General features: G+C 57.4%; 110 protein-coding genes, 3 tRNA genes, 3 pseudogenes and 1 riboswitch (2 of these 117 only partly in view). Of the genes and pseudogenes, 66 read left to right on the top strand and 50 right to left on the bottom strand.

Features of this window, described 5'->3' with window-relative positions:
• Window positions 1-64: the final stretch of a DUF1846 domain-containing protein gene (locus tag J9789_RS08110; protein ID WP_209344325.1), read on the top strand. It extends 1,421 nt beyond the left edge of the window; only the last 64 of its 1,485 coding nucleotides appear in the window; the start codon falls outside the window, past its left edge; it ends in the stop codon at window positions 62-64.
• A gap of 89 nt (window positions 65-153) precedes the next feature.
• Here J9789_RS08110 and J9789_RS08115 read toward each other — a convergent pair whose 3' ends face one another.
• Entirely contained in the window at window positions 154-981 is an 828-nt protein-coding gene (locus tag J9789_RS08115; protein ID WP_209344327.1) for a DUF6612 family protein, read from the bottom strand.
• A 200-nt stretch (window positions 982-1,181) separates the two neighbouring features.
• Between J9789_RS08115 and J9789_RS08120 the strand changes: the two genes are divergently transcribed.
• Together J9789_RS08120 and J9789_RS08125 are read left to right on the top strand one after the other, a co-directional pair.
• Window positions 1,182-1,730, top strand: coding sequence for a sigma-70 family RNA polymerase sigma factor (locus J9789_RS08120; protein WP_209344328.1), 549 nt, complete (start codon window positions 1,182-1,184; stop codon window positions 1,728-1,730).
• A complete protein-coding gene (locus J9789_RS08125) occupies window positions 1,717-3,192 on the top strand; it encodes a hypothetical protein (RefSeq protein WP_209344331.1) in 1,476 nt (491 codons plus the stop codon). The genes J9789_RS08120 and J9789_RS08125 overlap by 14 nt, the downstream gene beginning before the upstream one ends.
• 72 nt (window positions 3,193-3,264) lie before the next feature.
• On the opposite strand, the gene J9789_RS08130 is transcribed toward J9789_RS08125, so the two are convergent.
• The 4 genes from J9789_RS08130 to J9789_RS08145 all read right to left on the bottom strand — a co-directional run bounded on the left by J9789_RS08130 (window position 3,265) and on the right by J9789_RS08145 (window position 8,342).
• Window positions 3,265-5,343 carry an elongation factor G gene (locus tag J9789_RS08130; RefSeq protein ID WP_209344333.1) on the bottom strand — a complete coding sequence of 693 codons (2,079 nt, stop codon included), beginning with the start codon at window positions 5,341-5,343 and terminating at the stop codon, window positions 3,265-3,267.
• A 179-nt stretch (window positions 5,344-5,522) separates the two neighbouring features.
• Window positions 5,523-6,398 (bottom strand): hypothetical protein, encoded by an 876-nt coding sequence (locus J9789_RS08135; protein ID WP_209344335.1) that lies wholly within the window; start codon window positions 6,396-6,398, stop codon window positions 5,523-5,525.
• Window positions 6,399-6,505: 107 nt separating this feature from the next.
• A complete protein-coding gene (locus J9789_RS08140) occupies window positions 6,506-7,846 on the bottom strand; it encodes a hypothetical protein (protein WP_209344337.1) in 1,341 nt (446 codons plus the stop codon).
• Entirely contained in the window at window positions 7,839-8,342 is a 504-nt protein-coding gene (locus J9789_RS08145) for an RNA polymerase sigma factor (RefSeq protein ID WP_348633656.1), read from the bottom strand. The genes J9789_RS08140 and J9789_RS08145 overlap by 8 nt, the downstream gene beginning before the upstream one ends.
• Window positions 8,343-8,584: 242 nt before the next feature.
• On the opposite strand from J9789_RS08145, the gene J9789_RS08150 reads away from it, so the two are divergent.
• A complete protein-coding gene (locus J9789_RS08150; protein ID WP_280842654.1) occupies window positions 8,585-9,394 on the top strand; it encodes a DUF4365 domain-containing protein in 810 nt (269 codons plus the stop codon).
• A gap of 74 nt (window positions 9,395-9,468) precedes the next feature.
• Here J9789_RS08150 and J9789_RS08155 read toward each other — a convergent pair whose 3' ends face one another.
• Genes J9789_RS08155 through dusB form a run of 3 tightly spaced genes read right to left on the bottom strand, consistent with a single transcriptional unit; the run spans window position 9,469 to window position 12,100 of the window.
• A complete protein-coding gene (locus tag J9789_RS08155) occupies window positions 9,469-10,437 on the bottom strand; it encodes an anti-sigma factor (RefSeq protein WP_209344342.1) in 969 nt (322 codons plus the stop codon).
• Window positions 10,438-10,478: 41 nt separating this feature from the next.
• Window positions 10,479-11,075 (bottom strand): sigma-70 family RNA polymerase sigma factor, encoded by a 597-nt coding sequence (locus tag J9789_RS08160; RefSeq protein WP_209344345.1) that lies wholly within the window; start codon window positions 11,073-11,075, stop codon window positions 10,479-10,481.
• A 38-nt stretch (window positions 11,076-11,113) separates the two neighbouring features.
• On the bottom strand, window positions 11,114-12,100 hold the full coding sequence (gene dusB, locus J9789_RS08165) for a tRNA dihydrouridine synthase DusB (RefSeq protein WP_209344347.1): 987 nt from the start codon (window positions 12,098-12,100) through the stop codon (window positions 11,114-11,116).
• 133 nt (window positions 12,101-12,233) lie between these two features.
• Here dusB and rd point away from each other — a divergent pair, with 133 nt between their 5' ends.
• The 8 genes from rd (at window position 12,234) to J9789_RS08205 (ending at window position 21,625) form a co-directional block, all read left to right on the top strand.
• Window positions 12,234-12,392, top strand: a complete 159-nt coding sequence (gene rd, locus J9789_RS08170) for a rubredoxin (RefSeq protein ID WP_087335480.1) — start codon at window positions 12,234-12,236, stop codon at window positions 12,390-12,392.
• 376 nt (window positions 12,393-12,768) lie between these two features.
• Window positions 12,769-13,785, top strand: a complete 1,017-nt coding sequence (locus J9789_RS08175; RefSeq protein ID WP_209344349.1) for a hypothetical protein — start codon at window positions 12,769-12,771, stop codon at window positions 13,783-13,785.
• Entirely contained in the window at window positions 13,769-15,265 is a 1,497-nt protein-coding gene (locus J9789_RS08180; RefSeq protein WP_209344350.1) for a DNA mismatch repair protein MutS, read from the top strand. The genes J9789_RS08175 and J9789_RS08180 overlap by 17 nt, the downstream gene beginning before the upstream one ends.
• Before the next feature lie 204 nt (window positions 15,266-15,469).
• Window positions 15,470-15,647, top strand: a riboswitch (Lysine riboswitch).
• A 120-nt stretch (window positions 15,648-15,767) separates the two neighbouring features.
• Window positions 15,768-16,586 carry a 3-keto-5-aminohexanoate cleavage protein gene (locus J9789_RS08185; protein ID WP_209344352.1) on the top strand — a complete coding sequence of 273 codons (819 nt, stop codon included), beginning with the start codon at window positions 15,768-15,770 and terminating at the stop codon, window positions 16,584-16,586.
• Between the two features lie 89 nt (window positions 16,587-16,675).
• Window positions 16,676-17,716, top strand: a complete 1,041-nt coding sequence (locus J9789_RS08190) for an L-erythro-3,5-diaminohexanoate dehydrogenase (protein WP_087188348.1) — start codon at window positions 16,676-16,678, stop codon at window positions 17,714-17,716.
• A gap of 218 nt (window positions 17,717-17,934) precedes the next feature.
• On the top strand, window positions 17,935-19,188 hold the full coding sequence (ablA, locus tag J9789_RS08195; protein WP_209344354.1) for a lysine 2,3-aminomutase: 1,254 nt from the start codon (window positions 17,935-17,937) through the stop codon (window positions 19,186-19,188).
• Window positions 19,189-19,271: 83 nt separating this feature from the next.
• Complete coding sequence (locus tag J9789_RS08200) at window positions 19,272-20,840, top strand: lysine 5,6-aminomutase subunit alpha (RefSeq protein ID WP_209344356.1); 1,569 nt, start codon at window positions 19,272-19,274, stop codon at window positions 20,838-20,840.
• Entirely contained in the window at window positions 20,837-21,625 is a 789-nt protein-coding gene (locus J9789_RS08205) for an OAM dimerization domain-containing protein (RefSeq protein WP_209344357.1), read from the top strand. Before J9789_RS08200 ends, J9789_RS08205 begins: the two co-directional genes overlap by 4 nt.
• Before the next feature lie 140 nt (window positions 21,626-21,765).
• On the opposite strand, the gene J9789_RS08210 is transcribed toward J9789_RS08205, so the two are convergent.
• The 4 genes from J9789_RS08210 to J9789_RS08225 all read right to left on the bottom strand — a co-directional run bounded on the left by J9789_RS08210 (window position 21,766) and on the right by J9789_RS08225 (window position 24,426).
• A complete protein-coding gene (locus J9789_RS08210; protein ID WP_245185149.1) occupies window positions 21,766-22,443 on the bottom strand; it encodes an HAD-IA family hydrolase in 678 nt (225 codons plus the stop codon).
• On the bottom strand, window positions 22,436-23,800 hold the full coding sequence (rpoN, locus tag J9789_RS08215) for an RNA polymerase factor sigma-54 (RefSeq protein ID WP_209344359.1): 1,365 nt from the start codon (window positions 23,798-23,800) through the stop codon (window positions 22,436-22,438). Before rpoN ends, J9789_RS08210 begins: the two co-directional genes overlap by 8 nt.
• A 94-nt stretch (window positions 23,801-23,894) precedes the next feature.
• Window positions 23,895-24,167: a sigma-70 family RNA polymerase sigma factor gene (locus J9789_RS08220; protein ID WP_209344362.1), complete on the bottom strand. Its 273-nt coding sequence runs from the start codon at window positions 24,165-24,167 to the stop codon at window positions 23,895-23,897.
• 25 nt (window positions 24,168-24,192) lie between these two features.
• A complete protein-coding gene (locus J9789_RS08225; RefSeq protein WP_209344364.1) occupies window positions 24,193-24,426 on the bottom strand; it encodes a hypothetical protein in 234 nt (77 codons plus the stop codon).
• A gap of 259 nt (window positions 24,427-24,685) precedes the next feature.
• Between J9789_RS08225 and J9789_RS08230 the strand changes: the two genes are divergently transcribed.
• From J9789_RS08230 to J9789_RS08250, 5 genes are all read left to right on the top strand, one after another.
• Window positions 24,686-24,761, top strand: a tRNA-Thr gene (locus tag J9789_RS08230).
• Between the two features lie 12 nt (window positions 24,762-24,773).
• Window positions 24,774-24,858 (top strand) — tRNA-Tyr (locus tag J9789_RS08235).
• A 283-nt stretch (window positions 24,859-25,141) separates the two neighbouring features.
• Window positions 25,142-25,771, top strand: a complete 630-nt coding sequence (locus tag J9789_RS08240) for a LexA family transcriptional regulator (protein WP_209344366.1) — start codon at window positions 25,142-25,144, stop codon at window positions 25,769-25,771.
• 15 nt (window positions 25,772-25,786) lie between these two features.
• Window positions 25,787-26,146, top strand: a complete 360-nt coding sequence (locus tag J9789_RS08245; protein ID WP_209344368.1) for a DUF6483 family protein — start codon at window positions 25,787-25,789, stop codon at window positions 26,144-26,146.
• Between the two features lie 16 nt (window positions 26,147-26,162).
• The gene (locus J9789_RS08250) at window positions 26,163-26,498 is read left to right on the top strand and encodes a cupin domain-containing protein (protein ID WP_209344370.1); all 336 of its coding nucleotides are present in this window, start codon (window positions 26,163-26,165) and stop codon (window positions 26,496-26,498) included.
• 45 nt (window positions 26,499-26,543) lie between these two features.
• On the opposite strand, the gene J9789_RS08255 is transcribed toward J9789_RS08250, so the two are convergent.
• Window positions 26,544-26,909, bottom strand: a complete 366-nt coding sequence (locus J9789_RS08255) for a metallopeptidase family protein (protein ID WP_209344371.1) — start codon at window positions 26,907-26,909, stop codon at window positions 26,544-26,546.
• A complete protein-coding gene (locus tag J9789_RS08260; protein WP_209344373.1) occupies window positions 26,906-29,077 on the bottom strand; it encodes a Tex family protein in 2,172 nt (723 codons plus the stop codon). Before J9789_RS08260 ends, J9789_RS08255 begins: the two co-directional genes overlap by 4 nt.
• A gap of 127 nt (window positions 29,078-29,204) precedes the next feature.
• On the opposite strand from J9789_RS08260, the gene J9789_RS08265 reads away from it, so the two are divergent.
• Window positions 29,205-30,149 carry a hypothetical protein gene (locus tag J9789_RS08265; protein WP_209344375.1) on the top strand — a complete coding sequence of 315 codons (945 nt, stop codon included), beginning with the start codon at window positions 29,205-29,207 and terminating at the stop codon, window positions 30,147-30,149.
• 50 nt (window positions 30,150-30,199) lie between these two features.
• On the opposite strand, the gene J9789_RS08270 is transcribed toward J9789_RS08265, so the two are convergent.
• Window positions 30,200-31,246: an aldose epimerase family protein gene (locus J9789_RS08270; RefSeq protein ID WP_209344377.1), complete on the bottom strand. Its 1,047-nt coding sequence runs from the start codon at window positions 31,244-31,246 to the stop codon at window positions 30,200-30,202.
• Between the two features lie 229 nt (window positions 31,247-31,475).
• Between J9789_RS08270 and J9789_RS08275 the strand changes: the two genes are divergently transcribed.
• Window positions 31,476-34,322, top strand: coding sequence for an S-layer homology domain-containing protein (locus J9789_RS08275; protein ID WP_209344379.1), 2,847 nt, complete (start codon window positions 31,476-31,478; stop codon window positions 34,320-34,322).
• A 233-nt stretch (window positions 34,323-34,555) separates the two neighbouring features.
• Here the strand turns inward: J9789_RS08275 and J9789_RS08280 are convergent, their stop codons facing one another.
• Entirely contained in the window at window positions 34,556-35,149 is a 594-nt protein-coding gene (locus tag J9789_RS08280) for a hypothetical protein (protein ID WP_209344672.1), read from the bottom strand.
• 147 nt (window positions 35,150-35,296) lie between these two features.
• Here J9789_RS08280 and J9789_RS08285 point away from each other — a divergent pair, with 147 nt between their 5' ends.
• A complete protein-coding gene (locus J9789_RS08285; protein WP_209344673.1) occupies window positions 35,297-35,749 on the top strand; it encodes a hypothetical protein in 453 nt (150 codons plus the stop codon).
• A gap of 66 nt (window positions 35,750-35,815) precedes the next feature.
• Here J9789_RS08285 and J9789_RS08290 read toward each other — a convergent pair whose 3' ends face one another.
• From J9789_RS08290 to J9789_RS08300, 3 genes are all read right to left on the bottom strand, one after another.
• Window positions 35,816-38,944, bottom strand: a complete 3,129-nt coding sequence (locus tag J9789_RS08290; RefSeq protein ID WP_209344380.1) for an S-layer homology domain-containing protein — start codon at window positions 38,942-38,944, stop codon at window positions 35,816-35,818.
• A gap of 171 nt (window positions 38,945-39,115) precedes the next feature.
• On the bottom strand, window positions 39,116-40,270 hold the full coding sequence (locus J9789_RS08295; protein ID WP_209344382.1) for an aminotransferase class V-fold PLP-dependent enzyme: 1,155 nt from the start codon (window positions 40,268-40,270) through the stop codon (window positions 39,116-39,118).
• Between the two features lie 66 nt (window positions 40,271-40,336).
• Window positions 40,337-41,512, bottom strand: a complete 1,176-nt coding sequence (locus J9789_RS08300) for a hypothetical protein (RefSeq protein ID WP_209344384.1) — start codon at window positions 41,510-41,512, stop codon at window positions 40,337-40,339.
• Between the two features lie 189 nt (window positions 41,513-41,701).
• On the opposite strand from J9789_RS08300, the gene J9789_RS08305 reads away from it, so the two are divergent.
• From J9789_RS08305 to J9789_RS08335, 7 genes are all read left to right on the top strand, one after another.
• Window positions 41,702-42,256, top strand: a complete 555-nt coding sequence (locus J9789_RS08305) for a ubiquitin (RefSeq protein WP_209344386.1) — start codon at window positions 41,702-41,704, stop codon at window positions 42,254-42,256.
• Window positions 42,257-42,267: 11 nt separating this feature from the next.
• Entirely contained in the window at window positions 42,268-42,954 is a 687-nt protein-coding gene (locus J9789_RS08310; protein WP_209344388.1) for a response regulator transcription factor, read from the top strand.
• Window positions 42,951-43,427: a hypothetical protein gene (locus J9789_RS08315; RefSeq protein ID WP_209344390.1), complete on the top strand. Its 477-nt coding sequence runs from the start codon at window positions 42,951-42,953 to the stop codon at window positions 43,425-43,427. Before J9789_RS08310 ends, J9789_RS08315 begins: the two co-directional genes overlap by 4 nt.
• A gap of 6 nt (window positions 43,428-43,433) precedes the next feature.
• On the top strand, window positions 43,434-44,894 hold the full coding sequence (locus tag J9789_RS08320; protein WP_209344391.1) for a HAMP domain-containing sensor histidine kinase: 1,461 nt from the start codon (window positions 43,434-43,436) through the stop codon (window positions 44,892-44,894).
• A gap of 116 nt (window positions 44,895-45,010) precedes the next feature.
• Window positions 45,011-45,739 (top strand): DUF4358 domain-containing protein, encoded by a 729-nt coding sequence (locus J9789_RS17295; RefSeq protein WP_209344393.1) that lies wholly within the window; start codon window positions 45,011-45,013, stop codon window positions 45,737-45,739.
• Between the two features lie 123 nt (window positions 45,740-45,862).
• A complete protein-coding gene (locus tag J9789_RS08330) occupies window positions 45,863-47,263 on the top strand; it encodes an MBOAT family protein (protein ID WP_209344395.1) in 1,401 nt (466 codons plus the stop codon).
• A gap of 15 nt (window positions 47,264-47,278) precedes the next feature.
• Window positions 47,279-48,415: a DHHW family protein gene (locus J9789_RS08335; RefSeq protein WP_209344397.1), complete on the top strand. Its 1,137-nt coding sequence runs from the start codon at window positions 47,279-47,281 to the stop codon at window positions 48,413-48,415.
• 112 nt (window positions 48,416-48,527) lie between these two features.
• Here the strand turns inward: J9789_RS08335 and J9789_RS08340 are convergent, their stop codons facing one another.
• Complete coding sequence (locus J9789_RS08340) at window positions 48,528-49,388, bottom strand: AraC family transcriptional regulator (protein ID WP_209344399.1); 861 nt, start codon at window positions 49,386-49,388, stop codon at window positions 48,528-48,530.
• 391 nt (window positions 49,389-49,779) lie between these two features.
• Between J9789_RS08340 and J9789_RS08345 the strand changes: the two genes are divergently transcribed.
• The 14 genes from J9789_RS08345 (at window position 49,780) to J9789_RS08410 (ending at window position 63,902) form a co-directional block, all read left to right on the top strand.
• Window positions 49,780-50,832 carry a tripartite tricarboxylate transporter substrate binding protein gene (locus J9789_RS08345; protein ID WP_209344401.1) on the top strand — a complete coding sequence of 351 codons (1,053 nt, stop codon included), beginning with the start codon at window positions 49,780-49,782 and terminating at the stop codon, window positions 50,830-50,832.
• 94 nt (window positions 50,833-50,926) lie between these two features.
• Window positions 50,927-51,433 (top strand): tripartite tricarboxylate transporter TctB family protein, encoded by a 507-nt coding sequence (locus tag J9789_RS08350; protein WP_209344403.1) that lies wholly within the window; start codon window positions 50,927-50,929, stop codon window positions 51,431-51,433.
• 15 nt (window positions 51,434-51,448) lie between these two features.
• Entirely contained in the window at window positions 51,449-52,936 is a 1,488-nt protein-coding gene (locus J9789_RS08355) for a tripartite tricarboxylate transporter permease (RefSeq protein ID WP_245185150.1), read from the top strand.
• A 33-nt stretch (window positions 52,937-52,969) separates the two neighbouring features.
• The gene (locus tag J9789_RS08360) at window positions 52,970-53,758 is read left to right on the top strand and encodes a fumarylacetoacetate hydrolase family protein (RefSeq protein ID WP_209344405.1); all 789 of its coding nucleotides are present in this window, start codon (window positions 52,970-52,972) and stop codon (window positions 53,756-53,758) included.
• Window positions 53,759-53,782: 24 nt separating this feature from the next.
• Complete coding sequence (locus J9789_RS08365) at window positions 53,783-54,613, top strand: fumarylacetoacetate hydrolase family protein (protein WP_209344407.1); 831 nt, start codon at window positions 53,783-53,785, stop codon at window positions 54,611-54,613.
• Window positions 54,614-54,629: 16 nt separating this feature from the next.
• A complete protein-coding gene (locus J9789_RS08370; protein ID WP_209344409.1) occupies window positions 54,630-55,787 on the top strand; it encodes a hypothetical protein in 1,158 nt (385 codons plus the stop codon).
• 25 nt (window positions 55,788-55,812) lie between these two features.
• Window positions 55,813-56,199: a hypothetical protein gene (locus tag J9789_RS08375; RefSeq protein WP_209344411.1), complete on the top strand. Its 387-nt coding sequence runs from the start codon at window positions 55,813-55,815 to the stop codon at window positions 56,197-56,199.
• A complete protein-coding gene (locus J9789_RS08380) occupies window positions 56,200-56,421 on the top strand; it encodes a tautomerase family protein (RefSeq protein WP_209344413.1) in 222 nt (73 codons plus the stop codon).
• Window positions 56,408-57,199, top strand: coding sequence for an aldolase/citrate lyase family protein (locus J9789_RS08385; RefSeq protein ID WP_209344415.1), 792 nt, complete (start codon window positions 56,408-56,410; stop codon window positions 57,197-57,199). Before J9789_RS08380 ends, J9789_RS08385 begins: the two co-directional genes overlap by 14 nt.
• Before the next feature lies 1 nt (window position 57,200).
• The gene (locus J9789_RS08390) at window positions 57,201-59,195 is read left to right on the top strand and encodes an FAD-dependent oxidoreductase (protein ID WP_209344417.1); all 1,995 of its coding nucleotides are present in this window, start codon (window positions 57,201-57,203) and stop codon (window positions 59,193-59,195) included.
• A 27-nt stretch (window positions 59,196-59,222) separates the two neighbouring features.
• Window positions 59,223-60,590: an aldehyde dehydrogenase family protein gene (locus tag J9789_RS08395; protein WP_209344419.1), complete on the top strand. Its 1,368-nt coding sequence runs from the start codon at window positions 59,223-59,225 to the stop codon at window positions 60,588-60,590.
• A 61-nt stretch (window positions 60,591-60,651) separates the two neighbouring features.
• On the top strand, window positions 60,652-61,617 hold the full coding sequence (locus J9789_RS08400; protein WP_245185151.1) for a CoA-transferase: 966 nt from the start codon (window positions 60,652-60,654) through the stop codon (window positions 61,615-61,617).
• A gap of 15 nt (window positions 61,618-61,632) precedes the next feature.
• Window positions 61,633-62,391 (top strand): CoA-transferase, encoded by a 759-nt coding sequence (locus J9789_RS08405; protein ID WP_209344421.1) that lies wholly within the window; start codon window positions 61,633-61,635, stop codon window positions 62,389-62,391.
• 11 nt (window positions 62,392-62,402) lie between these two features.
• Window positions 62,403-63,902, top strand: a complete 1,500-nt coding sequence (locus J9789_RS08410) for a sodium:solute symporter family protein (protein WP_209344423.1) — start codon at window positions 62,403-62,405, stop codon at window positions 63,900-63,902.
• Between the two features lie 62 nt (window positions 63,903-63,964).
• Here J9789_RS08410 and J9789_RS08415 read toward each other — a convergent pair whose 3' ends face one another.
• The 3 genes from J9789_RS08415 to J9789_RS08425 all read right to left on the bottom strand — a co-directional run bounded on the left by J9789_RS08415 (window position 63,965) and on the right by J9789_RS08425 (window position 68,259).
• Window positions 63,965-65,629, bottom strand: a complete 1,665-nt coding sequence (locus J9789_RS08415) for a Na+/H+ antiporter NhaC family protein (RefSeq protein WP_209344425.1) — start codon at window positions 65,627-65,629, stop codon at window positions 63,965-63,967.
• A gap of 309 nt (window positions 65,630-65,938) precedes the next feature.
• Window positions 65,939-67,597 (bottom strand): Na+/H+ antiporter NhaC family protein, encoded by a 1,659-nt coding sequence (locus J9789_RS08420; protein WP_209344427.1) that lies wholly within the window; start codon window positions 67,595-67,597, stop codon window positions 65,939-65,941.
• Between the two features lie 140 nt (window positions 67,598-67,737).
• Window positions 67,738-68,259, bottom strand: a complete 522-nt coding sequence (locus J9789_RS08425) for a transcription repressor NadR (protein WP_209344429.1) — start codon at window positions 68,257-68,259, stop codon at window positions 67,738-67,740.
• Window positions 68,260-68,476: 217 nt separating this feature from the next.
• On the opposite strand from J9789_RS08425, the gene J9789_RS08430 reads away from it, so the two are divergent.
• Together J9789_RS08430 and galU are read left to right on the top strand one after the other, a co-directional pair.
• Entirely contained in the window at window positions 68,477-69,004 is a 528-nt protein-coding gene (locus tag J9789_RS08430; protein WP_209344430.1) for a QueT transporter family protein, read from the top strand.
• Window positions 69,005-69,046: 42 nt separating this feature from the next.
• Entirely contained in the window at window positions 69,047-69,919 is an 873-nt protein-coding gene (gene galU, locus J9789_RS08435) for a UTP--glucose-1-phosphate uridylyltransferase GalU (protein ID WP_209344432.1), read from the top strand.
• A gap of 66 nt (window positions 69,920-69,985) precedes the next feature.
• On the opposite strand, the gene J9789_RS08440 is transcribed toward galU, so the two are convergent.
• The 4 genes from J9789_RS08440 to selA form a co-directional block, all read right to left on the bottom strand.
• Window positions 69,986-70,261, bottom strand: a complete 276-nt coding sequence (locus J9789_RS08440) for a GNAT family N-acetyltransferase (RefSeq protein ID WP_209344433.1) — start codon at window positions 70,259-70,261, stop codon at window positions 69,986-69,988.
• 42 nt (window positions 70,262-70,303) lie between these two features.
• Window positions 70,304-70,399 (bottom strand) — tRNA-Sec (locus J9789_RS08445).
• A 13-nt stretch (window positions 70,400-70,412) separates the two neighbouring features.
• Window positions 70,413-71,951, bottom strand: a complete 1,539-nt coding sequence (selB, locus tag J9789_RS08450) for a selenocysteine-specific translation elongation factor (RefSeq protein WP_209344436.1) — start codon at window positions 71,949-71,951, stop codon at window positions 70,413-70,415.
• The gene (gene selA / locus J9789_RS08455) at window positions 71,948-73,300 is read right to left on the bottom strand and encodes an L-seryl-tRNA(Sec) selenium transferase (protein WP_209344438.1); all 1,353 of its coding nucleotides are present in this window, start codon (window positions 73,298-73,300) and stop codon (window positions 71,948-71,950) included. The genes selB and selA overlap by 4 nt, the downstream gene beginning before the upstream one ends.
• A 205-nt stretch (window positions 73,301-73,505) precedes the next feature.
• Between selA and J9789_RS08460 the strand changes: the two genes are divergently transcribed.
• The 3 genes from J9789_RS08460 (at window position 73,506) to thpR (ending at window position 76,220) form a co-directional block, all read left to right on the top strand.
• Entirely contained in the window at window positions 73,506-74,942 is a 1,437-nt protein-coding gene (locus J9789_RS08460; RefSeq protein WP_209344440.1) for a 4Fe-4S dicluster domain-containing protein, read from the top strand.
• 153 nt (window positions 74,943-75,095) lie between these two features.
• The gene (locus J9789_RS08465) at window positions 75,096-75,638 is read left to right on the top strand and encodes a stage V sporulation T C-terminal domain-containing protein (RefSeq protein WP_209344442.1); all 543 of its coding nucleotides are present in this window, start codon (window positions 75,096-75,098) and stop codon (window positions 75,636-75,638) included.
• 54 nt (window positions 75,639-75,692) lie between these two features.
• Complete coding sequence (gene thpR, locus J9789_RS08470; RefSeq protein WP_209344444.1) at window positions 75,693-76,220, top strand: RNA 2',3'-cyclic phosphodiesterase; 528 nt, start codon at window positions 75,693-75,695, stop codon at window positions 76,218-76,220.
• A 28-nt stretch (window positions 76,221-76,248) separates the two neighbouring features.
• Here the strand turns inward: thpR and sleB are convergent, their stop codons facing one another.
• The gene (gene sleB, locus J9789_RS08475; RefSeq protein ID WP_209344445.1) at window positions 76,249-76,908 is read right to left on the bottom strand and encodes a spore cortex-lytic enzyme; all 660 of its coding nucleotides are present in this window, start codon (window positions 76,906-76,908) and stop codon (window positions 76,249-76,251) included.
• A 134-nt stretch (window positions 76,909-77,042) separates the two neighbouring features.
• Between sleB and J9789_RS08480 the strand changes: the two genes are divergently transcribed.
• The 3 genes and pseudogenes from J9789_RS08480 (at window position 77,043) to miaA (ending at window position 78,769) form a co-directional block, all read left to right on the top strand.
• Window positions 77,043-77,312 (top strand): translation initiation factor 2, encoded by a 270-nt coding sequence (locus tag J9789_RS08480; RefSeq protein ID WP_209344446.1) that lies wholly within the window; start codon window positions 77,043-77,045, stop codon window positions 77,310-77,312.
• 104 nt (window positions 77,313-77,416) lie between these two features.
• Window positions 77,417-77,851: pseudogene (locus J9789_RS08485) on the top strand (low molecular weight protein-tyrosine-phosphatase); the annotation flags it as partial.
• Window positions 77,852-77,857: 6 nt separating this feature from the next.
• Entirely contained in the window at window positions 77,858-78,769 is a 912-nt protein-coding gene (gene miaA, locus J9789_RS08490) for a tRNA (adenosine(37)-N6)-dimethylallyltransferase MiaA (RefSeq protein WP_348633664.1), read from the top strand.
• A 50-nt stretch (window positions 78,770-78,819) separates the two neighbouring features.
• Here miaA and J9789_RS08495 read toward each other — a convergent pair whose 3' ends face one another.
• A complete protein-coding gene (locus J9789_RS08495) occupies window positions 78,820-79,575 on the bottom strand; it encodes an ATP-binding protein (RefSeq protein WP_087340315.1) in 756 nt (251 codons plus the stop codon).
• A 224-nt stretch (window positions 79,576-79,799) separates the two neighbouring features.
• Between J9789_RS08495 and rplM the strand changes: the two genes are divergently transcribed.
• From rplM to J9789_RS08515, 4 genes are all read left to right on the top strand, one after another.
• A complete protein-coding gene (gene rplM / locus J9789_RS08500) occupies window positions 79,800-80,231 on the top strand; it encodes a 50S ribosomal protein L13 (protein ID WP_087188632.1) in 432 nt (143 codons plus the stop codon).
• Between the two features lie 17 nt (window positions 80,232-80,248).
• Complete coding sequence (gene rpsI, locus J9789_RS08505; RefSeq protein ID WP_087188633.1) at window positions 80,249-80,653, top strand: 30S ribosomal protein S9; 405 nt, start codon at window positions 80,249-80,251, stop codon at window positions 80,651-80,653.
• A gap of 475 nt (window positions 80,654-81,128) precedes the next feature.
• Window positions 81,129-81,482, top strand: a complete 354-nt coding sequence (locus J9789_RS08510; RefSeq protein WP_209344447.1) for a BlaI/MecI/CopY family transcriptional regulator — start codon at window positions 81,129-81,131, stop codon at window positions 81,480-81,482.
• Window positions 81,483-81,486: 4 nt separating this feature from the next.
• On the top strand, window positions 81,487-83,532 hold the full coding sequence (locus J9789_RS08515; protein ID WP_209344448.1) for a M56 family metallopeptidase: 2,046 nt from the start codon (window positions 81,487-81,489) through the stop codon (window positions 83,530-83,532).
• Window positions 83,533-83,603: 71 nt separating this feature from the next.
• Here the strand turns inward: J9789_RS08515 and J9789_RS08520 are convergent, their stop codons facing one another.
• The 11 genes and pseudogenes from J9789_RS08520 to J9789_RS08570 all read right to left on the bottom strand — a co-directional run.
• Entirely contained in the window at window positions 83,604-85,031 is a 1,428-nt protein-coding gene (locus J9789_RS08520; RefSeq protein WP_209344449.1) for a serpin family protein, read from the bottom strand.
• A complete protein-coding gene (locus J9789_RS08525; RefSeq protein ID WP_209344450.1) occupies window positions 85,021-85,587 on the bottom strand; it encodes a sigma-70 family RNA polymerase sigma factor in 567 nt (188 codons plus the stop codon). The genes J9789_RS08520 and J9789_RS08525 overlap by 11 nt, the downstream gene beginning before the upstream one ends.
• A gap of 698 nt (window positions 85,588-86,285) precedes the next feature.
• Entirely contained in the window at window positions 86,286-86,525 is a 240-nt protein-coding gene (locus tag J9789_RS08530; protein ID WP_209344451.1) for a hypothetical protein, read from the bottom strand.
• Complete coding sequence (locus tag J9789_RS08535) at window positions 86,503-87,108, bottom strand: hypothetical protein (protein WP_208318781.1); 606 nt, start codon at window positions 87,106-87,108, stop codon at window positions 86,503-86,505. Before J9789_RS08535 ends, J9789_RS08530 begins: the two co-directional genes overlap by 23 nt.
• A 1-nt stretch (window position 87,109) precedes the next feature.
• The gene (locus tag J9789_RS08540) at window positions 87,110-87,262 is read right to left on the bottom strand and encodes a hypothetical protein (protein WP_156113767.1); all 153 of its coding nucleotides are present in this window, start codon (window positions 87,260-87,262) and stop codon (window positions 87,110-87,112) included.
• A gap of 68 nt (window positions 87,263-87,330) precedes the next feature.
• Window positions 87,331-87,801: a DUF3854 domain-containing protein gene (locus tag J9789_RS08545; RefSeq protein WP_209344452.1), complete on the bottom strand. Its 471-nt coding sequence runs from the start codon at window positions 87,799-87,801 to the stop codon at window positions 87,331-87,333.
• A 164-nt stretch (window positions 87,802-87,965) separates the two neighbouring features.
• Window positions 87,966-88,697, bottom strand: coding sequence for a class I SAM-dependent methyltransferase (locus tag J9789_RS08550; RefSeq protein WP_245185153.1), 732 nt, complete (start codon window positions 88,695-88,697; stop codon window positions 87,966-87,968).
• A gap of 66 nt (window positions 88,698-88,763) precedes the next feature.
• Window positions 88,764-89,417: an ABC-2 transporter permease gene (locus J9789_RS08555; RefSeq protein WP_209344454.1), complete on the bottom strand. Its 654-nt coding sequence runs from the start codon at window positions 89,415-89,417 to the stop codon at window positions 88,764-88,766.
• The gene (locus J9789_RS08560; protein ID WP_209344455.1) at window positions 89,414-90,133 is read right to left on the bottom strand and encodes an ABC transporter ATP-binding protein; all 720 of its coding nucleotides are present in this window, start codon (window positions 90,131-90,133) and stop codon (window positions 89,414-89,416) included. Before J9789_RS08560 ends, J9789_RS08555 begins: the two co-directional genes overlap by 4 nt.
• Window positions 90,134-90,349 (bottom strand): AbrB/MazE/SpoVT family DNA-binding domain-containing protein, encoded by a 216-nt coding sequence (locus J9789_RS08565; protein ID WP_209344456.1) that lies wholly within the window; start codon window positions 90,347-90,349, stop codon window positions 90,134-90,136.
• A 632-nt stretch (window positions 90,350-90,981) separates the two neighbouring features.
• Window positions 90,982-91,314: pseudogene (locus J9789_RS08570) on the bottom strand (recombinase family protein); the annotation flags it as partial.
• A gap of 559 nt (window positions 91,315-91,873) precedes the next feature.
• Here J9789_RS08570 and J9789_RS08575 point away from each other — a divergent pair.
• The gene (locus J9789_RS08575) at window positions 91,874-92,092 is read left to right on the top strand and encodes a DUF5348 domain-containing protein (RefSeq protein ID WP_209344662.1); all 219 of its coding nucleotides are present in this window, start codon (window positions 91,874-91,876) and stop codon (window positions 92,090-92,092) included.
• Window positions 92,093-92,256: 164 nt separating this feature from the next.
• On the opposite strand, the gene J9789_RS08580 is transcribed toward J9789_RS08575, so the two are convergent.
• Window positions 92,257-93,669 carry an NYN domain-containing protein gene (locus J9789_RS08580; protein WP_348633658.1) on the bottom strand — a complete coding sequence of 471 codons (1,413 nt, stop codon included), beginning with the start codon at window positions 93,667-93,669 and terminating at the stop codon, window positions 92,257-92,259.
• A gap of 145 nt (window positions 93,670-93,814) precedes the next feature.
• On the opposite strand from J9789_RS08580, the gene J9789_RS08585 reads away from it, so the two are divergent.
• Window positions 93,815-94,492, top strand: a complete 678-nt coding sequence (locus tag J9789_RS08585) for a DUF3990 domain-containing protein (RefSeq protein ID WP_209344458.1) — start codon at window positions 93,815-93,817, stop codon at window positions 94,490-94,492.
• Entirely contained in the window at window positions 94,473-95,117 is a 645-nt protein-coding gene (locus tag J9789_RS08590) for a helix-turn-helix transcriptional regulator (RefSeq protein WP_209344459.1), read from the top strand. The genes J9789_RS08585 and J9789_RS08590 overlap by 20 nt, the downstream gene beginning before the upstream one ends.
• A 40-nt stretch (window positions 95,118-95,157) precedes the next feature.
• Here J9789_RS08590 and J9789_RS08595 read toward each other — a convergent pair whose 3' ends face one another.
• The gene (locus tag J9789_RS08595) at window positions 95,158-95,613 is read right to left on the bottom strand and encodes a hypothetical protein (protein ID WP_209344460.1); all 456 of its coding nucleotides are present in this window, start codon (window positions 95,611-95,613) and stop codon (window positions 95,158-95,160) included.
• A 43-nt stretch (window positions 95,614-95,656) separates the two neighbouring features.
• Window positions 95,657-96,133: a hypothetical protein gene (locus tag J9789_RS08600; RefSeq protein WP_209344462.1), complete on the bottom strand. Its 477-nt coding sequence runs from the start codon at window positions 96,131-96,133 to the stop codon at window positions 95,657-95,659.
• Window positions 96,134-96,482: 349 nt separating this feature from the next.
• Between J9789_RS08600 and J9789_RS08605 the strand changes: the two genes are divergently transcribed.
• Both J9789_RS08605 and J9789_RS17300 read left to right on the top strand, forming a co-directional pair.
• Window positions 96,483-97,691: a hypothetical protein gene (locus J9789_RS08605; protein ID WP_209344464.1), complete on the top strand. Its 1,209-nt coding sequence runs from the start codon at window positions 96,483-96,485 to the stop codon at window positions 97,689-97,691.
• 79 nt (window positions 97,692-97,770) lie between these two features.
• Window positions 97,771-97,896, top strand: coding sequence for a hypothetical protein (locus tag J9789_RS17300; RefSeq protein ID WP_280842643.1), 126 nt, complete (start codon window positions 97,771-97,773; stop codon window positions 97,894-97,896).
• 103 nt (window positions 97,897-97,999) lie between these two features.
• Here J9789_RS17300 and J9789_RS08610 read toward each other — a convergent pair whose 3' ends face one another.
• A complete protein-coding gene (locus J9789_RS08610; RefSeq protein ID WP_209344466.1) occupies window positions 98,000-98,377 on the bottom strand; it encodes a hypothetical protein in 378 nt (125 codons plus the stop codon).
• 92 nt (window positions 98,378-98,469) lie between these two features.
• The gene (locus J9789_RS08615; protein ID WP_209344467.1) at window positions 98,470-98,829 is read right to left on the bottom strand and encodes a hypothetical protein; all 360 of its coding nucleotides are present in this window, start codon (window positions 98,827-98,829) and stop codon (window positions 98,470-98,472) included.
• Window positions 98,830-98,954: 125 nt separating this feature from the next.
• Between J9789_RS08615 and J9789_RS17405 the strand changes: the two genes are divergently transcribed.
• Window positions 98,955-99,293, top strand: coding sequence for a helix-turn-helix transcriptional regulator (locus J9789_RS17405; protein ID WP_348633659.1), 339 nt, complete (start codon window positions 98,955-98,957; stop codon window positions 99,291-99,293).
• Window positions 99,294-99,656: 363 nt separating this feature from the next.
• Here the strand turns inward: J9789_RS17405 and J9789_RS08625 are convergent, their stop codons facing one another.
• The 5 genes from J9789_RS08625 to J9789_RS08645 all read right to left on the bottom strand — a co-directional run bounded on the left by J9789_RS08625 (window position 99,657) and on the right by J9789_RS08645 (window position 103,727).
• On the bottom strand, window positions 99,657-100,298 hold the full coding sequence (locus tag J9789_RS08625; protein WP_209344469.1) for a hypothetical protein: 642 nt from the start codon (window positions 100,296-100,298) through the stop codon (window positions 99,657-99,659).
• A 204-nt stretch (window positions 100,299-100,502) separates the two neighbouring features.
• Window positions 100,503-101,597, bottom strand: a complete 1,095-nt coding sequence (locus J9789_RS08630) for a hypothetical protein (protein ID WP_209344471.1) — start codon at window positions 101,595-101,597, stop codon at window positions 100,503-100,505.
• 15 nt (window positions 101,598-101,612) lie between these two features.
• The gene (locus J9789_RS08635) at window positions 101,613-102,323 is read right to left on the bottom strand and encodes a hypothetical protein (protein WP_209344473.1); all 711 of its coding nucleotides are present in this window, start codon (window positions 102,321-102,323) and stop codon (window positions 101,613-101,615) included.
• Between the two features lie 166 nt (window positions 102,324-102,489).
• Complete coding sequence (locus tag J9789_RS08640) at window positions 102,490-102,816, bottom strand: hypothetical protein (protein WP_033117490.1); 327 nt, start codon at window positions 102,814-102,816, stop codon at window positions 102,490-102,492.
• Between the two features lie 290 nt (window positions 102,817-103,106).
• The gene (locus J9789_RS08645) at window positions 103,107-103,727 is read right to left on the bottom strand and encodes a hypothetical protein (protein WP_209344475.1); all 621 of its coding nucleotides are present in this window, start codon (window positions 103,725-103,727) and stop codon (window positions 103,107-103,109) included.
• 463 nt (window positions 103,728-104,190) lie between these two features.
• On the opposite strand from J9789_RS08645, the pseudogene J9789_RS08650 reads away from it, so the two are divergent.
• From J9789_RS08650 to J9789_RS08680, 7 genes and pseudogenes are all read left to right on the top strand, one after another.
• Window positions 104,191-109,875: pseudogene (locus J9789_RS08650) on the top strand (SNF2-related protein); the annotation flags it as partial.
• Window position 109,876: 1 nt separating this feature from the next.
• Window positions 109,877-110,695 carry a DUF3849 domain-containing protein gene (locus J9789_RS08655; protein ID WP_062807343.1) on the top strand — a complete coding sequence of 273 codons (819 nt, stop codon included), beginning with the start codon at window positions 109,877-109,879 and terminating at the stop codon, window positions 110,693-110,695.
• Between the two features lie 2 nt (window positions 110,696-110,697).
• Window positions 110,698-111,036 (top strand): plasmid mobilization relaxosome protein MobC, encoded by a 339-nt coding sequence (mobC, locus tag J9789_RS08660; RefSeq protein ID WP_062807342.1) that lies wholly within the window; start codon window positions 110,698-110,700, stop codon window positions 111,034-111,036.
• Between the two features lie 151 nt (window positions 111,037-111,187).
• Complete coding sequence (locus J9789_RS08665) at window positions 111,188-111,490, top strand: hypothetical protein (RefSeq protein WP_062807341.1); 303 nt, start codon at window positions 111,188-111,190, stop codon at window positions 111,488-111,490.
• Window positions 111,487-111,786: a CD1845 family protein gene (locus tag J9789_RS08670; protein WP_062807340.1), complete on the top strand. Its 300-nt coding sequence runs from the start codon at window positions 111,487-111,489 to the stop codon at window positions 111,784-111,786. Before J9789_RS08665 ends, J9789_RS08670 begins: the two co-directional genes overlap by 4 nt.
• A 98-nt stretch (window positions 111,787-111,884) precedes the next feature.
• Complete coding sequence (locus J9789_RS08675) at window positions 111,885-112,493, top strand: abortive phage infection protein (protein ID WP_062807469.1); 609 nt, start codon at window positions 111,885-111,887, stop codon at window positions 112,491-112,493.
• Window positions 112,490-112,929: the 5' portion of a nucleotidyl transferase AbiEii/AbiGii toxin family protein gene (locus J9789_RS08680; RefSeq protein ID WP_062807339.1), read on the top strand. Its footprint extends 415 nt past the window's final position; 440 of the gene's 855 nt are visible here — the first part of the coding sequence; the start codon lies at window positions 112,490-112,492; the stop codon falls past the right edge of the window. Before J9789_RS08675 ends, J9789_RS08680 begins: the two co-directional genes overlap by 4 nt.

Raw genomic sequence — 112,929 nt, forward strand, 5'->3', positions numbered from 1 at the left:
CCGTCTGGGCCTCCGCCTCACCTGCGAGCCCCAGTATGAGACCAATAAGCTGTACCACAAGTAATTTCTCACAAGAGAATTACATTTTGTATTGAATTTGACTATAAAAAATGGACGCAGCCTTTTGGCTGCGTCCATTTTTCCGTTCCTGTCTCAGGCCGCCAGAGCCTCAGCGGGGATCTCAAAGTCGGCCACATTGTTGAAGTTGGAGCAATCCATGGTGACCTCCACCTTGCTCATGGTCAGGGTGTCGCCGCCCTCCACGCCGGACAGCGCCTTCTTCATCATGGTCTGCATCACGTTGGTCATGTCCATGTAGTACCGCACAGGATAACCGGTGGCCTGGTCGATCCAGACGGTGATGGGCATGTCGCCCAGGCCGCTGTACAGGTCCTCCAGGTTCATGCCCATGGTGGTCTCCAGGGAGGAGGTGGCACCGCTGGCCTTCATGACCTCCGCCAGCGCGTCGCCCTTGATGATGCCGGTGTACTTATCGGCGGTGGCACCGTTAACCTCCTCGGTGCCCGCATGGATGTACTCCGCGCCGCTGCTCAGATAGAGGTCCATGCTCTGCTGGGCATCGTACTGCTTCAGCTGGCTGGCGTCGGCGGACTGGGTGGTCCAGTTGGTGCCGTCAAACATGTAGATGGTGTAATCGCCGTTGGTGGTGTCGGCATAGACGCTCATGGATACGGAACCCAGAGCCCCCATGCTCATGGTCATGTCCGCCTTCACCTTGACGGGGTCGTTGAAGCAGGACATATCCATTTTGGTGTCGGTCTCAATGCTCTGGCCCATGACGGACATGTCCATCTCCATGAACATAGTGGCGTCCATGCTCTTCACCGCGTTCATCTTCTCCATGGCCGCCTTGATGCTGTCCGCCGCGTCCCCCTTGCTGGCTCCGTTGCCACAGGCCGCCATGGACACCGTCAGCAGGGCGCCCAGCGCAAGGGCCGCCACTCTCTTTCCCAGTTTCATTCCGTACGCCTCCTTGTTGGTAAAATAAGGTGATTTGTTTCCAATACGGATATTCTATGTTCAGTTTATCATAGGCATCTCGGTTTGTCTTCTCTTTTTTCTGAAGGTTTTCTGAAATCCCAAAAAGAATCCCTTTGTGAAAATCGGCCGTGGGTTTTTCCGCCGCCCCGTGTATAATGGAACAGAGAGGGGGTGCCGGTGTGGAAGAGCAGAACATCATAAAGCGTCTGCTGGAGCGGGACGAGGCCGGGCTGCACGATCTGCTGCGGTATTACGGTCCGCTGATGCGCTATATCATCGCGCCCATTGTGACGGACCCCCAAGACCAGGAGGACTGCCTGTCGGAGGCGGCCATGCGGGTGTGGGACCGGGTAGACCAATTTGACCCCAGCCGGGGCAGCTGGAACGCCTGGCTCACCGCCGTGGTCCGCAACACCGCCCGGAACCACCGACGGGCCGGCCAATCCCACCACAGCACCCAGGACCTGGACGAAAACACCCCGTCCCCCCAACCTAACCCAGAGGAGCTGCTTCTGCGGCAGGAGCGGCAGGCCGCCGTCAACCAGGCCCTGGCCCGCCTCTCCCCCGACGAACAGGCCCTCTTTTACCGAAAATACTACTACTTACAGCCCACCGCTCAGATCGCCGCCGAACTGGGCACCACGGAGCGGGCGGTGGAGGGCAGGCTCTACCGGCTGAAAAAGCGGCTGCGGAAACTGTTGGGAGGTGAGGGATATGCGGGAACCTGACTGGGCGTCCATGGATGAGCAGGAATTTGAAGCCCTGCTGGAAGGCAGCGTCACCCAGCCCCCGCCGGAACATGTGGTGGCGGAGGTCACCCCCTGGCGGCTGGCCACCAGGCGCATCCTCACCGGCATCGGCCTCACCTCCATTACCCTGAATTTCTTTTGGCTCAACTACCTCCTCCCCGCCATCGGCATGACGCTGATGCTGCTGGGCTTCCGGGCCCTGCGGCGGGAAAACCGGTGGCTGTCCCTCTGCTTTGGGCTGGCGGTGCTGCGCGCCATCTATCTGTATGCCACACTGATCCTCAACAGCACCATCTGGTTCAGCATGGCATCTTCTTCCCCCGTAGTCCATGGATTGACCGTGCTCAATCTGGCCCTTACGTACATGCAGCTTCTCTGCCTGTGGGGCGGGTTCCGGACCGTCCAGCAAAAGGCAGGGCTGCCGCCCCACGCCGGTTCTGCTGTGGCTCTGCTGGTCTGGTATGGAATCATCGGCCTGCTGGCGGCATTACAATACAACGGGCTGATTCTGCCCCTTGCCCTTCTGATCAGCTACATCTGCATCCTTCGCAGCCTGTGGAAGCTGTCCAAGCAGCTGGACCAGGCGGGCTACGCCGTCCGCCCCGCGCCGGTTCGCATTGAGGACGGCATTGTGGCCGTGGCTATCACCATTCTGCTGGTGGTGGGCTGCCTTTTGGGCTGGCTGCTGGGGTGCAAGTATCCCATGAACTGGCAGGCGGCAGACCCTGCCGAGCACAGCGGCGTGGAGGAGATCGAGGCGCAGCTGCTGGAGCTGGGCTTCCCCGACTATGTGCTCCAAGATCTGACCGCCGAGGATATCGCCGCCTGTGACGGAGCCCTGCGGGTGGTGGCAGAAACAAGGGAAGAACCCATGAACGGCAATGACCTGGAAGCCCCGCATGTCACCAGCGTGGCTGTAAAACTGCCCGGCGAGCAAGAGCGATGGATGATGATCCATCACTTTTCCTGGGCAGAATACCCCGGCTTCTACGGCACTGAGTCCATTCAGATCTGGCCGGCTTATCAGGATTTCGAGGTCTGGCGGCCCAGTGGTGAGGCGACCGGCCGGGTACTGTATGACAAGAACGGGCAGACCTATACCGCACCTTACTACTTTCTGGGCGACCAAACCTTTACCTCAGACAGTATGTTTTGGGGAGAGCAGACCAGCACCGACCTCTTTGCCGCCTTCTCCATGCCCGGGACAGGGGAACATCATAGAGGGTACCTGGCTTATTCGATCCAGTCGGTTGGGGAGACTCGTCTCATCAGCAGCTGGTTCAACTACACCCACCAGCGCACTGGTCTTCAATACCCCGTTGTGACCGCCATGGAACATCGGATGAGTGGTATCTGGTACCACTCTGGCCCGTTCCAGCTCATGCAGTATTCCGCACAATTCCTCACTTCGGAACTGAATGAAGCGTCTCCGACACCGTAGGGGCCGATGCCCACATCGGCCCGTCAAACAAAGAAGCGCCCCCGCCCCATGCCCGGGCGCGTCTGTGTTTTGTTATTCTGCCGCTTCCGGCATCCCCGAGGCGGCGGCGGTGGGGTTAGCCGGGGCAGCGGGGGGTGCGGACACGTAGCGGACAAAGTGGAAGGTGAAAGAGCCTCTGCCCTGAGTCATGGACCGCAGGTCAATAGCATAGCGGCTCATCTCCGCCATGGGCACCTCGGCCTCCACCACCTGGTTTCCGTCGCCGTCGGGATTCATACCCATGACGCGGCCCCGGCGCTTGTTCAGGTCGCCGATAACGTCGCCCATGTAGCTGTCGGGGATGGTGACCTTCAGCTCGCCGATGGGCTCCAGCAGTACGGGGCTGGCCTGGGGCATACCGGCCTTGTAGGCCAGCTGCACAGCGGTCTTAAAGGCCATTTCGGAGGAGTCAACGGGGTGATAGGAGCCGTCGAACAGGGTGGCCTTCAGGTACACCACGGGATAGCCCGCCAGCACGCCATGGACCACGGCCTCACGCATGCCCTTCTCAACGGCGGGGAAGTAGTTCTTGGGCACAGCGCCGCCCACGACCTCCTCGCAGAACTGGAGCTCCTCAGTGTCGCCGGGCTCGAAGCGCATCCAAACGTCGCCGAACTGGCCGTGACCGCCGGTCTGCTTCTTGTGGCGGCCCTGGACCTCCACCTTCTTGCGGATCTTCTCACGGTAAGCCACGCGGGGCTCGGAGAGCTCGGCATCCACGCCGAAGCGGCTCTTCAGGCGGGAGACGATGACGTCCATCTGCATATCGCCGGTACCGGAAACCACCATCTGGTGGGTCTCGGCGTTGTTCACCCAGTTGAAGGTGAGATCCTCTTCGTTCAGGCGGGTAAGACCGGCAGCAATCTTGTCCTCCTGGCCCTTGGTCTTGGGGCTGATGGCCACGGAATAGCAGGGCTCGGGGAAGGGGATGGGCTCGATCTTGACCACCTTACGGGGATCAGACAGCGTATCGCCGGTCTTCACCTTGTCCATCTTGCCGATGGCGCCGATGTCGCCGCACTCCAGCTCCTTGACTTCCTCGGCCTTCTTGCCCTTCATGACATAGAGGCGGCCCAGCTTCTCGGTAGCGCCGGTGCGGGCGTTGACCACCTGCATATCAGGCTTCAGGTTACCGGAGAGCACCTTTACATAGGAATACTTGCCGTACTGGTCGGACACGGTCTTCCACACAAAGGCGCAGGGCAGAGCGCCGGGGAAGGCCACGAACTCGTCCAGCTCGCCCTTCTCGTTCTCGCCCATAAGGGGGTGGCCCTCCAGGGGAGAGGGCAGCAGCTCCACGATGATGTCCAGCAGCATACGGGTGCCCAGGCCGGTGAGGGCGGAGCCGCACACCACGGGGAAGAGGGACAGGTCCTTCACGCCCTGGCGCAAGCCCTGGATCATCTCGGCGTAGGTGAAGTCCTCGCCGGAGAAGTACTTGTCCATCAGCTCCTCGCTGGTCTCAGCCACGGACTCCTTCAGGGCGTCGTACAGCTCATCCAGCACGGGCAGCTTCTCGTCGGGCACGTCGATCTCCACGCGCTCGCCCTTGGGGCCGGCCTCGAAGGCGCGCTTATGGAGTACGTCAATAAAGCCGATAACCTTCTTGTCGGCATCCCAGATGGGGGCCACCACGGGGGCGATGTTCTTGCCGAAGCGCTCCCGCAGGGTATCGAAGGCGGCGTTGTAATCAGAGTTATCCTCGTCGGTCTTGGAGATGTAGAGCAGACGGGGCATATTGCGGCGCTGGCAGAGCTTCCAGGCCTTCTCAGCGCCCACGCTCATGCCGCCCTTGGCAGAGCAGACGATGATAGCGGCGTCGGAAACCTGCATGGCCTCCATGACCTCGCCGGAGAAATCAAAGTAGCCGGGGGTGTCCAGCACGTTGATCTTACAGCCGTTGTACTCAATGGGCGCCACCGCAGTGGAGATGGAAATCTGGCGGCGGGTCTCTTCGGGATCGTAATCACAAACGGTGTTTCCGTCGGCAGGATTGCCCAGCCGGGGAGTGCCACCGGTCAAATACAGCATGCTTTCCGCCAGGGAGGTCTTTCCGTTGCCACCGTGTCCCAGCAGACATACGTTGCGGATGTTTTGTACGGAATAGCTCATAACTTGTTTCCTCTCCTTACATTTGGAATCGCGAACAGCAGTACGAGTACTGCTGTTGTCCATTATACATGAAACACCCATGAGTTACAATAAGAAATTTAGAAAAATCGCGCAAAATGCCCCGGCGGGTACCCGCCGGGGCATAGATAGACCGCTGACAGAAACAGGAACAGGGACCGTCACCGCCTGGAACGTCTGGCCTTCCGGCGGATGACAACAGCCACGATAATGATCACCGCGATGATCAGAAGAACAGGCCCGAAAAATAGGAGATACATACACAGGTAAGGACTGCGCAGGGCACCGATGAACTCCTGGAACCAGTTCTGGTCTATCCGGATCTCCAGATTGCCCTCGGGCAGGGTGTCAGATTGGTACCGATAGGTGCGCGTCCCCACCTTCTCAAAGTCCAGATTGCTGTCGGCCAGCACAGGCATATCCCTGTCCAGATAGAGGTTAATGGTCAGATCCTGAAAGTCTCGCCACATGGCCGCCGGGGCCAGGTAATACCGGATCGTGCCGCGCTTCACATTATAGTCGTAATCCGGATAGCCCCCCAGGCGGTAGGGGGAGGAGACGGACACCTCATAGGCCTCCCCCGGCCCGAAGTCCAGTTGGAAGGAGATGCCGTCCACGGTTTGTCCGTCCGCATCGGCCACATCGCTGTTGGTGAGCACGGCGTAGCGCCAGTCCTCGGTTTTTACCTCTGTGGTGTAATTCAGCACATATTGGTCGGTGGAACAGGGCACCGAGACTCCGTCTGCCATTACCTCCACGCTTCCGTCGCCGGTGTTGGGGGCCAGGAACATCACCGGGGTGGACACCGCCTGGTCGGTGCTATTGACCATGGAATAGGTGGCGGTGATCTCCGCCGTGGAGCCGGTGACTCTGATGTCCAGCACCTCTTCGGTCACCGCCAGAGCGTCGTTTCGTTTAAAGTTAATGGAGGAGCCTACATCGGGGTCCGCCGGGGGACCCATATTGGCGGATGCGGGCAGGGGCGGAAGCAGCAGCAGGGTCATCGCAAGGACAGAGACAGCATGCAGTGGTTTCATGATAACACCTCCTGTATCCGGGCCTTTCCTCGCCTCCAGTCTACCATGAGGGATAGCAGAAGGCAACAAAAAGGCCCCGCCGCAGAAGCAGCGGGGCCTTGGGTGGTTCAGCGTTTGTCCACAGGGATGGTCTGTTCGTTGATAGTAATGGAAACCACCTGGTCCAGGTCGATGGGCTGGTCAAAGGTCCAAGTGGCCCACCAGCTGTTCCCATCTGCATAGGTCGGGGTAAGGGTGGTGCCGTTCTTCAGAAGGACCTCTGGAATAAACTTTTCCAGCGTAACAGAACGAAGGCGCGTTTCCTCTTCCAGATACATGGTATCCTGGTCACAAACCAGCGTAAGACTTAGCGGGGAAAGCTCCAACCGCTGGGCCATAACCGTTCCATCTGACACCTGATCGGCAGGCAACGCAAGAGAGACGGGAATGTGTTCCGCTTCCACAATCTGAAGGGGAATCTCCAGGGACCAGTCCCCTTCCACCGGCTCACTCAGGCGCGAATAGTCGGCTGTCATCTCAATCATGGTCAATCGGGACAGCTGCTCCGGTCCGAAGCCCTCCAGGCAGTAGTCCAAATCTCCGTCGATTGGAGTAACCTTTCCCAAATCATGTCCCACTCCCGCTCCATCGTCCTTCAGGATGGTGGCGCTGACCACAATGTTCTGCCAAGCTGTACGGATAGCAGGTCGTACCCGCACATGGAGATTACCGTCCGCGGCAAAACCCGCCGCCACAATGGAAAACGGTGCTCCAGCAGCATTGGCGCTCTCCAATTCCGGTTGGGGCAGCAGGACAGTGGAACCTTCCTGCGTCCGGGTACTGGGCAGCAGCTCTTCTGTAATTCCGCCATGTTCCGAAGAAGTGGAAATCCGTTGGGATACTGATTGATAGCCTCCCAGCAAACGCTCCACGTCCAGACAAAGGGTGGCGTCTTCCGGCACGTTTTCCCTGCCAGTGGCAGTAAGTACAAACAGGCAGGTCCTGCTGTCCGGATCATAGGAAAGCTGCCTGACGCTGTAACTTCCGTAGGGCCAGATGTTCCGATCCGTCCGAATCAGGGTACCCCTTATCTGCGTTGTTTCATCCAACCGATTTCCATTGAGATCCCGGGCCGTAAAATAGACCCGCACCATTCTGCCGTCAGCCAGGGCTTGGACTCCTTCGAGCCGAATGCCCTGATCCTCACAGGCGGCCTTCACCTCCGTGTCATAGGGGGCCCGGCTGCCCAAATCGTTCTGAATGGCCTGCCAGATGGTGGGCCCTGCCGCCAGGGCCGTGACTGTGAGGGCAGCGGCGGCAGCCACCGCTATGATCCCCCGACGGGTCAACCGACGGGGACTTCGCTCCCCTCCGGACAAAACCGCTCTCATCCGCCCTCTGGTCCGTTCCACCAACGCCCGGTCCGGGGTGATCGCGTCAAACTCGTTTCGGTAGTCGTGTTCAAACACAGGGATTCCCTCCTTCTTCCAGATAATCCCGCAGCTGCCGCCGGGCCCGCATAAGGCGCATCCGCACGGCGGACTCGCTCTTCTTCAACAGTCCGGCAATCTCAGGGGTGGAATACCCCTCATAGTAGTAGAGATGGATCACCACCCGCAGGTCGGGAGACAGCCTGTCCAGGCAGGCATCCAGCGCGCTCCCCGCCTCCGGCGGCGGAGCCGTCAGCTCCCCCATCTCCTCCAGGGGCTGGGTCCGGCGGCGGAAGGGATTGCGCCAGTAGGAGTTGGCGCAGTTGATGGTCACCCGGCAGAACCATGCTTTTTCGTGCTCTTCACTGTCCAGTCTGGGACGCTTGCTGACCAGCCGGAGAAACACCTCCTGAAACACGTCCTCCGCCCCCTCCCGGCTGCGGGTGCGGGCAAAGGCCAGCCGGTAGACCAGCGCGGCATATTTGTCCAGCAATTCCTCCGCCCGGCGGTTGAATCCTTGAGGATCTTCCTTCACAGAATCCCTCCTTTCCCGGTACTTGAAAGGGCCTTTCACCTGAAATACGCTTCAGCCCTTCTTTCCGTCACATTCAAAATGGGCCGTAACAGCCCGACCACGTTGTAAATCCAGACAGCCTGTGCTATCATGTAGCCCACAGAACGGGACGGTGAGGCAGAAATGGATAAGCACTATACCAGCGGTCAACTGGCCCGGATCGGCGTTTTGGGCGTGGGGCAACTCATCACGGAAGAGCTGGGCTGGATTTTTGGGAACAAACGGTGGAGGACTACGGGATCGACGCTCACATCGAGCTATGTCTGGACGGCAAGCCTACCGGTCAGCTCATTGCGGCTCAGATCAAATGCGGGGACAGCTGGTTTGCCCGCCAGAACCAGGAGGGCTACCGGTTCACCGACGAGATACGGCATCTGGACTATTGGCTGTCCCATTCCCTGCCGGTGATCCTGATCCTCTACAACCATCACACGCATACCGCGGTGTGGACCCCAGTGGAAAAAAGCCGCGTCGCGATTCACGACAAGACCTGGTCCATCACCGTTCCGGCAAACCAAGTGCTGAACAGGCAGGCCAAAGACAAGCTGCAGGCACTGGTCCTGCCCCATGAAAGAAGCGCACCCCCACAGATTCCCTCCCTCTCCTGCGGTCAAGGAGCCGGCAGGGTTCTCAACCTTCTGGCTGCCGCCAGAGAACGCCTACAGATTGCAACGCCCTGGATCGACGCCGGTTTTCTCTCCTCCCTGAAATTGCTCTCTCATCAGGGTGTGGAAACCTGCCTGCTCCTCAACAGCATGCAGCCCGAGGAACTCCGTCAGGAAATAGTGCTGGTCGCACGGGAAAGTCCGGCACTGCAGATTCGGATGCGCGCCGGTCTGCACCAAGAGCTGATCCTGGTGGATGGACAAACGATGGTCACAGGCTCCGCCAACCTGACCGAAACCGCCTGGCGCAGCCCGTTGGAAGAAACGCTGGAATATGCGGAGCTCCAGCGGCTGGTGCGGGCAGAGCGGCAGTTTCAGAAGGTGTGGCGGGACGCCGTACCAATGTGACCGCTTTTGAAACGAATTGGGACGCAAAAGGCCCACAGCAGAATCCCTTCTGCTGCGGGCTCTTTTTTGCTGAATTAGGGTTGTGTGATGTCTCCGCCGTCCAGCGGCACGGTATAACCGGTGCAGCTGGCGGTGCCGTCGGGGCCGGGCGTAACCTGCTCCAGCTGGCACAGCCAGCCGGTGCCCGATTCATTGAGACCGGCACAGATCAGCTTGGTGGTGGTACCGTCCGCGGCGGTGGGACCGGTCATGGTGCCGTCCGCACTCACCGCCAGTTCGTCGGCATTCCAGCCCAGCCAGGCGGCCAGCTTGCGCAGAGCCTCCTCCTTGGTCAGGCTGCTGCCGGTGGTAAAGCCGTTGGCCGTGGCCGTCTGCACATTCCGGTCATTGGGCGTGACACTATAAATGTCTGCGCTGTTGCTGGCAGGGATCTGGGTGGGCTCCACCGTCGCCGGCGTCTCCTGACTGCTGCCGCCGCTCGGCATACTTCTGCTGTCCTGGGTGCCAGCGGAACCGCTCTGTCCGTCCCCCTGATCCGCCGCTCCGCCGGCTTCCTTCTGGGCGGAGCCGGTGGTAATCTCCGGCTGGGCCTGCTCGGTGGCCGCCGGGGCGATCTCCCCTGCGGCGGCGTTTTCTTCGCTGCCGCCGGAAGCAGGGACGGCCAGCGATGCATTGCCCGCACCCTGTTCGGTGCCCAGCATGCCGTCGGTGCGCCACTGGTTCATGGTACCCGCGCCCACCACCACAATGGCCAGCACGGCCGCCAGGGAGGCCAGGCTCCGCCAGCGCCACTGGCGTTTCTTCCCCTGGAAGGGGGTCACCTTGGAAGCGTGGATCTGATCCATCACCCGCTCCGTCAGCCCGGCGGGGGGCTGGGCGGCCAGACCGGGCAGCTCCTGGTGCAGGACCTCCAGATCAGCGGAGAGGGCCCGGCATGCCGGGCACGCCGACAGATGTTCCTCCAGCCGGTGGTCCTCCTCCTCACTGAGAGGTCCGTCCAGTCGGGCGCTGATCAGTTCCAGCGCCTCGTCACAGCTCAGCATATCGTTCCCTCCTTTCCTTGCGGGAGCTTCTCTCCCGTTGTTCACGTTATAGACGTGGGGGAGTCGAAAAAGTTCCCCTGTTTTTTCAAATAATTGCGCAGGGCCAGCCGGGCCCGGGCAATGCGGGACTTCACCGTCCCTTCCTCCAGCTCCAGCACCTGGGCGATCTCCCCGTAGGACAGCCCCTCCAGCTCCCGGAGGATGAGCACCCGCCGGTGTTCCTCGGACAGGGAGGCCAGACCGGCTCGCAGGGTCTCCCGCCGCTCCCGCCGCTCGGCCTCCACGTGGGGGGAGTAGCGCTCGTCGGGCAGCTCCGCCTGCCGGGCCTCCTCCTCGTCGTCCAGGGAGACCGTCATGGACAGGGCACTGCGCCGCTTTTCCCGGCGGAGGAAGTCGATGCACACATTGCTGGTCAGCCGGTACAGCCAGGTGGCAAAGGAGCTGTCCCCCTGGAACTTGCCCAGCCCCTTCCACGCGTTGAGAAAGGCCTCCTGACTCAGCTCCAGGGCGTCGTCCGGATTGCCCGTCATCCGCAGGGCCAGATTATAGATCCGTCCCTGATTCTGCTCCACCAGAGCAGCAAAGGACTGCTCGTCCCCCTGCTTGGCACGCTGGACCAGTTCCCACTCCGCTTTCATGCCTTTCTCTCACCTGCCTTTCAGGCCTGCAATCTTATTTATGGTTTGGGATCGTCCCTCAAATCCCGTTTGATGCCCGCCGTCACCTTGTAGATATCCTCCAGGGTGGACACGTGGCTGATCTGCTCCTTATAGTACCCGGCGTGGGGCACGCCCTTCAGGTACCAGGCGTAGTGCTTCCGGGCCTCCAGACAGGCGATGTGCTCCCCCTTGTGGGCCGCCGACAGCTCAAACTGCCGCACCGCCGTGTCGCACCGCTGAGCCAGGGGCGGCAGAGGGGGGATCTCCTCTCCCGCCAAGGCTGCCTGGGCCCGCTGGAACAGCCAGGGATTGCCGAAGCAGCCCCGGCCGACCATGGCCATATCGGCCCCGGTATATTTGAGGATGCGCACCGCATCCTTGGGCTCAAACACGTCGCCGTTGGCGATGACCGGAATGGACACCGCCTCCTTCACCGCCCGGATGTAGTCCCAGTTGGCAGTGCCGGAATACATCTGGGTGCGGGTGCGGCCGTGGACCGCCACGGCGGCCACACCGGCCTGCTCCATGGCCTTGGCAAACTCCACGCAGTTGATGGAGCCCTTGTCCCAGCCCAGCCGGAACTTCACCGTCACCGGCCTGCCGCCGGCACCCCGGATCACCGCCTCGGCCACCTTCACCGCCAGCTCCGGGTTCTTCATCAGCCCCGAGCCGTCGCCGGAATTGGCCACCTTGGGCACCGGACAGCCCATATTGATATCAATAATGTCCGCTTCCGATACCTCCGCCGCAATGCCCGCCGCCTGCTCCATGCAGGCCGGGTCGCTGCCGAATAGCTGGGCAGCAGCCGGGTGCTCGTCCTCCCCCAGCTTGAGCAGCGGGATGGATTTCTTATCCTGATAGCACAGCGCCTTGGCGCTCACCATCTCGGTGATGGTGTAGCCCGCCCCCAGTTCCCGGCAGATAGTCCGGAAACCTAGGTCCGTCACTCCGGCCATAGGCGCCAGCGCCAGGGCGGAATTTATGGTAATATTGCCTACTTTCACAATGTCCCCCGATGTGTTATAAATAGTGGCGTAACAAGCGTATCATACCACATGGCAGGGAATTCGGCAAGGTTGTTTCCCCTGTCCGGTCTGTACTGCTTGACTTTATGATGAAATAAGGAGCGTTATTATCATGGATAAGTACGTTTGCGATCTGTGCGGCTATATCTACGATCCCGCTGAGGGCGATCCCGACAACGGCGTGGCCCCCGGCACCCCCTGGGAGCAGGTTCCCGCTGATTGGGTGTGCCCCCTGTGCGGCGTAGGCAAGGATCAGTTCTCCAAGCAGTAAGTCTTTCCCCGTCTCTTTCCGCCTGTCCGACGGCCGTGCCGCCGGACAGGCGGTTTTTCTTTTTTGCATTATTCCACACTTTTCGATTCACGCAAAATCAGCACCCTATTACTTCCCCATCTCTCAATCTCGTATTATTGTAAATTTAAAACAAATTTATCCTATTCGTAATCACCACTTTCTTGTTTAGAGCCCATATCGCCCTCCCATTGCGCAAGATTCTTTGCAGAATATTGCATTTTTCTTGTTCTTCTCGCCTGTAATTGCAGGCGTGAAATTCTCCTCTCCCCCATTGACAGAACCGATAGGCGCCTCTTATAATGGCCTCGACGAACCCAAAAATGACCCAATTTTCCTGTGGAAGGGAGGCCCTATTTTGGAACATCTGATAGCGCCGCTGGTGGGTGACGCTTCGCCCGTGACCGTGATCGGCCTGTGCAAAAATGCGGGCAAGACCACCGCCATGCGCCGCCTGATGGCCGAGCTGGGGGAGGAACGGCTGGCCCTCACCTCGGTGGGCCGGGACGGAGAACGCACCGACTTGGTCACCGGCACGGAGAAGCCCGACCTGTACTTAAAGCAGGGCGATCTGTTCGCCACCGCCCGGGGCATGATCACCCTGTGCGACGCCACCCTGGAGGTGGTGGACCTCACCGATGTGATGACCCCTCTGGGCCCGGTGGCCATCTTCCGGACCCTGTCTGACGGCTATGTCCAGCTGGCCGGTCCCTCTGCCGCGGGGCAGCTGCGGCCCCTCACCGCCCGGTTCATGGAGCTGGGCGCCCAGCGGGTGCTGATCGACGGCGCCGCCGGCCGTAAGTCCCTGGCCGGCGCCGGAGTGGAGGGCGTGGCCCTGCTGTGTACCGGCGCCTCTCTGGACCGGGACATGGATCTGGTGGTGGCGGAGACCGCCCACACCTGCTGGCTCTTTGCCCGAAAAGTCCCCGAACAGGCCGGCCTGCGGGCCGCCCTGGAAGGGGTGGAGGACCGCTTCGCCCTGTTTGAGCTGGACGGCTCCCCCCTGGAGCTGCCTCTGGACGAGAACGGCAGCCCCAAGTGGAACAAACTGCCCCGCCGGCCTCTGGCGGTGTGGGCGGCAGGCGGCGTCACCGACCCCCTGCTCAAGACCCTGGCCCGCCGGGGCGCGCCCACTACGCTGGTCACCGAGGACGCCACCCATGTGCTGGCGGGCCGCTCGGCGCTGGACCTCTTCCTGCGCAGCGGCGGCCAGCTGACCGTCCGCCGGGAGCTGACCATCGCCGCAGTGGCGGCCAACCCCTGGTCGGCCTACGGCTGGCACTTTGAACCGGATAAATTCATCTCCGCCCTGCGGCAGGCCATCGACCTGCCTGTGGTCAACGTGAAGGAGGATCAACATGGAACTGACGCATGAACTGCGGGAGCACGCGGGGCTGCAGTGGGTCCTGGACCGGCTGAGCCCCATGTCGCCCTTCGGCAAGGCTGCCGCCCGGGCGCTCCGCTGGTACGGGCCCGGAGACGAGGCCGCCCTGGAGGAGGAACTGGACAACGTCTCCCTGGCTATGGAGCTGTGGAACGCCGGCAGCACCGCCCCCCAGGAAAACTCCTGCGGCTGCACTCCGGTACGGCTGACGGAGGCGGAGCGGAAGGATGCCGCCACCGCCCTGCGGGGCGTGACCCGCTGCCTGCCCCTGTTTCACGACATCCGGGGCTCTTTCGACCGGGACCCCGGCGCCCCCTTCGATCTGGTGGAGCTTTTTGAGATCAAGCACTTCCTGGTCACCCAGGAGCAGCTGGTCCAGGCCTATAACGTCCTGCCCCCCATGGCCGGACTGTCCTTTCCCTCCCTGGCGGAGGCCATGGAGCTGATGGACCCGGAGGGCCGCCGTCTGCCCACCTTCGCCATCGTGAATTCCTATCACAACGATCTGGCCCCCCTGCGGGCGGAGAAGGCCAAGCTGGAGAAGGCCATCCGCATGACCCAGGAGGAAAAGCGGGCTCCCCTGATGGAGAAGCGCCGTGTGCTGGCGGTGGAGGAGGACAAGCTGGAGCTGGAGGTCCGCCGGATGCTCACCGACAAGCTGATGGCCCACAAGGAGGCCTTCCTGGCCAACATGGAGACCCTGGGCCGTCTGGATCTCATCGTGGCCAAGGCCAAGCTGGCCCTGCGCTACCACTGCATCCGCCCCGTCCTCAGCACCGACAAATCCATCACCCTCCGGGGTGTGCGCCATCCCCAGGTGGAGGAGGATCTGGCCCAGCGCGGTGAGGGCTTCACCCTGCTGGATCTGGACCTGAAGCCGGGCTGCACCGTCATCACCGGCGCCAACATGGGCGGCAAGACGGTGTCCCTGCGCTCCACCGTCCTCTCCCTGCTGCTCTGCCAGTGCGGTTTCTTCGTCTTTGCCCAGTCCGCCACCCTGCCCCTGTTCCACCAGGTAGCACTCATCCTGGCCGACAGCGGCCCGGGCGCCGGCGGTCTGTCCTCCTTCGGCAAGGAGGTCCACCTGCTGGATAACCTGCTGCGGAGCACTAAGGATCAGTTCTTCTTCGTGGCCCTGGACGAGTTCGCCCGCGGTACCAACCCCCAGGAGGGCGCCGCCCTGGCCCGTGCCCTGGTCCGTCACCTGGGCACCCTGGACTGCGTAGCCCTCATGACCACCCACTACGATGGCGTGTCCGACGTGGCCGGCGCCCACTACCAGGTGGCCGGTCTGGTGCGGGACATCCAGGGGGACGAAGGGGACGATCCCCGCAAGCGGATCGCCCGCCGGATGGACTACCGGCTCCTTCCCGCCCCTCCCGGCGCTCCCTGTCCCCGGGATGCTCTCCGGGTGTGCCGGCTGCTCAAACTGGACGATACCCTCATGGATCTCTTCCAGGCAGATCTGTAATTTTTTCCTGCTCCGGCAGGCGGTTCCGGCCGCCTGCCGGAGTTTTTGCCCTTCCAGTTCTGGTTACCATTTGGTAACCGCTGTCCCGCTGTAGCGCACAAAAGTCTACGGGTCATAGAAAAAATTTGTGCAGTCAAATTTTCAAAAAATAGTTGACAAACCAAACCGGCTGGGTTATAGTGAATTTGTCAAAAGTGAATAACATGCATGGATAGAGGCGCGGAGCGCAAGGTAGCAGAGCAATGATAAGGGCAGGCGAGCCCGATGTACTCTGTGAATGTCCGCTCCGCCGAAGGGGGACGTGAATCGTACAGCCCTCTCCCTGAGCCGTGGGCCCAGCGCTCACGGATTGTCATGAGTCACATGAAGCGCTATTTGTGTCTGAACGAGAGTTACCCCTCCCGCGGACATGAGTAGTGTTTTTTTGTTCATGAAGCGCTATCCCGCCGGAGGACGAGATCTCCTACCGGCGGGGTAGCTTATTTTTTCGAGGAGGCGTGTCATGGAAAAGCTTATCATTACCGCGGCCATCTGCGGCGCAGAGGTCACCAAAGAGCATAACCCCGCTGTCCCCTACACGGTGGAAGAAATGGTCCGCGAGGCCAAGAGCGCGTTCGAGGCCGGCGCGGCGGTCATCCACGTCCACGTCCGCGAGGACGACGGCACCCCCACCCAGGACCGTGAGCGGTTCCGCGTGGTGCTGGACGCCATCAAGGAAGCCTGCCCCGGCGTGATCCTGATCCCCTCCACCGGCGGCGCCACCGGTATGACCCCGGAGGAGCGCCTGCAGCCCACCGAGCTGATGCCCGAGATGGCCACCCTGGACTGCGGCACCTGCAACTTCAGCGACGACATCTTCGTCAACGACATGCCCACCATGCGGGCGTTCGGCAAGCGGATGCTGGAGAACAACATCAAGCCCGAGTACGAGTGCTTTGAGATCGGCCACCTGGACACCATCGTGAACATGGCCAACAAGGGTCTGGTCCCCGGCGCCCCCATGCAGTTCAACTTCGTTCTGGGCGTCAACGGCTGCACCCCCGCCACCGTGGGCAACCTGGACTACCTGGTCAAGCAGATCCCCGCCGGCTCCACCTGGACCGTCACCGGCGTGGGCCGCGGCGCCTGGCCCATGGCCGCCGCCGGTATCGTCATGGGCGGCAACGTCCGCGTGGGCTTTGAGGACAACATCTATCTGGAGCGGGGCCACAAGGCCGCTTCCAACGGCGAGCTGGTGGCCAAGGTGGTCCGGCTGGCCAAGGAGCTGGGCCGCGAGGTCGCCAATCCCGACGAGGCCCGCAAGATCCTGTCCCTGGCCTGATCCCCTACCTTTGTTTTTAATTATCTCCCCAACCATACATCTCCCCAACCAATCAACAAACAAACAATTCGAAACAGGAGGAACGTTCTATGCAGAAGAAAGGCAACAAGTACGGCACTCACCGCGTTATCGAGCCCAAGGGTCTGCTGACCCAGGCCGCCAAGAAGATTGACAACACCATGGAGTGCTACTCCAATGAGATCCTGTGCGACGTGTCCGCACTGAACATCGACTCCGCTTCCTTCACTCAGATCTACGAGGCCTGCGAGAAGGACCTGGCCAAGACCGAGCAGATGATCCTGGACATCGTCAATGAGCGCGGCAAGATGCAGAACCCTGTCACCGGTTCCGGCGGTATGTTCATCGGCACCGTCCGCGAGATCGGCGAGGACCTGCAGGGCAAGATCGACCTGAAGGTGGGCGACAAGATCGCTTCCCTGGTCTCCCTGTCCCTGACTCCCCTGAAGATCAACAAGATCAAGGCCATTCACCCCGAGATCGACCGCGTGGACGTGGACGCTCAGGCTATCCTGTTCGAGTCCGGCCTGTATGCCAAGCTGCCCGACGACATGAGCGAGGAGCTGGCCCTGGCTGCTCTGGACGTGGCCGGTGCTCCCGCCCAGACCGCTAAGCTGGTGAAGCCCGGTGACTCCGTGCTGATCCTGGGCGGCGCCGGCAAGGGCGGCATGATGTGCTGCTACGAGGCCATGAAGCGCGTTGGCCCCACCGGTAACGTGGTTGCCCTGGTTATCTGCCAGGAGGACGCCGACCTGCTGAAGAGCATGAACCTGTGCCACCACGCCATCGTGGGTTCCGCCACCAACCCCACCGAAGTTCTGGAGAAGTCCCTGGCTGTCAACAACGGCAAGGAGTACGACGTCTCCATCCTGATCGTCAACGTGCCCGCCTGCGAGATGGCCGCTATCCTGCCCGTCCATGACAACGGCGTGGTGTACTTCTTCTCCATGGCCACCGATTTCGCCAAGGCTGCTCTGGGCGCCGAGGGCTGCGGCAAGGACGTCACCATGATCGTCGGCAACGGCTACACCAAGGACCACGCCGAGATCACCCTGTCCGAGCTGCGTGAGAATCCCCAGCTGAAGGCCTACTTCGAGAAGAAGTACCTGTAAGCTTCTGCATCAACCTTATATTTCTTATTTACCTTGTGACTTACCTGTCCCATCGACAGATGAGCTGATTGATGTGATCGTTCTGCGGCCGATGCGTCCGGCCCCGGTTCCGTCGGAGAAATCCTCCTCCCCAACCCTTTCTCCCCGTTCCGGTCCTCCGGTCCCTGACGCCTGCGGATGGCGCATCCCCACACTGATTTAGAAAGGATGACCTTGTTATGGTAGAGTCCCGCCGTAAGATCCTGTTCCCCGATGTGACTGACGAGCAGTGGAACGACTGGCACTGGCAGGTCAAGAATCGCATCGAGACTCTGGAGGACCTGAAGAAGTATGTGGATCTGACCCCCGAGGAAGAGGAAGGCGTTAAGGCCTGCCTCGGCACCCTCCGCATGGCCATCACTCCTTATTATCTGTCCCTGATCCAGCCCGGCGATCCTAACGATCCCGTCCGGCTGCAGGCCGTCCCCACCGCCAAGGAGCTGCATCAGTCCGCCGCCGACCTGCTGGACCCCCTGCACGAGGACGAGGACTCCCCCGCTCCCGGCCTGACCCATCGTTATCCCGACCGCTGCCTGCTGCTGATCACTGACCAGTGCTCCATGTACTGCCGTCACTGCACCCGCCGCCGCTTCGCCGGCCAGAACGACGCCGGCCTGCCCGTGGATCAGGTCGATCAGGCCATCGAGTACATCCGCAACACTCCCCAGATCCGCGACGTGCTGCTGTCCGGCGGCGACGCCCTGCTGGTGAGCGACGAGCGTCTGGAGTACATCATCGCCAAGCTGCGTGAGATCCCCCACGTGGAGATCGTCCGCATCGGCTCCCGTACCCCCGTGGTGCTGCCTCAGCGTATCACTCCCGAGCTGTGCAACATGCTGAAGAAGTATCACCCCATCTGGCTGAACACCCACTTCAACCATCCCAACGAGATCACTCCCGAGGCTGCCGCCGCCTGCGCCCGTCTGGCCGACGCCGGTATCCCTCTGGGCAACCAGTCCGTGCTACTGGCCGGCATCAACGACTGCGTCTACACCATGAAGAAGCTGGTCAACGAGCTGGTTAAGATCCGCGTGCGTCCCTACTACATCTATCAGTGCGACCTGTCCATGGGCCTGGAGCACTTCCGTACTCCCGTCAGCAAGGGCATCGAGATCATCGAGGGCCTGCGCGGCCACACCTCCGGCTACTGCGTGCCCACCTTCGTGGTCGACGCTCCCGGCGGCGGCGGCAAGACTCCCGTCATGCCTCAGTACGTCATCTCCCAGACCCCTAAGAAGGTCATCCTGCGCAACTACGAGGGCGTTATCACCACTTACACCGAGCCCGAGCACTACACCGATTGTCAGTGCGACTACTGCACCGGCAAGAAGAAGAAGGAGCTCATGGGTGTGGCCGGCCTGGAGCGCGGCCAGGCTCTGTCCATGGAGCCCGCCAACCTGGAGCGCCACAAGCGTTCTCATCACGAGGAGTAATCCAAAAGGAGACAGCGGATCGCCGCCCGTAGCGGCGATCCGCTTCCCCCCGTTTTTGAACTGACAAAGAATGGAAGTGATCGATGTTGGAATCTAAGCTGAACCTTGATTTTAAGCTGGTGGAACAGGCCCGCGCCCACGCTTCCCGGGTTGCGGACGACACCCAGCGTTTCATCGACGGCTGCACCACCGTGGCCGTGGAGCGTACCATCTGCCGTCTGCTGGGCATTGATGGTGTGGATGCCGCTGACGTGCCCCTGCCCAACGTGGTGGTGGACCACCTGATGGAGAAGGGCGCCCTGCCTCAGGGCGTGGCTTTCTGGATCGGCAACGCCATGGTGGAGACCGGTAAGGATCCCCAGGCCATCGCCGAGGACGTTGCCAACGACAAGCTGGAGCTGACTACTCTGCCCACCCATGGTGAGGCCGAGATTCATGCCGCTCTGGATCCCATCGTGGAGGCCAGCCTGGCCAAGATCCGCGCCCGCCGCAAGCGCCGCGAGGACTTCATCGCCACCCACGGCGGCGAGAAGCAGGGCCCCTGGATCTACCTGATCGTGGCCACCGGCAACATCTATGAGGACGTGGTGCAGGCTACCGCCGCTGCCCGCCAGGGCGCCGACGTCATCGCCGTGATCCGTACCACCGGTCAGTCCCTGCTGGACTATGTGCCTTACGGCGCTACCACCGAGGGCTTCGGCGGCACTTACGCCACCCAGGAGAACTTCCGCCTGATGCGTGAGGCCATGGATAAGGTGGGCGAGGAGCTGGGCCGTTACATCCGTGTGTGTAACTACTGCTCCGGCCTGTGTATGCCCGAGATCGCCGCCATGGGCGCCTTCGAGGGTCTGGACGTGATGCTGAACGACGCTCTGTACGGCATCCTGTTCCGCGACATCAACATGCAGCGTACTCTGGTGGACCAGTCCTTCTCCCGTGCCATCAACGCCTATGCCGGCGTGGTCATCAACACCGGTGAGGACAACTACCTGACCACCGCTGACGCTGTGGAAGAGGCTCACACCGTGCTGGCCTCCCAGTTCCTCAACGAGGCCTTCGCTCTGCGCGCCGGCCTGCCCGAGGAGCAGATGGGTCTGGGTCACGCTTTCGAGATCGACCCCGACGTGGAGAACGGCTTCCTGTACGAGCTGGCCCAGGCCGAGATGGCCCGGGAGATCTTCCCCAACGCGCCTCTGAAGTACATGCCTCCCACCAAGTTCATGACCGGCAACATCTTCCGCGGCCAGGTTCAGGACGCCCTGTTCAACATGGTGACCATCCTGACCAACCAGAAGATCCACCTGCTGGGCATGATGACCGAGGCTATCCACACTCCCTTCCTGTCCGACCGTTTCCTGGCCATCCAGAACGCCCAGTACATCTTCCGCACCATGCACGACCTGGGCAGCGAGATCGTCTTCAAGGACGGCGGCATCATGCAGAACCGTGCTGCTGACGTGCTGCACAAGGCTACCGATCTGCTGGGCCAGATCGAGCAGCTGGGCATTTTCGAGACCCTGGAGCGGGGCATCTTTGCCGACATCAAGCGTCCTCGCGACGGCGGCAAGGGCCTGGACGGTGTTGTGACCAAGGCCGCCGGGTACTTCAACCCCTTCCTTGAGCCCATGATGAAAGGGGGTGCCGGCAAATGAGTTCCGGACTGTATCAGATTCGCGATAAGGACCTTGACACCACGCTGGACCTGACCCGGCTGAAACCCTATGGCGACACCATGAACGACGGCAAGGTGCAGCTCTCCTTCACCCTGCCCGTTAAGGACGACGACAAGGGCGCTGCGGCTGCCGTGCTGATGGCCCAGAAGATGGGTCTGGCCGATCCCAACGTGGCTCTCCGTCAGAAGCTGGACGAGGCCTTCACCTTCTATGTGGTGTACGGCTCTCTGACTCACTCCATCAACTACAACGAGATCGTTGTGCAGACCGTGGCTGACGAGGCCATGGGCATGGACGAGACCGACGAGTTCCTGAAGGAGCGCCTGGGCCGCAAGCTGGTGGTTGTGGGCGCCTCCACCGGCACCGACGCTCACACCGTGGGCATCGACGCCATCATGAACCGCAAGGGCTTTGCCGGCCACTACGGCCTGGAGCGCTATGAGATGATCGAGGCCTATAACCTTGGCTCTCAGGTGCCCAACGAGGAGTTCCTCCGCAAGGCCGCCGAGGTCAACGCCGACGTGCTGCTGGTGTCCCAGACCGTGACCCAGAAGGACGTCCACATCCAGAACCTCACCGAGCTCATCGAGCTGGCCGAGGCCGAGGGTGTCCGCGAGAAGTACATCTTCTGCTGCGGCGGCGCCCGTATCACCCACGCTCTGGCTAAGGAGCTGGGCTATGACGCCGGCTTCGGTGCCGGCACCTACGCCGACGACGTGGCCACTTTCTGCGCCAAGGAAATGGTCCGCCGCCTGGGCAAGTGATTGATTCGTTTTCTCCTCTTTTTCCCCTCTTTTCTCTGTAGGATAACGGGGCCCCAAATGGGGCCCCGTTGCCCGTTTTCCGAAGACATGCAAAAGCGCCGGGGCATCTGCCCCGGCGCTTTCTTACCTTATATATAATATTACAGCCCCAGCCAGGCCTTCAGATCGGCAAGATCCTCCGCCACATGGTCCAGCGGCAGGCCGCTGGCTTCAAAGTCCTGCCGGGTGGTGGTGCCGTTGAGGACGGCACAGAAGTGGGTGCCCGCCCGGTGGGCCGTCTCTGCATCAATGAGGGTGTCCCCGCAGTAGAGCACCTCCTCCGGCTTCAGGCCCAGCTCCTGGATGGCCGCCAGCAGCCCCTGGGGGTCCGGCTTAGGCCGATCCACCTTGTCGCCGCCGGTGAGGGACACCAGGTACTGCCGCACCCCTCTGGCCTCCAGTACAGCGGTCAGGGTGTCGGTCCGCTTGGTGCTCACCACGCCCGCCGGGATGTTTGCTCCCTTCAGGGCGGAGAGCAGCTCCGCCGCACCGGGGAAGAGACGGGTCACCTCCACCTGGAGGGGGGCCGCCTTCTCGGTGTACAGCTGCCGGAAGCGGGCCCGCTGCTCCGGCCGGTTGTCCCCGGTGAGGGCGGTGTAGCCGTCCTCCAGGGTCATGCCCACGGTGTGGCGCACCGCCTCCCGCTCCGGCTCCGCCAGGCCCATCTGTGCAAAGCCATAGCGGAAACCGGCCACGATGGCATCGGTGGCATCTCCCAGTGTATAGTCAAAGTCAAAAAATACGCCTCGAAAACCCATGGTTCCTCCAAAATCATTCATATTGCTTCCGCCCCGTGGTGCTGGGAATGTGCAGCTCGTCCCGGTACTTGGCTACCGTGCGCCGGGACAGAGGGCAGCCCTGGGCGGTCATCATCTCACACAGTTTCTGGTCGGACAGAGGCTTTTTCTTGTCCTCTCCGGCGATGAGCTTTTTCAGCAGAGCCTTGGCCGCATCGGGAGAGGCGGCGTCCTGGCTGCTGGTACCCAGGCTGCGGGAGAAAAAGTAGCTCAGGGGATAGACGCCCATGGAGCACTGGATGTACTTGTCCTTCACCGCCCGGCTCACCGTGGACTCGTGGACGCCGATGCGCCCCGCCACGTCGGCCAGGGACATGGGTACCAGGTGGCCCGGCCCCTGCCGGAAGAAGGCCTCCTGCAGCTCCAGAATGCAGCTGGCGCAGGACATAAGAGTGGAGCGGCGCTGCTCGATGGCATGGACCATCCACTTGGCCTGCTTCACCTTCCCGGTCAGGTAGTCCTTTACCTGCTGATCGTCGCTCTCCTTCAGCAGGCGGGTGTAGTACCCGCTGATCCCCAGGGTGGGGAAATAGTAGTCGTTGGTCAGCAGCTCAAAGTGGTCGGGAAAGCTGACCACAATGATATCCGGATTGATGTAGGTAAGGTTCTCCCGGGCGGCAAACCCGGTGCCCGGCCGGGGATTGAGGGTGCGGATATGCTCGCAGGCGGCCCGCACCTCCTCCGGGGTGGCCTTCAGCTCCCGGGCAATGAGGCCGTAACGGCTCTTGGACAGGGCGTCCAGCTGGCTCTCCACAATACGCACCGCCAGTTCATCCACCGGGGTGCGGCGGATCAGCTGGAGCTTCAGGCACTCGGACAGATCCCGGGCGCCCACGCCGGCGGGCTCCAGGGACTGTACCGCAGCCAAGGCCTGCTCCATCACCTCCAGCGTCCCGCCGTAATCGGCGGCCAGCGCCTCCATGGGCTCATCCAGCCAGCCGTTGGCGTTGAGGCTCTCCACCAAAAAGGCGCCCGCCTCCATCACCTCCGGTGGCAAGTCCAGCACCTTCAGTTGGGAGAGCACATAATAATAGAGGTTGTCCTCCTGGTCCTCCATGGTGCCGTAGTTGCCCAGCCGGTCGTCGTCCTCCTCGGTGTCCTGCTGGTGATAATAGCGGTTCTGGGGGTCGGTGGACTCCAGCCACTCCAGCTTGCGGCGAAGCTGATCACCCTCGTCCGCCCGGTCGTAGCGCTCCTCCGGCTCCAGCACGGGGTTTTCCTGGACCGCCTCTTCAATATACTCCAGCAGCTCCTGAGACCCCATCTGCAGGATCTCCATGGACTGCATCATCTGGGGAGAGAGGGTCTGTATCTGCTTCTGTGTCAGGTTCAATTCCAAGGTAACTTCCTCCCTTCGCCCATTTTCGCGGTTTCTCGGAAGAAAGTATATCACGGAACCGGCCCGGATTTCAACATCTCACCCTGTAGAAATATCACGCCTCGGGCTTCAGCAACTGCCCCGCCCCATAGCGCAGGCAGCGGCGCAGCCTGGTCTCTCCCCGCTTGATATTGCGGGATACCGTGGACTTGTCCACGCCGGTGAGCTCGGCGATCTGCCGCATATTGAGCCCCTTCTCATAGTAGAGCAGCATGCACTCCCGCTGCCGTGGAGTCACATCCTCCTGGAGCGCCAGCATCACGTTGCGGCGCAGACGCCCCATCTGCTCGGCGTTGTCCTCTGACATGGCCTGGGTATAGACCGCCATATCCGCCGCGAAATCCTTGCCCCTTCTATACCGTGTACCGGACATTGCAGTGATACCCCCTGTCGTAGTAGCGCTCACACAGCACCGCCAGATCCCGGGCCTCCCGCCACATGGTCTCCAAATGGCGGATCCGCTCCTCCAGCAGCCGGCGGCTGTGCTCATCCGTCTCCACGGTCTTCCGGCCCTCCAGCAGCCGCACCCGCTGGCGCAGGCTCTCCGCTCCCGCCCGATATTGTACCGATAACTCCTGTAGTGTCATTCCACGTCCCCTTCTCTCTGTCTCTTCGCTCCGCCAGGCAGCATGAGCATACCTCCTGCTCTTCGCCATACAGCTCCCCGCCGCAGAGGCGGCACCATCCTGCCGGCGGCGCCCGCTGCACGTCCCGCAGCGGCTCTGTCCATACCCGTGGCCGGATACCCACTCCTCCTCCAAAAATTTTTTAAAAAAATTTCTGCAATCCGCTTGACAAATCGTCTTCTCTCTGATAAAATAACATTCGCTGTGGACGAGCTGGTCTGCTGGTGTAGCTCAGTTGGTAGAGCAGTTGATTTGTAATCAACCGGTCGGGGGTTCGAGTCCGTCCACCAGCTCCATCAAGTTCATATGGAGGAGTTCCCGAGTGGCCAAAGGGGGCAGACTGTAAATCTGTTGCGATTCGCTTCGGTGGTTCGAATCCACCCTCCTCCACCAAAAATGTCTCGCCAAGCGGCGGGGCATTTTTTTATGTTCCTCGTCCCCAATCAAGCTGCCTCGCCGTCCGGCGAGGCTTTTTTGTTCCTCCGCGAACCTCCCTTCCCCGCTTTTAATCTCCGATTGGTGATGAACTTATCCAGATATGGAACTTTCGTTCCATTGCACGGCTATAATAACACCAAACGGAGATAGAAGTCAATCATTTTTTGTCGAAGCATGTTGTGTTTGGTGATAAAGTGTGGTAGAATAGACCCACAAATTGGACAGGAGGGAAAACGGTATGGAGCAGGAGAGCACCTTCGGCGCCCGTCTGCGCAGCCTGATGGAGGAGTCCGGCCTCAGCTACGAGCAGCTGGGGGACCGGCTGAATATGAATCCCCAGACCCTGAACCGCTATGTCCTGGGCCAGCGTGAGCCCAAAATCGGTACCGCCGCCGCCATTGCCCGCTCCCTGGGGGTGGACCCGCTGTGGCTGCAGGGGTTCAATGTCCCCCGCCAGCCTCCCTGCCCCGCTCACCGGGAGCCGGTGGTCCCCATTCTGGGGGTCATCCGGGCAGGCACCCCCATTCTGGCCAGCCAGCAGATCGAGGGCTACGCCGCAGCCGACGTACCCGACCCGGAGGAGCACTTCTATCTGCGGGTGACCGGCGACAGCATGATCAACGCGGGTATCCGGGATGGGGACCTGGTGCTCATCCGGCGGCAGTCCACAGCGGAAAACGGCCAGATCGTGGCCTGCCTGGTGGACGGCGAGGACGCCACCCTGAAGCGCTTCCGCTGCCAGAAGGAAATGGTGATCCTCCAGCCGGAAAATCCCGACTATGAACCCAAGATCATTCCCCTGCGGGACTTTGAGCAGGGGGTGGCCCGCATCGTCGGCGTAGCCGTCAAGCTGGTGCGGGAACTCTGACAAAGGAGCGATACCATGCTGACCGATGACTGGATGCTGCGGCAGGTGGACGGGCTGGCCCGTTCGCTGGCCAAGCTGGTGCTGAAAAAGGACTCCCCCGACTACCTCCCCACCGGCGCGGAGGAGGACGCCGCTCTGGATGCCCTCCACCTCCGTCTGGTAGAGCTGCTGGCCGCCGGTGATGTGGGGGGCGCCGAGGACCTTCTCTTCCAGGAGAGCGACTGGAACGACCTGCGCTATCTGGAGGTGGCGGTGGACTTCTATACCCGGGCCAATACCCTCACCGATGACCAGCTGGACCAGGCCGGCTTTGACCGGCAGGAGCTGCAGGAGGGCCTGCAGGAGCTGGCCCAGCGCTATGGCGTGATTTTATAACAAGGAGGACCACTTCATGAAGATTTGCCTCTCTCAGATCTCCGAGACTCCCCTGCCCCAGTTCAAGGGGGGCGAAAAGACCACCTACAGCCGGTTTGTGGACGACTGCGTCAACCGCATCATGGTAAACCGCCTGGAGCCGGGCGCCTCCATCGGCCTGCACACCCACACCGGCAACAGTGAGGTCATGTACATCCTCTCCGGCAGTGGAAAGGCTATCTGCGACGGCACGGAGGAGCAACTGGCCCCCGGCGACTGTCACTACTGCCCTCAGGGCCACTCCCACACCCTGATCAACGACGGCACCGAGGACCTGGTCTTCTTCGCCGTGGTGCCTCAGCACGGCAACTAAAAAACAGCAAAAAGCGGCGGACGCGATGCGTCCGCCGCTTTCTTATTACTCCTGCTTGTATTGCTCCAGCTCCAGCTGGTCCCGGATCTCCAGACCCCGCTCGCCGGCCAGGCCCTCCACATGGTGGGTAAACTCATGGGCCAGGGTGGTGTACAGCTCGTCCTCCCAGTCCTCCTCGGTCCAGTCCTCCTGCTCCGCCAGGGCGGCAAAGGAGCCGTAGTAGAGGTTGATGTACCGGCCCATCATGTCGTTGCAGTACTCCCCCATAATGTAGAGGTCCTCCCCGGTGGGGTCCTCCACCGCCTGGGGAAGCAGGGAGATGCCGCCGTTCAGATCCTGGTAAAATTCCTCCGGGAACTCCTCCGCCATCTGGTCCAGCAGGTCGCCCGCCTCATCAAAGCTGAGGATCATACCGCTCCCTCCCTGGGCTTCTTCATGGTCAGGGAGATGCGCTTCTTCTTTTCATCCACATCCAGCACCCAGACGGTGACAATGTCCCCCACGGCGCACACCTCGGAGGGGTGGCGCACTCGGCGGTTGGAGAGCTGGGAGATGTGGACCAGCCCGTCCTGGTGGACGCCGATATCCACAAACACACCGAAGTCGATGACGTTGCGCACCGTGCCGGTGAGCTCCATCCCCGGCTTCAGGTCCTTCATCTCCATCACGTCGGTACGCAGGATGGGCTTGGGCAGCTCGTCACGGGGGTCACGGCCCGGCTTGAGCAGCTCCTTTACGATATCGTCCAAGGTGGGCAGGCCCACGCCGCAGGCCTCCGCCGCCTTCTCCCTGCCATAGGCCTTCACCCGGTCGGCCAGCTCGCCGATGCTCCCCGCCGCCACGTCCTTCAGGGTGTAGCCGCACAGCTCCAGCAGCTTCTGGGCCGCCTCGTAGCTCTCCGGGTGGACGCCGGTGTGGTCCAGCACATTTTTGCTCTCCGGCACCCGCAGGAAGCCGGCGCACTGCTCAAAGGCCTTGGGACCCAGCTTGGGCACCTTGAGCACCCCCTTCCGGGTGGTAAAGGCGCCATTCTCCTCCCGGTACTTGACAATGTTCTTGGCGGTGGTGTTGTTCAGGCCCGCCACATAGGCCAGCAGGGGCGCGGAGGCGGTGTTTAAGTCCACACCCACCGCGTTGACGCAGTCCTCTACCACACCGCCCAAGGTCTCGTCCAGCCGGGCCTGGGGCATGTCATGCTGGTACTGGCCAACGCCGATGGACTTGGGATCGATCTTCACCAGCTCGGCCAGGGGGTCCTGGAGCCGCCGGGCAATGGACACAGCAGAACGCAGGTTTACGTCATAGTCGGGGAACTCCTCGGCGGCCAGCTTGGAGGCGGAATACACCGAGGCCCCCGCCTCGTTAACAATCATGTAGCTCACCCCGCCCCCCAGCTTGCGGATCATCTCCACCGCCATCTGCTCGGTTTCCCGGCTGGCGGTGCCATTGCCGATGGCGATGTGGGCTACGCCGTGCTTGCGGATGAGCTTGGACAGAAGGTCAATGGCCTCCTGCTTTTTCTTCTCGTTGAAGGTGGGGTATACCACCGCCGTGTCCAGCACCTTGCCGGTGCCATCCACCACCGCCACCTTGCAGCCGTTGCGGTAGCCCGGGTCCAGGCCCATGGTGACAAAGCCCTTCACCGGGGGCTGCATGAGCAGGGGCTTCAGATTGAGGCCAAACATCTTGATGGCCCCTTCGTCGGCCTGCTCAGTGAGCAGGTTCCGCATCTCCCGCTCCACTGAGGGGAAGATGAGCCGGTCGTAGGCGTCCTCGGCGGCGGAACGCACAAAGGCCATGGCAGGAGCGCCGGGATTGAGCACCCGCCGCCGGATAGGGATGAGGGCGGTCTCCCGATCCATCTCCACGCCTACCTTCAGCACCTCTTCCCGCTCGCCCCGGTTGATGGCCAGGATCTGGTGGCCCTGGAGGCGGTTGAGCGGGGACCGGAATTCATAATACAGCCGGTACACCGTGTCCTCCGGCTCCTTGGCTGCCGCGGCAGACACCAGATAGCCCTTCTTCCACACCAGCTCACGCAGCAGCTTGCGGATATCGGCATCATCAGAGATGCGCTCGGCAATGATGTCGCTGGCGCCCTGGAGGGCCTCCTCCGCCGTCTCCACACCCTTCTCCGGGTCAATGTAGTCCTCCGCTGCTGCCTCCGGCACAGGGCCGTCCATGGCCTGAGCGAAGAGCAGATCGGCCAGGGGCTCCAATCCCTTCTCCTTTGCCATGGTGGCCCGGGTGCGCCGCTTCTGCTTGTAGGGGCGGTACAGGTCCTCCACCTCTGCCAGGGTGGCCGCTCCGTCGATGGCGGCGGCCAGCTCTTCGGTCAGCTTGCCCTGGTTCTCGATGGCGGCCTTGACCTCCTCCCGTCGCTTGTCCAGATTGCGCAGGTATTGCAGCCGGTCGGCCAGGGTACGCAGGGTGGTGTCGTCCATCGCCCCGTGGAGTTCCTTGCGGTAGCGGGCGATAAAGGGAATGGTGTTGCCCTCATCGATGAGGTTCACCACGTTCTGAATGTATGTCTCCTTCTGGCCCAGTTCTTTGGCCAGGATCTGAATAATTGTGTCCATACGGTTCTCCTTTGCACAGGATTGTAACCAATATTTTACCCGTTTTTGGCCAGCAAGTCCAGCGCATCTCCTTGCTTTCTCCCGCTGTTCTATGTAAGATCAAAGAGAAAGAAGGGGGAACGCCGCCATGAATCAACGCCTACATGAAATCGACCAGGCCATCGAAGCCCTGACCGCCGCCCAGGCACGCCGGAAACAGCTGACCGCCCAGATGGACGAGTTATACCGCCAGCGGTGCGAGCGGCAGGCCCGGGTAGAGGAGACTGCCCGGATCTTCCGCAAAGAACAGGACGAGGTGGATTTGTTGGAAAAAGGGGGGCTTCGGTCCCTGCTGCTCTCCCTCACCGGGAGTAAAAAAGGGCGGCTGGACAAAGAGCGGCTGGAGGCCCTGGCCGCCAAATGCCAATACGACCAAGCACGCTCCGACCTGGATTATCTGGAAAACAAGCTAAACGACCTGATCCGGGAGCGGAATGAGCTGGTCTGCTCCCCCCAAAAGCTGGAGCAGCTGCTGTCAGAAAAGGTGGAACTGGTAACGGCCATGGGCGGCCAGCGCGGCGCCCGGCTGGCCCAGGTGGAGGAGCAGCTGCGGGAGCTTAATCGCCAGCGCAAGGAGCTGCAGGAAGCCATCTCCGCCGGAATGACCGTAAAGCGTCTGCTGGGCCAGGTCCAGGACGATCTGGACGGCGCCCGCAGCTATGGTACCTGGGATATGCTGGGGGGCGGTGTCATTGCCACTGCGGCCAAACACGACTGGCTGGACAGCGCCCAGTCCACCATCCGGGCCGCCCAGCGGGCTCTGTGCGATTTCCGCACCGAGCTGGCCGACGTCAGTGATCTCCAGATCCCTAACATCCAAATCGGCTCTTTCGCCACTTTCATGGACTATTTCTTCGACGGCATCTTTTCCGACTGGTTTGTCCAGTCCGGCATCAAAAAGGCCCAGGACCGGGTGTCGGAGGTACACTTGAATCTGATTGCCGTCCTCCGCACGTTAAATACCGCCGCTGAGGAGTTGGACAAGCGCCTGGCTCCGCTGAAAGCGGAGCGGGATGAGTTGCTGAACATCTAACTACAGCAAAAGGCCGGCCTGACGCAATGCGTCAGGCCGGCCTTTTTGATTTACATAGCCTCCCGGCTGGACATGGTGGCCAACCGGTACGCCGTGGTGTGCCGGTACTCCTTCCCTGCCCGCAGGACGGGGCTGGGGAACGCATTGTGGTGGATGGCGTCCGGCCAGCCCTGAGTCTCCAGGCAGAAGGCCGACCGGGGACCATACACTGCCCCGTCCTTACCGGGGTTGCCATCCAGGTAATTGGCCGTATAGAGCTGGAGGCCGGGCTGGGTGGTGTAGCACTCCAGGCACAGCCCGCCGCCCACCACACGGGCAGCCAGTCCCAGAGAAGACACCGGCAGGGTACTCAACACAAAATTGTGGTCGTAGCCGTTGCCCAGAGTCAGCTGGGGGTGCTCCATGGCCAGTCCCTGGGTAAACTCCCGAGGGATGCGCAAATCAAAGGGGGTTCCCTCCACCGCCAACAGCGCACCGGTGGGGGTACTGTTTGCGTCGTTCTCGGTGATAGCGCTGGCATAGACCTGCACCCGCTGTCCCTCCAGGGAGCCGTGGGCGTGGCCCATCAGATTGAAATAGCTGTGGTTGGTCAGGTTGCAGAGGGTATCCTTGTCGCTCTTAGCCCAGTAATCCAGGGTAAGTACGCCATCGGCAGTCAGATCATAGCTGACCCGCACCTCCAGGGTACCGGGGAAGCCCTCCTCCCCGTCGGGGCTGGTGTGGGAGAGCTCCAGCTTCCCCTCATGGATCCGGGCCTCCCATACGGCTTCATGGAAGCCGTGGATGCCGCCGTGGAGGCAGTTGGGCCCATTGTTTGCCGCCAGGGTGTAGTGCTCCCCGTTCAGATCAAAGGCCGCCCCGCCGATGCGGTTGGCCACCCGGCCCACCAGGGCGCCGAAATACTTGTCCTGCTTCTCGTAATCAGCCAGGGTATCGCATCCCAGCACTACATCCCGGTCCTCCACCTGAAAACTGCGGAGGATGCCGCCGTAGGTCAGGATTTTCGCCGTGTAGCCGCCTGCCACCGCGATCCACTGGTCCACCTGCTCTCCCTTGGCCGTCACGCCAAAGGGTTCTCTTGTCCATTCAGCCATCATGCAACGCCTTTCTCAGAGCGCGAAAGCCGCTGTTTTCCGCTCTGTCCAAGTATTGAGTTTTTATCATCATAACATATTTTGATACCCTTGCCAACCGCCACAATTTTGGCTACCTGGCGGTTACCTGTCGCCACCCAAACAGGCTGAATAGCCTGGGACACAAGGGATTATAGGATTCCTTTCAACTTGTTCCCTCTTCGTGGTCAAATCAAACAAGGAGGAATTCCAAATGAGAAACCTCAAGCGTGTTCTCAGCCTGGCTCTGGCCGCTCTCATGCTCATGGGCATGATGGTCGTTGGCGCTGGCGCTGCGAGCAAGGATTTCACCGATGCGGATGAAATCACCAATGTTGAGGCTGTCGACGTTATGGTCGCTCTCGGTGTGCTCGAGGGCGGCGATAAGGGCGACTTCCAGCCCAACTCCATCCTGACCCGTGAGCAGGCTGCTAAGATCATCTGCTACCTGCTGCTGGGCTCCGACTCTGCTGAGAAGCTGACCACCAACTACAGCATCTTCAGCGACGTGCCCGCCAACCGCTGGTCTGCCCCCTACATCAGCTACTGCGTGAACCTGGGCATCCTGGCTGGCGACGGCAACGGCCACTTCTATCCCGAAGGAAAGCTGACTGGCGTTGCTTTCGCCAAGATGCTGATGGTCGCTCTGGGCTACAACGCTGAGCGCGAGAACTTCATCGGCAACAACTGGGAGATCAACGTCTCCGCCCGTGCCATTGAGACCGGCATTGCCCCCAAGGGCCTGGTCCTGTCCGAGGAGCTGTCCCGTCAGGACGCTGCTCAGATGTCTTTCAACACTCTGAAGGCCACCATGGTGGAGTACCAGAATGACACCACCATCATCGTGGGCGGCACCACCGTTTCCACTGCCAGCAAGGCTACTCCCGTTGCTCAGGGCAACTACACCAACACCATGGGCACCGAGAACCTGCAGTTCGCTGAGAAGAACTTCCCCGATCTGAAGAAGATTGCTGACACCGATGCTTTCGAGCGTCCCGCCACCACCTGGCGCAACGGCAACACCGTTATCGGCACCTATGCCGACGCTGCTGACGTGTCCTACACTTCCTCTGTGAAGATCGGCACCATCTACAACGATCTGGGCCTGACCAAGGGCATCTCCAAGAAGGACGTTTCTCTGTATGTTGACGGCGCTTCCGCTTCCTGGAGCAACGACATCGTGAAGGGCGAGACCACCAAGGTTGGCGGCAACGGCGCTCTGACCGAGGTCTACTACGACGCTGACAACGGCGAGGCCACTGTTATCGTCACCAACACCTATGTTGCCAAGATCGCTGCTGCCCGTTCCGCCACCAGCACCAAGGACGCCTATGTTGTCCTGAACGTGTCTGACGCCTTCACCGGCCCCGGCGGCAACTACGAGACCGAGCAGTTCGCCAAGGGCGACATCGTGTACTACACCTACTCCTACAAGAACGGTGAGAAGGGCATCCAGTCCATGGAGCTGGCTGAGAAGGCCACCGGCAAGATGACCACCTACACCACCAGCGGCAACGTCACCGTGGACGGCACCAAGTATGAGGCCAACACCACTTCCGCTGACAAGATCGCCAACTTCGTGACCACCGTGGACAAGGGCTCCGAGGTCTCCGTCTACCTGGACGGCAACGGCTACGTGCTGTATGTTGACGCCGATGTGGAGGTCAACTACGCTGTCGTTCTGAACTATACCAGCAAGGCCGGCGATTGGAACGACACCGCCAAGGCTCAGCTGCTCTTCACCGACGGCACCACCAAGAGCGTCGAAGTTGCTCTTGGCGTGGATCCCACTGATTCCAGCAAAAAGCTGCCTGTCGTTGATGCGGACAGTGACGGAATTATGGATGACACCGTTACTGGTAACAAGCTGAACAAGTACGACATCGTGTCCTACACCGTGGACAGCGACGATGTGTACACCATCAACCTGGTGGCTGACAGCCAGACTGCTAAGGCCGGCGGCTCCTTCGTCATGGAGAACGGCTCCAACACCTTCAGCATCGTTGATGACAACAAGGCCAATGTGGCTGGAGGTAGAGCGACCCACTACGCCGACGGCAAGACCATCTTCCTGGTGGCTGATACTTCCGCCAAGAAGACCACCTACAGCGTCTATGAGGGCATCGCCAACATGCCCACCATCAAGCACGACGGCGGCACCGCTGGCAAGGCTACTGTCTTCATGAACAGCACCTCCAACAACAACCCCGCCACCGTGGTCTTCGTGGAGAAGAATGCCCGCATGAGCATGGCCAGCGACAACAAGGACGTCATCTTTGTTAAGGGCAGCAACGTGGGTACTTCCTACACCACCGACCTGGGCGCCTTCTATGAGTACGACGCCTACATCAACGGTGAGGCTACCACCATCAAGGTGGACACCAACAACCAGATGACCAAGGCCACCCTGCTCTACGGCCCCGTGTACAACAACAAGGGCGTTCTGACCGGCTTCGAGGACAAGGTTAACGAGGATACGGCCACCGGCAACGACGGCACCCTGTACTTTGCCACCACCACCGACTCCGTGGTGAACGACGTTGTCAAGCTGGGCGGCATCCCCTACGCCTACGAGAAGAACTGCAACGTGTACTTCATCTCCGTGGACGGCGAGCTGACCAAGAGCGACATCACCGCCATCACCGAGGATGACAACGATCAGGTCTTCTTCAAGCTCAGCGACAAGGGCCGTCTGACCGACGTCTATGTCAAGGTTGTAGACGCCACCGAGGGCGTGACTCCCGACGGCAACTACAACATGAGCGGCCTGGTTCTGCGTAAGACCGGCAGCGGTTCCAACTTCGCTGTTGACTTTACCAGCACCGACGCTCTGACCGCCGACATGAATGTTACCATCACCATCACCAAGAAGAACAACAACGAGGGTGATGCTCTGGTGGGCAACAAGACCCTGTCCGCTCAGCCTTCTGCTAAGCAGCGCCTGAACACCGGCATTGCGATCCCTGCTGCTGGCAACTATGTTGCCGTGGTCACCGTGACCAATGCGAACGGCCAGGTCCTGTGCACCGGCACTACTGCTACTACCTACGTCGCCCAGTAATTCTGGTCTGACTGTAACACAAAAAGAGGAGAGCCATTTGGCTCTCCTCTTTTTTATCTCCTTTTGAGGTCAAGTGTTGTTCCTTGACCAGTGGGCGCATTGGTGCGCCCCTGCAAAGCTCCGCAGGAGCCGACCTCTGTGTCGGCCCGAACCTCGCTGGAATATGACTGATACATTTATCTTGAAAATGAAATTTATAAATGTATTTGAGTGCTTACCACCGCCGTCCATACTCAGCGTCTGAGCCCATAGATCTGCACAGTGGAGCCTGCAAGAATGTGATATGAGGTGGACCCAAACCAAAAATTCATCGTGTCCAGATGCGTCGTTCCGGGCGCAAGGCTGGGGCACCGGTGTCCGGATAAACCGGGCATCGCGGTATCACTGTTGGAGGTAATGCCCAGCCGTACCATATAGAGTTTGGGCAGCTCCAGCAACAGCGTGAATTCGCATACGCCGAAGTTTTGCCGGTTCGGATCATTGAGCATCGGCACGTCGCCGCAGGAGGATCTGTCGTTGCCCGGCCCGTAATACCCACTCGTCAGGCCGTTGAGATGAAACGAGACCCACTGGTCTGTGTTGCCCTTCAAATGGGGGTAGATGACCAGCTTTTGATATTGTGCCAAGTCAATGTGTCGTACGTCGACGTCCCACTTTTGGCGGTCTGTTTCCAGCTTCACATCCAGCAGCTTGGGATAGGTCGTCTCTGCGGAGATCGTTCCCAGCGCGGTGTCGATCTTGGATAAATCCTGGTTGAAGTCGGTGCGCAGGAATTTGTCCTCCGGTTCCCACTGGTGGAGCTGATAATTAGGTGTATAGTTTGCCATGTACATTCCTCCTTGTTGTAGCTTTGGCGTTTCGCCACTATAGGGCGACATTGTTGCACCGGGGTAAAACCCGCGTTTCTTCCCGATGCAACAAAAAGCCCTTCCCCCCCATCCAGTGGGGAAAAGAGAAAACAAGGAGGAATACACATGGCAGACTATACCGAACACTATCAACTTCATCAATGGCAGCCCCAGGACCCGTTCCTTCGTACGGACTTCAACGAGGACTTGCAGAAGATCGACACGGCTCTGGACGGTTTGGCAGACAAGACCACCGCTGTGGAAACTGCCGTGGCTCTGTGCGGCAACTGCATACTCCATTATTCTACTTACGTGGGCACTGGCAGCGGAAAAACAGAGCTGACCTTTCCCGGCAAGCCAATGCTGGTCAACGTTATGGGTACAAACATATGGATGGTCGGTATCCAGGGCGTTGATGTGGGCATCTCAAAAAATGCAGGTGTTGGCGGCGGCTGGCAGGATGTCGTCTGGACGGGCAATACGGTTACCTTTGAAAGCAACTCCTCAGATATGACGGCACAATGCAATAACAAAGGCGAAACCTATACCGTAATATGTTTTATGATGGCAGATGAATAAATAAAAACCGCCTCGGGCTTATGCCCGAGGCGGTTTTGGGATTCTGATCAATCAACTAATCCAAGATTAGAAAATGTAGCCGGTGCCGCTGACAGTGTTATAAATGCCAGCCTCGCCAGGATTGTTGCTCTCCCAAGTCACAACGACCTGAACCTCAATCTCGGTGCCGTTCTTCACGGTGATACCGGGAACTGCCAGCTTGGTGGTCAGGTCACTGTAGTTCACAGTGCCCAGAGTCTGCTTGGCAGTGTACTCCTTGCCGTTCATGATCACGGTGTACTCAGCGACAGCGTTCTTCAGCACATAGCCATTCATCTCGGTGCAGGTGAAGGCGCTGAAGCCGATGCTGCCGTCAGCGTTGATCTTGGGGGTAACAGTGGCCTCGTAGTCACCCTTGATGACGGGCTTGTTGGTGCCGCTGTTGCCGGTCTCGTCGTTAGCGTCCACAACGATCACGGTGGTGGCGGCGCCGTCCTCGAGGATGGCGCTGACAGTGTAGTCGTACTTGCCGTCGGTCGCCTTGTTCAGCTGGGCCATGACGTCCTCCAGCTCCTTGACGCCGGTCTCGAAGGTGGTGGTGGTCTTACGGTCGTTGGTCTGGACCAGAACCAGCTTCACATTCTCGTCCACGAAGAAACCGGTGTCCTTGGTGGTGGTGACATACAGGGTGCTGCCCTTCAGCTGAGGCTCCTTGACCTCATCGGTGAAGGACTGGCTGTACAGCACGTTGTCCTCGGCATTGATGGACTTCTCCACGTAGTCAATGTTGTTGACATAGGTACCAGCGGTGGAGGAAGTGGCGGTGGTCAGATCCCAAGTGCCGATGTTGCCGGAAGCGGTCTCGGCGTTCACACCGATGACCTCGCCGTCAGCATTGTACTTCACCTGATACCAGTTGTCCTTCTTCATCTCGTCCAGGTAGGTCAGCGCGTCGCCGACTTCCTTGATCTCGATCTCCTCGCCGTTGGAGACGACCTTGCGGGTCCAGGTCCACTCGTCGGCGGTCTTGTCATAGGACTCCATGGCCACGCTGCCGCTGTGGACATAGACCAGGTTCTTGGAGGCGGCGTCATCCTCGCCCACCACGACGGAGGCGATGACATAGCCGTTGCTCTTGTACAGGGTGTAGGTGCCGCCGGGGCCGTAGCCGGTGCTCATAGCGCTCTTAACAGCAGCCTCGTCCATGGTGGTGAGGTTGGTGTTCTTCACGCCGGTGTTGACGGTCTCGACACCGCTGATGATGGTGGTCTTGGCACCGTTGCGGTCGGTGATGTTCTTCAGGTCAGCCACCAGGTAGACAGAAGAATCGTTGCCGTACACGCGCTTGTAGTCGCCGCTGGCAGCGCCAGTCAGGGAGACGTTCTTCTTGTTGATCTCCTTGTCGTCCACGTCCTCGTGGTACTGAGCCACCTTCACGCCGGAGGTGATGGAGCCAGCGACCTGCTTCAGGGTGTAGACGCCGTCCTTGTTCACGGTGTAGGTGAACCAGGTGTTGACGCGGGGATCCTGCTTCAGAGCGGTGTTGATGGCGGTGTTCTTGGTCATGTCGACCTCGATGACCTTGGAGGTGCCGTCCACAAAGATGGCGCTGGCGTCAGCGGTCTTGTTGGACAGGTTGCTGCTGCCGTAGTCCACGCCAGCGATAAAGACGTAGTTGTTGGGGACCTCCACCAGATCGATGCCGATCAGGTAGGACACGCCGCCCATGGTCACCAGATAGACGTTGTAGGTCACGTCCTTCAGGTTGACCTTGCTGTCGGTGTACTGGTCCAGAACCTCGGTGTCGTACATGGCGGTGCTGGCATAGCCGTACTTGGTGCCGTCCACGGTGACGCTGGAGCCGGTCTTGAAGGCGGTGATCTCGGTGTCAGCCAGGATCTCAGCCTTGTCAATGCTCTGGATCTCACCGTCGGCCACGGTCACCAGCATGGCGTCGCCGTCAACGACCTCGGCCACGTCGAAGTCCTCGCCGGAAACATCGAAAGAGGAAGTCTTGGCAGTATCCTTGATGTACTCGCCGCTCTTCTCGTCGATGGCGTACACGGTGAAGGAAGCCTCGTCCTTCTTCTCGCTGTAATCGCCGTCAGCGATGGCCAGGTAGGTGTTGATGATGGCGACGGTGATCTCCTCGTTGGAGGGATCCACGAACACCTGAGTCAGCACGGCGTCGTCGGTGGCGCCCACGCCAGCCTTGTTGTTCTTGTTCATCTGGGTGGCGTTGAAGACGTTGCTGTTGATCTTGTGATCGGTCACGCCGTCGATGGCCACGGTCAGGTCGTAGTCCTTGATGATGTTGGCGCCGATCAGGTCGTACAGGTCCTTACCGGTGACCTGAGTGGTGAACTCCTCTACCATCAGGTCGGAGTTGACATAGGTGCCGATGTCGGTCTTGCCATACACCCAGTTGGTGGAGGGACGGCCGAACACGTCCTTGACGTCCTTCTTCTTCAGGTTGGAGAAGTACTTCTCGGCGAACTGCAGGTTCTCCTGGTCCATGGTGTCGGTGTAGGGAGCCTGCTTCACAGCGGAGGCCTTGCCCACGGTGGACACGGTGGTGTCGCCGATGATGATGGTGTTGTCATTCAGGTACTCGACCATGGTGGCCTGCAGGGTGTTGTAAGCCATCTGGGCGGCGTCCTGACGGGACAGCTCGTTGGAGAGCACCAGGCCCTTGGGAGCCACGCCGGTGGCGATGGCAGCGGCGGACACGTTGATCTCCCAGTTGTTGCCCACATAGTGCTCGCGCTCAGCGGAGTAGCCCAGGCCAACCAGCAGCATCTTGGCGAAAGCCACGCCGGTCAGCTTGCCTTCGGGATAGAAGTGGCCGGCGCCGTCGCCAGCCAGGATGCCCAGGTTCACGCAGTAGCTGATGTAGGGGGCGGACCAGCGGTTAGCGGGAACGTCGCTGAAGATGGGGTAGTTGGTGGTCAGCTTTTCAGCGGCCTCCTCACCCAGCAGCAGGTAGCAGATGATCTTGGCGGCCTGCTCACGGGTCAGGATGGAGTTGGGCTGGAAGTCGCCCTTATCGCCGCCCTCGAGCACACCGAGAGCGACCATAACGTCGACAGCCTCAACATTGGTGATTTCATCGGCATCGGTGAAATCCTTGCTCGCAGCGCCAGCGCCAACGACCATCATGCCCATGAGCATGAGAGCGGCCAGAGCCAGGCTGAGAACACGCTTGAGGTTTCTCATTTGGAATTCCTCCTTGTTTGATTTGACCAGGAAGAGGGAACATCCTCTCCATGAGTCTGGCATTATCATAATCCATCAAATCCGTCCCGTCAACACCCCCGGCGCTTTTGTAACATAAGCGTAATCTTCGGGGTAACATGTGGAGAGAGTGGAAAGGAGCGGACAGATGGGTCAGCCCAGCAGCAGCTCGTAGACAGCGCCCTGGACGTAGTCGATGTCCTCAAAGGTAGTGAAGGGACCTACGGAGAAGCGGACGGTGCCCTGGGGGAAGGTGCCCAGAGTCTGGTGGGCCACGGGGGCGCAGTGGAGGCCGCAGCGGGTCTGAATGCCGTACTCCTGCTCCAGCCGGAAGGCCATCTCCCCGTTGTCCGCCTTGAGAAAGTCGATGGACACCACGCCGGTACGGCGGGCGGGATCGGTGGTGCCCAGCACCCGGATGCCGTCCTCCTCCAGCTCCATCATACGGGCCCACAGGTGGTCGGCCAGCTTATGCTCCCGGATGCGGAGGGCCTCCCCCTCCCGCTCCAGGTAATCCAGGGCTGCTCCCAGGCCAAAGACGCCGGGCAGGTTGAGGGTACCGGCCTCAAAGCGGTCGGGCAGGAAGGGAGGCATCTCCAGGGACTCGGACATACTGCCGGTGCCGCCGGAGAGCAGGGGGTCCAGGGCGGCCGCCAGGGCGTCGGTGACCACTGCCCCGCCGATACCCTGGGGGCCCAGCAGGCCCTTATGACCGGGGAAGGCCAGGCCGTCGATGCACATGGCGGACATATCCACGGGGATGGCCCCCAGGGTCTGGGCAGCGTCCACTAGGAAGAAGATGCCCCGCTCCCGGCAGAGGGGGCCTACCTGTTCAATGGGAAAGAGGGTACCGGAGACGTTGGAGCCGTGGCAGAGCATGACGGCCCGGACATCGGGGGTCAGCTTGTCTTCCAGTCCGTCCAGGATCAGCTCACCCCGGTCGGTGCAAGGCAGGTATTCCACGGTCACGCCCTGCCGCTTCAGCTGCTCCAGGGGACGAAGGACGGCGTTGTGCTCCATAGGGGAGGTGAGCACCTTATCCCCGGGACGGAGCAGGCCCTTGAGCAGCAGGTTGAGGGCGGCGGTGGCACCGCCGGTAAAGACCACGTTGCGGGGGCCGGGGCCGTTGACCAGAGCGTTGAGCTTCTCCCGCACCTCCAGCACCCGGCCTGCGGCGTCATAGGCCTGCTGGTAGCCGCCCCGGGCAATGTTGCAGCCGATGTCGGTAATAAAGTGGCTCATGGCCTCCCCCACGCCGGGGGCCTTGGGATAGGATGTGGCGCCGTTATCCAGATAGACGCTGCGCATGGCAGGTTCCTCCTGTCTCTACATTATATATAAGGTAAGGGGCGGGTAGATACCCGCCCCTTTCATTCAGATCAAGGTCTCCACCGGCAGGCGGACCCGGTAGTCCTCCCGCGCCATCCGGGGGATCAGACGGGAGAGCACGTCGGCGGTGGTGGCGCCGTCGTCCAGCATGACCCGGACGCTGACCTTCCGGCTGTCCAGGGCGGACATGAGGGCATTGGTACGGGTGGAGGCCGTACGGGTGTCACCGGTCTGGTCCACCTGGGGTGTCCAGACCGCCCAGCCGTCCTTCTCCAGGGCGGTGGTCACATCCTGGCCCGCTGTCTCCAGGTAGACGATGTGGGGTTTGACGCGCACCATCTGCTCCAGCAGGGCGGAGCCGGTGTCCAGCTCCTCCTCCACCTCCGACAGAGTGCCGCCCGAAGCGCAGAGGCCCACGGTATGGCCGCTGCCCACGATGCGGCGGAGCTGTTCCTCCTGACCGGCCATCTCCTCCGGCCGGAAGAGGAAGAGGGCGCGGGCCCCCTGGCTGTCCAGCTCATCCAGAATGGCGTCCAGTCCGCCGGAGCCGCTGCACAGCACGGAGAGGTAGACCGTCAGGGTACTGCGGGTGGGTTCCTCCACCGTGGTCTGGGTATTGGTGGGGGTGGGGGTGGTCTGGGTGGAGGGCTCGGGGGTGGAGGGGTTGAGCTGCTTCATGTAGCTGTTGTAGCAGTCCCGCAGGCCCCGCTCGCCGTACTGGATGAAGTCGCTGTTGCTGAGCCACTCCTGGCCGTTGGTGATGCGGATCAGGGTACCGTAGTTGGTGGGAATATAGCTGTACCGCAGGCCAAAGTAGCTGCACACCGACTTCAGGGGCACAAAAATCTGGCCGTTGCGGGACACCGCCCGCATATCCAGCTGCTGGCCGGAGCGGTCGGTACAGGTACCGGCGTTGAGGTCGAAGGTCAGGGTGGCGCTGAGGGAATAGAGCATCAGGTTGGTACCGTTCTCGCCCCGGACCTGTCCGTAGGACACGCCCAGGCTCACCCGGGTCACCGACGGGTCAAAGACGGTACAGGGGACATAGAGCACGCCGCCGATCCAGGCGGGCATGGCGCTCACCGGCAGCTCCACCAGCACGTCGTTTTCGGCCACCTGGTAGATCTCGATGGTGTCCGCCCGGGCGGTGCTCATCAGCGCGGGACCCAGCACCAGCACCGCTGCGCACATCAGCACCATCAGCCGCTTTTTCCAGCCCATACCGTCACTTCCTTTCTTATTTAGTGGTTAGGTAGTATTATATCATGCTTTGTCCCGCCGGTAAAGCGGCTTGCGCCCCTCCGCCGGGACTGGTATAATGGTGCCGGTTTTAATGGAATTTTAAGGAGGGCTCAATCCCTTCTTTACCGCGGGCGGGGTATACTGGTACCATGGAAAGGATGTGAGCCCATGGAAATCACACTGGAATTGGTGGACCGGTTACGCAAACGGGCAGACGTATCCTACGCGGAGGCCAAGGCCGTACTGGAGGAGACAGACGGCAACCTGCTGGACGCCCTGATCCTGCTGGAGCAGCGGGGCAAGATCCGCTCCGACGGCGGACAGAGTGCTCAATACTCCACCAAGTCGGGGGAGGAGACCGGGGCCCCCTCCTGGGAACCTCAGTCTAAAGATACGGATTCGGAGAAAAAGGTGGGCGTATTGTCCTACATCGGCCACTGTCTGACCGACAACCGGTTCGAGATCTGGCGGCGGGGGGTGTATACCGACTCCATTCCCCTGATCATCTTCGGACTGCTGGTCCTGCTGGCCTTCTGGATCACCCTGCCCCTGATGGTGATCGGCCTGCTATTCGGGTTCCGGTACCGGTTCGCCGGACCGGACTTTGACGACAACACGGTGAGCCAGGCGGTCAACCACGCCGCCGAGGCCATGGGGGACGCCATGGAGCGGGTGCGGGCCCAGGCCGAGCAGGCCGCCCACAAGAAGCAATCCAAGCAATGAGGTGATGTGTCATGGAGGAGCGTATCCTGCTGGTGGAGGATGAAGAAAAGCTGGCCCGCATGGTGGAGCTGGAGCTGAACTATGAGGGCTATCAGGTGGAAAAGGCCTTTGACGGCCGGACCGGGCTGGAGCTGGCCCTGTCCGGCCGCTTCGACCTGATCCTGCTGGACATCATGCTGCCCGCCCTCTCCGGCATGGAGGTGCTCCGCCGCCTGCGGCGGGAGAGCCAGGTGCCCGTCATCATGCTCACCGCCCGGGACACGGTGGTGGATAAGGTGTCCGGCCTGGACATGGGGGCCGACGACTATGTGACCAAGCCCTTCGCCACCGAGGAGCTGCTGGCCCGCATCCGGGCCGCCCTGCGCAAGCGCCCCGGCAAAGCCGAGCCGGACAGCCGTCTGTCGGTGGGGCCCCTGTCCATGGACGTGGACCGGCATCAGGTGACGGTGGACGGCAAGGAGGTGGCCCTCACCCGCCGGGAGTTTGATCTGCTGCACTGCCTGCTGGAGCACAAGGAGAAGGTGCTCTCCCGGGAGGAGCTGCTGGAGCAGGTATGGGGCTTCGACTTTCTGGGGGAGACCAACACCGTGGACGTATATATCCGCTTCCTCCGGACCAAGCTGGACGAGGCGTTCCATATCAAGCTGATCCACACCGTACGGGGTGTGGGCTATGTGATTCGGGAGGAGTCAGAATGAAGGTTTCCGCCATTGTTTACACCAGCAACACCGGCTTCACTGCTCAGTACGCCACCCTGCTGGCTCACCAGGCCGGGCTGCCCCTCCACCGGCTGGAGGAGTGTGATCTGTCCCGGGACACCCAGGTGCTCTTCCTGGGCTGGCTGTGTGCCGGGAAGATCCAGGGCCTGAAACAGGCCATGGGCCGTTTCCAGGTGGCGGGGATCTGCGCCGTGGGCATGGGGCCGGAGGCGGACACCACCAAGCTGGCTAGGGACAACCGGTGCGAGAGGCTCCCCCTCTTCTATCTGCTGGGCGGCTATGCCCCCGCCCGCATCAAGGGCAGATACAAGATGATGATGGCCATGATGAAGGCCATTTTGTCCAGAAAGACCGACCGTGCCTCCCAGAAGGCGGTGGAAGCCATTACCCGGGGGGCCGACTGGGTGGATGCCGCCCAGCTGGCGCCGGTGCTGGACTGGCTGGGAGAATAACCATCCATGGCCGCCAAGACCGCCCGGCCGCCCAGCCGTCTCAAGTCCTCCATTGTGGCCCGGCTCAATGCCCAGCTGTTCTTCCGGCTGCTGGGGATCTACCTCTTTCTGGATCTGCTGCTCATCCTGCTCTTCTGCGGCGGGCTGCTGGTGTGGTCGGAGGGGCAGGCCGCCCACATCGCCGCCCAGGTGGAGGAGCAAGGCCTACCCTCTCCGGAGGATGCGGCCTGGACCCAGGCCGCGGGCTTTACCCTCACCGACGGCGCCGCCCCCGCCCGAGGCTACTCCCTGCCCACCGTCCTCACCGACCGTCTGGACCCGCCGGAGGCCCCCCGCTTCTTTGAGCCGGGGGATCTGAACCCCGTGCGGCTGTTCAGCTTCCGCACCGGCGAGTCCACACGGTACACCATCCAGCTGGAGCGGACGGAGGGCCCCTACACCCTGACCCTGGACCTGACCCGTCCCACCCGCATCTTCTGCTTTGCCGCCCGGGTGGTGGTGTTCTGCCAGCTGGTCAGTCTGGTGCTCAACCTGTTCAAAAACGCCGGTACCATCCGCCGCACCCTGCGGCCCATTCAGGATCTGGCCGCTGCCGCCAGCCGTCTGGGCAGCTCCATGTCCCCTGAGGAACTCCAGGCCCTGGCGGGCAAGCTGGATGAGATCAACGCCAGCCATCTGGACCGGCGTATCCCGGTCACCGGCACCCAAAAGGAGCTGAAAACCCTGGCCCAGGCCATCAACGCCATGCTGGACCGCATCAACGAGGCCTACCGCTCCCAGAGCCGCTTCGTCTCCGACGCCAGCCACGAGCTGCGCACCCCCATCGCCGTCATTCAGGGCTATGCCAGTCTGCTGGACCGGTGGGGCAAGGATGATCCGGCCACCCGGCAGGAGGCCATTGACGCCATCCGCCAGGAGGCTGACTCCATGAAGGCCCTGGTGGAGCAGCTGCTCTTCCTGGCCCGGGGCGACAACGACTCGGTGCGCTTCCAGCCTCAGCTGTGCGACCTGACCGAGCTGGCCGCCGAGGTGCTGCGGGAGACCGAGATGCTGGACCAGACCCACCACTTTGCAGCCAAGTGGCTGTGCGCCGTGCCGGTGGTGGCCGACGAGGCCCTCATCAAGCAGGCCCTGCGCATCCTGGTGGACAACGCCGTCAAGTATACCCCGGCAGAGGGCCGCATTTCCCTGTCCGTGGAGGGAAAGGACGGCCTGGCCCGGCTGACGGTGGCCGACGAGGGCCAGGGCATCGACAAGGACAGCCTGCCCCACGTCTTTGACCGCTTCTACCGCACCGACGAGAGCCGCGCCCGCCAGACCGGCGGCACCGGCCTGGGGCTGTCCATCGCCAAGTGGATCGCCGACCGCCACAACGGCTGGTTTGAGGTGGTATCCTGGCCCGGCGTGGGCACCCGCTTCACCCTGGTGCTTCCCCTGGACCCCATGGCGTCCGCTCCGCCCTCCTAGCCTTTTCCCATCCCCGCTCCGGCGGGGATGTTTTTTTGCAAAAAGGCGGGAACTTTCTGCCAGCCGCCGCCGTCCAATAGAGCGATCACAAAAAATAACACAAAAGGAGTACATCCATGAATCATCGTTTTATCGCCCTGGCTCTGGCCGGGACCCTGACGTTTGGCCTGCTGACCGCCTGCGGCGGCGGCAATACTCCCGCCCCCGAGTCCTCCGCCCCCGTGGTGGAAAACAGCGCCTCTCCCCTGCCTGAGAGCTCCGCCCCCGTCACCGAGAGCCCCGACGCTCTGCCCGAGACCTCCGCTCCCGTGGAAGAGAGCGCTGAGCCCTCCACCGAGCCCTCTGCTCAGCCCACCGCTAAACCCACCACCAAGCCTACCGCTACCCCCAAGCCCACCACCAAGCCCACCGCTACTCCCAAGCCCACTGTGAAGCCCACTCCCACCCCCGAAAGCAAGCCTGAGACCAACGTTGTCCAGTCCGTGTGGAACGACATCTCCAAGCTGAGCCTGCCCAACCTCACCGCCATGGATGACGCCACCCTCGCCGCCATGTACGGCATCAACGCCTCCGACCTGGAGGAGTACATCTGCATGATGCCTCTGATGGGCGTCCACTCCACCGAGTTCTTCATCGCCGAGGTGAAGGACGGCAAGATGGACACCGTGAAGGCCGGCATCGCCAAGCGGCAGGCCGATCTGGACGCCCAGTGGTCCCAGTACCTGCCCGATCAGCATGAGCTGGTCAAGAACTACAAGCTGGTCACCAACGGCAACTATGTGCTCTTCGCCATCAGCGAGTATGCCTCTGATGCTGTGACCATCTTCAACAGCTATACAAAATAATTCAGATTTTTGGGTAGAATAGAAGTTGCACTCCCGTGCCGTACCCAGTATAATCATGTCAGCGCCCGGCAGGGCAAGCCTGCCGGGCGCCTTTCCTGAGATCTGTAAAGAGAAGGTGAGCAGTTGGTCTTTTCCAGTTTGTATTTCTTGTTTCTATATCTACCCATTGTATTATTAGTCTACTACATTACCCCCCTGAAATGGCGCAATCTCTGGCTGCTGGTGGTCAACCTGATTTTCTATGGTTGGGGTGAGCCCAGGTATATCGTCCTGATGCTCTTCACCATCGTGCTGGACTACTTCATGGGTCTGGTGGTAGCCCGGTGCAAGGAACGGGACAACGACAAAGGCGCCAGGATCGCCGTTGCGGTGGCGCTGGTACTCAACCTGGCTATCCTGTTCTTCTTCAAGTACTGGGATCTGGTGGCTAAGACCTTCCAGTACTTCGGCATCGACATGCCGGTGCTCAACCTGACCCTGCCCATCGGCATCTCCTTCTACACCTTCCAGACCATGACCTACCCGGTGGACGTGTACCGCGGAGACGCCCAGGTGCAGAAGAACATCGTCAACTTCGGTACCTTTGTCACCCTCTTCCCCCAGCTCATTGCCGGCCCCATCATCAAGTACAAGGAGCTGGCCGACCAGATGACCTACCGCACCCACTCCCCGGAGCAGTTTGCTTCCGGCGTGCAGGTGTTTACGGTGGGCCTGGCCAAGAAGGTGCTGCTGGCCAACAACATCGGCAAGCTGTGGGATGTGTACCTGGCCCTGCCGGTGGATCAGCTGACGGTGTCCGGTGCTTGGCTGGGCGTGCTGGCCTTCTCCCTCCAGCTGTACTTTGACTTCTCCGGCTACTCCGACATGGCCGTGGGCCTGGGCCGGATGTTGGGCTTCGAGTTCCTGCGCAACTTCAACTATCCCTATATCTCCAAGTCGGTTACCGAGTTCTGGCGCCGGTGGCACATCTCCCTGGGCTCCTGGTTCCGGGAGTACCTGTATATTCCCATGGGCGGCAACCGGGTCAGCAAGCCCCGGCTCTTCTTCAACCTCTTCGTGGTGTGGGCCGCCACCGGCATCTGGCACGGTGCCAGCTGGAACTTCCTGGTGTGGGGCCTCTACTTCGCCGTGTTGGTGATTCTGGAGAAGGCCTTCCTGGGCAAGCTGCTGGAGAAGCTCCCCGCCGCCATTCAGCACATCTACACCCTGTTCCTGGTGCTGGTGAGCTGGGCCATCTTTGCCGTGGAGGACTTCGGCCACCTGGGTGCCTACCTGGCTGCCATGTTCGGCGGCGCCAGCGGCGGGCTGTACAATGAAAACGTAGGGTATTACTTCACCTCTTTTCTCCCCATGCTTATCATCGGCTGCGTGGCCGCCACCCCGTTGGCTGCCAAGCTGTGGGCCAAGCTGCCCACCAAGGTGGTCAAGGTAATCCTGCCGGTAGTACTGCTGGCCGGTCTAATCTTCTCCACCGCCTATCTGGTGGACGCCACCTACAACCCGTTTCTCTACTTCCGCTTCTGATTGGAGGTTCTGACCATGTCGAAAAAGTATTGTATCTTTATCACCACCCTGTTCTGTGCCTTCATCGGCCTGTTCCTGGTGGCCAATGCCGCCTCCCCTGACCGGGAGTTCTCCGAGATGGAGAACCGCAACCTGGAGCAGATGCCCACCGTCTCGGCCAAGTCTCTTCTGAGCGGCGAGTTCATGAAGGACTTTGAGACCTACACCACCGACCAGTTCGTGGGCCGGGACGCCTGGATTGGCCTGAAATCCTCCACGGAGCGGGCTCTGGGCAAGAAGGAGAACAACAACGTCTACTTCTGCGATGAGGACACCCTCATCACCCGGTTCGACCAGCCCGACGCCACCAAGGTCAGTGAGAACCTGAATTATGTGAACAACTTTGTGGAAAATGTGGATATTCCGGTGACCTTCTCCCTGATCCCCACTCAGGCCTGCATCTGGGCCGACCGGCTGCCCGCCGGCGCCCCCAACGCCAGCCAGACCGATCTGCTGGACCAGGCCAAGGCCGCTGTCCCCGGCGCCACCTGGGCCGACCTGTACAGCAGCCTGTGGGAGCACAAGGATGAGGACATCTTCTACCGCACCGACCACCACTGGACCAGCCTGGGCGCCTACTACGGCTACACCGCTCTGGCCGAGGCCCTGGGCTACACTCCGGTGCCCCTGGATGCCTACAACGAGACCGTCCGCTCCACCGAGTTCTACGGCACCGTGTTCTCCTCCTCCGGCGTGCGCTGGGTGAGCCCCGACACCATTACCACCTACGTGCCTGACACCGGCATCACCGTCACCAGCTACACCTATGACAGCGCCGGCAACCCGGTGGAAGAGCCCCGGGCCCTGTACGACACTTCCTTCCTCTCCGTGAAGGACAAGTACTCCATGTTCCTGGGCGGCAACCAGTCCCTGGGCGTGGTCAAGACTCCCAACACCGATAAGCCCAAGCTGCTCATCATCCGGGACTCCTACGCCGACTCTCTGGTGCCCTTCCTGACCCCCCACTTCTCCGAGATCCACCTGGTCGACCTGCGGTACTACAAGCTGTCCCTGGCGGACTACATCCAGCAGAACGACATCGATCAGGCTCTGGTCCTCTACAGCGTACCCAACTTCGTCACCGATTCCAACCTGTTCTGGATCACCCGATAAGCAAAAGGGGCGGCGCATATGCGCCGCCCCTTTTATAGGCCGGACACTTTTGTGTCCGGCCTTTCTTTTTTCTAATAGAACATGCCTATCGATTCAAAACCCGTTATAGATGCTATGCTCCAGGCGGCGAAAAATTGCTGTGCACAGGCACTTCAGCAAATTGCTTACAGCGTTCCAGGTATTCTCTGGGCGTAACACCGGTATATCTGCGGAAAATATGAATGAAGTGGGACTGGCTGGGAAATCCTACGCGGACAGCCAAGTTTGTCAACTGCTTCTCCTCCCGCAGGATCCGACAAGCCATTTGAATACGGCAACTGTTAATGTACTCTATAATGGTAAATCCCGTCTCTTGTTTAAACTGCCTGCACAAATTATATTTGCTGACAAAAAACTCACCAGATAGCTGGTCCAATGAGATATGAGAGGCAAGATGACTGCTAATATAGCGGATCATATCCGAGATCAGCGGCGAAGTAATAGAGTGGGGCTTTTCGTTTTCCATAGATTTTGCCAAAAAGGGGTATACTTCCAGCAAAATATTTAAGAAATGCTGGTTCCGGGCAACATCGCTTCCAAATGTACCATCGGACTCCTGGAGGCACTTCTCAAAAAGTTCCACGGTATGTTGGATCATATGCTCGGGTATCTGGATGCAGGCAGCGCTATTCCCATAGATGCGCACAAAATCGGTCCGGGGGGTGGAGTAGGCCTCCAGCAACGCAAGGGGAAAATGAAGCGTGTAAGTATCCACCAGAATTTCTTGGTTATCTGGGTTAAACTTGCGATGGATCACGCCTTCCGGAATCAAAATCAGCACTCCCCGCCGAATATTATAAACTTGCCCGCCTAAGAAAAACGTACATCCATCGTTCAACGAGAACAGAATTTCATTGATATCATGAAAATGGAGGGTCCTCTGGTAGCTGTTCTGGGCAACTACATGTCTGGCAATATACGTCTGGGTAATCAAGAATAAACACCCTCCTTCTTCCGGTCTTTTTTTGAGTTTATCCCCTCTTTTAAAAAAAAGCAAGAATTTTGTCGACATATTTCTGATTTTTGCCAAAATTATTTGAAATTTTGTGTCCTACATGAATATTTTTTAAAGAACAGCAGAAATTTCAGTTTATATACCCGCAAAGATAACATACTATGCAGTTAAAATTGTTTAATCTTGCTCATGCGTTTGGCGAAATTGCCCAAAGAAAGGAAAACTATTGATTCTAAAATAGGAACTTGGTACAACTAAGTTGTCCCAAAACCTACGTGCTTTCTGCTCCGGACTTGCGCGCGGAGCCCGGACGCAAACACAGAGTGTGAGAAAAAGAGTGTGTAAAACTGTAACAATGGAGGAAAGAATCATGAAGAAACTGATCGCCCTGGTACTCACATTATCAATGGTTCTGGCACTCGCACTGTCCGGCTGCGGCAATGGCGATAAGAGTGGAAGCAGTCCTGATCCCGGTGGCCAGACAAATTCCGGCGGCAGCACCGCCAGCGGTTCTTATCCCAAGAGCACCATTCAGGTGATCGTGCCCTTCTCTGCCGGCGGCGGTACTGATTTGTTCGCCCGCATTGTGGTAGATAAGATGTCCCAGATCCTGGGTGTTCCTGTGGAAGTCGTTAATGTTCCCGGCGGTTCGGCCACCATCGGTACCACCCAGGTTGCTACTGCAGAACCGGACGGCTATACCATCGGCTTCAGCATCAGCACCCCGCTTTGCATCACTCCGCTGCTTGGTGAAACCAGCTACACCCTGGAGGATATGCAGCCCATCTGCAACGGCTATACCGTTCTGCATGGCATCTACGTGTCCGCCGATTCCCCCATCCAGGACATTGATGATCTGATCGACTATATCAACGAAAACAACGGCGTGGTCAGTTATGCAGGCTCCGGCACCGGCAATATGCAGCACCTCTGCCTGGAGGAGTGGGCTGCCCAGGCCGATCCTGACGATACCTGGCAGCTGACCAACGTCCCCTATGATGGCGATCCCGAAGAAATCGTGGCCCTTATGTCCGGCGAGGCTCCTTTCGCCACCCTGCAGGTCCATGGCGCCAAGTCCGCCGTGGAGGCCGGCAACATTCGCTGCATCATGATCTTCGGCGACAGTACCCCCAGCTGGATCACCGAGGGTGGATACTATGGCCCCAATTCCGTGGAGTTGGGATATGAGTGCCAGGTCAAGGGTCTCACTGGTTTCTACGGCCCTGGCGGCATGGATGAGGAGATCGTGAATACCCTGGCGGCCGCCGTGGATGAGGCCATGCAGGATGAGGCCGTGATTGAAGCTATTGATAACATCGGCCTGGAGCCCGATTACCGCGATCCCGCCACCTATCAGGCTGGACTGGAAGAGCTCGTCCCTGTTGCCGACGAGCTGCTCCACACCCTTGGCTTCATTAGCTGATTTTCATAAATTACAGACTGGGGCCGGGCAGATAAGGCCCCGGCCCCAGTCCTTTTCCTCCCCGCACTGAAATCTTCCAGAGAGGAGATAAGTGATGAACGGTACTGTAAAAGAATATTTAAAGAAGAATATCGTTACCTGGATCTTGCTGATCGGCATGATCATCCTCTACTTCTGCATCCCCAGCCAGATTGCCGAAAACATGGTAGCCAAGTCCGCCATCAGCCCCCGCTTTTTCCCAACTTTCTCCGTCGTCGCGGTCATAATTGCCTGCGCCCTGGTTCTGATTTTTGACGCAGTGGAACGGATCCGCAACCGCGCAAAACCGCAAGCCGCCCAGGAATCCGACGCAGAAGGCGAAAAGGAGCAGCTTAGTTATTTGCGTGTGGTTTTGGTGGCCCTGCTCCTGCTGGCCTGGTATATCTTTATGCCTATTATCGGCTTTATCATTTCCACCATCGTGGTCATGTGCGTCATGTCCTTCCTTCTTGGCTGCCGCAACCGAATCGTTCTTATCGTTTTCCCCGTTGTCTTCACCCTGGCTCTCTACTTCTCCTTTGTGGAGCTGCTTCATGTCAGTCTCCCCGAAGTGCTGTTTTAGGAGGTGACCCGACAAATGCTTGAACTCATCGGGACCGCACTGGTGGATATGCTCGACTTTTCCACCATCATCGGTATGATCGCAGGCCTGGCTGTTGGCCTTTCCTTCGGTGCAATGCCCGGTCTGAATGCCACCATCGGCATTACCCTGCTTCTGCCCGTAACCTTCGGTATGAACCCCGCCGCCGCTCTGCTCATGCTCATTGGCGTATACTGCGGCGCAACCTTTGCCGGTTCTATCTCTGCTATCCTAATCAAGACACCAGGTACTGCTGCCGCCTCCGCCACAGTTCTGGAGGGTTACCCCATGACCCTGAAGGGCAAGGCCAGTACCGCCCTGAGCATCGCTCTCCGCGGCTCCGTAATCGGCGGCCTGTTCAGCGGCATCTGCCTTCTGTTCTTTGCTCCCCAGCTAGCCAACCTGGCACTTAAGTTCGGCGCACCCGACTACTTTATGCTCACCGTATTTGGCCTAAGCATTATCGCCAGCGTCAGCGGCAAGAGCATTCTGAAAGGTGTCGTTATGGCCGTCCTTGGCCTTCTGGTCAACACCATCGGCATTGATCCGCAGCAGGGCGTATATCGCCTTACGTTTGGCTCAGACATTCTGGTCCGCGGTGTCGACCTCGTCCCTGCTCTCATTGGTCTGTTTGCTGTCAGCGAACTCTTTAGTCAGGCGGAAAAGAAGATTCTTCGTCTCAGCCAGCCGCCTCAGGTCAAGATGCAGAAGGCCCACGGCTGGATGGACATGCTCAAGTTTAAGTGGCTGATGCTTAAGTCCTCCATCATCGGCGTTATCGTAGGCGTCTGCCCCGGTACCGGTGCTGCCATCGCCGCTTTCCTCTCCTATGGCGAGGCCAAGCGAAGCTCCAAGCATCCCGAAGAATTTGGCAACGGCTCTGAGGAAGGTCTATGCGCAGCTGAGACCGCCAACAACGCCGTTACCGGTGCTACCCTGATTCCCATGCTGACCCTGGGCATTCCCGGCGACTCGGTCACCGCCGTTCTGATGGGCGCTCTTACCATTCAGGGCCTCACCCCCGGCACCGAGCTGTTTACAAAGCACGCGGACATGACCTACATCGTTCTGGTGGGCTTCATTATCGTCCAGATCCTCATGTACTTTATGGGCCGTCTGGCCATCCGCGGCTTCTCTCAGATCACCCGCATCCCCTACTATATCCTGCTCCCCATGGTCATGGCCTTCTGTATGGTAGGCGCATACTCCTGCAGCAACAACATGACCGATATCCTGATTGCCATTATCTTTGGTCTGATTGGCTATATTATGCCCAAGTTTGGCTTCCCCACCACCCCCATGCTGATTGGTATCGTGCTGGGTGACCTGGCCGAAAAGAACCTGGTGCGTACCATGGCTGTTTACTCCGGCGACCTTTCCGTGTTCTTTACCAGACCCATTGCTCTGCTGTTCTTTGTCCTCAGCATCGTTTCCGTAGGCTTCGCGCTGTACCAGAAAAAGCGGGACAAGCAGAAGGCAGCGTAATTCTGTATTTAAGATGGAAAGGCGGTCACAGCCGTGAATCGAAAAGAAATAGAAGCATTCGGCCTTCGGCTGGCAGAGAGCAGCCGGACCCATCAGCAAATCGATCAACCCAGTGTAACCTATCCCGATATCACCTACGACGAGGCCTACGCTATCCAGGATGTTATGGTACGTGAACTGGTGAGGGATGGCTGGACCATCTCCGGGAAAAAAGTAGGTCTTACCAGCAATGCCATGCGCCGTTCGGCCAACATCTACGAGCCGGATTACGGTTTTATTTTCCACCAGCGTTGCTATCCCAACGGCGTGGTGCTTCCTACCTCCCAATTCCTGGCTCCACGCATTGAGTGCGAGTTGGCCTTTCTTCTGAAGGATGATCTGGAAGGTCTGGAGATTACCCGCAATCAGGTAATCCAAGCCACAGAATATGTGGTGGCCTGCATCGAGGTAGTGGACTTCCGCATTTACCGGGATAAGGTACAGCGCCTGGTCCAGGACAGCATTGCAGACAACGCGGCCTTTGGCGCCTATGTACTGGGTGACATCCCCATCAAACCGGATCAAGTTGACCTGCCTCTGGTCCCCTATGTCTTCGAGGTAAATCACCAGCAGGTGGAGGTCTCCAGCGGAGCCGCGGTATATGACGACCCCGCCCACTCCGTCGCTTGGCTGGCACAGCGCTTTACCCAGTTGGGAAATCCTCTGCGGAAAGGTGAGCTGATCCTGTCCGGTTCCGCAGTATCCTCGGTGCCTGTCAGCGCCGGTGATTATCTTCGCTGTACATTTGGTCCCTTTGGGGAAGTAAGCTGCAGCTTTTCGTAAGCAATAAAGGACGTGATTAAGGATATGGCATTATCCAAAGAGATCCTGTGCAAGCTGGTAGAAAGCTCTCTGGACGGAGAATATCAGCTTCACTCTATTGACCCATTCTGCAACACCTACCCCGAGCTGACCGAGGAAGAGGCCTATCAGGGCCAGGCCATGCGCCTGGCCCGCATGGAAGAGATGGGCCACCGCCTGGTGGGATACAAGCTGGGCGGTACCAGCTTGGCTAAGCAGAAACAGCTGGCCAGTACTATCTATGCCAAAGGCGGCCTGGCGGTACAAACCACAAAGGTGGTGTACGGTCGTCTGATGGATTACATGGCTCTGGCTCCGGAAGAAGATCTGTCCTACAGTCAGGTGCTTCACCCCAAAGTAGAGCCCGAATTGGCTTTTATCATGGGCCAAGACATACAGGGTGCGTATATCACCGCACCGGACATTATGAATGCCACCGCCTGGGTGGCACCCGCCTTTGAGATCATCGACAGCCGCTTCCATGATTTTAAGATCGGCAGCCGGTATGATGCCATTGTGGACAACACCTCCTCCGCCCGCTTCAAGCTTGGCGTAGGAAGGCGGCATCCCAACGAGCTGGATCTGACCGCCATTGGCATGAGCCTGCAGGTAAATGGGTCCTTCACCGCTTTTGGCGCCGGTGCATCGGTCATGGGGCATCCTGCCCGTGCCGTGGCCGCGCTGGCCAGGGCTCTTGCTCAGGAAGGGCTGGGCCTGCGGGCCGGCGATATCATCCTCTCCGGCGCCATTACTCCCTCCACCCCGGTCAAAGTTGGCGATCACCTTCGGGCCGACTTCGGCGGACTGGGCTATGTTGAGTTAACCATCCGGGACTGAGAAAGGAAGAACATCCATGGCATTTATTGTTCATTGCTATGACCTGCTGATTAAAAACGGAACCGTGGTAGATCCGGTCCAGGGAATCCACAAGAAAATGGATATAGGCATCTACGCCTCCCGGATCGCCGACGTCTTTGAACCGGGAACCCTTCCCGGCAAGATCTGCGGACACAAGGTCATCGACGCCACCGGCCTGTATGTGGTCCCTGGCCTGGTGGATGGCCATGCACATGTACTGCCTGGCCTCCGCTTCACCTATCCCGTTGATGAGCTCTGGAAACGAGGCATCACCGCCTGCATTGACATGGGCAGCCAAACCTCCGCCTCCTTCCACCGGGAACGCCACCTCATTGATGAGGCTCCCTGCGTCATCAATGCCTGCCTGGGCCTGTCCAACATGGCAGAAACACAGGGTGAGATTCCCCGCTACGCTCTTCTGGACCAGGAGGTCAATCTGGACAAGATCCAGGAGCTCTTTGAGGTCCACGGCGACGTTCTGGTTGGCATCAAGGTGTTTATCGGCCACAATGACTCCCCCGGCGCGGAGCTGACCCACGCAGTCATGAAAAAGGCCCGGCAGGTATGCGACACTGTGGGATGCCGGATGTTTGTCCATGTGGCCAACCCCGATGTTCCCCTTCCTGAGCTGATCGACTATTTCCACCCCGGCGACAACTTTACCCACACCTACAATAAGGGAAACATTCTGGATCAGAACGGCAAGGTCTATAAGGAGGCCTGGGAGGCAAAGGCCAGAGGCGTTATCTTTGACTCCGCCCGCGGCTCCCGGAACTGGAGCAGCGAGGTTGCCAGAGCCGCCTTCGACGAAGGTTTCTTCCCCGACGTCATCACCGATGACCTTACCGCCCTGAGCAATGATCCCCAGACCAGCCGGCTCACCGTACACATGGGTGAGTGCATGGCGTTGGGCATGAGCTTTGAGGACGTACTTCTCCGCACTACCAGTGTCCCCGCATCCTATATGAAGGGTGTAGAGGTAGGCGTACGCCGCGGCATCCCGGCCAATCTCACTCTGCTGGAACTGCAGGAAGGCCCCCATATGTTTACCGATGCCTTTGGTGAGCACTATGAGGGACAGACCAACATCATCCCCAGAGCCACCATTCTCAAGGGCAAAATTATGTTTAATACCATTCAAACCGACTATTAAAGCTATTGCATAGGAGGAAACAACTATGCCCTTTGTTACCATTTATCTGCCCAGAGGCTGCGATGATGCGGCTCTGGAAACTTCCATGCGCCAAATCACCACCGCCGGCGCAGACATTCTGGAGAACACGCTGGAACGTATGATTCGGGTTACCATTCTGGAAGCAGACCCCGCTCGCATCTATCAGGGCGGTCTCCCCACCGAACCGCTGACGCCCACCGTATTGTTCCGAATCGGTCCCGGCCGCAGTGCAGGTGCCAAGGATGCATTTATGGAACAGATTGCCCGCATCCTCAGTGAAAATCTGCACTGCCCCAAGGACCGCATCCGCGGCTATGTTCTGGACAACGAGGAAGGCCACCACTTCTGCATTGGCGGCAAGCCCAAAGACTTTTCCAAGAAGGTGAAATAGATGCCCATTATGTGTACAGTGCAGCTCCCGGCTGGAAAGAAACCGGAGCAAATCGAAGCTACGCTTCAGGATATTTCTCAGGTGTTGATGCGCAATTTTGATGCCCAGCCCAACCAGGTCCGTGTCACCATCGATGAACTCCCCAAAGGCCGGTATATGGCAGGCGGTGTGCTGGCACGGGATATGCCGGAATTCAACGGTGAAGGCCATGAAGCAGAATGATCTGAAGGAACGGCTGGCTCGCGGTGAGACAGTCTTCGGTATGTTCCTTAATACCGGAGATCCTATTCTGGCAGAGATTGCAGCCCTGTCCGGGCTGGACATGATCGTCATCGACAGTGAGCATGGCCCCACTGGTGTTCTGGAAAACCTGCCCCTGATCCAGGCTGCAGAGCTCCGCGGTGCTGTCCCCATCGTACGGGTTCCCAACAAGCAGAGCGATACGATTTTGAAAATGCTGGACATCGGCGCTCACGGTATTCTGGTTCCTCGGGTAAACACTCCGGAGGAGGCCCGCCAGGTAGTGAAAGCGGCCCGATATTTCCCGGAGGGAGAACGGGGCGTAGCCAGCGCCCGGGCCTCTGACTATGGATTCACCCGACTGACCGACTATTTTGGTCTGGCCAACCACCGAAACCTGATAGCCGTGCAGTGCGAAGACGTGGCTTGCCTGCCTCATCTGGACGAGATCGCTTCTATTGACGGTATTGATGTGATCTTCATCGGTCCCTATGATCTGTCTTCCACCATGGGTGCCCCGGGACAGGTCTCCTATGAGGCAATCCAGGACACCGTGGCCGCTGTCCTGGAGGCTGTCCACCGTCATGGAAAGGCAGCCGGTATCTTTACCAAAGATCCCGCTGAGGCCCGCTTCTACGCCCAACTGGGAATCCAGTTTATCATTGTCGGCACCGACATACAGACCTTTGCTGGTACTTGCCGGAACCTGGTGCACGTGCTGCGTACGCCCAGTTCAGAGACAGACAGCAAGGAGGCATAACATGGATCAACGCTATCTTCCCCTCTTCTCCCCCCTTCGTATTGGGGAATGCACCATCAAAAACCGATTTGTCATGGCACCCATGGGTCCTGCCGGTCTGGCGGACGCCAAAGGAGCCTTTACCCAGGGGGGCATCGATTTCTACGCAGAGCGTGCAAAGGGCGGCGTCGGTCTGATCATCGCCGGCATGTGCTATGCGGACAATACGGTAGAACCCCACAACGGCGGCACCATGCCCTGCCCGACACTGGAGCCTGTGCTGTTTAAGCGCACTGCCAAACAGCTAACGGAGCGGGTGCACGCCTATGACGCCAAGATCTTCCTCCAGCTCTCTGCCGGCTTCGGACGGGTAACCAACCGGATCCCTCCCGGTCAACTCCCCATAGCCCCTTCCCCCATTCCATACTGCTGGGATCCCTCTATTACCTGCCGGGCCATCTCCACCCAGGAGGTGCAGGAGATCGTTCGTGCCATGGGCCGTGCCGCTTCCATCGCCAAGGATGCCGGCTTTGACGGTGTGGAGATCCACGCCATGCACGAGGGCTATCTGCTGGATCAGTTCGCTCTGGAATGCTGCAATCACAGGACCGATCAGTACGGCGGCAGCCTGGAGAACCGGATCCGCTTTGCCGTGGAGATTCTGGAGGAGATCAAAAAAATCTGCGGACGGGATTTCCCCGTCATCATGAGATACAGCACCAAAAGCTTTATGAAAGGCTTCAACCAAGGTGCTCTGCCCGGCGAATCCTTCCATGAGGCCGGGCGTGACACTCCCGAAGGTCTGCAAATTGCCCGCATGCTGGAGCAGGCCGGCTATGACGCTCTGGACGCTGATGTGGGCTGCTATGATGCGTGGTACTGGAATCACCCGCCCATGTATTTTGAAAAAGGTATGTACCTGCCTTTTAATCGCGAGCTGAAAGAACAGGTATCCATTCCTGTGCTCACCGCCGGCCGGCTGGACGATCCCGACCTGGCTCTGCAGGCTCTGACCAGCGGCTCCACCGACATGATCGCCATGGCCAGACCGCTGCTGGCCGATCCGCACTGGGTGTCCAAGTTCTATCAGGGTCATTTGGAGGATATTCGCCCCTGCATTTCCTGCCAGGAGGGCTGTATCGGGCGTCTCAAAAAGTATCTGCACATCAGCTGTGCGGTTAACCCCGCCGCTGCCCGGGAACGGGAGATGGCGTTGACCCCCGCCCTCACCTCAAAACGTGTCGCAGTGATCGGCGGCGGCGTGGCGGGCTGCGAGGCCGCTCGGGTACTGGCCCTACGGGGGCATAAGCCGGAACTCTTTGAGGCCTCCGACCATCTGGGCGGAAATCTGATTCCTGCCAGCGCGCCCTCCTTCAAGGAGGATGAGCGTCAGCTCTTGGCCTGGTATCGGAAACAGCTGGACGACCTGGCTGTCCCTGTTCATTTGAACTGCAAGATCACTCCGGAATCCATCCCGGAGCACTTCGATGTCTATCTCATTGCCACTGGTTCTACCGCCAAGACCTTCCCGCTGGGAGACGGAATCCCAGTTTATCCTGCCGCCGACATTCTGGAAGAGCGGGTAAACTCTACTGGTCCCTATGTGATCATCGGCGGCGGACTGGTAGGCTGTGAGACCGCCCTGATGCTGGCCCAGCAGGGCGAACAGGTATCTATTGTAGAAAGTCTGCCCAAGCTTTTAGGGCAAAATGGACCTCTCTGTCACGCCAATTCCCAGATGCTGCTGGATCTGATCCGCTATCATGCAGTTGCGGTATATACGCAAAGTACTGCTCAGTCGGTGGATCAGACCGGTCTGATCATCCGGCAGGGCGAGCAAAGTATTCACCTCCCGGCCGGCACCGTCATTCTCAGCGTGGGCTATCGCTCGGAAAATCAGCTATGGGAACCGTTGCTGCGCCAAGGAAAGGAAGTCTATCTGCTGGGCGACGCCCGGCACGTCTCCAACATCATGTATGCCATCTGGGACGCCTATGAGGTGGCCCTGGGCATTTAGCCAACAGGAAGGGAAGCGACTTCAGTCATGGAAACGAGAGCATATATTCAGGGCCTGGTGGATCGCGCCCGGGCCGCCCAGCAGGAATTTGAGACCTACTCCCAGGAGCAGGTAGACCGGGCCGTACGTGCCATTGGAAAGATCATCTACGACAACGGCGAGATGCTGGCCCGAATGGCAGTGGACGAGACCCGGATGGGCCGGTATGAGGACAAGATCGTCAAGAACAAAGCCAAAGCCAAGATTGTGTGGTATAAGCTCAAAGGAGTAAAATCCCGGGGCATCCTTCGCTATTTGGATGATATCGGCGTTGTGGAGGTGGCAAAGCCCATCGGTGTGATCGGGTGTGTGGCTCCCACTACAAACCCCACGATGACTCCCAACCACAATGCGATGATCGCTCTGAAGGGCGGCAACGCCATTATCGTCTGCCCGCACCCCAGAGCCAAGCAGACCGGCGTTAAAACAGTGGAGCTGATGCGCCAGGCGCTGAAGGAACTGGGATATCCGGAGGATCTGATCCAGATCGTGCCCGAACCCACCATGGAAGCCTCTGGTCTGATCATGCAGTTGTGTGACGCCTGCGTCTCCACAGGCGGTCCCGGTATGGTCAAGGCCGCTTATTCCAGCGGCAAACCTGCTTTCGGCGTTGGCGCCGGCAACGTGCAGTCCCTGGTGGATACCGATGTGGACCTGGAGGAGGCTGCCGCAAAGATTGCCAAAAGCCGCACCTATGATAACGGCGTGCTCTGTACCTGTGAACAGTGTGTACATATCCCCGCCGATCGGTTTGACGAAATGGTGCGTCTGCTGGTGGCTCAGGGCGGCGCTTATATCGGCCGGGATGAGGACATCGCCGCTCTGCGTGCGGCCATGTTCCACGATGGCAGCATCAACAAGGCCGTAGTTGGAGCCAGTCCCCAGGAGATTGCATCCATGGCCGGCCTGACCGTACCCGAGGATGCCACCTTCCTGCTGGTCCGCCTCACCGAAGGCGGTGCAGACGAAGATCTCAGCCGTGAAAAGCTCTGCCCGGTACTGGGCATCTGTGCCTATACCTCCTGGGAGGGCGCGGTGGACCTTGCCGTCAAGAATCTGAAAAATGAGGGCGCCGGACACAGCACCATTCTTCACTCGCACAATAAGGCCCACGTGGAATATGCAGCGCTTCGGCTTCCCGTTTCCCGCATCGGCGTCAATCTGGTCGGCTCCAGCGGTCTGGGCGGTGGCTTTGACTGTGGTTTGAATCCCACCGCCACTCTGGGATGCGGTACCTGGGGCAATAACAGCATCAGCGAAAACCTCTGGTGGCATCACCTGGTAAATATCAGCCGCATCGCCTATCAGATGCCGAACAATCCGGTTCCCACCGACGAAGAGATCTGGGCGGAATGAATCAGAAATTGCGGGCCGTCCCTGACCGGGACGGCCCGCACAGTTAAAAGGAGGCACTTCCTTGAGCGAGCAGACAAAAGTAATGACCGCCCAAGAGGCGGTAACGCGATTTGTAAAAGACGGTGACTGCCTTGCCCTGGGCGGTTTTGTCACCAACCGCAGGCCCTATGCGCTGGTACGCGAAATCATTCGTCAGCGCAAGAAGCGGCTTTATCTGGAGGGCGGTCCATCCGGCGGAGACATGGACATGCTGATTGGCGCCGGATGCGTGGAAATTATGATGATCTCCTATATCGCAAACTCCGGTTACACCATGGTCTGCCGGCGGTTCCGCGAAGCCGTGGAACAGGGTAAGATCCTATATGATGACTACTCTTTGGACGTACATACCATTGCCTACCATGGCGCAGCCCTTGGACTGAGTTTTGTCCCCGTCAAGAATATGCTGGGCTCTGATCTGACGGAGTTATGGGGCATTTCAGAGGAGGTTCGAGCCGCCTACCCCAAGCTGCCGCCCAAAAAGTTTGTGGTCATAGACGACCCCTTCCATCCCGGCAGCCAGCTCTGCTGCGTCCCCACACCTCAGATCGATGTAGCCTGCATCCATGTACAGGAGGCCAGTCCGGACGGTACCTGCCGCATTGAGGGGGCACAGTTTCAGGACCTGGACATCGCTATGGCCGCCAAGCACACCATCGTATCCTGTGAGCGCCTCTGCTCCAACGAAGAAATGCGGCAGCACCCTGAACGCAACACTCTGACCGGTCTGTGCGTAGATGCGGTAGTACCGGCCGCTTACGGCGCCCATCCCTCTCAGTGCTTCGGCTGCTACGACTACGACAGCCAGTTCTATATCCACTATGACAAGGTCAGCCGTACCCAGGAGGACTTCGACGCCTTTATTCAGGAGTATGTAGACAGCTGTCCTACGCATGGGGACTATCTGGACAAGATCGGTGCAGATCATCTATTAGGGCTGTGTGTCAATCCGGGCTACGGATATCACGCCGGACTCAAGCGGCGCTGAAAGGAGGATTCAGATATGGAATACACAGCCAAGCAAATGATGGCAGTGGCTCTTTCTCGCCAGATCGAAGACGGAAAGACCTATATCATTGGTACCGGGCTGCCTCTGATTGGCGGCACACTGGCCAAAAACACCCACGCGCCCAACGCTCACCTGATCTTTGAGACAGCCCTGTTTGAAGGCAATCCGCAGGAGGTCCCGACCAGCGTTTCCGATCTGCGGATCAATTATCAAGCCTCCGTACTCTGGCCTCAGTACCGTTATTTCGGTTTTCAGGCGTTGGCCGGCCGCACCGGTGCCATTGATGCCGGTTTTCTGGGCGGTGCACAGATCGATCCCTACGGCAATCTGAATTCCACCTCCATCGGCGACTACTTCCATCCCACCACCCGCTTTTCCGGCTCCGGCGGAGCCAACGGCATTGCCACCTATTGTGACACCGTTATTATCATGAAGCATGAACCCCGCCGTTTTGTGGAGCACGTGGACTATATCACCAGTCCCGGCTGGATCGACGGCCCCGAAGGCAGAGCCAAGCGTGGTCTTAACCAGAAAGGTCCCCGTGCGGTCATTACCGAGCTGGGCGTCATGCGCTTTGGAGAAGACAAGCGGATGTATCTGGCAGAGTACTTTCCTGGCGTCAGTTTGGATACCATTCGAGAACGCACCGGTTTTGACATGGATATGTCTCGTGCGGTGGAATCGGAACCCCCTGAGGAGGAGGTGCTGGAGATCCTGCTGACAAAGGTGGATCCTGCGCGCATTATGGTATAGGGGGCAGCGCCATGAGTCTTTTGAATTACTTAGGTGTGCTGCTTGTCCTGCTTCTTATTGTAGGTGTTGGCATTCTCTCGGGCCGAAGGGTAAAATCAGCCTCTGATTTTGCTACCGGCGGCGGCAAATCCGGCGCATGGATGATCTGCGGAACCATTATGGGTGCACTGGTCTCCAGCCAGGCCAGTATCGGGACCGCACAGCTTGCCTTTCAGTTTGGCATCGCTGCTTGGTGGTTTACGCTGGGCTCTGGCATCGGCTGTCTTATTCTGGCTATCGGATACGCCGCTCCTCTGCGCCGCAGCGGGAAAACCACTCTCATGGGCATTCTGGAACAGGAATACGGCCGCGGCGTAGAATATGTAGGTTCCGTTCTCAGTTCCATTGGTATCTTTATTTCAGTTCTGGCCCAGGTAGTGGCCTGTACCGGCCTGATTACCGTGATTTTTCCGATTTCTCTGCCTGTTGCGGCGCTTGTATCCGTACTGCTCATGATCGTCTATGTGGTATTTGGCGGTGCATGGGGAGCCGGTATGGGCGGCATTGTGAAGCTGGTACTGCTGTATGTTTCCTGTATTACAGGTCTGGTTGTCGTCCTGGCCACAGCAGGCGGTATATCCGGTCTGCTGGGACAGCTGAATCAGGCTCTGGACGGCACCTTGTTAGGCGCGGTCCAGGGAATCTCCAACACAGAAGATATCGCAGCCCGATACGGCAGCCTGGTCGCCCGAGGTACGGCCAAGGATTTGGGCTCCGGACTCTCCCTGATGCTGGGCGTATTGTCCACTCAGACCTATGCACAGGCCATCTGGTCAGGAAAAAGTGATCGCACCGCCCGGCGGGGCGCCCTGCTCTCCGCATTTCTCATCCCCCCCATCGGAATTGCCGGCATAGCCATTGGTATGTTTATGCGGGGCCAGTGCGTCACCCAGGCGGAAGCAGAAGCTATCCTGGCCGCAGGCGGTTCTCTCCCGGAGGGAATTAAAATTCTGGAATCCACCATCCAAGTCTTTCCCACCTTTGTGGTCACTTATCTGCCGGTATTGTTTGCCGGTATCGTTCTAGGTACCCTTCTGATTACAGTAGTTGGCGGCGGCGCAGGTCTGTCATTGGGCGTAGCCACGATCATGGTCAATGACATCTATAAAAAGCTCTCCGCCCGCTTTGAACAGGCGGGGATTGCACTGACTGCCACACGGATCACTATTGTAATCGTCCTGGCGGTTTCTGCCTGCATTACCTGCGTAGTTCCTTCCGCCACCATCAACGACTTTGGCTTCTTGTCCATGGGACTACGAGGCGCAGTGGTATTCATTCCGCTTACCTGTGCGCTGTTTTGCCCCGGAAAGATCCCACCACGTTATGCCATGTTCTGTGTCGTTGGAGGCCCAATAGGTGTGCTGGCAGCTCAGATCCTAAGCTGTCCCATCGATCCGCTTTTTGTGGGAATGGCCGTAGCCTTGGCCGCTGCTTTAGCCGGTGGGCTTTCCCCAAAGAAAATGGCCTCATAAAAGGGAAAAAGTCCAGCCCCTTCTAGGGGCTGGACTTTTTATTTTAACCTACTTCACCTAGCTTAATCGCGCTGAGAGTGAATGTTCATGGAGTGGTTGACCTTGCCGATGATGAGCAGGACCACGACCATGGAAACCGCAGCAATGACCAGGTTGAGCACCATGTTCTGGAGGAATGCCGCCAGAATGTAGTTGGCGAAGCAAACCACACCCACGGTGATGGCATAGGGCAGCTGGGTAGCCACATGGTTCAGGTGGTAGCACTGAGCGCCGGAGGAGGCCATGATGGTGGTGTCGGAGATGGGAGAGCAGTGGTCGCCCATAACCGCGCCGCCCAGGGTGGCCGCGATGGCGATCATCAGCATCTGGTTGCCGTTGATCAGGTCAGCGGTCAGGTCGGCCGCCGCCACGCCGCCGGAGAACACCGGGATGACGATGGGCAGCAGGATGGTGAAGGTACCCCAGGAGGTACCGGTGGCGAAGCCCAGGAACGCGGCGATGACAAACACCACGGCGGGCAGGAAGTTGTGCAGGCTCTCACCGAAGCCGGACACGATACCGGCCACGAATTCGGGGGCGCCCAGGGTCTTGGTCACGTCGCCGATGGTCCAGGCCAGGCACAGGATCAGGATGGCGGGCACCATCTGCTTGAAGCCCTCAGGCAGGCAGTCCATCAGTTCGGTGAACTTCATGGCGCGGCGCACGGTGAAGAAGATCATGGTGAAGATCAGAGCCACCAGAGAGCCCAGAGGCAGCGCGTCAAAAGCGGAGGTGTTGGCGAAAGCGGTGATGAGGTCGGTACCGCCGTTCTGATAGCCCACCAGCACCATGGCGCCCACGCAGCAGGCAACCAGGACGATGACAGGGATCACCAGATCGATGACCTTGCCGTTGGGATTGAACTTCATCTCCTCCACACCGGCGAAGGGCCGCTCAGGAGTGGTGTACAGATCGCCCTTGGCAGCGTTGTCCTCATGCTTCTTCATGGGACCGTAGTCGATGTTCAGGCAGGTCATCACGATGATGAAGACCAGAGTCAGGATGGCGTAGTAGTTGTACGGAATGGCCTTCAGGAAGATCTGGAAGCCCAGCTCGTCGTTGCCGATGATACCGGTGACGGCCGCGGCCCAGGAGGACACGGGCATCATGATACAAACGGGAGCGGCGGTAGCGTCGCACATGTAGGACAGCTTGGCGCGGGAGATGTGATGGCCGTCGGTGACAGGACGCATCACGTTACCGGTGGTCAGGTTGTTGAAGTAGTCGTCCACGCCCAGCACGATGGCCAGGATGAAGGTGGACCACAGAGCACCGGACTTGGTCTTGATATGGGACACAGCCCAGTCGCCATAGGCCTTGGAGCCGCCGGCACGGATCATCAGAGCCACCATGGTGCCCAGGATGACCAGGAACATCAGGATGCCCATGTTACCGCCGGCGTTGCTGGTCAGCCGGGACACGAAGTCCTGGAACGCACCAATCACATTGCCGTTGGTGTTCAGCATGCAGCCGACCAGGATGCCAAGGAACAGAGACGAATACACTTCTTTGGTAATCAGTGCAAGAATGATTGCCACGACGGGCGGGAGCAGTGAGAATGCGGTACCCCAGAGCTTGCTGGAGTGCTCCACATCTCCTTCGGCAAAAGCTACCGTTGCCAGCAGGCAAGCCAGCGTAAACAGAACCAAAAGGATCTTGCCAAAACGTTTGCTGCGCGGTGAATTCATATTAGCCCTCCTATTGAGATGGTGAATCCTAAAGCTCCCCAACCCAAGGACTCGAGAGGTATCATACAAAATTGCCGTTATCTTTACAACGTTTTTTTGCTATTTTGCATATTTTTGTAGGGTCGCACAGAAAAATTGTTAATTTTTTAGCAAAATATCCGATTCATTTTGTCAATTTTTTCAATAATTTGATTTTTTCTGGGCTTTTGTCACGTCTAACCACTTTGCACATAAAAAGGCCGCCGCTCGGAAGAGCGGCGGCCTTCTTTCCATTCTGTTGTTCAGGTGGATGATGTGAAATCACATCAATCAGTCACGCTGAGAGTGGACGTTCATGGAGTGGTTGACCTTGCCGATGATGATCAGAACCACGACCATGGAAACGATGGCGATGGGCAGGCAGATCACAGGATTCTGCAGGTAAGCGGTGATGATGTAGTTGACGAACGCCACGACCGCGACAGTCAGAGCGTAGGGCAGCTGAGTGGCCACATGGTTCAGGTGGTAGCACTGGGCACCGGAAGAAGCCATGATGGTGGTGTCGGAGATGGGGGAGCAGTGGTCGCCCATGACCGCGCCGCCCAGGGTAGCAGCGATGGAGATCATCAGCAGGTTGTTGTTCAGGTCGCCCACGGTCAGGTCAACAGCAGGAGTGCCGCCGGAGAAGACGGGGATGACGATGGGCAGCAGGATGGAGAAGGTGCCCCAGGAAGTACCGGTGGCGAAGCCCAGGAAAGCGGCGATGATGAACACCACGGCGGGCAGCAGAGCGTACAGGCTGCCGCTCAGGCCCTCAACGATGCCGGCCACGAACTCGGGGGCGCCCAGGCCCTTGGTCACGTCGCCGATGGTCCAGGCCAGGCAGAGGATCAGGATGGCGGGAACCATCTGCTTGAAGCCCTCAGGCAGGCAGTCCATCAGTTCGGTGAACTTCATGGAACGACGGATCATGAAGTAGATCATGTTGACGATCAGAGCGATCAGAGAGCCGAAGGGCAGAGCGTCGAACGCGGAGGTGTTGGCGAAGGCGGTGATCAGGTTGGTGCCGCCGTTCTGATAGCCGACATAGATCATGGCGGACACGCAGCCGATGATCAGGATGATAACGGGGATGACCAGGTCGATGACCTTGCCGTCGGGGTTGAACTTCATCTCCTGGGCGTCAGCGAAGGGACGCTCGGGAGTGGTGTAGATGTCACCCTTGGCGGCGTTGTCCTCATGCTTCTTCATGGGACCGTAGTCGATGTTCAGGCAGGTCATCACGATGATGAAGACCAGGGTCAGGATGGCGTAGTAGTTGAAGGGAATGGCCCGCAGGAAGATCTGGAAGCCGACCTCCTCATTGCCGATAACGCCGGTAACGGCGGCGGCCCAGGAGGACACGGGCATCATGATACAAACAGGAGCGGCGGTGGCGTCGCACATGTAGGACAGCTTGGCACGGGAAATGTGGTGGCCGTCGGTGACGGGACGCATCACGTTACCGGTGGTCAGGTTGTTGAAGTAGTCGTCCACGCCCAGCACCAGAGCCAGGATGAAGGTGGACCACAGAGCGCCGGACTTGGTCTTGATGTGGGACACAGCCCAGTCGCCGTAGGCCTTGGAGCCGCCGGCCCGGATCATCAGAGCCACCATGGTGCCCAGGATGACCAGGAACATCAGAATACCCATGTTGCCGCCGGCGTTGGAGCACAGGTGGCTGACAAAGTACTGGAACGCGTCCAGAGGATTGCCGTTCACCTGCAGGAAACAGCCGACCAGGATGCCGAGGAACAGAGACGAATATACTTCTTTGGTGATCAGGGCCAAACCGATAGCTACCACAGGAGGCAGCAGGGACGCGATGGTCCCGTATACGGCGCTGGTGGAGCCGTCGCCTTCAGCGAAGGCCACCGTCATCAGGACACATGCAAGAGCAAAGACAACCAGCAGAATTCTTCCAAACCGTTGCATTCGTGGTGAGTTCATAATAACCCTCCCTTATAATTTCGAACCCTATAAGCCTCCCCAACCCAAGGATTCGTACTTAATAATACACCATCATTCACAATTTGGCAATACTTTTTCGGCAAATTTAACAGAGGGATCGACATAGCAATACCCTAAATTTACATATCAAGCAAGAATCCTTCGATTTGCAAAGCTTTTTGAACTCTTTCAAAGGTTTCCTCATCGGTGCAGCGGATGGTATGGAGATGGATTCCGCCGGTCAGATCGGACAGCGGACGGGCACTGTCCGCCCGCACCCTGCGGAGGAACTCCTGTACATCATATCGGGACCGCACCCCCAATATGCCTGTGAGCTGACCGTAAACCGGATGCTCCACGATCACGTCGGCGGCCTCCCCGCCGGCGTCCACAATGGCGTTGAGCTCGGCCTCCATCTCCTCCGGCCGGTGGACGCAGGCCACCCGGTGCTCCACGCCGGCGGACCGGTGGCCCAGCACATACCCTCTGGGGGTGGCCAGAATCTCCTCCCCCGCCGCCCGCAGCAGGGCCACGTCTCCCACAATGATCTGCCGGCTGACGGAAAACTGCTTGGCCAGGGCGGTGGCGCTCACCGGTCCCCCCGCCTCCTCCAGCACCTGTTTCACCGCCTGCCGGCGGGCCTGTGCGGCTGATGTCTCCATATCGTGCGGCCTCCTTCCGTTTTTCCTCAGTATAGCAGGTTCTTCCGGTGCTGTAAATCGCCGTTAGACCCCCGTCTTAGCTTGCTATCCCGTGGTGAATGTGCTAGAATGTACCCGACTGGTTTCCACACCCGGTCCAAGCGCGGCTCATGCCGCGTTCGTTCGGCGGGACTCACCGCCGTTCTCTAAATACGAAAATGGAGGTTCCAAATTCAACATGCGTAAATTTACCACCCGCGATCTCACCCTGGCCGCCATGGTGGCGGCCGTCTACTTTGTCCTGTGCTATTTCGGAAACATTTTTCAGCTTACCTTCGGACCGGTTCAGGTCCGTCTGGGAGAGGCCCTCACCGTGCTGCCCTTCCTGTTCCCGGCCACCGCGCCGGGTCTGGCTCTGGGCTGCCTGCTGACCAACATTCTCTCCCCCTACGGCCCCATCGACATGGTGGTGGGCACCCTGGCCACCGCCATCGCCGCCTGGCTCTCCGCCAAGATGCCCCGCTGGTATCTGGCCGCCCTGCCCCCCATCCTCATGAACGCCCTGCTGCTGCCCCCCATGTGGGCCTGGGCGGAGGCGGGCGCCATCAACGGCGCATTCTGGGCCGCTTATACGTTCAATATGTGGACCTTCGTGGTGGGTGAGGCTCTGGCCTGCTATGTGCTGGGCACCGTCCTGCTGATGGCTCTGCCCAAGGTCCGTTATCTGCGTACCATGATTCCGGAGCGCCGCCTGGCCCGTCGCTGAGGCGCCGCCCCCAGTTTTTATCACAAATAAGGAGGGTTCCCCATGAAAGTCCGCAAGGCCGTCATCCCCGCCGCTGGTCTGGGGACAAGGATGCTCCCCGCTACCAAGACCGTCCCCAAGGAAATGCTTCCCATGGTGGACAAGCCGGTGATTCAGTATATCATCGAGGAGGCGGTGGCCTCCGGCATCGAGGACATCCTGATCGTCACCAACCGGGCCAAGTCCGCTATGGACGACTACTTCGACTACTATCCCGAGCTGGAGACCCGTCTGCTCCAGGCCGGGAAGGAGCGGGAGCTGGTGGAGGTCCGCCGGGCCGCCGATCTGGCCAATATCTTCTATGTGCGCCAGAAGGAGACCAAGGGCCTGGGCCACGCCATCTACCGGGCCAAGCGCTTCGTGGGGGATGAGCCCTTCGCGGTGCTGCTGGGCGATGACATCATGCGGGCGGAAAAGCCGGTGACCCTCCAGCTCATTGAGGCGGCCGAGAAGTACGGTGCCTCCGCCGTGGGCGTGCAGAAGGTGTCCACCGAGGCCATCTCCCGCTACTCCTCCGTCAAGATCTCCCCCCTGGAGAACCGGATCTTTGACGTGTCCGACATGAACGAGAAGCCCACCCCTCAGGCCATGTTCTCCAACTACGCCATTCTGGGCCGCTATGTGCTGACCCCCCAGATTTTTGACATTCTGGAGAACGTGAAGCCGGGCTATGGCGGTGAGATCCAGCTCACCGACGGCCTGCGGGAGCTGTGCCGCATAAGCCGGATGGTGGCGGTGGACTTTGAGGGCCGCCGGTACGACACCGGCAACCTGTGCGGCTTCCTGGAGGCCACCATCGACTTCGCTCTGGAAAATAAGGCTACCGCCTCCTGGCTGAAGCACTTCATCAAGGAAAAGGCGGAGACCCTGCGGTAAGGTGTGGATATACCGCAACGGTAGAAAAGAAAAGGGAGACGCTGCTGTGCAGCGTCTCCCTTTTTCTTATTTTTCCAGCAGGTCCCCCTGGTCCGGGTGGCTCTCAAACCATTTCACGGCGTAGGAGCAGGTGGCCACAGCCTTCATGCCCCGGCCGCGGATCTGGTCCACAGCCCCCTGCACCAGCTGGCCCGCCACGCCCTGGCCCCGGAGGGAACCGTCCACAAAGGTGTGGTCGATGTTGGCCACGCCGGGCCGCTCCTCCGGGAAGGTGATCTCGGCAATCAGCTTCCCCTCTTCATTCTCGGCCCACAGCCGGCCGGGCTTGCTCTGAAATTCCATAAGGCAGCCTCCTGTCATTTGATTTTAGTTTGGTTGAACCAATGGCGAGGGCGGGTGCGAATCGAACACACCAGGACGGGAACGCCGTCCCCAACGGTTTTGAAGACCGCGGGGCTCACCAGATACCCTTCCGCCCCCATATGGCGGGGAGTTACAGAAACCTCCGCCCCTCCCCGATTTTTTGGGTGATCCGTACCCGGTCCCAGTACTCCAGCAGCAGCAGGGCGTACTTCCGGGAAACCCCCAGCACATCCCTGGCCTGGGCCAGCGTAAAGAGGCCGGTACCGAATCGCTTTTTCAACTCCGCCTTGGCCGTCTCGCAGCTCTCCCCCCAGGCCCGCACCTTGGGAGACAGCGGGGTGAGCACCCCCCGGTCCGCCAGGGCACGGCCCACCCGGCGGCAGGCCGCCTCCTTGCCGGGAAAGGCTTTTTCCACTTCCTCGTTGTTGGGAGGCTCCAGCCCCGCTTCCCGGTAAAGCTCGCATAGCGCCCGCTCCAGCCCGGGGTCTATCCCCAGCAGAGGCGGAGCCGGCGGGGGCTCCTTAGGGGCTTTTTCCTCACGGGGCGGCTCCTTCCCCGCCGCCAAATCAGCCAGCCGGGTGAGCCGGACTTGGTCATACCGGCCTTTTGCTGGGGGCTCCGGGTCCAGCACCCGGCCCCCTCCCACGGTGACCACCGGCGAAAAGAAGCGCACCACAAACCGGTCCCCAGCTCGTACCGCCAGAGGGGCATCCAGCCGCAGCTGGGCAAAGCCCGCCTCCCCTGGCTCCAGCTTGTCCCGGCCCAGCAGGATACACCGGCACATCATGGCCCGCCCTCCGTGGTGAAGGTGGAGGACGGAATTATTTTTGATCGTGTAAGGGGACTGGGCCAGCACCCGCAATTCCACATCCAGCCGCCCGGTGAGGGTCAGACTGTCCGCCGGGGCCAGGGTATCCCCCTTGGACACCTCCGCCCGGCCAACCCCCGCCAGGTTTACCGCCGCCCGGCTGCCGGGTGGCAGCTCTTCCGCAGAGGCCCCGTGGCACTGCAGCCCCCGCACCCGGGCCAGCCGTTCCCCCGGCCACAGGCGCACTGTGTCCCCACGGCGAAGGGGCCCACCGGTGAGGGTGCCGGTGACCACGGTGCCGCTGCCCGCCACCGAAAAGACACGGTCCACATGGAGACGGTAGTCTCCCCCGCTCTCTGGGTCAGGCGTCTCTTCCACCAGCTTTGCCAGCGCCTGCTTTAAATCGTCCAGCCCCTCCCCCGTCACCACCGAGGTGGGAATGATGGGAGCGTTCTCCAGAAAGGTGCCCTTTACCAGGGTCCTTACCTGTTCCTCCACCCCCGGCTTGCAGCCCAGGTCGGACCGGGTGAGAGCGATGACGCCCCCTTTCAGGCCCAGCAGGGACAGGATGGCCAGGTGCTCCCTGGTCTGGGGCATGGGCCCCTGGTCGGCGGCCACCGCCAGCAGCACCAGGTCCATACCGGCGCAGCCGGAGAGCATGGTGGGCACAAACTTCTCATGGCCGGGCACATCTACGATGCTGATGGTCCGCCCGCCCGGCAGGGTCAGAGGGGCGAAGCCCAACTCAATGGTGAGCCCCCGGCGGCGCTCCTCCTCCAGCCGGTCGGTGTCCACGCCGGTGAGGGCCTTCACCAGGGCGGTCTTGCCGTGGTCTACGTGGCCTGCGGTGCCCAGAATCATGGCTGTGCTCCTTTCCAGGCGGCCAGGGCCTCCCGGATGGTGGCATCCTCCCCGGGCAGCAGGGTACGCACGTCCAGCAGCAGCTTTCCCCTATGGATGTGTCCCAGGATGGGAGTGGACCAGCCCCGCAGAAAAGCTTCCAGCGCTTCCGCCGGCTCCAGGGCCACCGCCCAGGAGGGCAGTTCCTCCCCCGGCAGGGTACCGCCCCCCGCCTCACCGGCGGTCTCCACCGCCTCACAGGGGCAAAGGGGAGCCAGCAGGGCCGCCAGTCCCTCCGCCTTTTGCCGCAGCTCCTTCTGGCTCATCTCCAGCATGGCCAGAGTGGGGACAGCCTCCCCGTCCCGCCAGTCCAGCAGAGTGGCCTCCAGAGCCGCCAGGGACAGCTTATCCAGCCGCAGGGCTCGGGCCAGGGGGTCGGTCTTGAGTCGCCGGATGATCTCTCCCTTGCCCACCAGGATGCCCGCCTGAGGACCGCCTAACAGCTTGTCCCCGGAGAAGCACACCACGTCGGCGGCCGCTCCCCACTTCTGTACCGTGGGGTAATCCTGCGGCCAGGGGCCGGGTCCCAGGGCTCCGCTGCCCAGGTCGCACAGCAGGGGCACGCCGTACCGGGCGGCCAGGGCGGCCAGCTCCTCCACCCCTACCTCCTGGGTGAAGCCCACCACCTTGAAGTTGCTGGGGTGGACCTTCAGCAGGGCCTGGGCCTGGCCGCTCTCCAATACCCTCTCATAGTCGGACAGGCGGGTCTTGTTGGTGGCCCCTACCTCCACCAGCCGGGCGCCGCTGCGGGCCATCACGTCAGGTACCCGGAAGGAGCCGCCGATCTCCACCAGCTCTCCTCGGGAGATGGCCACCCCCATACCGGGGGTGAGGACGCTGAGCATGAGAAAAACCGCCGCGGCGTTGTTGTTCACCGCAAAGGCCTCCTCCGCTCCGGTGAGCTCCTTCAGCAGCTCCTCCACCCGAGCGGTGCGGCTGCCCCGCTTTCCGGTGGACAGGTCGTACTCCAGGTTGGAGTAGCCCGCCGCTGCCTGGGCCACCGCCTCCGCCGCCCGGCGGCTCATGGGGGCCCGGCCCAGATTGGTGTGGAGGACCACGCCGGTGGCGTTGACCACCCGCTTCAGGCCCGGGCGGGCCAGCGCTTCCGCCGCCTGCCGGGCCTGCTCCGCCAGGGCGGTCAGGGAGGGGATTTCCACGTGCTCCCCCGCTCGCAGGGCATGGCGCAGACGGTCCAGCACCTGGTTGGCGCCAGCCTTCCGCAGGGCGTAGGGCAGGCCGCTGTCTGCCAGGGCCGGACAGGCCAGCAGGGCGTCCATCCGGGGCAGGGTCGACAGGGTGGAATCCGCCATGACGTCACCTCCAAACAAGACATTTGTTTGCAGTATACCACAGTTTTCCTCCCTTAGGCATATAAACTTTTTGGTTTTCAGAAAAGGGGGCAAAAATACTCCCAAGACAAGGAAACATTCTAATTGACATGTCACTTACCCTGCGGTTATCATGCTGTTAGAAGGATTAAAGAGGGAAGCATAGAATTGGAAGGAGTGTTACCAAATGCGTGTATTTGAAACCAGCGTGCAGGAGCTGAAGCACGAGGTGCTGCGTTCCGTGGCCCGGCTGGCTTGGAACGACGACCTGCAGGCCGGCATTCTGGACATCCCGGAGGAGCTCATCCCCGGTCCCGAGGCCAAAATGCGCTGTTGTATTTATAAGGAGCGGGCCATCATTTCCCAGCGCGTGAAGGTGGCCATGGGCGGCGACAAGACCAACCCCAACCTGGTTGAGGTGCTGGACATCGCCTGCGACGAGTGCCCCGTCACCGAGATCACCGTGGGCCCCTCCTGCCGCGGCTGTATCGCCACCCGCTGCATCCACACCTGTCCCAAGGACGCCATTTCCATCGTGGATCACCGGGCCCAGATCGACCACAAGAAGTGCATCACCTGCGGCAAGTGTATCAACGCCTGCCCCTACGGTGCCATTGAAAAGAAGACCCGTCCCTGTGAGCGTGGCTGCAAGGCAGGCGCCATCTCCATGGGCGAGGACAAGAAGGCCTTTATCGATCCCGCCAAGTGCACCTCCTGCGGTGCTTGTATCTACCAGTGCCCCTTCGGCGCCATCATGGACAAGTCCTTTATCGTGGACGCCATCCAGATGCTCCAGGGCGCTGAGAAGTGGGGCTTCAACGTCTATGCCGCCGTGGCCCCCTCCATCGCCGGTCAGTTCGCCCCCGCCGATCTGGGCCAGGTGGTTACCGGCCTGAAGATGCTGGGCTTCCACGATGTGATCGAGGTGGCTCTGGGCGCCGACATGACCGCCAAGGTGGAGGCCGGCGAGCTGGAGGAGAAGGGTATGCTGGCTTCCTCCTGCTGCCCCGCTTTCGTGGACTACGTGGAGAAGAACTTCCCCGAGCAGGCTCACCTGATCTCTGAGACCCCCTCTCCCATGATCATGGCCGCCCGGCACATCAAGCGGAAGGACCCCTCCGCCAAGGTCATCTTTATCGGGCCCTGCGTGGCTAAGAAGATGGAGGTCAAGCTGGGCAAGACCATGCGGGCCGTGGATATCGCCCTCACCTTTGAGGAGCTGTACGCCATGTTCGACGCCAAGGGCATCGACGTATCCACCCTGGAGTACACCGAGCTGGATCAGGCCAGCGGCTTTGGCCGTTCCTTCGCCCACAGCGGCGGCGTCTCCGCTGCCGTGGCCCAGGCTCTGAAGGAGCGGGGCAGCAAGTTCCAGGCCAAGCCCATGCCCTGCAGCGGCTTTGAGGCCTGCAAGCTGGCCTTCCTGAAGGCCGCTAAAGGCGTCGGCGACTTCAACTTCATCGAGGGCATGGCCTGCGAGGGCGGCTGCGTTCAGGGCCCCGCCCAGCTCATCCGCTCCCCCAAGAACCAGGGCGACGTGGACCGCCACGCCAAGCAGGCGGAGGGCCGCACCATCGAGGGCGCCATCTCCGACGCGGAGAAGGCCAACTCCGACGACAACTAATCTTCAAACATGCTCCGGCGGACCCACCTGCGGGTGGGTCCGCCGGAGTTTTTTTGCGTCTGTTTCCAAATGAAACCATGGCCCTGCCTGCATAGGCAAAAGAAACCTGCGGATACTAGAAGGCGTAACTACAACCGCAGGAGGAGAAGCGACATGAAAGCGACTGGTATCGTGCGCCGGATCGACGATCTGGGGCGCATCGTGATCCCCAAGGAGATCCGCCGGACCATGCGGATCCGGGAGGGCGACCCCCTGGAGATCTACACTGACAAGGACGGCGGCGTTATCTTTAAAAAATACTCCCTGATGGGCGGTCTGGGGGACTTTGCAGGCCAGATGTGCGAGACGCTGAACAAGACCACCGGCGAGATCGCCGTCATCACCGACCGGGACAGCTGCATCGCAGCGGCAGGCGCCGGCCGGCGGGAGCTGACCGACAAGCAGATCTCCGCCGCCCTGGAGCAGATCATGGAGGGCCGCCAGATTTATCAACACAAGGAGGGCTCCGCCCCTGTCCCCGTCTGCGAGGGCAACGACGCCTATCTGGTATCCTGCGCCGCCCCCATCCTGTCTGAGGGCGACGTGCTGGGCTGCGTCCTCTTTGTGGGCACCGAGGGCAACCTCCAGGGCAGCGAAACCCAGTACAAGCTGGCCCAGACCATCGCCGGCTTCCTGGGCCGTCACATGGAATCCTGACCCTTGTACCCCACCGCCTTCTTTGCTATACTCAGGGCAAAGGAGGCGGTTTTTGTGCGTCTGTTTTTCGGGATTGAACTGCCCGCCCACTGGCGGCAGACCCTGGCCGGTGAGGCCGCCGCGCTGAAAGCGGCCGGGGTGCGGGGCACCTTCACCCGGCCGGACAATTATCACCTGACCCTGGTCTTTCTGGGAGAGACCCGGCAGGTAGAGGAGGCCGCCCATGCCCTCCGCCGGGTGGAGGGCGCTCCCTTCCCCCTCCGCTCCGCCGCCCCCGGCTGTTTCTCCAAAAAGGGCGGGGATATCTGGTGGCTGGGGGTGGAGCCCTCCCCCGGCCTGCTGGCCGTCCAGCGGTCCCTGGAGGGGCAGCTGAGGGCCGCCGGCTTCTCCCCGGAGGAGCGGCCCTACCGGCCCCACATCACCCTGGCCCGGCGGGTGCGCTCCCCCTCCGGCCTGGAGCCACTCACCGTCCCCGACCGCTTCCCGCCTCTGGAGTGCACGGTCCGGCAGCTTACCCTCTTCTCCTCGGAGCGGGTGGACGGAGTGCTGCGCTACGTTCCCCTGTACCGCACCCGGCTTTGACTATGTACGGGCGGCGGTGCCGCCCGCTTCAGGCACAGAACCGGTGGTTGCCGATCTGGAGGATCAGGGGTCGGCTCCAGATCCAGCTGCTGGTGGCCGTGTTGGGGTTGAAGTAGTAGATGGCACCGCAGCTGGGGTCCGCCCCGTTGAGGGCCTCCCGGGCCGCCCGTCGGGCGGATTCGGCCACCGGCTCGTTGAACTGCCCGTCCACCATGCAGGTAAAGGCCCCCGGCTGGTACACCACCCCGGCGATGGTGTTGGGGAAGGAGGGGTGCTCCACCCGGTTGAGGATCACCGCCCCCACCGCCACCTGGCCGCTGTAGGGCTCCCCCCGGGCCTCCGCCGAGATCACCCGGGCCAGCAGCTCCACCTCGGTATTCTGGCTGGAGCTGCTCCCCTCCGACATGCCCAGGGCCCGCAGGGTGGCGGGGCCCACGATGCCGTCAGGGGTCAGGCCGTTTTTCCGCTGAAAATACTTTACCGCCTGGGTGGTCTGACTGCCGAACACGCCGTCCACCGTACCGTCGTAGTAGCCCCAGTTTTTCAGCTTGGTCTGGATGATGCGCACCTGCTCTCCGCTGGAGCCCTGCCGGTAGGTGGCCGCCTGGGCCTGCTGGGCGAAGGCGATGAGGGAAATGTTGACCGCGAACACCAGGGCCAGCGCCGCGATGAGCCTGCGTCTGTTCATAGCTACCCCTCCAATCTGACTGAAGGTAGTGTACGAGGGCGGGCTGCCGGTTATGTGCGCCAATCCCTTCCTGAGAAGCATAGGCTCCGCTGTTTTTGGCAATACTGGTACAAAACAGGAAAGGATGTGGGCAGGTGGTACAGGGCGTATCCCGGCAGGTCATTGTGGTCAAATCTCCCGACCCCCGTTTTTTTGAACAGGCCATTTTTATCGTGAAGGAGGACGCCTTCGGCAAAGGGGCCTCCGCCGAGGCGGTGCTGAAGGAGGCCAGCCGGGCGGCTGAGGGCTACCTCCGCCGGTCCTCCGGCTGGCGGCGGGTGTGCCGCAAGATCCCAGCCCCGGCCTACGCCGCCGGGGGCGCGCTGGCCGCTACCCTGTGCTGGGTGGCCGCCCTGATGTTATAACCGGGCAGGCGCACAAGGCGCCTGCTTTTTTTTCGGCGGGAAGTGTGGTAAAATAACCTCCATAGTACGGCACACAGGTTCTGTGCCGCCCCCGGGAGGATGGAATGAAAAAGCTGCTTTTTGTGTGTCATGGGAATATTTGCAGAAGCCCCATGGCTGAGTTTGTGATGAAGGATCTGGTGAAGAAGGCGGGGCTGGAGGACCAGTTTATCATCGCCTCCGCCGCCACCAGCGCCGAGGAGATCGGCAATCCGGTCTATCCCCCTGCCCGGCGGAAGCTGGCCGAGCACGGCATCAGCTGTTCCGGCCACGCCGCCCGTCAGCTGACGGCGGCGGATTATGATCGGTGGGACCTGTTCCTGGGCATGGACAGCGCCAACCTACGCAACATGCGCCGGCTCTTCAACGGCGACCCGGAGGGCAAGGTCAAGGCCCTGCTGTCCTACATCGGGGAGGGCCGGGATATCTCCGACCCCTGGTACTCCGGCGACTTTGAGGCCACCTGGCAAGACGTATATGCTGGGTGCTCCGCCCTGCTGGCCGCCCTGACTCAGGAGAAGCTGCCCAAGCTGGTGGTGGTGCTGGGCACCACCGCCTGCGGCAAGAGCGGCCTGGGCGTGGAGCTGGCCAAGCGCTTTGGCGGCGAGATCGTGTCCGCCGACTCCCGGCAGGTGTACACCGGCCTGGACCTGGGCACCGGCAAGGTGACCGAGGAGGAGATGGACGGCGTGCCCCACCACATGCTGGACGTGGTGGCCCCCAACCAGCCCTACTCGGTGGCCGACTTCCAGGTGGGGGCCTATGCCGCCATCGACGACATCCTGGCCCGGGGGAAGGTGCCCTTCCTGGTGGGGGGCTCCGGACTGTATGTCCGGGCGGTGACCGAGGGCTTCGCCTTCACCGACGCCACCCCCGACCCCGCCCTGCGGGCCGAGCTGGAGAGCAAGACCGCCGCGGAGCTGTACGCCATCCTGCGGGAAAAGACGGGGGTCACCCTGGCCAACGGCGAGGAGAACAACCACCAGCGGCTGGTGCGCTCGGTGGAGAAGGCCCTGGCCGACGGCTGGGAGGCTCCCCAGGCCCACCCCCGGTACCGCTGCCTGCTGCTGGGGGTGAACTTCCCCCGGGAGACCGTGTGCAAGCGCATTGACGACCGCCTCCAGGCCCGGATCGACGCGGGCATGATCGAAGAGGTGGCGGGCCTGCGTCAGGCCGGAGCCACCGATGAGTTCCTGGAGGGACTGGGACTGGAGTACCGCTACATCCTCCGCTACCTGAAGGGGGAGCTCCCCTCTCTGGACGCCCTGAAGGACGAGCTGGGCCGGGCCATCAAGCGCTTTGCCAAGCGCCAGGTCCAGTGGTTCAACCGGGACCGCGACGTGCTGTGGCTGGATATGGAAGGGGATTTCCTCACCCAGGCCACCCAGGCGGTGGAACAGTTCTTAAACGAGCCATAATAGCAAAAAAGCCGCTGCGGAAGCTTCCGCAGCGGCTTTTTCCTGTTTGGTTATCCCTCCGGCAGGGGCACCCGGCGGTGCTCCACCGGCCCCCAGGCAGGCAGGGGCAGTCCCTGCATGGCGCCGAATACCCGGCTCTTCAGGCCGGGGTACTGCTTGTCCAGGGTCTTGATGAGCTCCTTGACCTCCTGCCGCTTGGTGTTGCCGTCGGCGGGGCAGGGATTGAACACCACCGGCAGGTGGTTGCGCTCGGCGGCATTGCGGATGAGGCCCTCCCCGCAGTAGAGCATGGGGCGGATCTGGCTGATGCCCATCCGGTCCAGCCAGGTCACCGGCTGGAAGCAGGACAGACGTCCCTCATAGAACAGGGACAGGAAGAAGGTCTCCACCGCGTCGTCAAAGTGGTGACCCAGGGCGATCTTGCTGATGCCGTGCTCCTTGATGGCGTTGTGGAGGGCCCCACGGCGCATCTTGGCGCACATCGAGCAGGGGTTCTTCTCCTTGCGCAGGTCGAAAATGATGTGGTGGATCTCGGAGGGCAGCAGGGTGAAGGGCACGCCGATCTCCTCACAGTAGGCCGCCACCGGGGCAAAGTCCATCCCCTCTCCCCCGTCCACATGGCCCATGTCCAGGGTGTAGGCCTCCACGGTAAAGGGCTTGGGATAGAACTCCCGCAGGCGGGCCAGAGCGGTGAGCAGCACCAGAGAATCCTTGCCGCCGGACACCCCTACCGCCACCCGGTCTCCGGCCTGGATCATGTCGTAGTCCTCCACGCAGCGGCGGACATAGCTCAAAATCTTGTTCATAGGCACCTCAAAAAATTGAAAATCGAAATGGAGCATTCGCGAGTAAATGAGAGATATAAGGCGATTTCAAGAGCATTCACATTTTCCGTTTTAAAAAATCGGAAAATGGGTTGACACCAGATAACTACGGTATTATAATACAAAACGCTCCAATCGTAAAGATTGGGGCCTGTATTCTGTTTAGACATATTTTTTAAGATATCATCAAAATTGGAGGTTTCACCATGTCCACTTTTATGGCCAACAAGGGGAACATCGTCCGCAAGTGGTATATCCTCGATGCGGCTGGTAAGCCCCTGGGCAAGACTGCCGCTACCGCGGCCAACCTGCTGCGCGGCAAGCACAAGCCCGAGTATACTCCTCACGCTGACTGCGGCGACTTCGTCGTGGTCGTCAACGCCGAGAAGGCCGTTCTGACCGGCAAGAAGCTGGAGCAGAAGTACTACCGCACCCACTCCGGCTGGGTGGGCGGCCTGAAGGAGACCCCCTACCGCCTGCTGATGCAGCAGAAGCCCGAGCTGGCCATGCGTGTGGCCATCCGCGGCATGATGCCCCGCAACATCATCACCAAGGATTCTCTGTCCCGCCTGCACATCTACCGCGGCGCCGAGCATCCCCACAACGCCCAGAAGCCCGAAGCCTGGGCGGCCAACTAAGCAGGAGGTACAAAGGAATGTATAAGAGCAAGAAGCCTTATCTGTATGGCACCGGCCGCCGGAAGTCCTCCGTGGCCCGCGTGCATCTGTTCCCCAACGGCACTGGTGCTATCACCATCAACGGCCGTGATATCGACGACTACTTCGGCCTGGAGACCCTGAAGCTGATCGTGCGTCAGCCTCTGGCCACCACCGACACCCTGGGCAAGGTGGACATCGAGACCACCGTTACCGGCGGCGGCGTGACCGGCCAGGCCGGCGCCATCCGTCACGGCATCGCCCGTGCCCTGCTGCAGGTCAACCCCGAGTACCGCGCTGCCCTGAAGGCCGCCGGCTTCCTGACCCGCGATCCTCGTATGAAGGAGCGTAAGAAGTACGGCCTGAAAGCCGCGCGGCGTGCTCCCCAGTTCTCCAAGCGCTAAAATGTTTCAAATCTTCCCGGAAAACTTCGGTTTTCCGGGATTTTTTTATGTAATTGTTCTAAACTTGTTTTTTTCCATTCGCATTCCGTCGTTGCAACGTGGTACTATATATAGTTCATTAGACTAATTTTATACACAATATATAGGGTTATTGAGAGGTTACAAAACTTAATTTTCTCGTTTGAGGTTACAAAAGAGGTTACGAGCGCCCTCCCAAAATGGTGGTAAGCAGGCGGAGTTTCTTGGATAAGGATACAGCATTTTTGAATGTAGTAGAACAGCACGCATGGCAAGACTTCTGCCGCGCGTGCTGTTTTCTAATAGGATAGCTAGAGGGCATGCAAGATGGTCTCAACTACAAGGACGCTGCCAAGATTTATCAGGTTCAAGACGCTAAAGCATATTGACAAAAACATCTACATCATGTAGACTGAAATTACTCTACATGATGTAGACACTTATGGAGGGATGACATATGCCCACAATGGGAGCATTAGAATCTCGTTTTGCGGATTTGATTTGGAGCCATGAACCTATGGCCTCCAGGGATCTGATTAAAATGGCGGAGAAGGAATTAAACTGGAAGTCAACGACATCCTATACGGTCTTAAAACGATTGTGCGACCGAGGTATTTTTCAGCTGCAGGACAAAACGATTACTTCCCTGATCTCCCGAGAGGAGTTCTATGGGATGAAAAGCGAACAGTTTGTGGAGGAAACCTTTGACGGCTCCCTGCCTGCGTTTATTGCTGCCTTCGGCACCCGAAAGAAGTTATCCGAGGAAGAAATTGAGGAACTGAAGAAGCTGATCGACGGACTACGGAGGTGACAGGATGTTCTTCTATACATTTTTACCGGTATTGCTCAACATGAGTCTCACCGCAAGCGTGGTCATTGTATTTGTCTTACTCTTGCGGCTCCTCCTCAAAAAAGCACCGAAGGTCATCTCTTATGCACTCTGGGGCATCGTTCTTTTCCGGCTCCTCTGTCCAATCTCCATTGAATCCGGACTTTCGCTGTTTGGTCTGCTAGACACACCGGTAGTCACAAGCGGAACCCTGGCCAGCAGTATTGAGTATATCCCAAGCGACATTGTCCACATGGAATATCCTTCCGTAGTTCTCCCGGCACCTGGTATTGGAGAGGCCATCAGCGAAACGCTGCCCCAGGGCGAGGAACAACTGGCGGCAGATCCTTTGGAGGCGCCTACAGCGATTGCAACCTATATTTGGATGGCTGGTGTTGTGGCTATGGGGATCTATGCGGTGGTATCTTACCTGCGTTTACGCAGAAAACTGATTACTGCCTCTCTGGTGAGAGAGAATATCTATCTTGCAGACGAGATTACCTCGCCCTTTGTAATGGGCCTTATTCACCCCAAGATCTATCTTCCGTCCTCACTGGGAGAACGGGAACAGTCCTATGTTGTGATGCACGAACAGCATCACATCCAGCGGCTGGACCATATTGTGAAGGTGTTGGCGTTCATCGCCCTTTCGATCCATTGGTTTAATCCGCTGGTCTGGTTCGCATTTGTGATGGCAGGTAGGGATATGGAAATGAGCTGCGATGAAGCAGTTATCAGGAAAATGGGCGACGGCGTTCTGGCGGACTATGCCGCATCTCTGCTCAGCCTGTCCACCGGCAAGCATATCATTGCCGGAATGCCTCTGGCTTTTGGAGAGGGGGATACCAAGGGGCGCATCCGTAATCTGGCCAACTGGAAGAAGCCTGCTTTTTGGGTGGTTTTGGCCGGCGTCATCGCCTGCGCTATTCTGGCTATCTGCCTGTTGACCAACCCAGAGGGACCACGCAGTTTGCCCTTGACCGGACGCAATATTGCTGACCTTGATCCGCAAAAAATCGTAGATGAAATATCTGATTTGGAAAATCTCAATAACAGTTCTTCCACGCTTTGTACGAATGAGGAGATTGCCCACCGCCTGTACCTTACGGGTGATTTTGAGTGGCTTGACCACGAAACAATGCCCTTTTATTACACCAAGAATCAGAAGACATATATGGCGCAGTTTGTCGTCCTCGGTGGGAACTATTCTGTAACCGAAAGTTCTGAAGGCACAGAGCAAGATACCGTCTTTCTCTTTCAACACTATCTGGAGGCTTTGAAATATCTGCCGCAGGAGCAAATCAAGGAAATTGCTCCAGATGCCGACCAGTTTAATATCGCCTTCCTTGCGTCAGGCACTCCTTCATCTGATTATGAGCATGTTATCACCTATACCGATGCAGGAATAGGGAATGCTGACGGCTGGCTGATACATTTGAAGGTCCAACCGATGTACAAGACCGGTGATGATAGCTATATGGGACGACCAGGGGATGTCATTCATGTGTTTTACGGAAGATGTCCTACTGTGCAGGAATGGTTTGACCACACAGACAACCCCTCCGATGCGTACGAATATACGCCTCTGTATGCGGATCTGCCGGAATTTCCAAACGCCACATTTCGATATGCAGGCAATATCGGAGTCTCCGATGGCAATGCTTCCGGGCCGCGCGTTCTCATTACGGGAATGCCTATCTGGAACGCCTATTTCTGTGATCTCACAGGTGACAACCTCCCTGAAATCTGTGCGACCTTGAGCATCGGTTCTGGCATGATCGACAACCGAATTATCATCTACGACTACGCAAACGGAGTGAGTTATGAACTGGAAGACCGAGGCAATCACGACTACACGCTGTCCTTGCAAGATGGTAAGCTGATAGTCACCAAGTGCGTTTACGACAGCTCCACTGTAGTAGAGACCGGTTACCTGGCTTATCTGGATGATACTATCCAAATCATCCCCCGGACCACAGACGCAGCGAAGTCGCTTTCCGGCACCGCTGATGTGTCTGAAACTGGCGAGTAGTTTTTATGAGTCAAAAGCGCGGTACCGCCCACATTGGGTGGCACCGCGCTTTCTCATAGGATTCCTTGTTATCACGTCACCGGCTGATATACCGTACCGACAAAGAGCGGAAGACCATCATCACTGGTAATGGCAAAGAGGAAGGGGCGATCCAGCGTGAAGTCGATCTCCTCCTCCGGCGGCGCGCCTGCTCCATTCATGGGCATAACCGTATAAGCAGCAGCGGTCACGCCCTCCTCATCCACAGCAACCCGCACACCGTGTTTGGCCTGGCTGACATAGATGCCGGAAAGGTCCTGCGTCATGGGGGTAAAATCCGACTGATCGGGGTCAAACACATCCGTTACCCCCAGCGCCTGCAATCCCTCGCGCAGTTCCATCTGCGAGGAGATGTCAAACTTGGGAAGCGCCAGATGAATGGTCAGATATTGGCTGTTCTCCCATGTTTCCCCGGATAGCAGAAAATCTATGGCCTGCGGGTCCTGCAGGAGTTCCTCAACCGATACTCCTTCGTCCGGCAGTAGGAACCACATGGTACCACCGTCGTTTTCCAGCCGACGGGATACGGCACCGAATTGGTCGCCCCAATAGTAGTTGCCCATACTGGAACCATGCAGGAAGTCACAGGTCACATCGCCGGACAATGCGTGGAAGGTCTCCGGGGAGGTATTTTCTTCGGAAAATGTGCTGTCCCATTTTGCCTGATAGTAAATGGTCGTGGCCAGGGCCAGCACCGTGTCTGCATCCAGTGTGATGTCCTGCATCTGCTCCTTCAGCAGGCCGCCGGTTTGAGCGTTGATCCAATCCTGCAAAGCCTGATTGAAGCCATCTGATCCCATCTCCCCCTGAAATGCAGAGGCATAGTAGGTATCGGAGAGCTGCTGCATGGTCTCCGGCACAAAGGTGATGTCCTCATTGAGCCAGAGGGAGCTGGCCAGGATGGAGGTGGTGGCGCCGTCGTTGCGGTACTGCCCATTCCATACGGCACTGGCCTGGGTGCGCAGCTGTTCGATGCTGTCCACACCAAGGAGATCCAGAATCTGCTGGCGGCTGTTTCCATCCGTCAGTTCCGCCAGCATCCCAAGGGCCAGGTAGACATTCAGTGGAGAGTAGGCCCGGTTCTCCCCCTCGGCACCCGTGAGAAACTGCGGGATACTGGCCGCAAAAAACGGCTCCAGGCCATCGGCATATCCCTCCGGTTGATGCTGCGCCTGAACGGAAGCACGCCAATCCTCATATTGCTGTTCAAAATCGTCGCTCATTTCATTGGGGTAAGGGGCCATTTCCGGATAGACCGCCTCGCAGATGGCATAGGCACTGGTCACCATAGGACTGGAGCCGGGATGCAGGAAGATACCACCCACAATAACCAGCGCCAGTACAGCCGCTACAGTTCCCATCCACCAATGGTTCTTCCGACGGTATTTGTTGCGCTCACTGCGTTCCAGCAGTGCGTCATCTGCCGCTCCAATGGCACGATACAAATCTTCAGATTTCATGACAATATCCCTCCTTCATCAAATACTGTTTCAGTTCTTTTCGCGTCCTGCTCAATACCACCGACACATGGTTGCAGGTCATCCCATAGGCGGATGCGATCTCCTTCAAAGATTCCGAAAAGAAATATCGTCGCAGAAATACATCGCCCTCCCGTTCCGGCAGCGCTCGGAGAAATGCGCCAATGGAGCGCTCCAGCTCTTTGGCCAGGACAGCGTCCTCAACGGTGTCCTCTGCGCTGACGCACTCCGACAACTCCTCCAGCACAAGAGGGAGTTGCCCACCGCCTCGCTTTTGGGCAGAGCGGCTGCGCCAGCGGTCAAAGGAGATGCTGCGGGTCAGTTTGGCAAAAAACATCCGCAGTGCATCGGGGCGACTGGGGGGAATGGCATTCCATGCGTGCAGCCACGTATCGCTGACGCATTCTTCACAGTCTTCCGGATGATTCAGAATGCGGTACGCAATCGAAAAGCAGTATGCTCCATATTTTTCCTGAGAACAGGCGATGGCGGACTCACAGCGCTGCCAGTACTGTTCCACAATTTCCTGATCGCTCATACGCGTCCTTCCTCCTTTCGTTGGGGGTGCTCTCACCCTATAAGACGGAATTCTAGAAAGAATGTGACAGAAATTTTGAAAAATTATTTTAATTGGAGGTTACAGAACCCAATTTTCCCGTTTGAGGTTACAAGAGAGGTTACGAAGACACTCAGAAATTGGTATCAAATCAGCGAAGCCTCCCGAATAACGATACAGTAATTTCGAATGTGATTGAGCAAAGCGGCACGCGCGGCAGGTCTTCCGCCTCGCGTGTTATTTCCTAATACGGTGACCGCCTATCTAGACTTGGTAATTGCCCTGGGTGGCTTTTCAATCCGCTGGAGATACTTCTCAATATGAGCCTGCGAAAACTGTACCTTCCCTCCAGGGTATGGCTGGTAATAGCCAATCAATCTATTGGCTCGAAGCATATCCAGTTTCCGTACCGTAATTCCCAACATGGCAGCGGCCTGACTGCGCGAGTAGAGTTCCAAGAGAAACACCTCCTGACTGAGCATAAAATATCCCTTTATATAAATGGAGAAAAAGTAAACTGAACCTTGCCCTTTTCTTCGGCCTTTTCATTGTAATTCTGGTGCTCACCTATGCTTGGGCCCAAAATAAAAGACGCCTATGCTCAGCACAGGCGTCTTTGTCTTTTACAATAATGCTTGGGCAATTGGTCAGATCATCGGAATTGCCTCTGTACAAATTTTCTATTGCTCGGGTGTATTGGCATCCACGGAAAGAGTAAAGCTCTTCTTTCCGGCAAAGCGTTCACGCAGTAGCGCAACCTGCCGCTCCAGCTCCTCCACAATACACATGACCTCTTCTTCAGTATAGTCATACGACACCTTGGAAGCGCAGTTTCCCAACTTCTCAAAATCGTTGATCAGGACATCCATACGCCGCTCAACAATACGGATAAAGCGTTCATGTTTTTTCTCGTTCATCATCGTTTCCTCCGTCTTTTTCCTGCTTGCCATCAGGCTGCTCAGCCGCCGGAACTACAAAACCTTTTGATGCAAGGAATTTTCTGCACATAGCCTCAGCTGCCTGGATCAAATCTTCATCCCACGGAAAGTCCTTTTCGTCTTTTGCCAAGAGTATTCGAAGGCTATGATAAATTGCTGCCCTTATCACTTTCAGATGCTCAAGCCTGGCACAACCGGCATAGTCCAAAGCGTCCTCGTCCGAGTGGTCCTCGCGCAGTTCATTTGGGATAAATGGCCAGAACAGCCGCAGGGCATCGTTTACCTGATACTTACCATCGGAAAAATAGGCTCTCCAGTCATCGTTGTGATTTTCACCTTCGACAGACAGTTCAAAAAAAGTGTCGGGGAAGTCTTTGGAGAGCTGAATCATATCACTCTGGCAGCTATACCATGTATCGTCCTCATTCAGCCAAACCCCAGCCCCGTCTTCCATGCACTCACACATGATGTACGGAACATACTGTTTCAGTTCATCGCTGATTCTCTGATAGAGATCTTCCGTCATCGGTTTTGCCGTCAGCAAGAAGTTGCTTCTGTATCCCATATCACATTCCCTCCTCAGGGCATTCCAGGATAAACAGCGGGACAATATCCGAATCGAAATTGCCCTCTTTGGGATCAGCAATGCCGTAGAATTTCAGGACACGCTGCTGTGTCTCCTCATTCAAATCAGAAAAAAAGATTTTCAATTCTTCCATTGTTAAATTCCTCCACTCATACGGTAAGAAAGGGGGCTGCGTATGTCTCCATACACAGTCCCCTTTGCTTATAACCTTCCAAAAATCGAATCCGTGATCCGCCGGCGCTCAATAAAGGAGAGCAGCAGATCATCAATCCCTTTATAGTTCGAACTCCAGCGTTTTGGGATAACCTCGAATCCATTTTCGCATCCGACCTGGATCACTCGATCACGAGCTTTGCGAACATTTTCATTCACATGGAGATCCATATCGAAGGCAACTTTGATGGTATTGATCCCAAATCGCTTCAGTTCCTCAAGCATTCGCACATACTGATTGATATTTGAGACACCGGTTAACCCAACAAATGCACAGGGATGGCCCAGAACTGTGGAAAAGTATCGAGCAATGTCGGCCTTCATCACGCCCTCCGTCAGATAGACGGCATCTTCCTCACCGGTTACACCAGCAAAATGTGGACAACACGAAGCCGTCGCCCCATAATACTTGTCCACACTGGTCAGTGTGTTGAACTTGGAATGAGTATCCTTGTCCAACCTGATTTGGATACCGGAGTGACTTGCTGATTAGCAAGCACATCCGGTGTGGCCACACACCGGAAAAATGGGCGTTCCGGGCTGTCTGCCGGATCGCCATTTTTCTATTTTGGGAGTCTCCCAAACCCACCAAACGGAGAGGAAGAAACCCCATATGAAAATCATCAATATCCGTATTGATATTCATGCATTCTATAAAGTTTCTTTGCAAAGTTCCCGGCAAACAGGGTTTTGAAAAAGAAGCCCTCAAATCCCTTCAGCTCTGCTACAAGCTCCGACGGTGTCATGGAATGCTCCCGAACATAGCGGATCCCGCTTGTGCCAAGCGGTACCGCAGGATCGTCTATTCCATAGGTCTTTGTTACCCCAACTTCGTGAATGGGGTTTTTGAATCTGGTCAGATTTGCGCCAAGCCTCGTATACACATCCATCAGAAGACACAAAGAGGAAAACCGATCTTCCAGCCTCTCGAACAGACCTGCAAGCTCTTTGGGCGCGAGGTACATGCTAACGCCTTCCATCACAATCACTGCTGCTTCGTCGGCAGGAATTTGTGTCAGCCACATAGGATCTGCGGCGTTTCCGGAAAGCATACGGTAATGGGCTGTTTCAGCATAGAATTTTTTCCGTTCTGCGATTACCTCCGGAAAGTCCATATCATACCACATGGTATTAACTGGGCCGATGCGGCTGACCCGGCTGTCCAGCCCGCAGCCAATATGGATCACGATGGCATCTGAATTTTCGGAAAGCATATGCCTGACCCAGTCGTCAAATACCCTCGCCCGCATCGCCATAAAGTACGCAAGCCATTTGGATTTCGACTTTCTTCCCAGCGATACAGCGTTTTCATCCCATATTGTTTCGGCGGTCTTATCATTCAGGATAATCCCCATTTTACTGACCTTCGCCTTACCGTATAGAGGAATGTATAAAGTTTTGTTTATCTCATTCATTTCGTATCACAAGTCAATCCTTTCAAAATTTCGCATTGCCCGGTGTTTGGATAACACCGTCAATCCTGAAAACAGAAGGATCCCCAGTGCAAGGATGCCCAACTGCAACCCCATATGCGCAAAACCAAACGCGTTCAACGCAGCGAGCCCCGGGATGTGAAAGAGCGTTTCGCCCAGCCCCACGACCGCAAAGGCGGCAATAATAAATTTTACAAAGGGTTTGGCAAATTTGTAGGCAGTCTGAAAAAATCCGCCGACAAATATTGCGTTGAACAGCCCCAGGATCAGCAGTACAAAGGCGAGATAGACAAGATTTGCGTTCATCAGAACATTATTTCTGTAGACCGCAGCGTTGGACAGTAAAGTCATGCGGATCAGCGTCACGGCCCCAGTCAATGTAAAATAGCAAATCTCGATAAAACAGCAAAAGGCATATTTTGCCCGGACAACATCGTGCTTTGCGACCGGAAGGAGAGCCGTGTAGGTCAGATCGTTCGCCTCTCTCGCTGTCTGAAAGGACTGGAACAGCCCAAGGCAGACGAAAAAGGAACCGACCAGAATTGGGTATCCGGGAACGAACGCCATCAGGCCAAACCCGATGAAGAAGTAGGAAAGAGGCGATGCCGCCAGTTGTATCTCTTTTCTCAGCAGCTTGATCATGCCCTGACGCCCCTTTCCATGCGCAGAATGGCATCTTCCAGACTTTCGCCATCTTCGCAACAATTTTTAATGAAATCGTCCATAGAACAGTTAGCAACGGGCTTGCCATCCCGGATATACAGAATGTCATCGGCGCATTTCTCGATATCGGAGGTGATGTGTGTGGAAAACAGCACAGCCACGCCCCGTCTTTTGAGTTCCGCGAACAGATCCAGCAGCTCATCACGCGAAAACGGGTCAAGGCCGCTGGTTGGTTCATCCAAAATCAGCATCTCCGCTCTGTGAGACAGTGCAAGCAGGAGATTAAATTTTACCTTCATGCCCTCGGAAAGCTCCGATGGTGTTTTGTCCTCGTCCAAAGCAAAGAGCGAAAGGTATTCACGGTAAGCGCCATCATCCCATGCAGAGAAAAAAGTTTTCGTCACGGATACGATATTCCGTATCTTCTTCTTGGGATAGTAGTTGACAGCTCCTGTGGAATACCCAATCCTCTGCTTGATCTCTTCCTCATGCCCCCAAAAGGGCAAGCCAAAATAGCACACCTCGCCGCCGTCGGGGTGGATCAGCCCCAGCATGGATTTGATCGTTGTCGTTTTCCCGGCCCCGTTTCTGCCGATGAACCCGACGATTTGACCGGCGTTCAGCTGGAAGGACAGGTCGGTTAGGGTAAAGGACGGATATGTCTTTCGCAGATTTTTGATTTCGCACAATGGCATTTACTCGTCCTCCTGTTCCGTTTCAAATACCGCGGCGGCAAACTGAGAGAACATCGCTTTGGGAGGGATCGCAATCCCTCTTTTCACATCGCCCAAAAGCACCAGCGTGTCACCCGGCTGGATATCAAATAGTTCCCTTGCCTGTTTGGGAATGACGATCTGTCCTTTTTCGCCCACCGTTGCAGTCCATGCATATTTTCCCTTTGGCCTTCCCATCGCATTAACACCTCACATAGTATGATTTGTATAATAAATTATACTCCATATGCTTTGCGCTGTCAATAGGGTGAGCGTCCATAGAGACTCCAAGGATAGGAGCGACCGTTAAAATCGACATTTTTCTGACAGTAGTCCTGTCCATCCAATCCAAACGGAGGACCATTGCAAATTTGGGCAATAGTCTGGTCTTATCAAGATTGATAGGATTGATATTTAATTAGATTGTTATTTGATTCTTTGGTATTTCTTTATTTAGTATTTTATTGTGCGGGATTTTCCGTATACGGATTTCCCGTGTACGGGTTTTCCAGATGCGGATTATCCGTGTATGGATTTTCCCTGTGCGGATATTGCCATACGGAGACGGCAGAAAAATAATCCTTATGGCCTCTGAGAGCTGTTAGCAGAGGTATGAATACCGAGATATGGCAAGCCGTTCAAAAGCCGCTTACAGCGAAAGAAAACGCCCCAAATCGACCTTTATCCTGACAGTAAATCGTCCCTATCTATCCATCATTCAAGGCAAAGAAAACCGCCTGTCCCACAGACCGATTAGCTCAGCCAAAGGGACAGGCGGTTTGAATTTTCTGATTGCTTACGCACCGCTGATTTTATGTCATTCTTTATTCGAGGTTGTCATTCATGATGTTGCGGAATGGGGTGAAGTCGTTTTCCATCTGGTTGTCGCTGTCCACACCGTCATTGATGGCTATAAAGCGGACGCCCAGTTCTGGGAAGCGAACCTCCGTGTAGAGCCCTACTTCCAGATAGTTGCGCCCAAACCGGGACATATCCTTGACGATCACCATACTCACCAATCCGGCCTCAATATCGGCCAGCATTTCTTGAAACCCAGGCCGCTTGAAATTCGTCCCGGAGTATCCGTCGTCCTTATAAATTTTATGGTTGGTGATGCCGTGCTCTTTTGCGTATCGGGTCAATATCTCGATTTGAGATGAGATTTGTCAAGGGTATTTTCACCCAAGTTGCGGTGATTCTTCTTTTCGTGCAACTACAACAAACCGCCCGTTTTTTGTGTGGTAGCTGCAAGTAGACAGGGTCAGCAGTTCATCTCCGTATACAGCAATGACCCCCGTGTCGTACAGAGCGGCCTTCTGTACCTGATCCACATAGTCCTCAAAAACGGAAGCATCGCTCACATCCGTATATTGATAGTATCTCCATGGTACAGGCCGGTCGAAAACATCCATAGGTGCATATGGGCGCAAGCATAGTGACTACCGCTTTGGTGCACAGACCGAGATCGGCGACATTGAGATTTCGGTGTGGGAAGCTGCGATGCACCGGCTCATTCGGAACAGCGGGGAAGAGGCGCTGTACCAAGCACTTCTCGCTTGGGTTGAGGCGGATACCCCGTGGTTGCACACCAAGAGAGAGCGCGAGCTGTATGCCTTAGAACTGCACTCCGCTCGCATCTTTGAACTTCCAGAATGGGTTGCCAAGCAGGAGTTTGAAGAAAACTACATGCCCAAAAGAGATTAGGAGGGAAACGATATGCCCATGAAACAGCGCTGCGGCGTACTGGTCTACAACAAGGAGAGGGATCGGATCGATATCCGATTTGATCTTAACAACTACTATGGCGGACTGCACTGCGGCCAGTGTTTTGATGTGATAGTCGGTGGGCGCTGGGTGCCTACTCGCATTGAAATGGCCAGCACTTGGTACCTGGTGGGAATCCAGACGGATAATCTGATTGGCTTGAGGGTGAGAATCTAAGTAAATTTGAAAACGCAAAAGAAGGGCGGACTTCGTATAGAAGTCCGCCCTTCTTCCCGCTATTTGTTATTTGCAATCTATCCGCCTATTATTTCCATAGAGCTTATTAGGAACGGGACAGCCAGCTTTTATTAACTGTCCCGTTCTCCACCTTATTTATTTCCTCAGAGTGGCCCCAGCAGGACTTCCACATTCCCCTCTTTGTCCACATTCAGCCGCATGGGTCTAAGGTAGCGATCGTAAAACTGCGCCTGCTCACCGGTGGAGAGCTCGGCCCTGGTGCGGCGGATGGCCTCTTGAAACAATTCCTGGATATTGAAATGGACTGCTTCGTCCAAGCTCTTTCTGACCTCATTCAAAACCGCCTGAATGCGAATCTCGTCGCTGTTTCCGGTGCAGAAGTCGTCCATATAGCAATAGGTAATGCCCGCATCGATCATGGCTCGCTTGATATCCGGCCCGCACTTGTCCGACTCCACAAGAACCAGGAAATGTGCCTCCGGCATGGCCGAGATCAGTCCCCAGTAGTCTGAGTCACTGGAGGCCAGAATGAAGGAGTCTGTGTTATTCTGAAAGAATTCGCGGCATGTGCCGGTGGTGAGCCGGATATCTACCAAGGACTTGTTTTCTTTGATGCGCTCAATCATGTTGTGCTCAATCGGGATCTGGGTGAATTTCTCAAGAATCTTCCAGGCAGTGGTGGTATGGACATCGTCGTACAAAATAATCTTGCTGATTTTCCCCAGAAGTGCCGCCTGGTCCAGATTGTTCAGCGTGGCATAGAGCTTGTAGGGATCCGCATTCTCGCAGTCTACAACGACAGCGGTCCTGCTGCTTCGCTCCAAAAAGTCATAGATTCCGTTTTTGGCTATGAGCCCTGCATCTGTGACCTTGCTCATGTCCGTGAAGTAGTCCTCATGATGCTCGTAGAGAAGACGGACAAATTTCTTATCGTTATATAGGATGTTGCCCACATTGGATGGTGCTGACCAGTTCATGTAAACTTGATAGGGATAAATCTCCTTATGGGCATAATAGTCAGCGGCAGCGCCTTTGGCGCCTTTCTCCGTTGTACCGCCTGGCATGATAAACAGTTGGCGGATGTAAGACCAATTCAACCAGATGGGGAAAAGGTTCTTGCAGTTGTTGATCCGGTTTGCGATATGGCTGTTGATGTCTATAATGTACTGAATAGGCTGAGCATTGGCTCGATAGATGGAAAGGCCGTCTGCCGACAGCTGATCGATACATTCTCTCGGAATATACTCCGGCATACTGGCAATGCCCTTCAAATCATACCGCATAGCCTGATAGATGTTCCGGTAGTTGCGCTCGAATGCTGTCCGCAGCATGCAGAGGTTCCGAATGATCCGGGCATTCTTATCTTTTTCAAGTGCCTCATACCACTCCATCTTCGGGGGCTCATGCTCATTTTCAAAGATATGGAACGGGACACCGATGAGATATGCGAACTTGGAGATCACCATGTATGTACCATTCTCATATAACGCATATCGGGAACGATCTGCAGTTTCCTCGCCATACAACACTTCGGCAATCAGCTGCTCCTCTTTCACAAGCCATTGTCCCCCTTTCGCGTTGATTCTCCTTTTTAGTTTATTATACGGGAATGACAATGGAAAGACAACCATTCATCCCGGTATCCAACCAAGTTGACTTTATACTCCCAAAGGAGTATAATTCTTTTGGGGAGGTGGCAGTATGATCCGTCAGTTATTTCATGGATCCCCCAGCATCATAGAGAAGCCCCAATTTGGTTATGGTAAGGCATATAATGACTATGGCCTGGGATTTTACTGTACCGACAGTCTGGAAATGGCAAAAGAATGGGGCGTGGCTCAGAATCGGAACGGGTATGCCAACCGCTATGAGCTGGACTGTGAAGGTCTCAAAATTTTGGATCTGAACGGACCTTCTTTCAATATCCTTCACTGGCTCGCTGTGCTTTTGGAAAACCGCGAGTTTGATGTACCCTCTGGACTGGCGCTGGAGGCCAAAGAATATATCCTGAATACTTTTTGCGTAGATTATCAGTCACAGGATGCCATCATCGGATATCGCGCCGACGACAGTTACTTTTCTTTTGCCCAGGACTTTATCAACGGCACGATCTCCTATCGGCAGCTCAACAATGCGATGCATCTGGGAAAACTGGGGCAGCAATTCGTTTTGAAGAGCAAGCAGGCATTTGATCGGATTCAATTCCTTGGTTATGAAGTGGCTGATCATGATGAATGGTACGCAAAAAAGATGCTGCGAGACCGGTCAGCCCGACGCGAGTACTTCAGCGTTGAGCGCAACAAGCGGCAGCGTGGCGATCTGTATATCACGCAGATTTTGGACGAGGAGATGAAGCCCGATGATGAACGCTTACGATAAGGTTTATCTGGAGAAGGCGCGCACCGCCCTCGGGCGTATGCTGGACTTTGCAGTGCATGACCTGGGATACAGTCTGGAGACGTTTTATGGCCTCTTTTTGGCCTCCGGTATCGCAGATCGATTTGGCCGTGGTGACTTCACAGTCATCGTTGGTCAGTCCGGAGTAGAGCTTGCCTATGATGTTCTGGAGCAATCCGGCATCAGCAGAAAGCGGGTCAAACCAAACTATCCGGTTGACCGCAGCGTTGAATACTGGACCGGCTGGGCCTTGGCCTATTATCAATGGGAGACAGGACTTTCCTTTGAGGAGATCAATGCCTATATTCCCATTCGGCAAGTGTCCGCATTTTATCATCCCTACCATGAGATGGACATTCGCCAATTCTGTGATCGGATGAACGAGTTATACCGGGTTGCGAAACCGGATACCAACCTAAAGCTGCGCCGGCAGAAGGTGAAGCTCACCCAGAAAGAGTTGGCCGATGCGTCCGGAGTGCCCATCCGGACAATCCAGCAATACGAACAGCGCCAGAAAAACATCAATAAAGCACAAGTCGAATACCTTGTAATGCTTGCCAGAATTCTGTGCTGCGACATAGAAGATATTCTCGAAAAGGTCGTATAAAAACCGCTCCCTTCTTTGTTCGGAGGGAGCGGTTGCTGATTTATAGGTATTGTTGATATGGCTCCAGTGCAGCCTCGGCGCTCTTCAGACGTCGTTCCAAACTCCCATCCATCTGCAGCAGCTTAGCGTTGCTCTGAACAAGGAGGTCATCCTCAGTGCCCAGTCTCAGAAAGCCGCCGCCAAGCGAGGGTAAGAGCATGAATTTTTTGGGTTCTGCCTGTGCTGGGAACTGAATGGAAATAGCCTGTCCCTCCATGGAGACAATTGTGCCGGTGCCATACACCTTGTGGATGATGTTTGAGCCAGCCTGTAAGTGAGATAGGATTACTGCCCGGATTTCTTCCAGGCACTCAAAGTCGGCACGAGCTTGCTCATACGATTCCTTCAGTGCGGCTGCTTTTTCCATCCGCTCACGATGGAGTTTCTTTTCTGTTCCCTTGGGGTGATCGTACTGGATGCCATCATAGAGGTTATAGACTTGGGAGGAGTAGATCATATCAAAGGCTAAGACATGATAGGCCGGATCCTCATAGAGCTGATCAGCATTTTCCTCGTATCGGCTTCATGTGGGTTTGGAGTAATGCTGGTGAGTCCTTTATTGCGGCTACCAGTTCATCACACATCCGATAATACACATCCAGTGTGAAGTTTGCGCCAGCTCCCCAATCATCTAGGAATTCAACACAGTCAGCAAATTCGTGAGCCTGGGTAGCCTTATAGAGGTAATTGTGCTCTGGATCATGAAAAAACAGGTAAGCCATCACGGAGCGCTGGTCGTTGGTATATCTCCAGCTTCCAGGCGCATATTTTGCCTTTAATTCTTCGCTCGATTGGATGAATGCAATGATTTTCTCCTGCCGTTCAGCGAGATTTCCACCGTCATCAGCAAAGAGCTCCCGGAACATTTTCCGAACGGTCTCCGGTTCTTCCTTTGCGTAAGATACCAAAGCATAGAAGGGCTGCTGGTTAGCACTGTCGATGAGGTTTTCACTGGCCTTCCACGCCTCATAAAGCATTCCAGGTAGATCGGGTGCTTCCGGGTTGAAAGACTCACGGTATTGTTCAACTGCCGCTCATTTGTATGTCTCATTATTATCTGGATTATTGATGTACTCAAACTTTTCTATATAGTTGGAGAACAACTGGTTCAGCCGCATTTTATTCATATCGATCCCCCGGAGTGATTGTTAAATAGGATATATACTATTATAATCAGATTGGAATGTATTGGAAAGGTCTATTCTTGTCATGGAGCAATTTCTCGGCCTTCATCTCCCCTATTCACATTGCATGCGACAAAAATAGTCCTACACAACTTGTCCTCAGTCCGTTATGATGGTGGTACAAAGTCAAGGGGGGATAGACATGAAACCAACAGCAACCGATATCGAAGATTTTGTCCGGGATTTATTTCATTGGTTGTATATCGATTACGCTCATTGCGTTGGATACGCCTCACCGGACGACGAGAATGATTTTTCACCAAACCCCATTGAAAAGCATGGAAAACTTCAAAAGAAAACTTTGGCCAGGGCAGCGAAATCTCTCGGGCTGCCGATTGAGGCCCTGATGCAGCTCGATGGACGAGAAATCAGTTCATGGATGACGAAATACCCCTACTTCAAACTTCGCTCTGAATTTGAGAAGGAATTGGAGAAGCTTCGCTACGGCCCACGCCTGGCCGAGCATAGGCTCCTCAAAGCCATCTTGGGTGATCAAATACACAACCATGATGTTCTTCCGGTTCAGTACAATTACCGCAGTGTATATCAAAGGTTGTTGGAATTGCTTCGGCAAATGGATAAAGAAGTACCAGGGACATTCCACCAGGGGGCAGCCATGCAGGGGTTGAAAATTGGAACAGCTCAGCTTTGTCATTTCAGCAAGATAAAGGAACTGTGCGATTCTTATCTCGAAATGGTTAAACGCGAAAATGAGTTGTTTCAGGCAGCACTGACCAACGATCTCTCCGAAAGCGAAATATCCGAGTTCAACAGGCTGGCCTCTGTACTGGAATTAGAGGATCGCTATGATTTAGATCAGTATCTTTATTATGATCGTCTTGTGAAGTATCGAGAAGTATATCAGTCGGAAGGCGTTGTTGAAATTGGCGACACGGTCAGACTGTCTCCATTTGGATCCTTTTCGCCATACCGCTGCGCGGAATTCCTGGACGATATAGAAACTGTCCAGAAGTTTGTGAATCTTTATCCCTCCATGAAAAAAGACATGCGAGAGTTTGCTATGGCGGTATCGAAATTTCAATTCCGCTTTAAGTGGTCTGATGCAGCGCCGGCACAACCGGAAACCGTAGAATTACCTGGGCTGGGTATGACTGTGGAAGTCGGACCAGATCCCTTTAACCCGCCGGATGAGACGGTAATCTTCGTGCCAAAGACGGATGAAGAACTTGGAACTGATAAAGAATATGTAGAGAGGTTAAAAGCGGTCTCCAGTTCCACCTCAATAGGAGGACTCCGGGTACCTTACACACCCTCAGAAGAGAGTGACCGTGAAATGATTGCTCGTGTCTGGGCGCGTTCAAATGCTCGTGGGGGTGAAGATGATGAGTAGCTGCACTCCACAGCAAAAGGCCGGCCTGGTTCTCAAGCGATTGATTCAAGAGCGCTATTCATCTCAGGAGGAGTTCGCATTGGACTACGGCATGGAACTGCGGACAGTGAGCAGATATGTAAATCAAGGGATCAATAAAATAAGCGTTGTTCAGGAGCTTGCAGATTTCTTTGCCTTAGAATTTGAGGATTTCTTTCGGATTTAGCTAAACATATGAAAAACGGGCAGTGTAGTTTCTCTGACGGAAAACACACTGCCCCTGTTCAATATAAGCATGACAGCAAATGCTGCATGATAAACTCAGTCTCTCAATACAATTCCCACCAATAGTCAAACACCTTACGATATCGATTCCCTTTGCCTGACAGGCCGCAATATTTACGAACCTTGCGATTGGCCTTCCGTTTCAGATACTGCTGCCGACTGCTGGATTTCATATACTTGATGTGCAGGCTGGAATGAAGCAGCGTCGTCTTCTCTTCATAATCTCCGATGATATACCCTATGTTTGGCGCATATCCGCTGTGTTGAATAAGAAACAGAAGTCGATCATCGTGTCTGACCCTTTGTATGCGCCGGTATTGCCTGCCAGTCTGACGTCCACCCGAGGTCTGGCACAGCCGCGCATCTTTTTCAGATACCTTCAGGATTTCGGTAATCCGATTGTTTAACTCTTGCTCTGTCATAGGCCTTCCTACTCTGTACAGTCCGGGAAATCGGGTTAACTCCATGCCAGGAGCCGCGCTTTTGGGCGTAAAATTCCCGCTGCGCCTTCTTGCTACGCTTGTTCAGTGGTACGAACTGCAGCACAGTCTGTCACTTCCTTCTCATCATGCGATTTTCGGTTCCCCCAAATGGCACGGCAGGCATCCAGATAGTCTGTATAGCCGAGCAGCATCATTTTATCTGGTAATTCTTTCAGCGCTGCAAGGAAACGCTCCTGATCCCGCTTTCGTACATGGCAGAAGATGACCCGGTATGGAGAATCATCCCGCGCATATTCCTCTCGAAAATGGACCCGCACCTGGTGTTTGATAAAAAGCTGGTCAGCCAAATACGCATCTGTATCCATGTATGCGTAGTAAGCATTCAGCAGTGAGAACCGCTCAATATCCTGATAAAAGTCTGTTTGTTTCAACGAACGCCTCCTATATGACAATCTCATTACAAATGTTCAAAATCGCTTGCCATTCCGAAATATATCGGGTATTCTGAAATACTCCGCTGCGGCGGAAATCATCCTGATGAATGGAGGCGATCCATATGTCCATGATTCAGTTTCCCGTGATCGATCCTGTGGCCACCGGAGCAAATATTTGCCGGCTCCGGAAGGATCGCGGCATGACAGTCCGAGATCTCCAGCACTATTTCGGATTTGAGGAGCCGCAGGCCATCTACAAATGGCAGCGAGGGCAGAGTCTTCCCAGCGTAGATAATCTCTACGCACTGAGCGCTTTGCTCCAGGTGCCAATGAACGAAATCATCATCCCCACTTCTCATATCGTCTCTTTCGAGCAGCAGGCAGCCGTCTGCTGCTCAGGTCATTTTATCCGAGAATTTCTTCAGGTGCAGTGGGCATGGCAGGACTTCAAAACCGCTTAGACCCTTATCCACTTGTCCAACCTGGGGCCCACCGCGACCCAACTGAGTCACAGGCCTCCCCCAGGTGAGCAAGCGACTTGAAAAAAGATTTTCACATCATTACTATGTGTACCAAGGGAGCGTAAGATTGAATTCTGCATTTAAGGGTAAACGTGTGGAAGAAATGGCTGCAGTGCGCTGAACGCAGAGGGAAACGCCTGGCGTTCCTTTCATCATGAGTTATGAGCTCATTTCACATTCATGCAAATGCTGTCCATAATCTGCCGGAGTTGCGCAGCCTCATAATTCATCTGCGCCTGAACCGATCATCACGACCTATCCATTCTGCCACGCCCACCACACCCAAAGGTGTGGTTCGGAAAGTTATGCAACTGCCGTCTTTTCAATGAAGTCGTTGAGGATCTCCTCAAAGCTTTCGTTGATATCGAAAGGAGCTTCGTAGGCCACCTCGGTATTGACCAGGCACTTATCCAAAGCCATGGAGATCTCGTCTGCCTTCTTGCTCAGCGCCGTGGCCATTCCCCGGATCTTATACCGGTCGAAGTCGATGGTGGTGACCTGGGTAGCGTCACACCGATAAGAAACCTGGTTGCCCTCACCATTGAAGCGGAATCCGGATCCGCCGCCGGCGATGGTCTTTTCGCTGTTGCGGAGCGTGGTCATATGTCGGAAAACTTCGGCCAGTTCCTGGCGCTGCCGGTTCAGGCCGACCTCGCTGTCCATATCCAGATCCAGTCCGCTCTTGGCCGCATGAATGGCTTTGCTCAGATTCTCCCGCTCCTCCATCAAAAGCATGATGAAGGCCGCCACTTCGTTGGCGTGCCCGGCATACTCGCTGGGCGCAGTCTCCTCCACCACGGCATCCAGAGCATCCGACATGACCTTACTGCGCAGATGGGTGGTTTTGACTTTGACAATGTTGCGCCGGTCCTGCAGGATGCTGGTGGCCTCACACATCAGGTTTTTGAGTTTGTTTTGAAAACGGAATGCATCTTTCATGTTCATAGTGCATACCTCCTTGAACAACATCAGACTACTATTAACACCCAGAAGTGTTTCACCCGTTGCTCCAATCGTACTGCATCTGCACTCGATTGTCATTGAACTGCTGGTTGAATCGCTCCCTCTCAGTATCAAAATAAACCTGCCTTTGAAGTGTCTCAATCTCTGTTGTTGAAAGATCGATCTTGGCGTAAATCATAGTACTAGTTAAAACGATGGTCTAGGCTGAGCATACTGCTTGTACCAGCTTTCGCCATCGACCGTCTGCACAGTTTCATAAGGGCCGGTGGGAGCCATGTACTGATTTGCGTTATACATGGCAAATTGCCGCTCTGTACCGCCGGCAGGTGTTTCATACCCTGTGATTCTGCCTCCGCCAATTTCCACATCGCGGAAGGTCGGAGGTTCAGTGGGAATGGGGCCTGTCTCGGGTACTGAGCCGGCCGAAGTATAGGGGCTACCGACATCCACATCGGTATTACCCAAAATCGGAGGCTTGCCAGGAACACATCCGCCGTTTCCTTCTTGGGGCACTTGCGCACCTGCGGCGGCGCCGCCAGTAAGCGTCACGGTATCCTGGTCTTCTCCGTCCATTGCGGAAACAACTTCATTTCCAACAACCGCTCCGGCAGCAGTCGATACAGGGTCGCCTGCGCCAACCGGAGCACCCGAATAGCCGAGATAGCTTGTAAGTGCCTGAGCAGCTTTCTCTCCTTTAATGGAGCCAACAGAGGAGATATCTCCCGTAGCTACTGCGCCAATGACACTGTTGGCAAATTTGCCACCCGATGCCATGCTAGAACCAAACATCGCCCCGCCAATTACACTTCCAACGCCTCCGGCTGTTCCCGTTGCGCTGCTTGCTGCGGCATTGCCTGCCGCACGTTTTGCAACTGCAAGCAGACCACCGCCGGAACCGGAGAAAGCCTGCCCTGCGGCTTGGTGCGTGGTGCTTGAACCAGAAGCATGATTCCTATTGAAAATGTTGCCCACCGCTCCGCCAAGTCCGCCGACTGCTGAGCCAACCGCCCTGCCGGCAATGAGCAGTTCACCCAGCATACTTCCACCGGTTCGGCCGACATTGATCCCAAGTGCAGCCAGAAAACTATCGATTTTCTGACTGATTTTCAGGAATGCCACAGCACACAAAAACCAGATAAAAATATTGCCGGCCACCGCTTCATTGCTGGATGCCGCAATGGCACTTTCTACCTCCGATTCATCCAAGGCCAATGCCGGCGTGCAGCACATAAGCAGCAACATCAGGACAGCAATTCCTGCTGTCCAAGTTCTCTTGCGCATTGTTACCTCCTATTCTCAGAGGGAGAGTGGATTGGCAATAAAGCCTCCGACCATGGACACAAACAGGCGAAGACACCATGCATTCATCACCAGGAGAAACAGTTGGCCGCCGAGCATTCTCCCCCATGCGCTAAAGATATTGGAAGTACTCTCTGATGCTCCTGTCGCAAACGCCATGGGTGCAGTATAGATCAGGACACCGACCATGATATACCGTTCCGCCGCCTCAAATAGAAGTTTGATGTAGTTCCACGCCACAATAATTGTGAGGATCAACACGATAAGGCTAACAGATCCGGAAGCCAGTGCGCCGACTATGACCGTCAGCACGCTGGCAAAACTCGCAAACTCAATCGGTGGAAGCGATGCATCCACGATCCAGGAGTACGGGGTACCGGCAATGGTCAGAATCAACGCCACGATCTGATCTGAATAATACGCCAGGAGTATAAATAGGACTGACCGAAGGAGCAATTTACCGGGATCCTCCGCACTGAGGCCGATACCTGCTCCATAGTTTTTGAACAGCTGCCAAACCAGGTTGAGGAGAATAAAGCCAATGGCAATCGCCACAAATATCTCGTACATGGTCTCTGCAGCCGGGAAATATCGGATGAATACGGACATATCGCAGCCCAATGCACCCAGAACTGATCCGGTGATCAGATCGAGTATATTCATGACCTGCTCAGCGATCCATCCGACAATACTATCAAGAATGCCCATCTGAACACCTCCAGATAGTGGCTATCCCTCAAAATCCTTCAGATAATCCGGATTCAAGGGGATGATACTGGCGGCGGTGAGACAAAGGGCGATTCCCGCTACGATGCCGCCAATCAGGTAAACGATGTTCTTCTTCATGTGTTGCTCCTTTCCCTTCGTGTTGTTTTCAGCTGGGTGTCCACGTGCCGCCGGAGAAGAAGGGGGTGACATAGGCCATGATGAAGCCCAAGCCGTTCAAAATGGCCCAAGTGATAATAATGCGCTTCAGCCAGGCACGAGACTCATCGACTGTGCGTCCGGACTTGGAGAAATTCATGAGCAGCAGTGCGATGCTGGCCGTGACAATTGCGGCAATCGTTGAGATTCCGAGGATCTGGGTATAGACATCCTGCATGATCTCACTTGCTTTCGACCAGATGGTTTCACCGGCGGCATGTGCCTGGAGGGGAGTCATGGCCAACGCTGTGGGGATCAAAAAGGCAGTATAGAGCATTCTGCCCTTGTCAATTCTCCGGATCTTCCCCCGAAGTTTCTGCCCAGCGAGTTTGATATTGCTGTGCATAGTGTTGTTTTCCTCCTTATGCATAATCTAAAAAATGCAACGAGCCCGAGGTGGAAGCATGACAGTGCGATCCGCTTTCTCCCCGAGCTCATTCCCAACAAAAAAACCGCCCGTGAAGGGCGGTAATGTCAGTATGCATTTTTCGACGATGAAATCATATCATAGAACAACTATAATAGCAATTCAAGAACAAAACAACTTTCCTACAAAAAAAGTCTAAGTCACTCAGGCAAGAATTGCTTGATGATTTCAATACAGTCTCTGGCTGTGTAACCCCAAAGAATCCGATCCAGCGCGCGAATCGCTGCATTCAGGTAGTTGTGGTACGATGCGATTGACATAGGAAATCCCCTGGCATCCAGCACTTGCAGGATGTCTTCGCGTCGTTTGGGTTTGCTCTTGGTGAAGTAAGTCTCATAAAGGATCTGATACATGAGCTCCCCACGATCAGGATCTTGACGCACCGCTTCAAGTGCGGTGTTGATGATATCCAGCATGGTCTTGCTGCGGATAACACTCTTGGCGTGGCTCTCGAGCTTTGTATTGCTGAGGTCAATGCCGGCAAGTTCCGCATTGACCTCCAGGGTTGACAGTCTGGTACCGTGTTCCATTTCCATTCTCAGATTCAATTCAGATTCTGAAATGAAAACAGAATAGGCAACGCGGCGATATTGCTTCAACAGGAACTTGGTATTGTGGAAATTGTCCACCCGCTGTTTCTGGGCCGCTTTTCCCTCGAGTTTTTCCACACCAGCGTGCAGCGCTGTGGATATTTCGTCCTTCACAAGCTCCTTTTCAAGTCCTAACGCCGGACGCATAGACCTTTTTTCTTTTGGCGGCATAGTTCAGATTCCCTCCTTCGTCTTCCGGTGTTTCGGTGGTCCGCGATAAAGCCCGGCCTCTAGTTCAGACTCCTCCCAGTCTAAGGAACTGTAGAAGATTAAGGGAACTGGCCGAGCAAAAAAAGAACTGGGTGGTACTTGAAACACCTGAATTTTCAGGGTTCTCGCCCCAGGTGAGACAGCTTTTTCGCTTGGGACGCCAGTCTGAACATCTACCAGGATGTTCCGGTCAGATTCCAGTTGGCCAGTTGCCTTGGCTATGCCCAGGATCTCTCCCAGTTTTTGGATTTGCAGTTTTTCGCAATCTTCACCATAGATCATCTCGCGAAAGCTGCATGGAGAAATAATAGAGCCGCGTGAACTGGAAAAGCTCACGCGGCTGATAAGTCCGGCCTCTTCGATTTTTAAGATGAATCGCCCGACTCTCGATTTCGACCATCCCCAACGCTTTGCAAGGTACGAATATCGGATCACCGAGCTGCGGGATGACACCGTACAGCTTCTGCCCACCGGTATGGTGTATCCCATCTACCGGGCAGAGCGCAAAGAACAGTTCGAGCAGCTGCTTCGGGCAGATCGCCGCAATGCTTACTATACCGAGTTTCTTCCCATTGACCCGGACAAGGTAGATCAGGACTTGCGGGATGTATTGTCCCATGGACTGATGGATGAAGCAGATAAAAAACAGGTTTCCACGCTGCTGCAATCCGGCAGGAGTAACAGCGAGATCGCCTACTGGCTGAGCAGAGCCTATTCCGGTGAGATCGAGACGCTGAATCTGGAGACCGGCGATATTGCCGATTACCGTACCACGGCACAGGGCATGGAGCTGGAAGTCCTGGACGCAGAGGAAAAGCGTCTGGCTGTGCTGTATTTCCGTTGGGATGAAGTTGCGCCTTTGCTGCGCGGGATGTATGCCCGTCAGCTGGATGGCTTTGGACAGGAACAGCCCCAACCGTCTGCCGAATCCCCGGCCTTCCATTCCGAGACCGTGGCCGTCTATCCGGGCGATAAGAACAATCTGCCTTATGATGTGGTGGTGGAACGGCTGCATATCGAGGAGCCGGAGCCACCAGCCCCTGTGACAGAGCCGGAGAAAACCTTTGAGGAAGTGCTGGACGAACACCCGGTTTCCATTCAGGTCAATGGCCAGTGGCAGACCTTCCCCAATGCCAAAGCTGCCGAGGAAGCCTCCTATGAGGAATACAAGGCCAACCTGCGCCGCAATGCACAAAACTTCCGTATTACCGATGAGCATTTGGGCGAAGGCGGTCCGAAAGCCAAGTTCCAGGCAAATATCAATGCCATTCGTTTGCTGAAAGAGTTGGAAGCTGCCGGACAGCAGGCAAGCCCTGAACAGCAGGAGGTTCTTTCCCGCTATGTGGGCTGGGGCGGTCTTTCTGATGCTTTTGACCCGGAGAAGCCGGCATGGGCTTCCGAGTATGCCCGGCTGAAAGAGCTGCTGACCCCGGAGGAATATGTCGCCGCCAGAAGCTCCACCCTAAACGCCCATTACACCAGCCCTACGGTCATTCAGGCCATCTATGAAGCGGTGGGGCGCATGGGCTTTGAGACCGGAAATATTCTGGAGCCATCTATGGGTGTGGGTAATTTCTTCGGTATGCTGCCGGAGGAAATGCGAAACAGCCGTCTGTATGGCGTGGAGCTGGACCCGGTTTCCGGGCGCATCGCAAAGCAGCTCTATCCCAAGGCGGACATCACAGTAGGAGGCTTTGAGACCACTGACCGCCGTGACTTCTTTGACCTTGCCATCGGCAATGTACCTTTTGGTCAGTATCAGGTCAACGACAAAGCCTACAACAAGTTGAATTTCAGTATTCATAACTATTTTTTTGCCAAAGCACTGGACCAGGTGCGTCCCGGCGGTGTGGTAGCTTTTGTGACCTCTCGATATACCATGGACGCCAAGGATTCCACCGTGCGCCGATATCTTGCCCAGCGTGCTGAGCTGCTGGGAGCTATCCGTCTGCCTAATGACGCGTTCAAAAAGAATGCCGGTGCCGAGGTGGTATCGGACATCATCTTCTTCCAAAAGCGGGACCACCCGTTGGACATCGTGCCGGAATGGACCCAGACCGGACAGACGGAGGACGGGTTTACCATCAACCGGTATTTTATCGACCATCCGGAAATGGTGCTGGGCAGACAGGAGCCGGTAAGCACTGCACATGGTATGGACTACACCGTGAACCCCATCGAGGGACTGAAGCTTTCCGACCAGCTGCATGATGCTGTGAAGTACATTCATGGCACTTATCAGGAGGCAGAGCTGCCGGAGCTGGGCGAAGGCGAAGCCATTGACACCTTCATTCCTGCCGATCCTAATGTGAAGAACTATTCCTATGCCATTGTAGACGGGCAGGTGTACTACCGGGAAAACAGCCGCATGGTGCGCCCGGATCTCAACACCACCGCAGAAGCCCGCGTAAAAGGTCTTGTGGGACTGCGTGATTGTGTGCAGGAACTGATCGACCTTCAGATGGATGCAGCGGTTCCGGACAGCACCATTACCCAAAAGCAGGCGGAACTGAACAGCCTGTATGACAGCTTTTCTGAAAAATATGGCCTTATCAATGACCGTGCAAACCGACTGGCCTATGCAGATGATTCTTCCTATTACCTGCTCTGTGCGCTGGAAGTCATCGACGAGGACGGAAAGCTGGAACGCAAGGCGGATATGTTCACCAAACGGACCATCAAGCCCCATCAGGCGGTGGCTGTGGTGGATACAGCAAGCGAAGCACTGGCGGTGTCTATCTCGGAAAAAGCCTGCGTGAATATGAGCTATATGAGCCAGCTTACCGGAAAAACAAAAGAAGAACTGGCCGGAGAGCTGCAAGGCGTAATCTTCCGTGTACCGGGACAGTTGGAGAAAGACGGCACACCCCATTATGTGACTGCTGATGAATACCTTTCCGGCAATGTACGCCGCAAACTGCGTCAGGCGCAGCGGGCGGCACAGCAGGACCCGGTTTATGCAGTCAATGTGGAAGCTCTTACCGCCGCCCAGCCCAAAGACCTGGATGCGTCGGAGATCGAGGTGCGTCTGGGCGCTACCTGGATCGACAAAGAGTACATCCAGCAGTTTATGTACGAGACCTTCAACACCCCGTTTTATCTCCAGCGCAGTATCGAGGTCAACTATTCGTCCTTTACCGCTGAATGGCAGATCAAGGGGAAATCTTCTGTATCTTACAACGATGTGGCAGCCTACACCACCTACGGAACCAGCCGTGCCAACGCCTACAAGATTTTGGAGGACAGCCTGAATCTGCGAGATGTCCGTATCTATGACACCATAGAGGACGCAGACGGAAAAGAGCGCCGCATGCTGAACGCCAAGGAGACCACCCTGGCTGCTCAAAAACAGCAGGCGATCCGGGAAGCCTTTAGGGACTGGATCTGGAGAGACCCGGAGCGCCGCCAGACTTTGGTGCGCCAGTACAACGAAGAAATGAACTCTACCCGTCCCCGTGAGTATGATGGAAGCCATATCACTTTTGGCGGCATGAACCCAGCCATTACCCTGCGGGAACACCAGAAAAGCGCCATCGCCCATGTGCTGTATGGAGGAAATACCCTGTTGGCACATGAAGTAGGCGCAGGCAAAACTTTTGAGATGGTAGCTGCTGCTATGGAAGCCAAACGCCTGGGCTTGTGCCAGAAATCTCTCTTTGTGGTTCCCAACCACCTGACCGAGCAGTGGGCGTCGGAGTTTCTGCGCCTCTATCCTTCCGCCAACATCTTAGTCACCACAAAAAAGGACTTTGAGACCCATAACCGCAAAAAGTTCTGCGCCCGTATTGCGACCGGTGACTACGACGCCATCATCATGGGACACAGCCAGTTTGAGCGTATCCCCATCAGCCGGGAGCGTCAGGAACGGCTTCTCTATGAGCAGATCGACGAGATCACCGAGGGGATCGCAGAGGTGCAGGCCAGCGGTGGTGAGCGTTTTACCGTCAAGCAGCTGGAGCGTACCAGAAAGTCTCTGGAAGCCAGGCTGGAAAAGCTGCAAGCCGAGGGGCGAAAAGACGATGTGGTAACCTTCGAGCAGCTGGGTGTGGACCGTTTGTTTGTGGACGAGGCCCACAACTATAAAAACCTGTTTCTATACACAAAAATGAGGAATGTGGCGGGTCTCTCAACCAGCGATGCCCAAAAGTCCAGCGATATGTTTGCCAAGTGCCGCTATATGGATGAGATCACCGGAAACCGTGGCGTGATTTTCGCCACCGGCACCCCGGTCAGCAACTCCATGACCGAGCTTTACACCATGCAGCGTTACCTTCAGTATGAACGCCTGCAAGAACTGAACATGACCCACTTCGACTGCTGGGCTTCCCGATTTGGGGAGACTGTCACAGCATTGGAGCTGGCACCGGAAGGCACCGGCTACCGGGCAAGAACAAGATTCAGCAAGTTCTTTAATCTGCCGGAGCTGATGAACCTGTTCAAAGAAGTTGCGGACATTAAGACTGCCGACCAGTTGAATCTGCCTACCCCGGAAGTGGAATACCACAACATCGTGGCGCAGCCTACCGAACATCAGCAGGAAATGGTCAAGGCCCTTTCGGAGCGCGCATCGCTGGTACACAGCGGAACCGTTGACCCATCCCAGGACAATATGCTCAAGATTACCTCGGATGGCCGTAAGCTGGGGCTGGACCAGAGGATCGTCAACCAGATGCTGCCGGACGAACCCGGAACAAAGGTCAATCAGTGCGTAGAGAACATCATGCAGATCTGGCGGGATGGCGAAGCTGACAAGCTGACCCAGCTGGTGTTCTGCGACATTTCTACACCGCAGGCAAAAGCTCCTGCAAGCAAGGCGGCGAAAACGCTGGATAATCCACTGCTTCACGCACTGGAAGGCGCTGTGCCTCTGCCGGAGCAGGAACCGGCCTTTACGGTATATGACGATATTCGTCAGAAACTCATTGCCCAGGGGATGCCTGCCGACCAGATCGCTTTTATCCATGAAGCAAACACCGAAGTGCGGAAAAAGGAGCTGTTCTCTAAAGTCCGTACCGGTCAGGTGCGTGTGCTTATGGGCAGCACCGCCAAGATGGGCGCAGGCACCAATGTGCAGGACCGTCTGGTGGCACTTCATGATCTGGACTGCCCGTGGAGACCGGGAGACCTTGCCCAGCGTAAGGGCCGTATCGAGCGCCAGGGCAACCAGAATCCTCTTGTCCATGTGTACCGCTATGTGACCGAAGGAACCTTTGACGCTTATCTCTGGCAGACGGTGGAGAATAAGCAGAAATTCATCAGCCAGATTATGACCTCTAAATCGCCGGTGCGCTCCTGCGATGATGTGGATGAAACCGCCCTCAGTTTTGCCGAGATCAAGGCTCTGTGCGCCGGAGATCCCCGTATCAAAGAGCGTATGGATTTGGATGTGGAGGTATCCCGCCTGAAGCTGATGAAAGCCGACCACCAGAGCAAGCAGTATCGTCTGGAGGACCAGCTGCTCAAATACTTCCCGGAGGAGATTGAAAAGCACAAGGGCTTTATCAAGGGCTTTGAATCTGACCTTGAGGTTTTGGCAGCTCACCCACACCCGGAGGACGGCTTTGCCGGTATGGAGATCCGTGGCGACCTGCTGACCGATAAGGAGAACGCCGGTGCAGCCCTTTTGGATGCCTGCAAGGAGGTCAAAACCTCCGATCCGGTGCAGATCGGCAGCTACCGGGGCTATGCCATGTCCGTGGAATTTTCCGCTTGGAAACAGGAATATACGCTCCTGCTGAAAGGACAGATGACCCACAGGGCAACCCTTGGTACAGACCCTCGCGGAAATCTTACCCGTATCGACAATGCCCTCGCCCAGATGCCCCAGCGTCTGGAGGCGGCAAAGGCACAGCTGGATAATCTCTATCAGCAGCAGGCTGCCGCAAAGGAGGAAGTCGGAAAGCCATTCCTTTATGAAGAAGAACTGAGAAGCAAAAACGCCCGCCTGGTGGAGCTGGATACCCTGCTCAACATCGACGGAAAGGGACCGGCACACGATGAAGCTGTCGTTGCCAAAAGCACACGGCCTTCGGTATTGGACCATCTGAAACGCCCGGTGCCGCCCCGCAGTACAGATAAGAAACCAAAACAGCATGAGGAGGTGCGATAACATGAATACCAACGATCTGAATACGGCTCTTTATGAAAAGATGGCTGCTGAGCAGGACAAATACAGGGACTGGCTGAAAAGCCAGCCCCCGGAAGAAATCCTGCACCACACCTATGAGTATACTGTCCGTGAGGACATCGTGATGGCGATGGAGGAACTGGAGCTGACCGACGCCCAGGCTCAGGCACTTTTGGAATCTCCCTCGCCGCTGGCGGATGTGTACCGCTATTTTGAAAAGCTGGAGACCGGCCACATGGATGTGATCCGGGACAGTATTGAAAGTCGAGCCGATGATGTGTGCAGAGCTAAAGAGGAACTGCGAACAACACCGGTCTATCCCTACTCTGCCGCCTATGCGAGAGAACATGGGGAGCTGGAGCAGTACCGAACTTCCAACAATGTAAATCTCCAATGCAAGGAGTCCATTGAAGCGGCGGTGCGGGAACACTTCGACGGAATGTATCTCAGTCACGATGCGGCAAAGGGTGTGATCGAGAACTATGGCATGGAGCGTGTGGCGCTGGTCCTTGCCAACACCGTCCAGCTTCAGGACTGGGATGGGCGTTACTCCCGACGCAATAAGGAATGGGCTAAGACCATTCCCAACGATAATCCCGAAACTGTCCGTTGTGGTTATGTCCTGAACAGCCACCCTGCTGTACTGGATGGTTTTATTGATTTGGTGCGAGAAGAACAGCAGCTCAGCCGTACTCAGGGAGAAAAGATACAACCGTCCCGTCCCTCTGTACGGGATAAGCTCAAGCAGGAACTGCCTGCCCACAAGCCTGCCGCCCCGAAGAAACGGGAACCGGAGCGATAACTATGGCAAAGCGTAAGCGGGATGTTCCGGTGCTGTTTTGGGTATCCGCAGAGGAACTGGAGCTGATCCATCAAAAGATGCAGCAATACGGGACAGAAAATTTGAGTGCCTATCTGCGGAAAATGGCACTGGATGGGTATGTGGTGCAGCTGGATCTGCCGGAACTGAAGGAGCTGGTCTCCCTGATGCGCCGAAGCAGCAACAACTTGAATCAGCTGACCCGTAAAGTGCATGAGACCGGGCGGGTTTATGATGCTGATTTGGAGGATATATCCCAGCGGCAGGAACAACTGTGGGAGGGGGTGAAGGAAATCCTTACCCAGCTTTCTAAACTTTCATAACAGGGAAAGATACTCCATTTGCGGAGGGAGGAACGGCGTTTCTTCGCCGCATCTCCCTCCGCTTTTTCTTTTTGCCGGTATCCTTGTCTTTTGCCTGTCCGTACCGGATAATATGAGTAGAGCAAGAAGCGTAGCAAAGGAGTGAAAACAGATGCTGACCTTTGAAAAAGTGTTGGAGATTTTTGCGGACTATCTGGCCGCAGACGAGACCACCGAAGTTTATATCAGCCGTCATGGATGTGTAAGGGTTGAATTTGACCAAGACTTTCGCTATTGCACCGGCGAGGTGTGCCATACTCCCAAGGAACTGTTCGACCTCTTAGCTGATGATTACCGGACTTATCTGGAGATTGAACTGACCAAAGGTAAACGGGAAGTGACGGAAGATGATGAGAGAGAAGCAGATGCCCTGTGTAAACGGCATCTGGAGCGTTGGAAGGAGGAACTGGAATGAAGATTTTGAAATGCCTGTTGATGATCGTAACTGCGCCGGTTATTTTGGTGCTGACACTTTTTGTCTGGCTCTGCACGGGGCTGATCTACATATCCGGTCTGGTGCTTGGTCTGTTCAGCATGGTGATTGCTCTGCTTGGCGTGGCTGTGCTGATTACCTATTCCCCGCAGAACGGTGTGATTTTGCTGGTTATGGCATTTTTGATTAGCCCGATGGGGCTGCCGCTGGCTGCGATCTGGCTGCTGGGCAAGGTGCAGAGTTTGAAATTTGCAATTCAGGAGTTGGTTTATGGATAAAATACGCAAAACTATAAAAAATGATACACGGTGGATCTATAATTACCTTATTTACTTTCGTGCTATATTCGTGTATAATAGTAGCACGAAAGGAAGTGATGATCGTGACCAGATCAGAACGGTTTGAGCAATTAGACAGACTTCTGACCGAGCATGATGGGATGCTACAAACTGCGCAGGTAATTGCCAGCGGAATTGTAAAGCCCATTTTTTATGAATATGTTAAAGAGAAAAATCTTCAACAGGTTGCCCATGGTATTTATGTCTCCGAAGATGCCTGGGTAGATGCTATGTTCCTTTTGCATCTGCGGTGTAATCAGGCAGTGTTTTCCCATGAATCGGCCTTGTTTTTTCATGATTTGACTGACAGAGAACCCTCCAAATATTCTGTTACAGTACGGCGTGGTTATAGTCCGACTCGCTTAAAAGCAGAAGGGCTATCTGTTTACACCATGAAGCCAGAGTTATTTGATGTTGGGTTGTCCAGCGGTCAGACACCTTTTGGGCATACCGTACCGGTTTATGATATGGAGCGAACGATCTGTGATTTGCTCAGAAGCCGCAGTAGAATTGAAATTCAAACCTTTCAGGGGGCATTGAAAGCGTATGCTCGTAGAAAAGATAAGAACCTGCGAGCTTTAATGCAATATGCTGGGATGTTCAAGGTGGAAAAAATTTTACGACAGTATTTGGAGGTACTTTTATGATAAAAACAGCAAGGCAGCTTAAAGATTTAATACGAAACCTTTCCAGAGAAAAATCCGCAGATGCTCAGATTTTAATGAGGAACTACATGATGGAGCGTTTTTTGGAGCGTATTTCTCTTTCTGAGTATCGTGATAAGTTTATCTTGAAGGGTGGTATGTTGGTAGCGGCTATGGTTGGATTGGATGCCCGTTCTACGATGGATTTGGATGCAACCATAAAAGGAGCCAATGTCAATGTGGAGGATATTGAGAATCTAATTTCATCAATCGTAACTGTTCCGATTGATGATGGTGTTAAATTTCAGCTGAAAAGTATTTCGGAGATTATGGATGAAGCAGAGTATCCAGGGATTCGTGTCAGCATGAGTACAACATTCGATGGCGTAGTGACCCCTTTGAAAATTGATATTTCTACGGGAGATGCGATTACACCAAG

This window comes from Flavonifractor sp. AGMB03687, assembly GCF_017811815.1.
In the GTDB taxonomy this organism is placed as follows: Bacteria; Bacillota; Clostridia; order Oscillospirales; family Oscillospiraceae; genus Flavonifractor.

Excerpts from the sequence above, each read along its gene's own strand:
- J9789_RS08115 (WP_209344327.1), bottom strand. The coding sequence starts at position 981 with ATGAAACTGGGAAAGAGAGTGGCGGCCCTTGCGCTGGGCGCCCTGCTG.
- J9789_RS08125 (WP_209344331.1), top strand. The coding sequence starts at position 1,717 with ATGCGGGAACCTGACTGGGCGTCCATGGATGAGCAGGAATTTGAAGCC.
- J9789_RS08130 (WP_209344333.1), bottom strand. The coding sequence starts at position 5,343 with ATGAGCTATTCCGTACAAAACATCCGCAACGTATGTCTGCTGGGACAC.
- J9789_RS08135 (WP_209344335.1), bottom strand. The coding sequence starts at position 6,398 with ATGAAACCACTGCATGCTGTCTCTGTCCTTGCGATGACCCTGCTGCTG.
- J9789_RS08155 (WP_209344342.1), bottom strand. The coding sequence starts at position 10,437 with ATGCTGAGCTGTGACGAGGCGCTGGAACTGATCAGCGCCCGACTGGAC.
- J9789_RS08160 (WP_209344345.1), bottom strand. The coding sequence starts at position 11,075 with ATGAAAGCGGAGTGGGAACTGGTCCAGCGTGCCAAGCAGGGGGACGAG.
- rd (WP_087335480.1), top strand. The coding sequence starts at position 12,234 with ATGGATAAGTACGTTTGCGATCTGTGCGGCTATATCTACGATCCCGCT.
- J9789_RS08180 (WP_209344350.1), top strand. The coding sequence starts at position 13,769 with ATGGAACTGACGCATGAACTGCGGGAGCACGCGGGGCTGCAGTGGGTC.
- J9789_RS08185 (WP_209344352.1), top strand. The coding sequence starts at position 15,768 with ATGGAAAAGCTTATCATTACCGCGGCCATCTGCGGCGCAGAGGTCACC.
- J9789_RS08190 (WP_087188348.1), top strand. The coding sequence starts at position 16,676 with ATGCAGAAGAAAGGCAACAAGTACGGCACTCACCGCGTTATCGAGCCC.
- ablA (WP_209344354.1), top strand. The coding sequence starts at position 17,935 with ATGGTAGAGTCCCGCCGTAAGATCCTGTTCCCCGATGTGACTGACGAG.
- J9789_RS08200 (WP_209344356.1), top strand. The coding sequence starts at position 19,272 with ATGTTGGAATCTAAGCTGAACCTTGATTTTAAGCTGGTGGAACAGGCC.
- J9789_RS08205 (WP_209344357.1), top strand. The coding sequence starts at position 20,837 with ATGAGTTCCGGACTGTATCAGATTCGCGATAAGGACCTTGACACCACG.
- J9789_RS08210 (WP_245185149.1), bottom strand. The coding sequence starts at position 22,443 with ATGAATGATTTTGGAGGAACCATGGGTTTTCGAGGCGTATTTTTTGAC.
- J9789_RS08220 (WP_209344362.1), bottom strand. The coding sequence starts at position 24,167 with ATGGCGGTCTATACCCAGGCCATGTCAGAGGACAACGCCGAGCAGATG.
- J9789_RS08225 (WP_209344364.1), bottom strand. The coding sequence starts at position 24,426 with ATGACACTACAGGAGTTATCGGTACAATATCGGGCGGGAGCGGAGAGC.
- J9789_RS08240 (WP_209344366.1), top strand. The coding sequence starts at position 25,142 with ATGGAGCAGGAGAGCACCTTCGGCGCCCGTCTGCGCAGCCTGATGGAG.
- J9789_RS08245 (WP_209344368.1), top strand. The coding sequence starts at position 25,787 with ATGCTGACCGATGACTGGATGCTGCGGCAGGTGGACGGGCTGGCCCGT.
- J9789_RS08250 (WP_209344370.1), top strand. The coding sequence starts at position 26,163 with ATGAAGATTTGCCTCTCTCAGATCTCCGAGACTCCCCTGCCCCAGTTC.
- J9789_RS08255 (WP_209344371.1), bottom strand. The coding sequence starts at position 26,909 with ATGATCCTCAGCTTTGATGAGGCGGGCGACCTGCTGGACCAGATGGCG.
- J9789_RS08260 (WP_209344373.1), bottom strand. The coding sequence starts at position 29,077 with ATGGACACAATTATTCAGATCCTGGCCAAAGAACTGGGCCAGAAGGAG.
- J9789_RS08265 (WP_209344375.1), top strand. The coding sequence starts at position 29,205 with ATGAATCAACGCCTACATGAAATCGACCAGGCCATCGAAGCCCTGACC.
- J9789_RS08270 (WP_209344377.1), bottom strand. The coding sequence starts at position 31,246 with ATGATGGCTGAATGGACAAGAGAACCCTTTGGCGTGACGGCCAAGGGA.
- J9789_RS08275 (WP_209344379.1), top strand. The coding sequence starts at position 31,476 with ATGAGAAACCTCAAGCGTGTTCTCAGCCTGGCTCTGGCCGCTCTCATG.
- J9789_RS08280 (WP_209344672.1), bottom strand. The coding sequence starts at position 35,149 with ATGGCAAACTATACACCTAATTATCAGCTCCACCAGTGGGAACCGGAG.
- J9789_RS08285 (WP_209344673.1), top strand. The coding sequence starts at position 35,297 with ATGGCAGACTATACCGAACACTATCAACTTCATCAATGGCAGCCCCAG.
- J9789_RS08290 (WP_209344380.1), bottom strand. The coding sequence starts at position 38,944 with ATGAGAAACCTCAAGCGTGTTCTCAGCCTGGCTCTGGCCGCTCTCATG.
- J9789_RS08295 (WP_209344382.1), bottom strand. The coding sequence starts at position 40,270 with ATGCGCAGCGTCTATCTGGATAACGGCGCCACATCCTATCCCAAGGCC.
- J9789_RS08300 (WP_209344384.1), bottom strand. The coding sequence starts at position 41,512 with ATGGGCTGGAAAAAGCGGCTGATGGTGCTGATGTGCGCAGCGGTGCTG.
- J9789_RS08305 (WP_209344386.1), top strand. The coding sequence starts at position 41,702 with ATGGAAATCACACTGGAATTGGTGGACCGGTTACGCAAACGGGCAGAC.
- J9789_RS08310 (WP_209344388.1), top strand. The coding sequence starts at position 42,268 with ATGGAGGAGCGTATCCTGCTGGTGGAGGATGAAGAAAAGCTGGCCCGC.
- J9789_RS08315 (WP_209344390.1), top strand. The coding sequence starts at position 42,951 with ATGAAGGTTTCCGCCATTGTTTACACCAGCAACACCGGCTTCACTGCT.
- J9789_RS08320 (WP_209344391.1), top strand. The coding sequence starts at position 43,434 with ATGGCCGCCAAGACCGCCCGGCCGCCCAGCCGTCTCAAGTCCTCCATT.
- J9789_RS17295 (WP_209344393.1), top strand. The coding sequence starts at position 45,011 with ATGAATCATCGTTTTATCGCCCTGGCTCTGGCCGGGACCCTGACGTTT.
- J9789_RS08335 (WP_209344397.1), top strand. The coding sequence starts at position 47,279 with ATGTCGAAAAAGTATTGTATCTTTATCACCACCCTGTTCTGTGCCTTC.
- J9789_RS08345 (WP_209344401.1), top strand. The coding sequence starts at position 49,780 with ATGAAGAAACTGATCGCCCTGGTACTCACATTATCAATGGTTCTGGCA.
- J9789_RS08350 (WP_209344403.1), top strand. The coding sequence starts at position 50,927 with ATGAACGGTACTGTAAAAGAATATTTAAAGAAGAATATCGTTACCTGG.
- J9789_RS08355 (WP_245185150.1), top strand. The coding sequence starts at position 51,449 with ATGCTTGAACTCATCGGGACCGCACTGGTGGATATGCTCGACTTTTCC.
- J9789_RS08365 (WP_209344407.1), top strand. The coding sequence starts at position 53,783 with ATGGCATTATCCAAAGAGATCCTGTGCAAGCTGGTAGAAAGCTCTCTG.
- J9789_RS08370 (WP_209344409.1), top strand. The coding sequence starts at position 54,630 with ATGGCATTTATTGTTCATTGCTATGACCTGCTGATTAAAAACGGAACC.
- J9789_RS08375 (WP_209344411.1), top strand. The coding sequence starts at position 55,813 with ATGCCCTTTGTTACCATTTATCTGCCCAGAGGCTGCGATGATGCGGCT.
- J9789_RS08380 (WP_209344413.1), top strand. The coding sequence starts at position 56,200 with ATGCCCATTATGTGTACAGTGCAGCTCCCGGCTGGAAAGAAACCGGAG.
- J9789_RS08385 (WP_209344415.1), top strand. The coding sequence starts at position 56,408 with ATGAAGCAGAATGATCTGAAGGAACGGCTGGCTCGCGGTGAGACAGTC.
- J9789_RS08390 (WP_209344417.1), top strand. The coding sequence starts at position 57,201 with ATGGATCAACGCTATCTTCCCCTCTTCTCCCCCCTTCGTATTGGGGAA.
- J9789_RS08395 (WP_209344419.1), top strand. The coding sequence starts at position 59,223 with ATGGAAACGAGAGCATATATTCAGGGCCTGGTGGATCGCGCCCGGGCC.
- J9789_RS08405 (WP_209344421.1), top strand. The coding sequence starts at position 61,633 with ATGGAATACACAGCCAAGCAAATGATGGCAGTGGCTCTTTCTCGCCAG.
- J9789_RS08410 (WP_209344423.1), top strand. The coding sequence starts at position 62,403 with ATGAGTCTTTTGAATTACTTAGGTGTGCTGCTTGTCCTGCTTCTTATT.
- J9789_RS08415 (WP_209344425.1), bottom strand. The coding sequence starts at position 65,629 with ATGAATTCACCGCGCAGCAAACGTTTTGGCAAGATCCTTTTGGTTCTG.
- J9789_RS08420 (WP_209344427.1), bottom strand. The coding sequence starts at position 67,597 with ATGAACTCACCACGAATGCAACGGTTTGGAAGAATTCTGCTGGTTGTC.
- J9789_RS08425 (WP_209344429.1), bottom strand. The coding sequence starts at position 68,259 with ATGGAGACATCAGCCGCACAGGCCCGCCGGCAGGCGGTGAAACAGGTG.
- J9789_RS08430 (WP_209344430.1), top strand. The coding sequence starts at position 68,477 with ATGCGTAAATTTACCACCCGCGATCTCACCCTGGCCGCCATGGTGGCG.
- galU (WP_209344432.1), top strand. The coding sequence starts at position 69,047 with ATGAAAGTCCGCAAGGCCGTCATCCCCGCCGCTGGTCTGGGGACAAGG.
- J9789_RS08440 (WP_209344433.1), bottom strand. The coding sequence starts at position 70,261 with ATGGAATTTCAGAGCAAGCCCGGCCGGCTGTGGGCCGAGAATGAAGAG.
- selB (WP_209344436.1), bottom strand. The coding sequence starts at position 71,951 with ATGATTCTGGGCACCGCAGGCCACGTAGACCACGGCAAGACCGCCCTG.
- selA (WP_209344438.1), bottom strand. The coding sequence starts at position 73,300 with ATGGCGGATTCCACCCTGTCGACCCTGCCCCGGATGGACGCCCTGCTG.
- J9789_RS08460 (WP_209344440.1), top strand. The coding sequence starts at position 73,506 with ATGCGTGTATTTGAAACCAGCGTGCAGGAGCTGAAGCACGAGGTGCTG.
- J9789_RS08465 (WP_209344442.1), top strand. The coding sequence starts at position 75,096 with ATGAAAGCGACTGGTATCGTGCGCCGGATCGACGATCTGGGGCGCATC.
- sleB (WP_209344445.1), bottom strand. The coding sequence starts at position 76,908 with ATGAACAGACGCAGGCTCATCGCGGCGCTGGCCCTGGTGTTCGCGGTC.
- J9789_RS08495 (WP_087340315.1), bottom strand. The coding sequence starts at position 79,575 with ATGAACAAGATTTTGAGCTATGTCCGCCGCTGCGTGGAGGACTACGAC.
- rplM (WP_087188632.1), top strand. The coding sequence starts at position 79,800 with ATGTCCACTTTTATGGCCAACAAGGGGAACATCGTCCGCAAGTGGTAT.
- rpsI (WP_087188633.1), top strand. The coding sequence starts at position 80,249 with ATGTATAAGAGCAAGAAGCCTTATCTGTATGGCACCGGCCGCCGGAAG.
- J9789_RS08510 (WP_209344447.1), top strand. The coding sequence starts at position 81,129 with ATGCCCACAATGGGAGCATTAGAATCTCGTTTTGCGGATTTGATTTGG.
- J9789_RS08515 (WP_209344448.1), top strand. The coding sequence starts at position 81,487 with ATGTTCTTCTATACATTTTTACCGGTATTGCTCAACATGAGTCTCACC.
- J9789_RS08520 (WP_209344449.1), bottom strand. The coding sequence starts at position 85,031 with ATGAAATCTGAAGATTTGTATCGTGCCATTGGAGCGGCAGATGACGCA.
- J9789_RS08525 (WP_209344450.1), bottom strand. The coding sequence starts at position 85,587 with ATGAGCGATCAGGAAATTGTGGAACAGTACTGGCAGCGCTGTGAGTCC.
- J9789_RS08530 (WP_209344451.1), bottom strand. The coding sequence starts at position 86,525 with ATGATGAACGAGAAAAAACATGAACGCTTTATCCGTATTGTTGAGCGG.
- J9789_RS08535 (WP_208318781.1), bottom strand. The coding sequence starts at position 87,108 with ATGGGATACAGAAGCAACTTCTTGCTGACGGCAAAACCGATGACGGAA.
- J9789_RS08540 (WP_156113767.1), bottom strand. The coding sequence starts at position 87,262 with ATGGAAGAATTGAAAATCTTTTTTTCTGATTTGAATGAGGAGACACAG.
- J9789_RS08550 (WP_245185153.1), bottom strand. The coding sequence starts at position 88,697 with ATGGGGATTATCCTGAATGATAAGACCGCCGAAACAATATGGGATGAA.
- J9789_RS08555 (WP_209344454.1), bottom strand. The coding sequence starts at position 89,417 with ATGATCAAGCTGCTGAGAAAAGAGATACAACTGGCGGCATCGCCTCTT.
- J9789_RS08560 (WP_209344455.1), bottom strand. The coding sequence starts at position 90,133 with ATGCCATTGTGCGAAATCAAAAATCTGCGAAAGACATATCCGTCCTTT.
- J9789_RS08565 (WP_209344456.1), bottom strand. The coding sequence starts at position 90,349 with ATGGGAAGGCCAAAGGGAAAATATGCATGGACTGCAACGGTGGGCGAA.
- J9789_RS08575 (WP_209344662.1), top strand. The coding sequence starts at position 91,874 with ATGAAACAGCGCTGCGGCGTACTGGTCTACAACAAGGAGAGGGATCGG.
- J9789_RS08585 (WP_209344458.1), top strand. The coding sequence starts at position 93,815 with ATGATCCGTCAGTTATTTCATGGATCCCCCAGCATCATAGAGAAGCCC.
- J9789_RS08590 (WP_209344459.1), top strand. The coding sequence starts at position 94,473 with ATGATGAACGCTTACGATAAGGTTTATCTGGAGAAGGCGCGCACCGCC.
- J9789_RS08595 (WP_209344460.1), bottom strand. The coding sequence starts at position 95,613 with ATGATCTACTCCTCCCAAGTCTATAACCTCTATGATGGCATCCAGTAC.
- J9789_RS08600 (WP_209344462.1), bottom strand. The coding sequence starts at position 96,133 with ATGCTTTATGAGGCGTGGAAGGCCAGTGAAAACCTCATCGACAGTGCT.
- J9789_RS08605 (WP_209344464.1), top strand. The coding sequence starts at position 96,483 with ATGAAACCAACAGCAACCGATATCGAAGATTTTGTCCGGGATTTATTT.
- J9789_RS08610 (WP_209344466.1), bottom strand. The coding sequence starts at position 98,377 with ATGACAGAGCAAGAGTTAAACAATCGGATTACCGAAATCCTGAAGGTA.
- J9789_RS17405 (WP_348633659.1), top strand. The coding sequence starts at position 98,955 with ATGTCCATGATTCAGTTTCCCGTGATCGATCCTGTGGCCACCGGAGCA.
- J9789_RS08625 (WP_209344469.1), bottom strand. The coding sequence starts at position 100,298 with ATGAACATGAAAGATGCATTCCGTTTTCAAAACAAACTCAAAAACCTG.
- J9789_RS08630 (WP_209344471.1), bottom strand. The coding sequence starts at position 101,597 with ATGCGCAAGAGAACTTGGACAGCAGGAATTGCTGTCCTGATGTTGCTG.
- J9789_RS08635 (WP_209344473.1), bottom strand. The coding sequence starts at position 102,323 with ATGGGCATTCTTGATAGTATTGTCGGATGGATCGCTGAGCAGGTCATG.
- J9789_RS08640 (WP_033117490.1), bottom strand. The coding sequence starts at position 102,816 with ATGCTCTATACTGCCTTTTTGATCCCCACAGCGTTGGCCATGACTCCC.
- J9789_RS08645 (WP_209344475.1), bottom strand. The coding sequence starts at position 103,727 with ATGCCGCCAAAAGAAAAAAGGTCTATGCGTCCGGCGTTAGGACTTGAA.
- J9789_RS08655 (WP_062807343.1), top strand. The coding sequence starts at position 109,877 with ATGAATACCAACGATCTGAATACGGCTCTTTATGAAAAGATGGCTGCT.
- mobC (WP_062807342.1), top strand. The coding sequence starts at position 110,698 with ATGGCAAAGCGTAAGCGGGATGTTCCGGTGCTGTTTTGGGTATCCGCA.
- J9789_RS08665 (WP_062807341.1), top strand. The coding sequence starts at position 111,188 with ATGCTGACCTTTGAAAAAGTGTTGGAGATTTTTGCGGACTATCTGGCC.
- J9789_RS08670 (WP_062807340.1), top strand. The coding sequence starts at position 111,487 with ATGAAGATTTTGAAATGCCTGTTGATGATCGTAACTGCGCCGGTTATT.
- J9789_RS08675 (WP_062807469.1), top strand. The coding sequence starts at position 111,885 with ATGATCGTGACCAGATCAGAACGGTTTGAGCAATTAGACAGACTTCTG.